At 68.2% G+C, this 108,907-nt stretch carries 120 protein-coding genes and 1 pseudogene (3 of these 121 only partly in view); 70 read left to right on the top strand and 51 right to left on the bottom strand.

What is annotated here, in order from left to right; all coding sequences use genetic code 11:
• From ACWF0M_RS15265 to ACWF0M_RS15225, 9 genes are all read left to right on the top strand, one after another.
• On the top strand, window positions 1-102 hold the 3' end of the coding sequence (locus ACWF0M_RS15265; protein WP_452236272.1) for a hypothetical protein. The gene continues 522 nt to the left of window position 1, outside the view; the window shows 102 of its 624 coding nt (coding positions 523-624); its start codon lies off the left edge, out of view; the stop codon is at window positions 100-102.
• Window positions 95-1,918 carry a hypothetical protein gene (locus tag ACWF0M_RS15260; RefSeq protein ID WP_452236271.1) on the top strand — a complete coding sequence of 608 codons (1,824 nt, stop codon included), beginning with the start codon at window positions 95-97 and terminating at the stop codon, window positions 1,916-1,918. Before ACWF0M_RS15265 ends, ACWF0M_RS15260 begins: the two co-directional genes overlap by 8 nt.
• Entirely contained in the window at window positions 1,915-4,671 is a 2,757-nt protein-coding gene (locus ACWF0M_RS15255) for an ATP-binding protein (protein ID WP_452236270.1), read from the top strand. Before ACWF0M_RS15260 ends, ACWF0M_RS15255 begins: the two co-directional genes overlap by 4 nt.
• Window positions 4,668-4,925 carry a hypothetical protein gene (locus ACWF0M_RS15250; protein WP_452236269.1) on the top strand — a complete coding sequence of 86 codons (258 nt, stop codon included), beginning with the start codon at window positions 4,668-4,670 and terminating at the stop codon, window positions 4,923-4,925. Before ACWF0M_RS15255 ends, ACWF0M_RS15250 begins: the two co-directional genes overlap by 4 nt.
• Window positions 4,918-5,976: an HD domain-containing protein gene (locus ACWF0M_RS15245; RefSeq protein ID WP_452236268.1), complete on the top strand. Its 1,059-nt coding sequence runs from the start codon at window positions 4,918-4,920 to the stop codon at window positions 5,974-5,976. The genes ACWF0M_RS15250 and ACWF0M_RS15245 overlap by 8 nt, the downstream gene beginning before the upstream one ends.
• A 571-nt stretch (window positions 5,977-6,547) precedes the next feature.
• A complete protein-coding gene (locus ACWF0M_RS15240; protein WP_452236267.1) occupies window positions 6,548-7,294 on the top strand; it encodes a hypothetical protein in 747 nt (248 codons plus the stop codon).
• Window positions 7,278-7,607: a hypothetical protein gene (locus tag ACWF0M_RS15235; RefSeq protein ID WP_452236266.1), complete on the top strand. Its 330-nt coding sequence runs from the start codon at window positions 7,278-7,280 to the stop codon at window positions 7,605-7,607. The genes ACWF0M_RS15240 and ACWF0M_RS15235 overlap by 17 nt, the downstream gene beginning before the upstream one ends.
• A gap of 108 nt (window positions 7,608-7,715) precedes the next feature.
• Window positions 7,716-8,615, top strand: coding sequence for an NAD-dependent epimerase/dehydratase family protein (locus ACWF0M_RS15230; RefSeq protein WP_452236265.1), 900 nt, complete (start codon window positions 7,716-7,718; stop codon window positions 8,613-8,615).
• Window positions 8,616-8,632: 17 nt separating this feature from the next.
• The gene (locus ACWF0M_RS15225) at window positions 8,633-10,792 is read left to right on the top strand and encodes a glycosyltransferase (RefSeq protein ID WP_452236264.1); all 2,160 of its coding nucleotides are present in this window, start codon (window positions 8,633-8,635) and stop codon (window positions 10,790-10,792) included.
• Here the strand turns inward: ACWF0M_RS15225 and ACWF0M_RS15220 are convergent.
• The gene (locus ACWF0M_RS15220; protein WP_452236263.1) at window positions 10,704-11,165 is read right to left on the bottom strand and encodes a GtrA family protein; all 462 of its coding nucleotides are present in this window, start codon (window positions 11,163-11,165) and stop codon (window positions 10,704-10,706) included. The two genes, ACWF0M_RS15225 and ACWF0M_RS15220, sit on opposite strands and share 89 nt — an antisense overlap.
• Before the next feature lie 156 nt (window positions 11,166-11,321).
• On the opposite strand from ACWF0M_RS15220, the gene ACWF0M_RS15215 reads away from it, so the two are divergent.
• Window positions 11,322-12,503: an NAD-dependent epimerase/dehydratase family protein gene (locus tag ACWF0M_RS15215; protein ID WP_452236262.1), complete on the top strand. Its 1,182-nt coding sequence runs from the start codon at window positions 11,322-11,324 to the stop codon at window positions 12,501-12,503.
• On the opposite strand, the gene ACWF0M_RS15210 is transcribed toward ACWF0M_RS15215, so the two are convergent.
• Window positions 12,466-13,368, bottom strand: coding sequence for a LysR family transcriptional regulator (locus ACWF0M_RS15210; RefSeq protein WP_452236261.1), 903 nt, complete (start codon window positions 13,366-13,368; stop codon window positions 12,466-12,468). The two genes, ACWF0M_RS15215 and ACWF0M_RS15210, sit on opposite strands and share 38 nt — an antisense overlap.
• Window positions 13,369-13,491: 123 nt before the next feature.
• Between ACWF0M_RS15210 and ACWF0M_RS15205 the strand changes: the two genes are divergently transcribed.
• On the top strand, window positions 13,492-14,700 hold the full coding sequence (locus ACWF0M_RS15205) for an MFS transporter (protein WP_452236260.1): 1,209 nt from the start codon (window positions 13,492-13,494) through the stop codon (window positions 14,698-14,700).
• Here the strand turns inward: ACWF0M_RS15205 and ACWF0M_RS15200 are convergent.
• Both ACWF0M_RS15200 and ACWF0M_RS15195 read right to left on the bottom strand, forming a co-directional pair.
• Window positions 14,673-14,771, bottom strand: coding sequence for a hypothetical protein (locus ACWF0M_RS15200; RefSeq protein WP_452236259.1), 99 nt, complete (start codon window positions 14,769-14,771; stop codon window positions 14,673-14,675). The genes ACWF0M_RS15205 and ACWF0M_RS15200 overlap by 28 nt on opposite strands.
• Before the next feature lie 30 nt (window positions 14,772-14,801).
• A complete protein-coding gene (locus ACWF0M_RS15195) occupies window positions 14,802-15,524 on the bottom strand; it encodes a methyltransferase domain-containing protein (protein ID WP_452236258.1) in 723 nt (240 codons plus the stop codon).
• A 135-nt stretch (window positions 15,525-15,659) separates the two neighbouring features.
• Between ACWF0M_RS15195 and ACWF0M_RS15190 the strand changes: the two genes are divergently transcribed.
• From ACWF0M_RS15190 to ACWF0M_RS15175, 4 genes are all read left to right on the top strand, one after another.
• Window positions 15,660-16,025 carry a helix-turn-helix transcriptional regulator gene (locus tag ACWF0M_RS15190; protein WP_452236257.1) on the top strand — a complete coding sequence of 122 codons (366 nt, stop codon included), beginning with the start codon at window positions 15,660-15,662 and terminating at the stop codon, window positions 16,023-16,025.
• 98 nt (window positions 16,026-16,123) lie between these two features.
• Complete coding sequence (locus ACWF0M_RS15185) at window positions 16,124-17,365, top strand: hemopexin repeat-containing protein (protein WP_452236256.1); 1,242 nt, start codon at window positions 16,124-16,126, stop codon at window positions 17,363-17,365.
• Window positions 17,366-17,380: 15 nt separating this feature from the next.
• On the top strand, window positions 17,381-18,844 hold the full coding sequence (locus ACWF0M_RS15180) for a hypothetical protein (RefSeq protein WP_452236255.1): 1,464 nt from the start codon (window positions 17,381-17,383) through the stop codon (window positions 18,842-18,844).
• Window positions 18,845-18,874: 30 nt separating this feature from the next.
• Complete coding sequence (locus ACWF0M_RS15175) at window positions 18,875-20,413, top strand: LysM peptidoglycan-binding domain-containing protein (RefSeq protein WP_452236254.1); 1,539 nt, start codon at window positions 18,875-18,877, stop codon at window positions 20,411-20,413.
• Here ACWF0M_RS15175 and ACWF0M_RS15170 read toward each other — a convergent pair.
• Genes ACWF0M_RS15170 through ACWF0M_RS15160 form a run of 3 tightly spaced genes read right to left on the bottom strand, consistent with a single transcriptional unit; the run spans window position 20,410 to window position 23,524 of the window.
• Window positions 20,410-21,411: an alanine racemase gene (locus tag ACWF0M_RS15170; RefSeq protein WP_452236253.1), complete on the bottom strand. Its 1,002-nt coding sequence runs from the start codon at window positions 21,409-21,411 to the stop codon at window positions 20,410-20,412. The two genes, ACWF0M_RS15175 and ACWF0M_RS15170, sit on opposite strands and share 4 nt — an antisense overlap.
• 4 nt (window positions 21,412-21,415) lie before the next feature.
• Complete coding sequence (locus tag ACWF0M_RS15165) at window positions 21,416-22,546, bottom strand: lipid II:glycine glycyltransferase FemX (RefSeq protein WP_452236252.1); 1,131 nt, start codon at window positions 22,544-22,546, stop codon at window positions 21,416-21,418.
• A 54-nt stretch (window positions 22,547-22,600) separates the two neighbouring features.
• Window positions 22,601-23,524, bottom strand: coding sequence for an SDR family NAD(P)-dependent oxidoreductase (locus ACWF0M_RS15160; RefSeq protein WP_452236251.1), 924 nt, complete (start codon window positions 23,522-23,524; stop codon window positions 22,601-22,603).
• A 122-nt stretch (window positions 23,525-23,646) separates the two neighbouring features.
• On the opposite strand from ACWF0M_RS15160, the gene ACWF0M_RS15155 reads away from it, so the two are divergent.
• Genes ACWF0M_RS15155 through ACWF0M_RS15145 form a run of 3 tightly spaced genes read left to right on the top strand, consistent with a single transcriptional unit; the run spans window position 23,647 to window position 26,154 of the window.
• Entirely contained in the window at window positions 23,647-24,213 is a 567-nt protein-coding gene (locus ACWF0M_RS15155) for a TetR/AcrR family transcriptional regulator (protein WP_452236250.1), read from the top strand.
• Window positions 24,210-24,926, top strand: a complete 717-nt coding sequence (locus tag ACWF0M_RS15150) for an SDR family NAD(P)-dependent oxidoreductase (protein ID WP_452236249.1) — start codon at window positions 24,210-24,212, stop codon at window positions 24,924-24,926. The genes ACWF0M_RS15155 and ACWF0M_RS15150 overlap by 4 nt, the downstream gene beginning before the upstream one ends.
• Before the next feature lie 19 nt (window positions 24,927-24,945).
• Window positions 24,946-26,154 carry an MFS transporter gene (locus ACWF0M_RS15145; protein WP_452236248.1) on the top strand — a complete coding sequence of 403 codons (1,209 nt, stop codon included), beginning with the start codon at window positions 24,946-24,948 and terminating at the stop codon, window positions 26,152-26,154.
• Here the strand turns inward: ACWF0M_RS15145 and ACWF0M_RS15140 are convergent.
• Window positions 26,123-26,284 carry a hypothetical protein gene (locus tag ACWF0M_RS15140; RefSeq protein WP_452236247.1) on the bottom strand — a complete coding sequence of 54 codons (162 nt, stop codon included), beginning with the start codon at window positions 26,282-26,284 and terminating at the stop codon, window positions 26,123-26,125. The two genes, ACWF0M_RS15145 and ACWF0M_RS15140, sit on opposite strands and share 32 nt — an antisense overlap.
• A gap of 125 nt (window positions 26,285-26,409) precedes the next feature.
• On the opposite strand from ACWF0M_RS15140, the gene ACWF0M_RS15135 reads away from it, so the two are divergent.
• Window positions 26,410-26,979, top strand: a complete 570-nt coding sequence (locus tag ACWF0M_RS15135; protein ID WP_452236246.1) for a hypothetical protein — start codon at window positions 26,410-26,412, stop codon at window positions 26,977-26,979.
• On the opposite strand, the gene ACWF0M_RS15130 is transcribed toward ACWF0M_RS15135, so the two are convergent.
• Together ACWF0M_RS15130 and ACWF0M_RS15125 are read right to left on the bottom strand one after the other, a co-directional pair.
• Complete coding sequence (locus tag ACWF0M_RS15130) at window positions 26,972-27,775, bottom strand: deoxyribonuclease IV (RefSeq protein WP_452236245.1); 804 nt, start codon at window positions 27,773-27,775, stop codon at window positions 26,972-26,974. The genes ACWF0M_RS15135 and ACWF0M_RS15130 overlap by 8 nt on opposite strands.
• Window positions 27,776-27,818: 43 nt before the next feature.
• The gene (locus ACWF0M_RS15125; protein ID WP_452236244.1) at window positions 27,819-28,328 is read right to left on the bottom strand and encodes an Lrp/AsnC family transcriptional regulator; all 510 of its coding nucleotides are present in this window, start codon (window positions 28,326-28,328) and stop codon (window positions 27,819-27,821) included.
• A gap of 94 nt (window positions 28,329-28,422) precedes the next feature.
• On the opposite strand from ACWF0M_RS15125, the gene ACWF0M_RS15120 reads away from it, so the two are divergent.
• The 5 genes from ACWF0M_RS15120 to rplI all read left to right on the top strand — a co-directional run bounded on the left by ACWF0M_RS15120 (window position 28,423) and on the right by rplI (window position 31,463).
• Window positions 28,423-29,541, top strand: a complete 1,119-nt coding sequence (locus tag ACWF0M_RS15120; protein ID WP_452236243.1) for an MFS transporter — start codon at window positions 28,423-28,425, stop codon at window positions 29,539-29,541.
• Between the two features lie 197 nt (window positions 29,542-29,738).
• Window positions 29,739-30,029, top strand: a complete 291-nt coding sequence (gene rpsF, locus ACWF0M_RS15115; RefSeq protein ID WP_130386399.1) for a 30S ribosomal protein S6 — start codon at window positions 29,739-29,741, stop codon at window positions 30,027-30,029.
• Between the two features lie 64 nt (window positions 30,030-30,093).
• A complete protein-coding gene (locus tag ACWF0M_RS15110; RefSeq protein WP_452236242.1) occupies window positions 30,094-30,696 on the top strand; it encodes a single-stranded DNA-binding protein in 603 nt (200 codons plus the stop codon).
• Between the two features lie 72 nt (window positions 30,697-30,768).
• Entirely contained in the window at window positions 30,769-31,002 is a 234-nt protein-coding gene (gene rpsR, locus ACWF0M_RS15105) for a 30S ribosomal protein S18 (protein WP_012924539.1), read from the top strand.
• A 14-nt stretch (window positions 31,003-31,016) separates the two neighbouring features.
• A complete protein-coding gene (gene rplI, locus ACWF0M_RS15100; protein ID WP_131336537.1) occupies window positions 31,017-31,463 on the top strand; it encodes a 50S ribosomal protein L9 in 447 nt (148 codons plus the stop codon).
• A 70-nt stretch (window positions 31,464-31,533) separates the two neighbouring features.
• Here rplI and ACWF0M_RS15095 read toward each other — a convergent pair whose 3' ends face one another.
• The gene (locus ACWF0M_RS15095; RefSeq protein ID WP_452236241.1) at window positions 31,534-31,725 is read right to left on the bottom strand and encodes a hypothetical protein; all 192 of its coding nucleotides are present in this window, start codon (window positions 31,723-31,725) and stop codon (window positions 31,534-31,536) included.
• The gene (locus ACWF0M_RS15090) at window positions 31,722-33,140 is read right to left on the bottom strand and encodes a hypothetical protein (RefSeq protein WP_452236240.1); all 1,419 of its coding nucleotides are present in this window, start codon (window positions 33,138-33,140) and stop codon (window positions 31,722-31,724) included. The genes ACWF0M_RS15095 and ACWF0M_RS15090 overlap by 4 nt, the downstream gene beginning before the upstream one ends.
• A 249-nt stretch (window positions 33,141-33,389) precedes the next feature.
• On the opposite strand from ACWF0M_RS15090, the gene ACWF0M_RS15085 reads away from it, so the two are divergent.
• From ACWF0M_RS15085 to ACWF0M_RS15040, 10 genes are all read left to right on the top strand, one after another.
• The gene (locus ACWF0M_RS15085) at window positions 33,390-34,013 is read left to right on the top strand and encodes a DUF6668 family protein (RefSeq protein ID WP_452236239.1); all 624 of its coding nucleotides are present in this window, start codon (window positions 33,390-33,392) and stop codon (window positions 34,011-34,013) included.
• Window positions 34,014-34,027: 14 nt separating this feature from the next.
• Window positions 34,028-34,306, top strand: a complete 279-nt coding sequence (locus ACWF0M_RS15080; RefSeq protein WP_452236238.1) for a TrbC/VirB2 family protein — start codon at window positions 34,028-34,030, stop codon at window positions 34,304-34,306.
• Between the two features lie 38 nt (window positions 34,307-34,344).
• Window positions 34,345-35,211, top strand: a complete 867-nt coding sequence (locus tag ACWF0M_RS15075) for a hypothetical protein (protein ID WP_452236237.1) — start codon at window positions 34,345-34,347, stop codon at window positions 35,209-35,211.
• The gene (locus tag ACWF0M_RS15070) at window positions 35,208-36,065 is read left to right on the top strand and encodes a hypothetical protein (RefSeq protein ID WP_452236236.1); all 858 of its coding nucleotides are present in this window, start codon (window positions 35,208-35,210) and stop codon (window positions 36,063-36,065) included. Before ACWF0M_RS15075 ends, ACWF0M_RS15070 begins: the two co-directional genes overlap by 4 nt.
• Before the next feature lie 97 nt (window positions 36,066-36,162).
• A complete protein-coding gene (locus ACWF0M_RS15065; RefSeq protein WP_452236235.1) occupies window positions 36,163-37,698 on the top strand; it encodes a hypothetical protein in 1,536 nt (511 codons plus the stop codon).
• Window positions 37,685-39,193, top strand: coding sequence for an SCO6880 family protein (locus ACWF0M_RS15060; RefSeq protein ID WP_452236234.1), 1,509 nt, complete (start codon window positions 37,685-37,687; stop codon window positions 39,191-39,193). The genes ACWF0M_RS15065 and ACWF0M_RS15060 overlap by 14 nt, the downstream gene beginning before the upstream one ends.
• Before the next feature lie 34 nt (window positions 39,194-39,227).
• A complete protein-coding gene (locus tag ACWF0M_RS15055; protein ID WP_452236233.1) occupies window positions 39,228-40,823 on the top strand; it encodes an ATP/GTP-binding protein in 1,596 nt (531 codons plus the stop codon).
• 6 nt (window positions 40,824-40,829) lie between these two features.
• Window positions 40,830-42,665, top strand: a complete 1,836-nt coding sequence (locus tag ACWF0M_RS15050) for a type IV secretory system conjugative DNA transfer family protein (protein WP_452236232.1) — start codon at window positions 40,830-40,832, stop codon at window positions 42,663-42,665.
• Window positions 42,655-43,032 (top strand): DUF4913 domain-containing protein, encoded by a 378-nt coding sequence (locus ACWF0M_RS15045; protein ID WP_130386388.1) that lies wholly within the window; start codon window positions 42,655-42,657, stop codon window positions 43,030-43,032. Before ACWF0M_RS15050 ends, ACWF0M_RS15045 begins: the two co-directional genes overlap by 11 nt.
• A 3-nt stretch (window positions 43,033-43,035) precedes the next feature.
• Window positions 43,036-43,371 (top strand): YrdB family protein, encoded by a 336-nt coding sequence (locus tag ACWF0M_RS15040; protein WP_452236231.1) that lies wholly within the window; start codon window positions 43,036-43,038, stop codon window positions 43,369-43,371.
• Window position 43,372: 1 nt separating this feature from the next.
• Here ACWF0M_RS15040 and ACWF0M_RS15035 read toward each other — a convergent pair whose 3' ends face one another.
• Both ACWF0M_RS15035 and ACWF0M_RS15030 read right to left on the bottom strand, forming a co-directional pair.
• Window positions 43,373-44,152, bottom strand: coding sequence for a hypothetical protein (locus ACWF0M_RS15035; RefSeq protein ID WP_452236230.1), 780 nt, complete (start codon window positions 44,150-44,152; stop codon window positions 43,373-43,375).
• Between the two features lie 41 nt (window positions 44,153-44,193).
• Window positions 44,194-45,516 (bottom strand): MATE family efflux transporter, encoded by a 1,323-nt coding sequence (locus ACWF0M_RS15030; protein ID WP_452236229.1) that lies wholly within the window; start codon window positions 45,514-45,516, stop codon window positions 44,194-44,196.
• A 344-nt stretch (window positions 45,517-45,860) separates the two neighbouring features.
• Between ACWF0M_RS15030 and ACWF0M_RS15025 the strand changes: the two genes are divergently transcribed.
• On the top strand, window positions 45,861-48,995 hold the full coding sequence (locus ACWF0M_RS15025) for a replicative DNA helicase (protein ID WP_452236416.1): 3,135 nt from the start codon (window positions 45,861-45,863) through the stop codon (window positions 48,993-48,995).
• Complete coding sequence (locus ACWF0M_RS15020; RefSeq protein ID WP_452236228.1) at window positions 48,985-49,791, top strand: alpha/beta fold hydrolase; 807 nt, start codon at window positions 48,985-48,987, stop codon at window positions 49,789-49,791. The genes ACWF0M_RS15025 and ACWF0M_RS15020 overlap by 11 nt, the downstream gene beginning before the upstream one ends.
• A gap of 53 nt (window positions 49,792-49,844) precedes the next feature.
• Here ACWF0M_RS15020 and ACWF0M_RS15015 read toward each other — a convergent pair whose 3' ends face one another.
• On the bottom strand, window positions 49,845-50,207 hold the full coding sequence (locus ACWF0M_RS15015) for a DoxX family protein (protein ID WP_452236227.1): 363 nt from the start codon (window positions 50,205-50,207) through the stop codon (window positions 49,845-49,847).
• A complete protein-coding gene (locus ACWF0M_RS15010) occupies window positions 50,204-50,785 on the bottom strand; it encodes an NADPH-dependent FMN reductase (protein WP_452236226.1) in 582 nt (193 codons plus the stop codon). Before ACWF0M_RS15010 ends, ACWF0M_RS15015 begins: the two co-directional genes overlap by 4 nt.
• A 107-nt stretch (window positions 50,786-50,892) precedes the next feature.
• Between ACWF0M_RS15010 and ACWF0M_RS15005 the strand changes: the two genes are divergently transcribed.
• Window positions 50,893-51,357, top strand: coding sequence for a MarR family winged helix-turn-helix transcriptional regulator (locus tag ACWF0M_RS15005; RefSeq protein WP_452236225.1), 465 nt, complete (start codon window positions 50,893-50,895; stop codon window positions 51,355-51,357).
• On the opposite strand, the gene ACWF0M_RS15000 is transcribed toward ACWF0M_RS15005, so the two are convergent.
• Complete coding sequence (locus ACWF0M_RS15000) at window positions 51,354-51,986, bottom strand: MerR family transcriptional regulator (protein WP_452236224.1); 633 nt, start codon at window positions 51,984-51,986, stop codon at window positions 51,354-51,356. The genes ACWF0M_RS15005 and ACWF0M_RS15000 overlap by 4 nt on opposite strands.
• 177 nt (window positions 51,987-52,163) lie before the next feature.
• On the opposite strand from ACWF0M_RS15000, the gene ACWF0M_RS14995 reads away from it, so the two are divergent.
• Window positions 52,164-52,565: a hypothetical protein gene (locus ACWF0M_RS14995; protein ID WP_452236223.1), complete on the top strand. Its 402-nt coding sequence runs from the start codon at window positions 52,164-52,166 to the stop codon at window positions 52,563-52,565.
• Here ACWF0M_RS14995 and ACWF0M_RS14990 read toward each other — a convergent pair.
• On the bottom strand, window positions 52,562-53,539 hold the full coding sequence (locus ACWF0M_RS14990; RefSeq protein WP_452236222.1) for a helix-turn-helix transcriptional regulator: 978 nt from the start codon (window positions 53,537-53,539) through the stop codon (window positions 52,562-52,564). The genes ACWF0M_RS14995 and ACWF0M_RS14990 overlap by 4 nt on opposite strands.
• A gap of 57 nt (window positions 53,540-53,596) precedes the next feature.
• Here ACWF0M_RS14990 and ACWF0M_RS14985 point away from each other — a divergent pair, with 57 nt between their 5' ends.
• Window positions 53,597-54,862 carry an FAD-binding oxidoreductase gene (locus tag ACWF0M_RS14985; RefSeq protein WP_452236221.1) on the top strand — a complete coding sequence of 422 codons (1,266 nt, stop codon included), beginning with the start codon at window positions 53,597-53,599 and terminating at the stop codon, window positions 54,860-54,862.
• A gap of 63 nt (window positions 54,863-54,925) precedes the next feature.
• Here the strand turns inward: ACWF0M_RS14985 and ACWF0M_RS14980 are convergent, their stop codons facing one another.
• Genes ACWF0M_RS14980 through ACWF0M_RS14970 form a run of 3 tightly spaced genes read right to left on the bottom strand, consistent with a single transcriptional unit; the run spans window position 54,926 to window position 56,860 of the window.
• Window positions 54,926-55,321, bottom strand: a complete 396-nt coding sequence (locus tag ACWF0M_RS14980) for a RidA family protein (RefSeq protein ID WP_452236220.1) — start codon at window positions 55,319-55,321, stop codon at window positions 54,926-54,928.
• Between the two features lie 21 nt (window positions 55,322-55,342).
• A complete protein-coding gene (locus ACWF0M_RS14975; RefSeq protein ID WP_452236219.1) occupies window positions 55,343-55,780 on the bottom strand; it encodes a protein-tyrosine phosphatase family protein in 438 nt (145 codons plus the stop codon).
• Window positions 55,781-55,789: 9 nt separating this feature from the next.
• Window positions 55,790-56,860, bottom strand: a complete 1,071-nt coding sequence (locus ACWF0M_RS14970; protein WP_452236218.1) for an ABC transporter ATP-binding protein — start codon at window positions 56,858-56,860, stop codon at window positions 55,790-55,792.
• A 186-nt stretch (window positions 56,861-57,046) separates the two neighbouring features.
• On the opposite strand from ACWF0M_RS14970, the gene ACWF0M_RS14965 reads away from it, so the two are divergent.
• Together ACWF0M_RS14965 and ACWF0M_RS14960 are read left to right on the top strand one after the other, a co-directional pair.
• Window positions 57,047-57,610, top strand: a complete 564-nt coding sequence (locus ACWF0M_RS14965; protein ID WP_452236415.1) for an ArsR/SmtB family transcription factor — start codon at window positions 57,047-57,049, stop codon at window positions 57,608-57,610.
• Window positions 57,603-58,433: an SRPBCC family protein gene (locus ACWF0M_RS14960; protein ID WP_452236217.1), complete on the top strand. Its 831-nt coding sequence runs from the start codon at window positions 57,603-57,605 to the stop codon at window positions 58,431-58,433. The genes ACWF0M_RS14965 and ACWF0M_RS14960 overlap by 8 nt, the downstream gene beginning before the upstream one ends.
• Here ACWF0M_RS14960 and ACWF0M_RS14955 read toward each other — a convergent pair.
• A complete protein-coding gene (locus tag ACWF0M_RS14955; RefSeq protein ID WP_452236216.1) occupies window positions 58,430-59,323 on the bottom strand; it encodes a LysR family transcriptional regulator in 894 nt (297 codons plus the stop codon). The two genes, ACWF0M_RS14960 and ACWF0M_RS14955, sit on opposite strands and share 4 nt — an antisense overlap.
• Before the next feature lie 91 nt (window positions 59,324-59,414).
• Between ACWF0M_RS14955 and ACWF0M_RS14950 the strand changes: the two genes are divergently transcribed.
• Together ACWF0M_RS14950 and ACWF0M_RS14945 are read left to right on the top strand one after the other, a co-directional pair.
• Window positions 59,415-60,629 carry an MFS transporter gene (locus ACWF0M_RS14950; protein ID WP_452236215.1) on the top strand — a complete coding sequence of 405 codons (1,215 nt, stop codon included), beginning with the start codon at window positions 59,415-59,417 and terminating at the stop codon, window positions 60,627-60,629.
• Between the two features lie 12 nt (window positions 60,630-60,641).
• Entirely contained in the window at window positions 60,642-61,454 is an 813-nt protein-coding gene (locus ACWF0M_RS14945) for a phosphotransferase enzyme family protein (protein ID WP_452236214.1), read from the top strand.
• Window positions 61,455-61,867: 413 nt separating this feature from the next.
• On the opposite strand, the gene ACWF0M_RS14940 is transcribed toward ACWF0M_RS14945, so the two are convergent.
• On the bottom strand, window positions 61,868-62,317 hold the full coding sequence (locus tag ACWF0M_RS14940; protein ID WP_452236213.1) for a winged helix-turn-helix transcriptional regulator: 450 nt from the start codon (window positions 62,315-62,317) through the stop codon (window positions 61,868-61,870).
• A 131-nt stretch (window positions 62,318-62,448) separates the two neighbouring features.
• Between ACWF0M_RS14940 and ACWF0M_RS14935 the strand changes: the two genes are divergently transcribed.
• Together ACWF0M_RS14935 and ACWF0M_RS14930 are read left to right on the top strand one after the other, a co-directional pair.
• On the top strand, window positions 62,449-62,832 hold the full coding sequence (locus tag ACWF0M_RS14935; RefSeq protein WP_452236212.1) for a TIGR03618 family F420-dependent PPOX class oxidoreductase: 384 nt from the start codon (window positions 62,449-62,451) through the stop codon (window positions 62,830-62,832).
• Between the two features lie 14 nt (window positions 62,833-62,846).
• A complete protein-coding gene (locus tag ACWF0M_RS14930) occupies window positions 62,847-63,536 on the top strand; it encodes a dienelactone hydrolase family protein (RefSeq protein WP_452236211.1) in 690 nt (229 codons plus the stop codon).
• Here ACWF0M_RS14930 and ACWF0M_RS14925 read toward each other — a convergent pair.
• Together ACWF0M_RS14925 and ACWF0M_RS14920 are read right to left on the bottom strand one after the other, a co-directional pair.
• On the bottom strand, window positions 63,514-64,050 hold the full coding sequence (locus ACWF0M_RS14925) for a putative immunity protein (protein ID WP_452236210.1): 537 nt from the start codon (window positions 64,048-64,050) through the stop codon (window positions 63,514-63,516). The two genes, ACWF0M_RS14930 and ACWF0M_RS14925, sit on opposite strands and share 23 nt — an antisense overlap.
• 39 nt (window positions 64,051-64,089) lie before the next feature.
• Window positions 64,090-65,022, bottom strand: coding sequence for an AraC family transcriptional regulator (locus tag ACWF0M_RS14920; RefSeq protein ID WP_452236209.1), 933 nt, complete (start codon window positions 65,020-65,022; stop codon window positions 64,090-64,092).
• Window positions 65,023-65,113: 91 nt separating this feature from the next.
• On the opposite strand from ACWF0M_RS14920, the gene ACWF0M_RS14915 reads away from it, so the two are divergent.
• Entirely contained in the window at window positions 65,114-65,947 is an 834-nt protein-coding gene (locus ACWF0M_RS14915) for an NAD(P)H-binding protein (protein WP_452236208.1), read from the top strand.
• Window positions 65,948-66,067: 120 nt separating this feature from the next.
• Here the strand turns inward: ACWF0M_RS14915 and ACWF0M_RS14910 are convergent, their stop codons facing one another.
• The 3 genes from ACWF0M_RS14910 to ACWF0M_RS14900 form a co-directional block, all read right to left on the bottom strand.
• On the bottom strand, window positions 66,068-67,219 hold the full coding sequence (locus ACWF0M_RS14910; RefSeq protein ID WP_452236207.1) for a hypothetical protein: 1,152 nt from the start codon (window positions 67,217-67,219) through the stop codon (window positions 66,068-66,070).
• Between the two features lie 94 nt (window positions 67,220-67,313).
• Window positions 67,314-68,126 (bottom strand): ABC transporter permease, encoded by an 813-nt coding sequence (locus ACWF0M_RS14905; RefSeq protein WP_452236206.1) that lies wholly within the window; start codon window positions 68,124-68,126, stop codon window positions 67,314-67,316.
• A complete protein-coding gene (locus ACWF0M_RS14900) occupies window positions 68,126-69,094 on the bottom strand; it encodes an ATP-binding cassette domain-containing protein (RefSeq protein WP_452236205.1) in 969 nt (322 codons plus the stop codon). Before ACWF0M_RS14900 ends, ACWF0M_RS14905 begins: the two co-directional genes overlap by 1 nt.
• An 87-nt stretch (window positions 69,095-69,181) precedes the next feature.
• Between ACWF0M_RS14900 and ACWF0M_RS14895 the strand changes: the two genes are divergently transcribed.
• Both ACWF0M_RS14895 and ACWF0M_RS14890 read left to right on the top strand, forming a co-directional pair.
• Window positions 69,182-70,147: a helix-turn-helix transcriptional regulator gene (locus ACWF0M_RS14895; protein WP_452236204.1), complete on the top strand. Its 966-nt coding sequence runs from the start codon at window positions 69,182-69,184 to the stop codon at window positions 70,145-70,147.
• Window positions 70,144-70,728, top strand: a complete 585-nt coding sequence (locus tag ACWF0M_RS14890) for a YdeI/OmpD-associated family protein (protein ID WP_452236203.1) — start codon at window positions 70,144-70,146, stop codon at window positions 70,726-70,728. The genes ACWF0M_RS14895 and ACWF0M_RS14890 overlap by 4 nt, the downstream gene beginning before the upstream one ends.
• 82 nt (window positions 70,729-70,810) lie before the next feature.
• Here the strand turns inward: ACWF0M_RS14890 and ACWF0M_RS14885 are convergent, their stop codons facing one another.
• The 4 genes from ACWF0M_RS14885 to ACWF0M_RS14870 all read right to left on the bottom strand — a co-directional run bounded on the left by ACWF0M_RS14885 (window position 70,811) and on the right by ACWF0M_RS14870 (window position 73,154).
• Window positions 70,811-71,146: a hypothetical protein gene (locus tag ACWF0M_RS14885; protein ID WP_452236202.1), complete on the bottom strand. Its 336-nt coding sequence runs from the start codon at window positions 71,144-71,146 to the stop codon at window positions 70,811-70,813.
• Between the two features lie 67 nt (window positions 71,147-71,213).
• Window positions 71,214-72,023, bottom strand: coding sequence for a phytanoyl-CoA dioxygenase family protein (locus ACWF0M_RS14880; RefSeq protein WP_452236201.1), 810 nt, complete (start codon window positions 72,021-72,023; stop codon window positions 71,214-71,216).
• 96 nt (window positions 72,024-72,119) lie between these two features.
• Window positions 72,120-72,245 carry a hypothetical protein gene (locus ACWF0M_RS14875; RefSeq protein WP_452236200.1) on the bottom strand — a complete coding sequence of 42 codons (126 nt, stop codon included), beginning with the start codon at window positions 72,243-72,245 and terminating at the stop codon, window positions 72,120-72,122.
• Window positions 72,246-73,154: a UbiA prenyltransferase family protein gene (locus ACWF0M_RS14870; protein ID WP_452236199.1), complete on the bottom strand. Its 909-nt coding sequence runs from the start codon at window positions 73,152-73,154 to the stop codon at window positions 72,246-72,248.
• A gap of 191 nt (window positions 73,155-73,345) precedes the next feature.
• On the opposite strand from ACWF0M_RS14870, the gene ACWF0M_RS14865 reads away from it, so the two are divergent.
• From ACWF0M_RS14865 to ACWF0M_RS14855, 3 genes are all read left to right on the top strand, one after another.
• Window positions 73,346-73,648, top strand: coding sequence for a TetR-like C-terminal domain-containing protein (locus ACWF0M_RS14865; protein ID WP_452236198.1), 303 nt, complete (start codon window positions 73,346-73,348; stop codon window positions 73,646-73,648).
• A gap of 65 nt (window positions 73,649-73,713) precedes the next feature.
• On the top strand, window positions 73,714-74,430 hold the full coding sequence (locus ACWF0M_RS14860; protein ID WP_452236197.1) for a VOC family protein: 717 nt from the start codon (window positions 73,714-73,716) through the stop codon (window positions 74,428-74,430).
• 51 nt (window positions 74,431-74,481) lie between these two features.
• On the top strand, window positions 74,482-75,249 hold the full coding sequence (locus tag ACWF0M_RS14855) for an SDR family NAD(P)-dependent oxidoreductase (protein ID WP_452236196.1): 768 nt from the start codon (window positions 74,482-74,484) through the stop codon (window positions 75,247-75,249).
• 44 nt (window positions 75,250-75,293) lie between these two features.
• On the opposite strand, the gene ACWF0M_RS14850 is transcribed toward ACWF0M_RS14855, so the two are convergent.
• Complete coding sequence (locus tag ACWF0M_RS14850) at window positions 75,294-76,796, bottom strand: LCP family protein (protein WP_452236195.1); 1,503 nt, start codon at window positions 76,794-76,796, stop codon at window positions 75,294-75,296.
• 48 nt (window positions 76,797-76,844) lie between these two features.
• Between ACWF0M_RS14850 and ACWF0M_RS14845 the strand changes: the two genes are divergently transcribed.
• Window positions 76,845-77,345, top strand: a complete 501-nt coding sequence (locus ACWF0M_RS14845; RefSeq protein WP_452236194.1) for a GNAT family N-acetyltransferase — start codon at window positions 76,845-76,847, stop codon at window positions 77,343-77,345.
• Window positions 77,346-77,441: 96 nt separating this feature from the next.
• Window positions 77,442-78,035, top strand: a pseudogene (locus ACWF0M_RS14840) (DUF3152 domain-containing protein); the annotation flags it as partial.
• 126 nt (window positions 78,036-78,161) lie between these two features.
• On the opposite strand, the gene ACWF0M_RS14835 reads toward ACWF0M_RS14840, so the two are convergent.
• Together ACWF0M_RS14835 and ACWF0M_RS14830 are read right to left on the bottom strand one after the other, a co-directional pair.
• A complete protein-coding gene (locus ACWF0M_RS14835; RefSeq protein ID WP_452236193.1) occupies window positions 78,162-78,527 on the bottom strand; it encodes a VOC family protein in 366 nt (121 codons plus the stop codon).
• Between the two features lie 528 nt (window positions 78,528-79,055).
• Window positions 79,056-79,691, bottom strand: coding sequence for a MarR family transcriptional regulator (locus ACWF0M_RS14830; RefSeq protein WP_452236192.1), 636 nt, complete (start codon window positions 79,689-79,691; stop codon window positions 79,056-79,058).
• A 95-nt stretch (window positions 79,692-79,786) separates the two neighbouring features.
• Between ACWF0M_RS14830 and ACWF0M_RS14825 the strand changes: the two genes are divergently transcribed.
• Both ACWF0M_RS14825 and ACWF0M_RS14820 read left to right on the top strand, forming a co-directional pair.
• The gene (locus tag ACWF0M_RS14825; protein WP_452236191.1) at window positions 79,787-80,551 is read left to right on the top strand and encodes an SDR family NAD(P)-dependent oxidoreductase; all 765 of its coding nucleotides are present in this window, start codon (window positions 79,787-79,789) and stop codon (window positions 80,549-80,551) included.
• Between the two features lie 204 nt (window positions 80,552-80,755).
• Window positions 80,756-80,986, top strand: coding sequence for a hypothetical protein (locus ACWF0M_RS14820; protein WP_130386345.1), 231 nt, complete (start codon window positions 80,756-80,758; stop codon window positions 80,984-80,986).
• 243 nt (window positions 80,987-81,229) lie between these two features.
• Here the strand turns inward: ACWF0M_RS14820 and ACWF0M_RS14815 are convergent, their stop codons facing one another.
• The 3 genes from ACWF0M_RS14815 to ACWF0M_RS14805 all read right to left on the bottom strand — a co-directional run bounded on the left by ACWF0M_RS14815 (window position 81,230) and on the right by ACWF0M_RS14805 (window position 83,177).
• Window positions 81,230-81,586, bottom strand: a complete 357-nt coding sequence (locus ACWF0M_RS14815; RefSeq protein ID WP_452236190.1) for a VOC family protein — start codon at window positions 81,584-81,586, stop codon at window positions 81,230-81,232.
• A 113-nt stretch (window positions 81,587-81,699) separates the two neighbouring features.
• A complete protein-coding gene (locus tag ACWF0M_RS14810; RefSeq protein WP_452236414.1) occupies window positions 81,700-82,317 on the bottom strand; it encodes a M23 family metallopeptidase in 618 nt (205 codons plus the stop codon).
• Between the two features lie 188 nt (window positions 82,318-82,505).
• Entirely contained in the window at window positions 82,506-83,177 is a 672-nt protein-coding gene (locus ACWF0M_RS14805; RefSeq protein WP_452236189.1) for a hypothetical protein, read from the bottom strand.
• Window positions 83,178-83,318: 141 nt separating this feature from the next.
• Between ACWF0M_RS14805 and ACWF0M_RS14800 the strand changes: the two genes are divergently transcribed.
• On the top strand, window positions 83,319-85,061 hold the full coding sequence (locus tag ACWF0M_RS14800; RefSeq protein ID WP_452236188.1) for a PHP domain-containing protein: 1,743 nt from the start codon (window positions 83,319-83,321) through the stop codon (window positions 85,059-85,061).
• On the top strand, window positions 85,058-85,630 hold the full coding sequence (locus ACWF0M_RS14795) for a hypothetical protein (protein WP_452236187.1): 573 nt from the start codon (window positions 85,058-85,060) through the stop codon (window positions 85,628-85,630). Before ACWF0M_RS14800 ends, ACWF0M_RS14795 begins: the two co-directional genes overlap by 4 nt.
• A 19-nt stretch (window positions 85,631-85,649) precedes the next feature.
• On the opposite strand, the gene ACWF0M_RS14790 is transcribed toward ACWF0M_RS14795, so the two are convergent.
• Window positions 85,650-87,893, bottom strand: coding sequence for a HelD family protein (locus ACWF0M_RS14790; protein ID WP_452236186.1), 2,244 nt, complete (start codon window positions 87,891-87,893; stop codon window positions 85,650-85,652).
• A 114-nt stretch (window positions 87,894-88,007) separates the two neighbouring features.
• Here ACWF0M_RS14790 and ACWF0M_RS14785 point away from each other — a divergent pair, with 114 nt between their 5' ends.
• The 3 genes from ACWF0M_RS14785 to ACWF0M_RS14775 all read left to right on the top strand — a co-directional run bounded on the left by ACWF0M_RS14785 (window position 88,008) and on the right by ACWF0M_RS14775 (window position 90,890).
• Window positions 88,008-89,120 carry a M4 family metallopeptidase gene (locus ACWF0M_RS14785; RefSeq protein ID WP_452236185.1) on the top strand — a complete coding sequence of 371 codons (1,113 nt, stop codon included), beginning with the start codon at window positions 88,008-88,010 and terminating at the stop codon, window positions 89,118-89,120.
• A gap of 98 nt (window positions 89,121-89,218) precedes the next feature.
• Window positions 89,219-89,743 (top strand): NADPH-dependent FMN reductase, encoded by a 525-nt coding sequence (locus ACWF0M_RS14780; RefSeq protein WP_452236184.1) that lies wholly within the window; start codon window positions 89,219-89,221, stop codon window positions 89,741-89,743.
• A 73-nt stretch (window positions 89,744-89,816) separates the two neighbouring features.
• Window positions 89,817-90,890 carry an LLM class flavin-dependent oxidoreductase gene (locus tag ACWF0M_RS14775; protein ID WP_452236183.1) on the top strand — a complete coding sequence of 358 codons (1,074 nt, stop codon included), beginning with the start codon at window positions 89,817-89,819 and terminating at the stop codon, window positions 90,888-90,890.
• Between the two features lie 56 nt (window positions 90,891-90,946).
• Here the strand turns inward: ACWF0M_RS14775 and ACWF0M_RS14770 are convergent, their stop codons facing one another.
• Window positions 90,947-91,486: an Lrp/AsnC family transcriptional regulator gene (locus ACWF0M_RS14770; RefSeq protein ID WP_452236182.1), complete on the bottom strand. Its 540-nt coding sequence runs from the start codon at window positions 91,484-91,486 to the stop codon at window positions 90,947-90,949.
• Window positions 91,487-91,618: 132 nt separating this feature from the next.
• Here ACWF0M_RS14770 and ACWF0M_RS14765 point away from each other — a divergent pair, with 132 nt between their 5' ends.
• The 4 genes from ACWF0M_RS14765 to ACWF0M_RS14750 all read left to right on the top strand — a co-directional run bounded on the left by ACWF0M_RS14765 (window position 91,619) and on the right by ACWF0M_RS14750 (window position 94,508).
• A complete protein-coding gene (locus ACWF0M_RS14765) occupies window positions 91,619-92,773 on the top strand; it encodes a trans-sulfuration enzyme family protein (RefSeq protein WP_452236181.1) in 1,155 nt (384 codons plus the stop codon).
• A 182-nt stretch (window positions 92,774-92,955) separates the two neighbouring features.
• Window positions 92,956-93,312 (top strand): helix-turn-helix domain-containing protein, encoded by a 357-nt coding sequence (locus ACWF0M_RS14760; RefSeq protein WP_452236180.1) that lies wholly within the window; start codon window positions 92,956-92,958, stop codon window positions 93,310-93,312.
• A gap of 51 nt (window positions 93,313-93,363) precedes the next feature.
• A complete protein-coding gene (locus ACWF0M_RS14755; protein ID WP_452236179.1) occupies window positions 93,364-94,116 on the top strand; it encodes a phosphotransferase family protein in 753 nt (250 codons plus the stop codon).
• Window positions 94,113-94,508: a GNAT family N-acetyltransferase gene (locus tag ACWF0M_RS14750; protein WP_452236178.1), complete on the top strand. Its 396-nt coding sequence runs from the start codon at window positions 94,113-94,115 to the stop codon at window positions 94,506-94,508. The genes ACWF0M_RS14755 and ACWF0M_RS14750 overlap by 4 nt, the downstream gene beginning before the upstream one ends.
• On the opposite strand, the gene ACWF0M_RS14745 is transcribed toward ACWF0M_RS14750, so the two are convergent.
• Complete coding sequence (locus tag ACWF0M_RS14745; protein WP_452236177.1) at window positions 94,505-94,756, bottom strand: hypothetical protein; 252 nt, start codon at window positions 94,754-94,756, stop codon at window positions 94,505-94,507. The two genes, ACWF0M_RS14750 and ACWF0M_RS14745, sit on opposite strands and share 4 nt — an antisense overlap.
• Window positions 94,757-94,759: 3 nt before the next feature.
• Complete coding sequence (locus ACWF0M_RS14740; RefSeq protein ID WP_452236176.1) at window positions 94,760-95,635, bottom strand: hypothetical protein; 876 nt, start codon at window positions 95,633-95,635, stop codon at window positions 94,760-94,762.
• 92 nt (window positions 95,636-95,727) lie between these two features.
• On the opposite strand from ACWF0M_RS14740, the gene ACWF0M_RS14735 reads away from it, so the two are divergent.
• Complete coding sequence (locus ACWF0M_RS14735; RefSeq protein WP_452236175.1) at window positions 95,728-96,921, top strand: MFS transporter; 1,194 nt, start codon at window positions 95,728-95,730, stop codon at window positions 96,919-96,921.
• Here ACWF0M_RS14735 and ACWF0M_RS14730 read toward each other — a convergent pair.
• The gene (locus ACWF0M_RS14730; protein WP_452236174.1) at window positions 96,918-97,613 is read right to left on the bottom strand and encodes a TetR/AcrR family transcriptional regulator; all 696 of its coding nucleotides are present in this window, start codon (window positions 97,611-97,613) and stop codon (window positions 96,918-96,920) included. The two genes, ACWF0M_RS14735 and ACWF0M_RS14730, sit on opposite strands and share 4 nt — an antisense overlap.
• A gap of 46 nt (window positions 97,614-97,659) precedes the next feature.
• On the opposite strand from ACWF0M_RS14730, the gene ACWF0M_RS14725 reads away from it, so the two are divergent.
• Window positions 97,660-98,571: an SDR family oxidoreductase gene (locus ACWF0M_RS14725; RefSeq protein ID WP_452236173.1), complete on the top strand. Its 912-nt coding sequence runs from the start codon at window positions 97,660-97,662 to the stop codon at window positions 98,569-98,571.
• Here the strand turns inward: ACWF0M_RS14725 and ACWF0M_RS14720 are convergent.
• From ACWF0M_RS14720 to ACWF0M_RS14710, 3 genes are all read right to left on the bottom strand, one after another.
• Window positions 98,568-99,263: an MBL fold metallo-hydrolase gene (locus ACWF0M_RS14720; protein WP_452236413.1), complete on the bottom strand. Its 696-nt coding sequence runs from the start codon at window positions 99,261-99,263 to the stop codon at window positions 98,568-98,570. The genes ACWF0M_RS14725 and ACWF0M_RS14720 overlap by 4 nt on opposite strands.
• 95 nt (window positions 99,264-99,358) lie before the next feature.
• Entirely contained in the window at window positions 99,359-100,315 is a 957-nt protein-coding gene (locus ACWF0M_RS14715) for an Abi family protein (protein WP_452236172.1), read from the bottom strand.
• 121 nt (window positions 100,316-100,436) lie between these two features.
• Window positions 100,437-101,033, bottom strand: coding sequence for a LysE/ArgO family amino acid transporter (locus ACWF0M_RS14710; RefSeq protein ID WP_452236171.1), 597 nt, complete (start codon window positions 101,031-101,033; stop codon window positions 100,437-100,439).
• Between the two features lie 73 nt (window positions 101,034-101,106).
• Between ACWF0M_RS14710 and ACWF0M_RS14705 the strand changes: the two genes are divergently transcribed.
• Window positions 101,107-101,994, top strand: coding sequence for a LysR family transcriptional regulator ArgP (locus ACWF0M_RS14705; RefSeq protein WP_452236170.1), 888 nt, complete (start codon window positions 101,107-101,109; stop codon window positions 101,992-101,994).
• A gap of 511 nt (window positions 101,995-102,505) precedes the next feature.
• Here the strand turns inward: ACWF0M_RS14705 and ACWF0M_RS14700 are convergent.
• Entirely contained in the window at window positions 102,506-103,381 is an 876-nt protein-coding gene (locus ACWF0M_RS14700) for an SCO6745 family protein (RefSeq protein WP_452236169.1), read from the bottom strand.
• Window positions 103,378-103,878 (bottom strand): N-acetyltransferase family protein, encoded by a 501-nt coding sequence (locus ACWF0M_RS14695; RefSeq protein WP_452236168.1) that lies wholly within the window; start codon window positions 103,876-103,878, stop codon window positions 103,378-103,380. The genes ACWF0M_RS14700 and ACWF0M_RS14695 overlap by 4 nt, the downstream gene beginning before the upstream one ends.
• A gap of 61 nt (window positions 103,879-103,939) precedes the next feature.
• Between ACWF0M_RS14695 and ACWF0M_RS14690 the strand changes: the two genes are divergently transcribed.
• Window positions 103,940-105,043, top strand: a complete 1,104-nt coding sequence (locus tag ACWF0M_RS14690) for a calcium:proton antiporter (RefSeq protein ID WP_452236167.1) — start codon at window positions 103,940-103,942, stop codon at window positions 105,041-105,043.
• On the opposite strand, the gene ACWF0M_RS14685 is transcribed toward ACWF0M_RS14690, so the two are convergent.
• The 3 genes from ACWF0M_RS14685 to ACWF0M_RS14675 form a co-directional block, all read right to left on the bottom strand.
• Window positions 105,009-106,445 carry an ankyrin repeat domain-containing protein gene (locus ACWF0M_RS14685; RefSeq protein ID WP_452236166.1) on the bottom strand — a complete coding sequence of 479 codons (1,437 nt, stop codon included), beginning with the start codon at window positions 106,443-106,445 and terminating at the stop codon, window positions 105,009-105,011. The genes ACWF0M_RS14690 and ACWF0M_RS14685 overlap by 35 nt on opposite strands.
• Window positions 106,446-106,589: 144 nt before the next feature.
• Window positions 106,590-106,949: a YybH family protein gene (locus ACWF0M_RS14680; protein ID WP_452236165.1), complete on the bottom strand. Its 360-nt coding sequence runs from the start codon at window positions 106,947-106,949 to the stop codon at window positions 106,590-106,592.
• Window positions 106,946-107,980, bottom strand: coding sequence for an amidohydrolase family protein (locus ACWF0M_RS14675; protein ID WP_452236164.1), 1,035 nt, complete (start codon window positions 107,978-107,980; stop codon window positions 106,946-106,948). Before ACWF0M_RS14675 ends, ACWF0M_RS14680 begins: the two co-directional genes overlap by 4 nt.
• Before the next feature lie 121 nt (window positions 107,981-108,101).
• Here ACWF0M_RS14675 and ACWF0M_RS14670 point away from each other — a divergent pair, with 121 nt between their 5' ends.
• A protein-coding gene (locus ACWF0M_RS14670) for a thiol-disulfide oxidoreductase DCC family protein (RefSeq protein WP_452236163.1) crosses the window boundary here: on the top strand, window positions 108,102-108,907 show its 5' portion. 28 nt of this gene lie beyond the right edge of the window; 806 of the gene's 834 nt are visible here — the first part of the coding sequence; the start codon lies at window positions 108,102-108,104; the stop codon falls past the right edge of the window.
• Window position 108,907 carries a 1-nt sliver of a TetR family transcriptional regulator gene (locus ACWF0M_RS14665; RefSeq protein WP_452236162.1) on the top strand. 668 nt of this gene lie beyond the right edge of the window, so a 1-nt sliver of its 669-nt coding sequence is all that appears in the window; the start codon is cut by the window's right edge — 1 of its three bases falls inside, at window position 108,907; its stop codon lies off the right edge, out of view. Before ACWF0M_RS14670 ends, ACWF0M_RS14665 begins: the two co-directional genes overlap by 29 nt.

Below are 108,907 nucleotides of genomic sequence, written 5' to 3'. Positions count from 1 at the left end.
GTCAGCCGCGCATCGGCAACGGTCCAGGAGGCGGAGGCGATCCTGGCAGAGCTGGCGCGTGGCGTGGTTCTGGACCGGCTGAACGGCGTGGCGCATGGCTGAGCCGGCAGTCGCGACCCGTCAGGCCGAGCAGTGGGGCTGGGAGTACCGCGGGCGGGAGGTCGTGGTCGTCGAGCAGCAGGACCCGCCTGTTCCCGCCGTACCGCCGCCGTCTGAGCTCGCGACGCTCGAGACAAAGCGTGCCGCTGCGCTGCGGATGCGCCCTGTTCTGACCTGGGCGATGGTCGCGGCCGTCGTCGCCACCGGGGTGGTGGGTGTCGTCGTGGATCCGTTGCTGGCGCTCGTGCCTGCCGCAGTGGCGATCGGCCTCGGCTGGTTGTGCTGGGGGCGGCCTGAGCTGCTCAGACGGGCCACCGTCAAGGAGCATCAGCTGTGGTTGGCCCACTGTGTCAGCACGATGGCCCGGTTCGAGCGCGACGTGCAGGCGTGGCAGCAGGACCTGAGCGATCGGGAGCAGACCAGGTCCCTGCAGGTCAGCGCCGTACGCCCGTGGGTGCCGGTCGGCCCGGTGACGAAGGAGCGCGTCGACCTGTACGGCGGGACCGCGGCGGGCTGGCGTGCTGCGTTGCTCGCGATGGGGAGCTCGCTGATGAGCGCCGGCGGGCGGCTGGTGGTTCTCGACCTCACACAGGACGCCGTGATCGAGCCGCTGCGCCAGATGGCTTCTGACCACGATGCGCCTATCCGGTCGGCTGTAGTACCGGACGAGGCGCGTTCGCTGAACCCCCTCGCCGGTCTGAGCGCTGACGAGATCGGTGTCGTGGTCGCGGAAGGCTTGCGCGCGGCCGAGCCGGAGCAGAGCGAGTCGCGTGGTGTCGACGCGACCTTGGTGCAGCAGGTCGTCGAGTGCCTGACGGATGCGCCGGTCACCTTCACGAGACTGCACCTGGCGTTCCAGGTGCTGCTGCGGCAGCTGACGCCGGATCAGCGGGCTTCGTTGACGCGGGCGGAGTACACAAGGCTGTCCGATCTTTTGAGCGAGGCTGCTCGGCGTACGGCGGAGGCGCGGCTGTTCCGGCTGGCTGCGGGTGTGCAGCGGCTGGCCGCGGTCACGGGCGACGCGCCGATGGACGGGTGGGAGGACGACGACGTCTCGCTGCGCGTGTTCGAGCTCTCGCATCGCGAGCCGGAACTCACCGCGTCGTTGCTCAGGCATCTGCTGTTCCAGATCACGATGGTCCGGATCCAGCGCGGCCAGTTGTCGGGGCGGGGCGAGCGGATCGTGGTGATCGCCGGAGCCGATGCGGTGGCGCGGCCGGAGCTGGAGCGGTTCGACAGCATTTGCCGACGCAACGGCATCCGTCTCGTACTGCTGTTCGCCCATCTGCGGGACAGCGCGGTAGAGCTCCTCGGTGGCGGGGACGCCGTACTGTTCATGCGCCTCGGGAACGCGAAGGAGGCGGAGCAGGCCGCGACCTTCATCGGGCGGCAGCACCGGTTGGTCGCGAGCCAGTTCACCTATTCACACGGGACGAACACGTCCACGTCGACATCGGACAGCACGACGCGCGGCAACAGCGCGTCGACGAGCGATTCGGTCGGCGTACAGACCTCCGACAGCCGGCAGGCGACGTTCGGGCTGCTGTTCAGTCGGCGGCATCGATCCGGGTCCAAGACCTCGGGCGAACAGTCCTCGTCGTCGACCACCGGTGGTACGTCGTGGTCGGAGGCGGTGTCGAGCTCGGCGTCGAGCGGGACCACGGAGAGTACGTCGGTCGGGTATCAGCGCACGTACGAGTACTCCGTCGAGCCGACGGTGCTGCAGGGGTTGTCGCCGACCGCGTTTGTGATGGTGGATCCGCTGGATCCGGCGAGTCCTCGGCTCGGTGACTGCGATCCGCGGTTGGGTGCCTCGTGATTGCTCCTGGTGTTCCGCGGTGGCGTGTTGCCTCGGTGCCGTTGGCGGGCGGGCCGGACGCGGATGTGGCGCAACGGCTGACGGCGCTTCGGCGCGGGTTGTTGCCTGCGCTGATGTTGCAGGCGTCGGCGGGGCAGCCGTTCAGTTGCTGCTGGACTCGGGCGGTTGCCGGTGGGCCGATCGAGGTTCGGGTCGGTCTTGAGCCTGTGGACGGCGCGGTTTCCTACCCGGTGGGTGCGCGGGCGGTCGCCGCGGACGAGGTTGAGTTTCCGTGCTGGGTGGGTGTGGACGGCGTGCACGACGTACTCACTGCGCTGCCAGAGGCCGAGGTCGAGCCCGCTGGGACGCTCGAGGATCTTGCTGAGGCGTTGCCTGCTTTCGCTTGGCTGGTGCGGGCTTCGCCGCTTGGCGTGGAGGAGCGGGGCGAATTGCTCGACGATCTTCATCTGCGGATGACGATCGGGCTGGACCGGGAGAAGATCTCGGGTCGGGACGCACTCGAGCTCGAGCGGAGCCGGGCTCGTTACCGGGACTTCTCCGCGGCGCAGGGCGGGCTGTGGTCGGTACAGATTCTTGCTGGTGGGGTTGATGAATCCGGCGCGGCGCTGGCGGCGCGGACCTTGGCCGGGACGGCTGACTTGCACGCCACGCCGTACGCCCTGACTGTTCACCCTGAGAGTCGCGCCTTCGAGGCGACTGGGGAGTTGCTGGCGGCGGTTGCGCGGCCGCCGGTGCGGGAGATCGCCGGTGTCCGCGTGGTCGAACAGGTGCGTTTCGACCTGACGCCCGAGACGCCGCCGGACGGGATCCCGCTCGGTGACGTCATCGACGCGTCGGGGCGCGCGGTCGGGACCATGACCGTTTCGCGGGACACGTTGAACCGGCACGCGTTCGTTGCCGGCGCCACCGGTTCGGGCAAGTCGCAAACGATCCGCCACCTGCTCGAGGGCCTGACGGCGGCCGACGTACCGTGGCTGGTGATCGAGCCGGCGAAGGCGGAGTACGCCGGGATGGCCGGCCGGCTGGGTCCGGAATCGAGTGTCGCTGTCGTGCGGTTGGGCGATCCGGACGCCGTGCCGCTGAGCCTGAATCCGCTGGAACCCGAGGCCGGGTTCCCACTGCAGACACACCTCGACCTCGTCCGCGCGCTCTTCCTCGCCGCCTTCGAGGCGAACGAACCTTTTCCACAGGTACTCAGTCAGGCGCTGACCCGGTGCTACACGTCGTACGGCTGGGACCTCGCGCTCAGCCGCGGCGGACCGCAGTACCCCACGCTCGCGGATCTGCAGCTCACCGCCCGCCAGGTCGTCGACGACATCGGGTACGGCGCTGAACTCGCCGCCGACGTCCGCGGCTTCGTCGACGTCCGCCTCACCTCCCTGCTCCTCGGAACGCCCGGCCGATTCCTCGGCGGCGGCCACCCGCTCGACGTCGCGGACCTGCTCAGCCGGAACGTCGTACTCGAACTCGAGGACGTCGGCGACGACCAGGACAAGGCGTTCTGCATGGGCGTCGTCCTGATCCGCCTGATCGAACACCTCCGCGTCCGCCGCGGGCCCGCCTCCGGCCTGCGGCACGTCACGGTCGTCGAAGAGGCCCACCGGTTGCTCAAGGCAAGCACTGGCGACGCCGGCGGCACCGCCGGTCACGCGGTCGAGATGTTCGCGGGCCTGCTCGCCGAGATCCGCGCGTACGGCGAAGGCATCGTCGTCGCCGAGCAGATCCCCGCCAAGGTCATCCCCGACGTCGTCAAGAACTCCGCCCTCAAGATCCTGCACCGCCTCCCCGCCGCCGACGACCGCGAAACCGTCGGCGCCACCATGAACCTCGACACCCCCCAATCCCGAGCCGTAGTCTCCCTCCCACCCGGCCAAGCCGCCACCTTCACCGACGGCATGGACCGCCCTATCCTCCTCCAATTCCCCTACGGTCAACCCCGCGAAAAACGCCTGGCCTCACCACCGACCGTTGCCACCACCGCCTGCCGGACGGCTGCCTGCGGGGCTGTCTGCCAAGTCGCGCCCTGCAGCACTCGCGCCATCGGCGATGCAACTGCGTTGCTTGCCGACTCCCCGCAACTGACCTTGTGGGTGGAGCTCCTCACTGTTGCTCACGTCGCCGGCCTCCCCAGGCCGTTGCTGCGGTCCGGTCCGCTGCTTCCGGAGGGCGCGTCCGACCGCCTCCGGGAATGCGTCGTGGCCGAAGCGGTCACCCGAGCGGTCGGCGCCCGATCACACCTGATCCGCGCGGACTACGCACCGGACACCTTGGCGGAACATCTGGCGGACACCGTCACACGCGCACTGGCCGGCGGCGCGCCTGCATGTCCAGTCGCCTTGGAAACCTATTGGCAAGCCGGCCGCTACCGCTTCACCGACGTACCGCCGGCCCTGTACCACTGGCAAGGCCGTCGAGACCGCCCGCACCCAACGACCTCCACCTGGCAAGCCCGCGGCCTGGACCTGCACGGCACCACCATCGACGAGCAACTGCTGAGCTACGCCGTCCGTGCCGGCAGCCGCCTGCCCGCCGCCGAACTCCTCTGGGGCGACGGCAACCTGTCGGCCGCGATCGACAAACTCTCGGGTGCGCCAGATCCCACATCCCGCCTCATCGCAGCGGCCGGCCGTCTACACATCCCTGACGCGTGGCACCACTACATCTTCGACCTGGCCACCACCGCAGACACCCCCTCCCATGCAAGCCGAGGCGGCGGCCCTGGACCAGGACGAGACAAGGAGCAGATGGCATGACTGACGCGGACAACCTGTGGGTCGGCATCGGGGACGCGGTGGTCGATGGCGACCTCAAGGCGGCGTTCGTCGTAGATGCCCGCCGCTATGCCGACGACGCGGCCGCACGCGAGGTGATCAAACAGGCCGGGGCGGCGCTGCGGGAGCGAGGGATGGCCGGCCAGTTCGAGTTCCACGAGGTCACGGCCGATGAGCCAGTTCCGTTCGATCTTCCCGGGTGGGACGACTACCGGGACCGTGCGCTCCATGGCTGACGTGCGTATCTTCCCCGGTTGGGGCGACTGGAGTGCTGCGGAGACCGACCTGAGGGCGGTCGTTCCGGATCAGATCGTTGGCGAACTGGACGTGGCGTTCGATGCCGCGGTCGGGTGGCACGAAGGTCAGACCAGACCGGCCGGCGAACCCTACTGGCAGCATCTGCTTCAAGTGCTGCAGGTACTGGCGAGCGGACTCGGCGTCCAGGACGTCGATCTGCTCAGGGCTGGGTTGCTGCATGACGTGGTCGAGGACACTGCGGGTACACGGGGCGACTTGGTCGCGCGGTTTGGGGAGCGTACGGCGGGGTTGGTGGATGCGGTCACGATTCCGGAGGTTCGTTCGGGTGAGTCGAAGGGTGACGTGCGGACGACGTACCTGGAGAAGCTCGCGCGGGCGCCGCGGGACGTGTTGGTGTTGAAGCTGTCGGATCGGTACAGCAATGTGCAGCGGTTGCACACGCATCCGCGGGTCGCGAAGCAGCGCTCGTACTATGCGGAGACGGTCGAGCGGTTCGTTCCGTTGGCGGCTGTGGATGAGCGGCTGGATGGGTTGTTCACGCGTTGGGCGGACGCGTACTCGTACCTCACGGGTCCGGTTGACAGCGTTGAGAGCGCCGACAAACTCGCGGCGGCTCTTCATCGGGAGCAGGTGGACAAGAGCGGGGCGCCGTACGTCGATCATGTCCGCGGTACGGCGGCGATTGCGCGGGCGAACGGGGCCCGTGCGGACCAGCAGATCGCGGCGCTGCTTCACGACACCGTGGAAGACACCGGCTGCACGCTTGACCAGTTGCGCGACCTCGGCGTACCCGCTCCTGTCGTGGACATGGTCGACGCGCTCACCCGCCGACCCGGCGAATCCCACGACACCTATCTGACTCGCCTCACCCGAACGCCCGATGCCGTACTCGTCAAGCGAGCCGACATCGAACACAACAGCAGCCCGTCCCGCCAGAGCCGGCTGGATCCGGCAACCCAAGACCGTCTGCGTCAGAAGTACGCCCACGCCGTACGAGTTCTCGACGAGGCCACCAGCCCCCATGGATAGCCGCCGCCCCCGCGCCGACAACTCCATCCCCGACACCTCTCACCCCGACAGCTCCGCACCTCGGCACGACGGCGACCCGATTCCAAACCACCGCCCACAGCTCACCAACGCACCCAAAACCTCCTCCAACCGAAACGACCGCCCACCACAGCCCAACCCCGCCGACGAGCGCCGAGCCTCCGACCAGCACCGAGACCCCGACCAGCGCACAGAGCCCGAAGACCGCCAGGAGGTCGACCGTCATCCGTCGGACCAACCTCCCGAGCCGCCCTCAACCGACTCCCACCAGGACCCCTTCGCGTCCTATCCCCCCGAACTCCGCGCCCACATGCACCACGACGACACCCTGGCTCGCCTGCAATACCTCAGCAATCCCCTCCCTGAACCCGACCTAGGCCGAGGGCCCCAACCGACGGACGCTCCAGCGGCCGGTCAGGCCGACGTGAGGCAAGACGACTCGGCCTCGCGGGCCGACCAAGGCAGCGCGGATGAAGGTGCTGCGGGCTCAGCTGGTGAAGTCAGCGCCCGTACGGCGGACGGAGCGACCGAGGAGCCGGACAGCGCGAAGTCAATGGCCACCGACGACCGCGAAACCGCTACAGCCCAGGCCGATGAGTCCGCGCAAGAACCAACGTCAGACCCAGCCCGGGATGCCCCAAGGCCGTCGCCCGACGAGTCAGCCGAATCCAGCGCCGACGGGACCGGCGCCTCAACCGATCCCACCGACACCGCAACTCCGACCAACACGGACAGAGACAGCACCATCACGAGCGACGACGCGACCCCGACCGTTCGGGATCCTTCTGACCAGGTGTCTGCTCTCAAGGGTTCTGATCGAGGTGGTGAGGACCCTGCGCAAACCCAGGATGCAAGTGAGAAGGACGAGAGGCCTGCCGGCCGGGAGCCGAGCGCCGACGTACCGGCGACGACAGTGGATCGCGATCGGCATTGGCATGAACTTGGATACGATCCTGCGATCGGCAAGTTCCGGCATGGTGAAGCCGAGACAGCCGTGCGCATCGAATCCCAGCGAGACGTTCGTCTAGAGCGCGCTCGGATCGACGAGTCATACGACTGGATCGACTCGCACGGACGTACCTATGATGCCGTCGGCAACTTCTCCGCGCGGTATCTCGATCGTCAGTGGGAGCATTTCAAGACGAAGGTAGAGCATCACTTGGAGAAGGCGGATTACGTTCCAATCGATGTTGCAAGGTTCACTCCTGAACAGCGGGAGCGGATTCGTGACACGTTCGGTGGGTACTACCCGCGTGTGTTCATCGTCGGAGACGAGGAGTTTGATGGCCGGGACGATTGAGCTTGGTGAGAGTGATCGGTGGGATGTCCCGTCGTGGGCTTTCAACTTCGTGTTGGATTATCTCGTCACGAGGCTCGACGGCGAGCCGATCGCAGAGGAGTTGCGGGAAGTTGACGAAGAGAACATCGGCTTCCTGAACATCGGCGAACTCGAGCCTCCGGTGCGGACCCGGGTTCTGGCGTTGCTTCGCGACGGTCTTGTCGCCGATGCGGAGAAGCGTCTCCCGGAGGATCTTCCCGGACGGTTCGGCGGAATCGCTCGGCTCAAGGAATTGGCCGATCTGGCGGATGCGGCCCTGGGGTCCAACGGATAACAGCACCGCGTACCCGCACAGACCACCGACCGCGGTGACGCCTCGTGATCGGATGGTGGATGGGGATGAGTGTGGGCGGGGGTGTGGGGGCGCGGGTAGGTTGAGGGTATGGACGAACGTGTGCTGGTCACGGGGGCGTCGGGGTTTGTGGGGCGGGCTGTTGTGGGGGCGTTGCGGGGGCGGGGGGTGTTGGTTACTGCGGTGGATCGGGAGCCGCCGGATTCCTCTTGGGATGACGGGGTGACTGTGGTGACGGGGGATCTTGCGGAGCAGGAGACTTGTGTTGGGGCGTTCGAGACGCGGCCTACCGCGGTGGTGCATCTGGCGGCGTTGACGTCGGTGTTGCGGTCGGTCGATGCGCCGATGCAGACCTTCGCGCAGAACGTGACGATCACGCAGGTGCTGCTGGAGTTGAGTCGCGGTAGTGGTGTGGACCGGTTCGTGCTGGCGTCGACGAACGCGGTCGTGGGGGATGTCGGTACGGCGACCATCACGGCGGATCTTCCGCTGCGGCCGTTGACGCCGTACGGCGCGACGAAGGCGGCGGGTGAGATGTTGCTGTCGGCGTACTCGGGCAGTTACGGGATGGCGACCGCGGCGCTGCGGTTCACCAATGTGTACGGGCCGGGGATGTCGCACAAGGACAGCTTCGTGCCGCGGATGATGCGGGCGGCGTTGGGCGGTACCGGCGTACGGGTGTACGGCGACGGGCGGCAGCGGCGGGACCTGGTCTTCATCGACGACGTGGTGAACGGGGTGCTGCTCGCGCTCGACAGCAGGTACGACGGGCGCGCGATCATCGGATCCGGGCGGTCGGTGTCGGTGCTGGAGATGATCGACGCGGTGCGGGCGGTGACCGGGTGCCCGGTGCCGGCCGAGCATGTCGAGGCGCCGGCGGGCGAGATGCCGGCCGTGGTCGTGGACATCACCAACGATCTTGGGTACAAGCCGACGGTTTCGTTGGAGGACGGTCTGGCTCGGACGTGGCAGTACTTCAAAACCCAGTGAGCAAGCTTCAAAGGAACATGCGCAAGCACTGGCTGCTCGCCGTCTTCCTGCTGGCGGGTCTGGTACTGCGTGTCCTCGCGACCGTCGCGTACCGGCCCGCGATCATCTACACAGACTCCATTCAGTACCTGACCAACATGGGCAAGCTGAGCCCGGATCAGCTGAATCCGATCGGGTACGACTTCGTGCTCGGACCGCTGGTGGCGATCGGTGGACTGACCTTCGTCGTAATCGTGCAGCACCTCGCCGGGCTGCTGCTCGGTATCGCGATCTACACGCTGGCGCGCAGGCTCACTGTCTATCGCTGGCTGGCCGCGTTCGCCGCCGCACCGATCCTGCTCGACGCGTACCAGGTGCAGATCGAGCAGAACATCATGGCCGAGACCACGTTCGACGTGATCCTGGTGGCGATCCTGTGGCTGCTCCTCGCGAAAGGCGCGCCGGGCTGGCGCCGCGCCGGCATCGTCGGCGTACTCGTCGGCGCCGCGTTCACGGTGCGCGCGATCGGCCTGGTCCTGCTGATCGCCGTCGTGCTCTACCTGATCGTGAGCGGCAAGCAGCGCGTACGCCGTACCGCTGCCGCCGTCGCAGGATTCGGTGTCGTCTTCGCCGCGTACGCCGGGTACTACCACGCGGAAACGGGCCGTTGGGGTTTCACCGGCGCCGAGAACCAGGTCCTGTACGGGCGGACCGCCACGGTCGCCAACTGCGACAAGCTCCCGCTCAACGAGGGCACGCGGCTGTTCTGCCCGAAGGAGCCGCTCGGGCAACGCCTGGGCGTGGACAGCTACGCCCACGACCACTACGGCGACCCCAACTGGCCCGGCCCACTTCCACCCGGTACGACGAAGCGGCAACTCGCGACCGAGTTCGCACACGAAGTCATCAAGCACCAGCCGCTCGACGTGACCTGGGCGGCACTGAAGGACTTCGCCAAAGGCTTCGCGCCCACTCGCACCAGCGAGCCTGACGACGTACCGCTGGACCGCTGGCAGTTCCAGCTGACGTACCCGAACCTCAAAGACCCCAACACCACACTGGCTGCAATGAAATGGGGAGGGTCCGAGCCACACGTCTCCCACGTACCTGCGGTCATTCTGCGGAACTACCAGCTCCACGGCGGCTACACCTCCGGCACACTGCTCGCACTGTGCGTACTGATCGCTCTTGCCGCAGTAGCAAGGGCTAAGGAGCTCCGTGCAGCCGCTCTGCTGCCTGTTGCGGCTGGTGTCATCCTCTTGCTCGGCTCAGCGGCGTTTGAGTTCTCCTGGCGCTACCAACTGCCCGGACTGGTGTTCTTCCCGCTGGCAGGCGCCATAGGCCTCCGGGCGCTGCTCGGCAAGGACCAGGCACGACCTCCGATGGCGGACTACCCCGACACCGTGGATTCCGAAGCCGCAAAGGGCCTAAAAACAACAGAGTTCGCTCCAGTCGTAGTAGTCATCGCCGCCTACAACGAGGCGAGCGGCATCGGACCAGTACTCACGAACATGCCAAAGACCTGCGCCGGCCTCCCGGTCGACGTCCTGGTGGTCGTGGACGGCGCCACCGACAACACCGCCGACGTCGCCCGTGAGCACGGTGCGTACGTATGTGTTGCCCCGAGCAACCGTGGTCAGGGCGCCGCGCTCCGGCTCGGGTACCACCTGGCAGCACAAGGCGGAGCACAGTACGTCGTGACCACGGACGCGGACGGTCAGTACGACAACGACGAGCTGGAGACCCTGCTGGAGCCGATCCTGCTCGACCGGGCCGACTTCGTCACCGGGTCGCGCCGCCTCGGGGCGGAGGACGCGGACAGCCGGCTGCGCTGGGTCGGCGTCCGGGTGTTCGCCGTACTCGCGTCGATCCTGACCCGCAAGAAGCTGACCGACACGTCGTTCGGGTTCCGCGCGATACGGGCCGAGCTCGCGACAGCGGTGACGTTGCGTGAGCCGCAGTACCAGTCGTCGGAGCTGCTGCTGGGCGTGCTCGCGCTCGGCGCCCGCGTGGTGGAGCTGCCGATGACGATGCGCCGCCGCGGTGACGGGAGCAGCAAGAAGGGCCCGGGGGTCGTGTACGGCGCCAACTACGGGCGGGTGATGACGACTACGTGGCTACGGGAGTACGTGCTTCGACGGGGTCGGCAACGGGCTTGGCGAACACCAGTCGGTCGAACAGCACGAACTTCACAATGAACAGCACCGCGTAGGTCGCGAGGTACGAGCCGGTCACCAGCACCGTCTGCCAGGCGTGAGACTCGAGCGGCTGCACCAGGTGATCGGTCACGGACGTGACCACCGCGGCCGTGACCGCCGATCCGACCACGATGATTGTGTACGGCAACTTCTGCCCGACGCGGCCCCAGGTCCAGCGGCGGTTCAGCAGGTAGTTCGGGATCACGCCGGTGATCCACGCGACCAGCGTGGCGACGAGCGCCGGCGTACCGAACCAGTAACACAGGGCGAACGCGACCTGGCTGACCACGGTGGCGATCACGGAGGATGCAGAGTACTTCGCCCACAGCAACAATCGGCTGCGGGAGAGATAGGCCTTGGTGAGTACACGCATCGCCGCCTATTCTGCACCCCCACACCAGCCGGCGGCAGTACGACCGAGATTCTCAGCCGATTACCAGCGAATAGGTGGCTCTGGTCACGTTACTGGAGTGTGTACTCGGGATAGGAAGGAATGTGACGACGTTTCCCGACGGAAGGCGGCCGAGCCGTGCGCGTACTCGTCCTGGGCGGTGACGGCTACCTCGGGTGGCCGACGGCACTGCACCTGTCCGACCGTGGCCATGACACGGCCGTGCTCGACAACATGGCCCGCCGTGGTTACGACCGCGAGCTGGGCGTCCAGAGTCTGGTCCCGATCGAGGATCTCGAAAGTCGGGTAGCGGCCTGGGAAGAGGTCTCCGGCCGGCAGATCCCGGCGTACGTCGGGGATCTGCTCGACGCGGACTTCGTCTACCGGGTGGTGCGGGAGTTCGCGCCGGACGCGATCGTGCACTTCGCCGAGCAGCGCGCCGCGCCGTACTCGATGATCGACCGCGAACACGCTGTCTACACCCAGCACAACAACGTGGTCGGCACGCTGAACCTGATGTACGCCATCGCCGAGACGAACCCGGACATCCACCTGGTGAAGCTCGGCACGATGGGTGAGTACGGCACGCCGAACATCGACATCGAGGAAGGCTGGCTGGAGGTCGAGCACAACGGGCGCACGGACCGGATGCTCTACCCGAAGAAGCCGGGCTCGTTCTACCACCTCAGCAAGGTGCACGACTCGCACAACCTCGAGTTCGGCTGCCGGATCTGGGGGATGCGCGTCACCGATCTGAACCAGGGCGTGGTGTACGGGCAGCAGACCGACCAGACCGTGCTGGACCCGCGGCTGGCGACGCGGTTCGACTACGACGCCGTGTTCGGCACGGTGCTCAACCGGTTCGCCATCCAGGCGGTGCTCGGGGAGCCGCTGACCGTCTACGGCAGTGGCGGGCAGACCCGCGGGTTCCTGGACATCCGGGACACCGTCGAGTGCATCCGGCTCGCGGTGGAGAACCCGGCGGACGCGGGCGAGTTCCGGGTCTTCAACCAGATGACCGAGAGCTACTCGGTGTCGCAGCTCGCCGTCCTGGTCGCCGAGTGCTTCCCCGGTCCGGTCCAGGTCGAGCACCTGGACAACCCACGCGTCGAGCAGGCCGAGCACTACTACACCGTCAAGCACACCGGCCTGGTCGGCCTCGGCCTCCAGCCGCACCTGCTCTCGGACACCCTGATCGAGTCGATGTTCGACATCGTCTCCGCCAACAAGGACCGCGTCGACCCGGCCGCGCTGCTACCGACAGTCCGCTGGCAGGGCCACCTCAAGCACCGCCGACCTTCGACCGCACCAACTCGGTGAACCGCCGCGCCGCCGGCGTGGCGGCATGGCCGCTGGGCAGCACCAGATCGACCCGGCGCTCCAGTTCGACCCCGGCCAACGGGACGAGCTGAAGCGCTTCGGCCGACCGCGGGTGCAGGCTGAAGTCGAGACCCTGCGGTACGAGGGCGACGCCGGCGCCGGCCGTCACCAGGTCCAGCAGCATCACCCATTCGTTGACCTCGCACCCGATCCGGCGCTGCAGACCCGCGGCCGCGAACGCACGGTCGGTGTCAGCCCGGGTCGACCAGGTCGGCGGCACCTCGACGAAGCGCTCCTCGACAAGCTGCTCCAGGTGAACGCCGGACTCCTTGGCCAGCCGGTGATCAGGCCGGCACGCCAGGACGATCGGCTCAGCGAGCAGCGGTACGACGTCCAGCCCGCTCGGCTCGTCGTCGACCAGCGCCACCAGGCCACAGTCGAGACCGCCATCGAGCACCATCGCGACCATCTCGGCCGTCGACCGCTGCACCACCGAGAGATCGACCTGCGGATGCGTCGTCGCGAACTCCGCCAGCCAGCTCGCGAACGGCAGGGTGTGCCCGGTCGTCTGCATGGCCCCGATCCGCAACTGCCCGGCCAGCACGCCGTGCACCTCTTGAACCGTCTGCCGCGCCGCGGCCGCGCTCTCCAAGGTACGGCGAGCCGCCGGAACCAGGGCCTCACCCTCTGCGGTCAGCCGGATCGGTCTGGTGCCGCGGACGAACAGCAGCGCGCCGACCTCCTTCTCGAGCGCCCGGATCGACGTGGACAGCCCTGACTGCACGATGTGCTCCCGCGCCGCCGCCGCGGTGAAGCTGCGCTCCTCGGCGAGCGCGACGAAATGCCGGAGGTGCCGGAGTTCCACCAGTCCAGTATCTCCCATGGAGATGGAAAGCATCTGAAACAGTCCCTGCAGAGCTGGTAAGGCGCCGGGACGGCTGCGGGTTCGGACTCAGTGGATCTGTTCCACGACGAAAGGCCTGTCCCCATGAGTACCGCTACCGCAGTGCGATCCACGAGCCGGCATCTGACCGGCTTCTGGTTCGTCGCCGTCGCCTTCGTGAGCGTGATGGCGTTCGGCACTGTCCCGACCCCGCTCTGGCCGCTCTACCAGGTCAGGGATCATTTCGGGCCGACCACTGTGACCGTCGCCTTCGCGGTGATGGTGATCGGAGCCGCGGCGAGTTTCGGGCTGCTCGGCCATCTGTCCGACCGGCTCGGCCGTCGCCGGATCATCGTGCCGGCGTTGCTCACCGGCATCCTGTCGGCCGCGGTGCTCGCGATCTGGCCGCAGCTTCCCGGGCTGCTGGCGGGCCGGGTCCTGACCGGGGCCGCGATCGGGCTGATGGCGTCGACCGCAACGGCGTACCTGACCGATCTCTACCGCGAGGCCCGTCCGGAGGCGAGCGCGACTTTCCCCGCTCTGGTGGCGACCGCGTCGAACCTCGGCGGTCTGGCACTGGGGCCGCTCGTCGCGGGGGCACTGGCGCAGTGGGTGCCGGCGCCGATGCGGACGTCGTACGTCGTCTTCGGTGTACTGATGGCGGCACTGCTGGTGTTGGTGGTCTCGACGCCGGAGACGGTCGACACCGAGCTGGCCGACCAGACCCGGCCGGTACGGTTCGCTCTCCGGCCGGGGTTGCGGAGGGCGTTCGTCTCGGCGGCGGCGCTCGGGTTCTTCGCCTTCGCGCTGATCGGGCTGTTCTCGTCGCTCGGCGCCGTCATCGTCCGCGGGGAGCTCGGCTACAGGTCGTACTTCGTCGCCGGGCTGGCGCCGTTCGTGACGTTCGCGGCGTCCGCGATCGCCCAGCTAGCGCTCGGCCGTCTCACGCATCCGAAAGTTCTGGCCGTCGGCACCGTCTTGTTCCCGATCGGTCTCGCACTGACCGCCGTGTCTCTGTACCGGCCGACGCTGTGGCTCTTCCTGACCGCCGCCGCACTGGCCGGTGCCGGGGCCGGGTTGCTCTTCAAGAGCGCGGTGACCGTGACCGTCCTGGCAGCGGAGCCGGCCTCCCGCGCCGGCGTCCTAGCGACGTTCTTCGTCATCGCATACATCGGCACGGGGGTGCCGTCGATCGCCTTCAGCCTCGCCGTCCGCCGGTTCGCACTGCAGCCGACGATGATCGCCTTCGCCGGCGTGCTGTCGATCGGCGCGCTCGCGGCGGTCGCTCAGTCGGTGAAGAAGCAGAAGATGTGACCGACCGGGTCGGCGTACACGCGGACGTCGGGTTGCGGCTGGAACTCCATCAGCCGCGCCCCGGCGGCCATCGCCCGCTCGTGTGGCTCATCTACGACACGCTAGCGGCGCGCACCGACAAGCAGCGTCGGAAGTACGGCAAGGAAGCGGTCCCGGCGGCCACGGTCAGCCTGTTCGGCGAGCCAGCTGTCGGCGTCATCCTGCGTGATCAACGCCTTCTCGACCGCGGCCCCGGCTGCCGCCTGCAGTTGCGGCGCCATCAGCTCGAAGCCCGTGACAACCTCGGTGTGTACGGCGACCTCGACGTCGTGGAAGCCGGCGTCGAGAAGTAGGTCACGGAGCGTACGAGTCGCGCGCGGCGACACTGTGCGGGACTCAAGACCGAGCCGGATCACATCGGTCAGGTCCTGGTCGGAGCTGTCGATCAGCACGAAGCCGTAGTCCTGCCCGCCGACCACGATCCGCCCGCCGGGACGCAGTACTCGATAGGCCTCGGCCACCGTCGGCGCGGCGTCCTCGAGCAGGTGGAACAGCCAGAACGCACGGTAGCCGTCCATCGAGGCGTCCTCGAGCGGCAACTGGTCGGAATGTGCCACGTGAAACATCGCCCCGGGCGCCCGCTCCCGGGCGGCCTCGATCGCGTCGGGATCGGCGTCGACCCCGGTCACCTTGAGGCCCTTTCGAGACAGCTCGGCGACCGCGTGACCCGCTCCGCACGCGACATCGACGCAGGTCGCGCCGCGCTTCAGCCCCAGCATCCGGTACGACGCCGCGCGCAACTCCGCCGCCCCGGGCCGCTCCTCGACCCGCTCCAGAAAGCTCATACGTCAACGCTGCAACTTCAGGTCCACCTGAAGTCAACCGGGCGCACGAAAGGGCACGTCCTGTGTAAGTCCGTTGACACTGCGTGGTCACGGAAACACACTGTGAAGGCCAATCACGGGGTTTCGGGGGGAACCATGCATGTGGACGACGTGGCAGCCATGCGGCTTGTTACCAGACTGCGCGACCTGTTGGGTCGCCAGGCCATGGTCTTCGAGGACAACGGCACACCGGGCGAGGAACCACTGGTCGTCGTGGTTCTGCCCGCTGCCCTCGCGACGGAGCTGAGAGCCGATCCGGCACCACGCGCCGAACTGTCGCCTGCCGAAACGACGGTTGCGGAGTTGGTCGCGCGCGGACTGTCCAATCGCCGCATCGCCGAGCACCTGTTCCTCTCGCACTTCACCGTGGAGACGCACCTCAAGCGCATCTTCGCGAAGCTCGGGCTGTCCTCCCGGGCAGAGCTCGCGGCGCTCGTCGCCTCCGGACGCCTGAATACCTGAATTCAGGGATACCGGGCGGAAGTAGCCCGACGGCACAGTGTTCTGGGAGCGGCCCTGCGATCACGCGGACCGCCACAGCGAACTGGGGGACTGGTGCCATGGGCAAGCTCACGGGATTCGTATCGCCGGCCGGGGACAAGGCGTTCTTCTTCACCGACGGCCAATATGTCCGGTACGACGTCGCGGCGGACCGGGTCGACGACGGCTATCCGCTGCCGATCGCGGGCAACTGGCCGGGGCTGTTCGAGTCCGGCATCGACGCGGCCGTGTGCTGGCCGGACGGAGCGGTGTACTTCTTCTCCGGCGACCAGTACGCCAAGTACGACTGGGACGCCGACCGGGTCGCGGACGGCTACCCGCAACCGATCGCGGGCAACTGGCCGGGGCTGTTCTCAAGTGTCGACGCCGGAGTGGTGTGGAGCAGCGGCAACGCGTACTTCTTCTCCGGCAGCGAGTACGTGAAGTACGACCCCGCCGCGAACGCGGTCGTGGACGGGCCGCTGCCGATCGCGGGCAACTGGCCGGGGCTGTTCGAGTCCGGTATCGACGGGGCCTTGTGGTGGCCGAGCGGCAAGGCCTACTTCTTCTCCGGCGACCAGTACGCGCAGTACGACGCCGAGGCGGACAAGGTCGCCGACGGCTACCCGCAACCGATCAGCGGCAACTGGCCGGGACTGCCGATCGGCGCGGCCGCGCCGCCCACCCAGCCCGATGGACATGCGATCTCGGTCCGTGACTACTTCCCGACCTTCACCCAGCCCCTCGAGGGCCGCGTCCCGTACATGTACCAGGACGTGAAAGGCCTGGTGACGGTTGCTGTCGGCAACCTGATCGACCGGCCCGAGGACGCGGTGGCGCTGTCCTGGGTGCACATCGACACCGGTCTGGCCGCGACCCGCGACGAGATCGTCGCGGAGTGGCACCGGATCAAGGAAGCCCCCGGACTGGCCAAGGGCGGCCATCTCGCGGCGAAGAAGATCGCGACCCTGAAGATGACCGAGGCCGCGATGGACGAGCTGGTGAAGGCGAAGTTCGACGCGAACGAGAAACGGCTCGCGGCCTTCTACCCGGACTGGGCGAACTGGCCGGCCGATGCTCGCCTCGGCGCGCACAGCATCGCGTGGGCCGGAGCGTACTTCCCGAACAAGTGGCCCAACTTCAACACCGCCGCGAACGCCCAGGACTGGGCCGCCGCGGTGACCCACTGCACCTTGTCCGAAGCCGGCAACCCCGGGATCGCGCCGCGCAACAAGGCGAACCGGCAGCTCTTCGCGAACGCCGCCGCGGTGGTTGCCCGCGGCATCGACCGCACTCTCGTCTACTACCCGACCGCACTCTGAAACCTGGGGGACACCATGCCTTTTCCACTGAACGACCTCGGCAACGCCGTCCGTGCGCAGATCTACCAGACGGTGGTCGGCGGCGACGCCACCGTGAAACCGTCGCCGAACACGTTCTTCACCTGGGTGACGCCCGGGCTGCCGTTCACGCCGAACGAACTCGACTTCGCCGCGGACGGCATCTTCTCCGCACCTGACGCCGAGACCCAGAACAAGCGCGTCATGCACGCCTACAACCTGTCGACCCTGCTCGACTTCATCCCCGACGTCGAGGGTCCGTACGGCGTCGAGCGGCAGGAGGCGATGTACAAGCCGGACGCCGAGAAGCGGCTGAGCGAGATCTACCGGCAGATCCTGCGGTTCTCGAAGGTGGCGCACTACGAGCTCACCGACGCGGAGAAGGCGAAGCTCGAGAAGTTCAACAACCTGCTCTGGGAGAAGAAGACCGTCAAGGACCTGGTCACCGACGAGGAGAAGGAGGTGACCGAGCCCAGCGCGATGATGCTGGCCTACTCCGAGAAGATGGCGTCGTACCTCGACGCGGCGGCGGAGTACAACTCCAAGCGCGCCGCGGCGGCCGGAGCCACCGGCCCGGACGGCAAGGTAGCCTCCGCCGACTGGATCCTGAATCAGAAGAACTACGCCCTCAAGGTGAAGGCCGCGATGGACGCCTGGACCAGCGGCGGGTACCGCAACCAGGTCGACCAGATCAACGCCTACATCAACCAGACCACCGAGCGCAGCTTGGCGCTGTGGAAGCAGAGCCTGGAGGAGCGGTACGAGCAGGCCCTGATCGCCACACCGGAGGTCGGCGTCTCGTTCCCGTACACCACGCTGGTGCCGGGTGACATCGCGAACTCGAACGGCTGGACGGAGATCGGTGTCACGCACAACCACACCGAGTGGTCCAAGGACCAGACCAACACCAGCTGGAACGCCGGTGCAGGGGTCGGCTGGGGCTTCTTCAGCTTCAACGCGGGCGTGAAGCAGGAGAACACGGAGTACACCGAGAACCACCAGGTCAACGAGTTCAGCCTGAAGTTCGACCTGGCGCAGGCCGTGATCGTCCGGGCCGGCTTCTACCCGGAGTTCTTCGCCAACCGCGGCTGGATCCTCCGCAAGGGCGAGGGCTGGTCCTTCGACGACATGCCGTCGGACGGCGCCCGCCCGCCGAAGGGCGAGTTCATCGGGTACGCGACGCAGGCGATCTTCGCGCGCAACCTCGAGGTGAAGTCGCGCGACTTCGTCTCGGCGTACAAGGCCACCACGTCGAAGACCGAGGTGTCCGGCGGCGTCGGCTGGGGTCCGTTCCGGCTCTCCGGCGGCTACAGCCGGTCGAACAGCCACGAGGACTTCAACTCGACCGAGGACGGCGAGACCCTGCGGGTTCCCGGCATGCAGATCATCGGGTTCGTCAACCACCTGATCGGCAAGGCGCCGAACCCGCTGGAAGAGCTCAAGGACGCGGACTTCGAGTAGGCCGGACCAACCGCTGGGGGAGTCGGAACGATGACAGGAATCGACGCGACGGTCGTGCTCGGTATGGCGGCGAAGGTTGAGCAGGTGTTCGCCGAGGACGGGGCCTATCACGGCTTCCCGATGGCGCCGATCGGGATCCGGGCCGAGAGCCTGATGGCGATGGCCAACGACCCGTTCGGCGCCGGCGCGGCCGCACAGGCACAGTTCTCGTTGCTGGTGAACGAGATCCCGGAGGGGCCGCTGTGGCAGCCCGACGGCGATCGCCTCTGGAAGGTGTACGCCGACGTGCTCGGCGCGAAGGTCGACGACGTACCGCGGACGCCCGCGCAAGAGGCGGCGTACCGGAGTGCTTCGGCCCTGCTGTACGTCGAGGACGGCGGGCGGCTCGTGCCCAGTCCGACGATGGTCGCCTACCAGCAGTACCGAGACGCCTTCCTCGCGGCCGGTCAGGAGTACAACAACCGGCGTGGCGAAGCCGAACTGTCCGCCGATCCGGCGGTCAAGGCCAAGTGGACGGCGGACGAACCGGTCCTCGCGGCGGCGGTCACCGACGCGTCGACGGCCTGGACTGTCCAGGGCAAACGCGCCGAGGTGGAGAAGGCACAGCGGACGATCGCCGATCTCGGGTCGTCCTCACCGATCCTGATGTGGGAGAAGTACCGGCAGTTGTACGACCCGACCGGGGCGGGGGACCCGTCGCTGACCACGCCGGACGGGCTGACGTACCTGCCCACCGGCATCCTGCCGTCCAACGTGACCCAGGTGGACTGGGCACGGATCACTGTCACCGCCGACGAGCTGACCCAGCTCGTTGCGAGAGCGCCGGCCGACCTGCGCGCCAGGTTGGCCGGCGGCGGAGACTCCGGGACGGAGGTCCTGACGTTCGAGTACTCGTTCGTCACCGTGACCAGGCCCTGGTTCGCGCCCGAGGTGTTCGCGTCCCACGCGTGGCGGTTCGCCGATTCGTCCCGGATCCTGTCCGACGGCGGCAGTCCGCCGAAGGGCGAATGTACGGCGTACGTGAGCGGGCTGGTGCTGGCGCGCAATGTCACCGTGCAACGTCGCACGGTCGGCGGCACTCCGCCGGACGGCAGCCTGGGCTTCGTCCCGGTGCAGACCAACTCCGCCGCCGAGATGATGATGGCGATGGATAGTGAGCCTGCCTCATTATCCGCTCGGCTCATTGACGCCCCGGTCACGCGGATGGTGCCGGTACCCGCCGTGCGCCGCTCGATCGCGGTCCGCGAAGGTCCGCCCATCATCTGGAAGCCCGGTCCGCAGCCCGTCCCGAACCCGCCGGTGGTCACCACGACCGATCCCGCCGATGTTTTCGTGCTGGCGTTCCAGTGCCGCACGTTGCCGAAGGCACCCGATCCCACACCGGCGATCGCGCAACAGGCACCGGCGCTACGGGTCTACCAGGTCGTGTCCGGTGATTCCCTCGGCAAGATCGCAGCCAGGTTCTACGGCAACGCCGGCTTGTGGCGGAAGCTGTACGCCGCCAACAAGCCGGTCATCGGCAAGGACCCGAACAAGCTGAAGGTGGGCCAGAAACTCACCATTCCTTAGTCCATCGACACCTTGTCGAACGAGGTGGTGGTGTAGCGGACGTCGAGGTCGACCTCGTCGCCTACCGCGGGCGGGGCGACCGACGACGGAAGGAACAGCATGCTGGCCTGCATGTGCGGCGGTTCGGCGAACCAGCGCTGCTTGCCCTCGATCGTGAACGGCGACAGCGCCATGCCGGCCGCATCCAGGCTGCCCTTGGCCATCGCGATCGCGCGTTGCCGGACGCTCGCCGCCGCGGTCGGCGCCTCCAGACCTACGCCGTGCGCCGTACCGCCGGAGACGATCAGGATGTGCCCGTCACCGCTGACCCGGCGCTGCCGGTAGCCGACGCGCTCGCCGCGGCGGACCGAATGTACGTCGAGAACGGTCGCCCGGACCGTCAGCGCACCACGGTCACCGAGCCACAGACCGGTGCCCATCCGGAGCTTCACGTCCGGACCGATATCGGCCAGCTTCTGCGCCGGTACGTGCGACACCCAGAGCGTGCCTTTGCGGACATCGAGGGCCGCTTTCGCCAGTTGCTGGGCCTCGCGCAGGTTGGCCGACGTACCGCCGGCGCCCATCGGGAAATGCAGCGACCAGCCCTCGAACCGGATCCGGTCGAGCGCGTTCAGCAGCATCGTGTGCCGCAGCTCGCGGGCGCCGATGCCGTGCCGGCGCATCGAGGTCATCACCTCGATCAGCACCCGGCTGCCGGCCGGAATCGAGACCAGATCGGCCAGCCGGCTGACCGTATGGATCACGTTCTTGCTCTGCGGCACCTCGAGGAACGGCCGCCACGGCGACAGGACCACGACGTCCTCGCGCGGATCTGCGGGGACCTCGAAGTACGTGCCGACCGCGACCGTCCGGGCGCCGAGCGCACGGGCCTCCGCGAAGAGCCGGTGGTTGCCGAAGCCGTACCCGTTGCCCTTGGCGACCGGGACGATGTCGGGGTTCCAGGTGGAACGCAGGTGGTCACGCCATCGATCGGAATCGACGTGCAGGACTAGGGGCATGGTGTCAACGCCGTCTCATGTAGAGGTCGAATGCGGTGTAGAGCGCCTTGTTCAACGGCAGATCCCACTCACCGACGTACTCGACGGCCTCGCCGCCGGTCCCGGTCTTGAACTGGATCAGCCCGACATGCGGGTCGTTCGGGTCCAAGGTGTCGGTGATGCCCCGTAGGTCGTACACGGACGCGCCCGCCGCGAGCGCGTCCGACATCATGCGCCACTGGATCGCGTTCGATCCGCGGACGTCTCGTTTGGCGGTCGAGCTGGCACCGTAGGAGTACCAGGAGTGACCGCCGACCCGGACCCAGATCGTCGACGCGACCAGGTCGCCCTCGTGATGGGCGTTGTAGATCCGGAAGTCACAGCAGTCGGCCGGCTGGTTGGCCATCGCGTCGTACATCTTCTCGAAGTACGGCAGCGGCCGCGGCGTGAAGTGGTCGCGCTCGGCGGTCTCGACGTACAGCCCGTGGAAGGCCTTGATGTCCTCGGTCCCGCCCTGCGTGACCTCGACGCCGGCCTTGTCGGCCTTCTTGATGTTGCGCCGCCAGAGCTGGTTCATGCCCTTGAGCAGGTCTTCCGGGGTGCGGCCGGCCAGCGGCACCTGGAACACGTACTGCGGTTGTCCGGCCGCGAACCCCTCCGCGATCCGGGGCGGCTTCCAGCCCAGCTTGCGGAGCTTGTCGGCGACGGTGGCACCGGACGGCTCGATCACGTCCGGGCGGACGTCGCCGAGGCGCGGCTGCTGACCGCCGGCGATGGCGTCCTTGATCGTCTGCGCGCTCCAGCGCCGGGTCGCCACCGGCGGACCCATCCGGATGCCGAACGCGCCGCGCTCCAGCAGGTGTTCGGCCAGCGGGCGCAGGTAGCTGCCGAGGTCGATCGCGTCCCAGTCGATCACCGGGCCTTCCGGCAGGTAGGCGAGGTACCGCTTCACCTTCGGCATCTGCCGGTACAGCACCAGACCGGCGCCGACCAGGTTGCCGGGGTTTCCCGACTCGTACCAGCCGAGTGACTCCGCCTTCCACTCACTCTTCACCGCCGCCCACCCCGGGGTCTGCAGGAAGCTCGCCGACGGCTGAGCCGCGATGTAGGCGGCGTGCTCGTCCGCGGAGATGGTCCGAATGCTCAAGTCACTCACGGTGGGTCAGGTTACCGGCCCAGCCACACGAACCGTAGCTGAGCCGGTTTCTGATCAAACCTGTGCGAGCAGCTTCTCCGACAGGTCCCACAACCGAGTGGCCGACTCCGGATCGAGCGCGTACTCCGCGACGCCGTGCATCGGATCGCCTGCCGTCAACGGCAGCGCCTCGTTGTTGTCCTCGAAGTAGCGGCCGGTGACGCCGTCGACGAGCGGCGAAGCGGCCAGCAGGACCGACGTCGACGCGCCCTGCTCGACGGTCTTCCACTCGAAGCGGTCCCATTCCCGCTGCACGTCCTCAGGCACGTGCCGCTGCAACGCGGTCCGGATCCCGCCCGGCATCAAGGCGTTGGCGACGATGCCGTCACTCGCCCAGCGCTTGGCCGCCTCGACAGCGAACAGGATGTTCGCGGTCTTGGATTGTCCGTACGACGCCCATTCCTCGTACTGCCTGTTCTCGAAGTGGATGTCCTCGAACACGACGTCCGAGGAGTGATGCGCACTGGAGCTGACGGACACGATCCGCGCGGAGCCGGCTGCCGCGAGCGCGTCGTACAGGCCGAGCGCGAGGCCGAAATGGCCGAGGTGGTTGGTCGCGAACTGGTGTTCCCAGCCTTCCGGCGTCCGGTTCAGCGGCTCGGCCATCACACCGGCGTTGTTCACCAGGATGTGCAGCGGGCCGTCCCAGGTAGCGGCGAAGGCGCGCACCGAGGCGCGGTCGGCGAGCTCGATCGGCGCGACGAAGATGTGGCTGTTGCCGGTGCTCTCGATGAGTTGGGCGGCGACACGTTCGCCGGCCGCGGTGTTCCGTACGGCGAGGGTGACCTCCGCACCGGCCGCTGCCAGCGCGCGGGCGGTCTCGACACCGATGCCGGACGCGCCGCCGGTGACGACGGCCCGGCGACCGGTCAGATCGATGCCGGCGACGACCTCGGCCGCGGTGGATTCATGCGTGAAAGGAGTGGTGATCCTGCTCATCAGGTCGGTTCCTGTTCTACGAGCTACGCTTTAACCGGAGGAGCCTCCGGTAATCCCAGTTAAGCGGAGGCACCTCCGGTTATCAAGTCCGCTAGGTTGTGGGGTCACGGGAGGTGGGGGAGATGACCGGCATCAGCGAGCGTCCGCTGCGCGCGGACGCCCAGCGCAACCGGGACCTGATCGTGGCCGCGGCGGCCCGTGCGTTCACGAAATGCGGTCTGGAGGCGACCCTCGAAGGGATCGCGAAGGACGCCGGGGTCGGCATCGGCACCCTCTACCGGCACTTCCCGACGCGCGAGCTCCTGATCGAGGCGGCGTACCGCAACGAGCTGGCGGCGGTCTGCGACGCGTCCGTGGAACTGCTCGAGAAGCTGCCCCCGGACGAGGCGCTGCGCGCGTGGATGGACCGCTTCATCGACTACATGGCGCGCAAACGCGGAATGGCCGACGCGCTGCGAGCGGTCTTCGCGTCCGGTGCGAATCCCTATGCACAGAGCCTCGAACTCCTGATCGGCGCAGTACAGCCGCTGCTCGACGCGGGCGCTGCAGCGGGCCAGATCCGGTCGGACATCTCGGCGTCGGACATGCTGGTCAGCATCGGTGGCGTCGCCGGCGCCGCGACCGACGATCGGGAACAGGCCGGTCGCCTGCTCGACCTGCTGATGGACGGCCTCCGGTACGGCGCATGAAGGTTGCTTTGGTGACCGGATCCGCGTCCGGCATCGGAGCTGCGACGGTACGGCGGTTGGCCGCGGACGGGATGACCGTCGCGGTGCACTCGCGATCCAGCCGGTCCGCCGGAGAGGCGCTGGCCGCTGAGCTGGGCGGTTCGTACCACCAGGCTGACCTCTCCGACGACGCGGCTGCCCAGGCGTTGGTGCCGGAGGTGGTGGCCGAGCACGGGCGTCTCGACGTACTCGTGAACAACGCCGGCATCAGCTGGCCCGTCCCGCACGCGGACCTCGACGGGCTGACCGCGTCCGACTGGCGGCAGCTGCTCGACGTGAACCTGATCGCACCCTGGCTGCTGTGTACGGCGGCCCTCCCGGCGCTCCGCTCGTCGGGCGGGTGCATCGTCAACGTCACCAGTCATGCCGGCGTCCGTCCGAAGGGCAGTTCGATCGCGTACGCCGCCTCGAAGGCAGCGCTGAATCACGTGACGAAGTTGCTGGCTGCCGCGCTCGGACCCGACGTACGGGTCAACGCGGTCGCACCCGGTCTCGTCGACACACCACTCACCGAGTCGTGGACCGAGGCTCAGGACCTGTGGAAAACCTCGAGCCCGATGCGCCGCGCCGCTCAGCCGGCCGATGTCGCCGACCTGATCTCGGCAGTTGTCCACAACCCTTACCTGACTGGTGAAGTGATCATGCTCGACGGCGGCATGAATTTGTGTCGGTGACGGCTTCTACGATCGCGGGATGTCTTTGGGTCGGGACTTCCGTCGGTTGTGGGTCGCGTTCACGGTCAGTGCGTTCGGATCGGCGGTGGGGCTGGGCGCGTTGCCGTTGGTCGCAGTACTCGCCTTGGACTCCAGCACGTTCCAGGTCTCGATGCTCGCCGCGTTGTCAGCGGTGGCCGGCGCGGCGCTCGCGTTGCCGATGGGCGACTTCATCGAGCAGCGGCGGAAGCGGCCGGTGATGATCGCGTCCGACCTGGTGCGGTTCGCCGGCCTGGTCTCGGTGCCGGTCGCGGCGGCGTTCGGCGTACTGACCTATACGCACCTGTGTATCGCGGGTGTGCTCCAAGCGGCCGGGACGATCGCGTTCCAGTCGGCGAGTGGCGCGCATCTGAAGGCGCTGGTGCCGGCCGATGGGCGGGCTGAGGCGAACAGCCGGTTCGAGCAGACGAACTGGGCCTCACTGAGCATCGGTCCGGCGATCGGTGGTGTGCTCGTCAGTCTGGTCGGCGCGACCGTCACGCTGGCGGTCGACGCGGTCTCGTTCCTCGGATCGGCGCTCGGGATCCGCCGGATCCAGCAGCCCGAGCCCGAGCCGGTGAAGCGAGAAGGGACGCGCGACATCACCGCCGGATGGCGGTACATCCTGCGGCACCGCGGGCTGCGCATCCTGTTCTGGAACTCCCAGCTGTTCGGCGGGCCGGTGATGATGACGTCGCCCTTGCTGGCGGTCTTCATGCTGCGTGACCTCGGGCTGTCCGCGTGGAGCTACGGGGTGATGCTCGGGGTCTCCTGCATCGGCGGGGTGATCGGCGCGCGGATGGCGCCGCGGCTCACCCGGCGGTACGGACTGCAGTGGATGCTGCTGGTGTTCGGCGTACTGCGGGCGCCATGGCTGCTCCTGTTCCCGCTGGCACCGCACGGGTGGGGTGGGTTCGTGCTGCTCACGGTGGCGGAGACGGGGCTGCTGGTGGGAGCAGGCGCGTTCAACCCGTCGTTCGCGACGTACCGCATGGAAATGACCGAGGACGGGTTCATGGCGCGAGTCGTGGGGTCGTGGTCGATCAGCTCGCGGTGCGTGCAGCCCGCGTTCATGGCGCTCGGCGGCGTGCTCGCGACGTTGGTCGGGATGCGCGGGGCGCTGTGGGTCGCGGGCATCTGCTGCACGCTCAGCGCCGTACTGCTTCCTTGGCGAGCGGCTAAACCAGCTGCATTGCCTGAGCCAGCCTGACGATCGAGCCCACCTCTTCGGGCTGCCCGTCCAGGTACGCGGCCGCTTCGTCGGGCGGCAGCACCAGGACGTCAGTGACCTGTTCGCCGTCCTCGGGGTTCGTCGGCTCCTGCTCGATAACGACGTCCACGACGTAGTTCGCCCAGTACGAGACCGGGTGCGGCAGATGCGGACGGTACGGCGCCGCGCGGCGATGGTCCGCGCGATGGGCCCCAAGCCAGCTGAGCGGACCTGCCAGGCGCTACCGTCGCTGCCATGGTGCAGCCAGACCCCGAACCCAAGCCCGCCGCGGCGGCCGACTCCGAGCCGGTCGCAGAAACGGAGGCGGTCGCGAAGGTCGAGGCGGTCCCGGAGACGCGCACAGAGCCCGAGGCGCCCGCGCTTGCAGAGCCCGGAGCCGAGGAGGAAGCGGACGACGAGGCTGAGCCGACGCCGGATCCCGAGAAGGCGCGGAGCACGGTCGACCGCCTGCTGTGGACCAGCGCCTGGCTGACCGTCGTGGTCGGGGTGTTCCTGGTGTCCGGCATGCTCCAGGTCGACCGCAGTTACAACATCCTCGCGTGGGTCGGCGCGGTAGTGGCGATCCTCGGCCTGCTCGCGCTCTTCGTCGCGTACGCCGGGTGCGCGCTGAACCGCATCACGCTGCGAACCAAGGTCGTCGGCCCCGCCGACCTGTTCCAGGCCAGCACCCTCGTCGCCGTCGTCGTCGTGATCTGCGGTCTGCTCGTACCGGCCAACAACAGCGCCGCGCTCGCGATCCTGCTCCCCTGGGCCGTGACCTACTGGCTGCACGGCCTGGACAAGACGAAGGCCCCGACTACGTGAGGTGCGCCCGCAGGTAGTCCAGGTCGGCCTTCTGGCCGTTGTCGGAGTTCGGGGTCTCGACGACGACCGGGGCACCGGCGGTCTGCACGACCGCGACGATGTCGGCCGGGTCGATGTGCCCGTCCTCGAAGTTGCTGTGCCGGTCCGCGCCGGAGCCGAACTCGTCGCGGGAGCCGTTCGCATGCACCAGGTCGATCCGCCCGGTGATCGCGAGCACCCGCTCCACGATCGTCGGCAGCTCCTCGCCGGCCGCGTGGAAGTGGCACGTGTCCAGGCAGAACCCGACGTTCTCCAGCCGGTCGTTGCCGGACGCCTGCACCGCCTCCCAGAGCCGCGCGATCCGGTCCAGCTGCCGGGCCATCGCGTTCTCGCCGCCGGCTGTGTTCTCGATCAGCAGCGGCACCGGCAGCTCGGCGCGCTCGATGCACTTACGCCAGTTGTCGAACCCGGCCTCCGGGTCGTCCTCGTCGCCGACGTGCCCGCCGTGCACGATCACGCCCTTGACGTCGATCTCGGCCGCCTTGTCCAGCGTCTGCTGCAACAGCTTGCGGCTCGGGATCCGGATCCGGTTGTTCGTGTTCGCCACGTTCAACCGGTACGGCGCGTGCACGTAGAGGTCCACGCCCGCGGCGGCGGCCCGCTCCTTCAGCGCGTCCTCGCCGTCGGCGTACGCGAGCTTGGGCGCCTTGTAGTCCTGCGGATTCCCCAGGAAGAACTGCACCAGATCAGCACCCCGATCGGCCGCCTCGGCCAACGGATCCTCCTGGTCCACATGCGCACCAAGCTTCACAGTCATACCCACCACCCTAGAACCGCCCACCGACAAACTCTTCAGCAGCTCAATCCGCCGCGGTCGACCAGCCGGCGGAGCGGGTGATCTTGCGTTGGCCGGGGGGTGGGGGCTGGACGGGGCGGCCGTCGAATTCTGTGGACAGGACGATGTGGGTGTTCATCTCGCCGTGTTCACCGAGGCGTTCGAAGAGGCCTTCGAGGTGACGCATCGAGGTGACGCGGACGCGCAGCATCGAGCACGAGTTGCCGCTCAGCTTGTGGATCTCCAGGACCTCGGGGAAGTCCTCGGCCCGGGTGGTCTTGAGCAGGCAACGGCCCGTCGTACAGCGCATCTGCACGAACGCGGACAGCGGCTGGCCTGCCTTCGCCGGGTCCACGTCGGCGCGGTAGCCGGTGATCACACCGGCCTCCTCCAGGCGGCGTACCCGGTCCGCCACCGCGGGTGGTGAGAGGTTGACCCGCTTGCCGAGCTGGTTGAACGACAGCCGGCCGTCGGACTGCAGCGCAGCCAGGATCTGCCAGTCGGTGGAGTCGAGTTCGCGCTCCTGAAAGGTCATCTGTCCAGAACACCTTCGATATCGACGGTCCACAAGGGCAGACGCCTTGTTTCGCGCATTCATCACAGTGTTCAGCCTTTCTAGCGTTGTCGGCATGCTGATTCCCGTCGTTCTCGCCGCCGCCCTGATGAACGCCGCGATGGTCGCCGCCAGCGCGGTCAGCGCCATCCTGATCGCCGACGACCTCGGTCCGGCGCTGGCCGGACTTCCCAACACCGCAGGTGTCCTGGGCACCGCCGCCGGCGCTGTAGCGGTCGGCCGTTGGACGTCCCGGTTCGGACGCGCGCAGGCCCTCCGGACCGGGTACGGCGTCGGCGTCGCAGGCGGAGCGTTCACAGTCGTCGCTGCTGTCGGCGCACCGGTCGCACTGCTCTTCGTAGGCATGTTCCTGCTCGGTGTGGGGAACGCAGCGAGCCTGCTCTCCCGGTACGCCGCTGCAGACGCCGTACCGCTTGCTCGCCGGGCACGTGCGATGAGCACCGTGGTCTGGGCCAGCACACTCGGTGCGGCAGGCGGACCGTTCTTCATGGCGCCGTCCCAGACGTTTGCGTCCGGGTTCGGCCTGCCGGCGATCGCAGGTCCGTTCCTGCTTGCTCTGGCCGCGGTCTTCGCCGCACTGGTCGCGTCGACGTACATCCGGCGTACCAGCTCGGCTCACGCACCACAGGTCCGTCAGACGTCCGGCGGACGACCTGTGGCGCTGGCAGCCGGAGTGATGATCGTGGGCCATCTGGTGATGGTGTCTGTGATGACAGCTGTCCCTGTGCACACACACCAGCACCACGACGGGCTGGGGGTGCTGGGAGTGATGCTGTCTGTCCACACCCTGGGGATGTTCGCGCTGTCACCGCTAACCGGTTGGGCCATCGACCGCTTCGGGCCGCGGGCGGTCACACTCTGCGGATTGGTCGGTCTGCTCGTGGCCGCCGTACTGGTCACACGGACCGGGCTGGTCTTCACACCGGCGCTGTTCCTGCTCGGGTACGCGTGGAACCTCTGCTACCTCGGCGGTAGTGCACAGCTGGGGTCGGCCGAGCGCGAGAGCCGCGTGGAGTCGTCGATCTGGACGGTCGCCGCGCTCGCCACGGCCTCGTCGCCGTGGCTGTTCACGCTCGGCGGGTTCCCGGTTCTAGCGGTCGTCTCGGTCGTTCTCGTCGTACCGTTGCTCCTGCTGGTGACACGCCGAGCTGAACTCGCTGGCGTCTCTCGATGACGCGGAGTTACCGGAACAGGCCTGTGGATATGGTCAAGTGATAGTCCGAACGCTGGTACTCTTTTGGATGTGGCCCGGTCCATCGACCGGGCTCGTTGCTTGGCGTCGGCGGCAAGTGCCGGCGTGGAGCAGTCCGCATCGCCCTCCTGCCACGGAGAGACCGTGGCCGCCAAGTCCGAAGGAGGTGGAGTTCGCGCATGCGTCGTTATGAAGTCATGGTGATCCTCGACCCGGAGCTCGATGAGCGCACCGTGGAGCCGTCCATCGACCAGTACCTGAACATCGTCCGCAAGGAAGGTGGCACGGTCGAGAAGCTCGACATCTGGGGTCGTCGCAAGCTTGCCTATGACGTGAAGAAGAAGTCCGAAGGCATTTACGCCGTCGTCGACCTGACCGCCGAACCGGCGGTCGTGAAGGAACTCGACCGTCAGCTCACGCTGAACGAGTCGATCCTGCGCACCAAGGTCATCCGGCCGGACCAGCACTGAACCTCGGGCGTCAGGTGGTCTGGCGTCACACCACCCATCGTCTGCAGTACAGGAGGAAGTTGTCATGGCCGGTGAACCACCTATCACTCTGATCGGAAACCTGACAGGTGATCCGGAGCTGCGGTTCACGCCGTCCGGGGCCGCGGTCGCGAACTTCACGATCGCCTCTACTCCGCGGACGCTGGACCGGCAGAGCAACGAGTGGAAAGACGGCGAGACCCTCTTCATCTCGTGTGCCGTGTGGCGGCAGGTCGCCGAGAACGTCGCGGAGTCGCTGACCCGCGGTTCCCGGGTGGTCGTGCACGGGCGCCTGAAGGCGCGCAGCTACGACGACCGCGACGGGAACAAGCGCACCGTGTTCGAGTGTGATGTCGAGGAGATCGGCGCCAGCATGCGGTACGCGACGCTGAAGATCTCGAAGACGTCGCGTTCCGACGGTGGCGGTTTCGGTGGCGGCGGCAACCAGGGTGGCGGTAGCTACCAGGGTGGCGGCGGCCAGGGCGGCAACCAGGGCGGTAACTTCGGCGGCGGCCAGGGTGCCGCTCCGCAGAACGACCCCTGGGCGACCCCGCAAGGTGCACCACAAGGCGGTGGCGGCCAGGCCGCTCCGCAGAACGACCCCTGGGCCAGCCAGGGCGGCGGCTCGATGGAGGAGCCCCCGTTCTGATCGGCCCGCAATCCCGTTAGTGACCATTCCGGCATCCGTGCCGGGCTCTGGAAGTAGGAAGAGAGCACCACAATGGCCAAGATCATTCGGAAGCCGAAGAAGAAGGTCTGCGGCTTCTGCAAGGACAAGGCGACGTACGTCGATTACAAGGACACCGCGCTGCTGCGCAAGTTCATCTCGGACCGCGGCAAGATCCGCGCCCGCCGGGTGACCGGGAACTGCGTGCAGCACCAGCGCGATGTCGCGACCGCTATCAAGAACGCTCGTGAGGTGGCCCTGCTGCCGTACACGAGCACCGCTCGCTGAGGGAGGCGCGGACCATGAAGCTCATCCTGTCTCAGGAGGTCGAGGGCCTCGGGGCTCCCGGCGACATCGTCGAGGTGAAGGACGGCTACGGCCGTAACTACCTGGTCCCGCGCGGCCTGGCCATCGGCTGGACCCGCGGTGCCGAGAAGCAGATCCAGACGATCAAGCGGGCGCGTGACGCCCGGTCGATCCAGGGCAAGGAGCACGCGAGCGAGGTCAAGAACCAGCTCGAGCAGCTCTCCGTCACCCTGGCCGTCAAGGCCGGCGACACCGGTCGCCTGTTCGGTTCGGTCACTCCGGCCGACATCGCCTCGGCGATCAAGTCCGCCGGCGGCCCGCTGGTCGAGAAGCGCGCGATCGCGATCGCGTCGCCGATCAAGACGACCGGCAAGCACCAGGTCGCCGTCCAGCTGCACCCGGAGGTGGCCGCTACGGTCCGCCTCGAGGTCGCGGCCGGCTGATTTCTGCCTGACGTTCAAGGCCCGCGTTCCCCGGTGGGGGACGCGGGCCTTGTCGTTGCCGGAGCCGGCCTCAGGTCTTGGCGGGCTTCGGCCACTCGACGGGCTGCGGCTCGACCGCCTGGTCACTGGCCGGCTTGACCTTGGGCCATTCGACCGGCTCCGGCTCGACGCTCTCCGCGAGTGCCTGGGCGGGCACCAGCAGAACGCCGACGGCGAGCAGTGCGGCCGTGATCCGCGCCGTGCGGCGGGTTCGCCGGCTCACTTCGCCGGATCCAATGCGTAGAGAACGGAGTCGTACACGATGAGAGCGCGCTTGCCGACAACACCCCAAGGCCGCGTGGTGCCTTCCTTCATCGGGTAGGTGTTCCAGTTCGGCGACACGGCGTACGGCTTGCTGCTGACCGTGCCGTAGATCATCGACCCGCTGACCGACAGTGGCTGGAAGCCGGTGAGCGGCCTGGTGTTGTTCTTGGTCAGGGTGAGGTTGATCAGGCACTCGCCCCAGGCGGCGAACTTGCGGTTCGGGTCGGGCACCCAGTTCCAGCCGTCGGTGTCGCCGTTGCGTACCGTTCCGCAGCTCGCGACCATCTTGCCGCTCGCGGTCGAGTTCACCGCCGGGATCACTTCCTCTGCCGGGTTCTTGGCATTGGTCCACAGGGTCTGGACGTAGTCGGGGGTCGCCGAGACCACCTGGATGAGGGCACCCGCGCCACCTGGCGCCTGCAGGTTGACCTGCACGAGCGGCTTGCCCGGCTGCGTCCAGTAGAGCGGGCCGAGGTACTGCGCCATCAGCGTGCGGTCGCCCTCGGCGAGCAGGATCGTGGAGCTTCGCGGCTGGTCCGGCACCGTCTTGAGTTCACCGCCGGAGATCACCATCGCCCCGGACTCGTCGGACAGCATGATCAGCGGCGACTTGCCGAAGAACTGCACCTTGGCGCTGTCCGGCAACTCGATCAGCTTCGCCTCGGCGCCGCCGCCGGCCCAGTAGTACAGGGTGGTCGGCGTCGCGATCGCCAGTACCTGCTTGCCGTCGATCGTCGTGTAGACCGGGTTCTCGGCGTCTTTCGGCACCTTGTCCTGCCACAGCACTTTGCCGTTGCTGTCGAACACGGCGACCTTCTCGTCGGTCGTCAGGATGGCGACCTCGGTGCCGTCCGGCTTGATCGCCGGCGTGCTGTCCGCGGCGAGGTCGACGGTCCAGCTCGCGTGCGTCGAGTAGCCGGTCGGCTGGGTCCTGGGAGCGAACTCGTCGGGGTGCACGTTCGGCCCGGGGAGCTCGGGCAGCTTGGGCGACTCGGTCACCTGCGGCTTGCCTTCACCGAGCTTGCTGAAGACGGTGATGTACAGCGTCGTACCGGCGATCAGCACGACGGCCACGGCCATCGCGAGCACGATCGGCCAGATCGGCTTCTTGCCCTTGCGGGGATCGGTCTCGATCGCCTCGACCTGGCCGTCCGGGTGGATGACGAGCGGCCAAGAGGCGCCGTCGGCCTCGACCGCGGTCGCCTTCACCGCGCGGCCCAGCTGGGCGGCCTGCTCGCTGACGAGCTGGATTGCGGCTGCTCGCGGATCGTGGTGGTTGACCGGGTGACTGCGCCCGGCGATCTTCACCTCGGCGTTGTGGTCGTCGTACAGCCGGATCGTGACCTTCGGCCAGGAGGGGATCTTGTCAGCCACGATGTCCTCTCATTCCCGCCACAGGTCTCCCTCGTTCATCCGGTTCCGGCCTCCTCGTTCTAGCATGTCCCCCGCATGAGGGCATGCCGGGGATTCCGGGCATGCAGAAACCACGCGGGCCGGTCGGCTCGACTGACCCCGACAAGGGGGTAGAAACATCCTCGCCTGTGGATGGGTCACGCAAGTACACCCGGAAAGCGAGAGAATACGGTGGGCAACAGCCTGTGACGGACCGCGAGAGGAGGGGCCATGACGCAGAACCCGTGGACACGAGAGCAGTCTCCGGGCCCGCAGCAGCAGCCGTCGCCAGGCCCCGGGCCTCAGCCGGACATCACCCCGCGGGGGCCGTCCGCGCCCCAGCACGGGGTGCCGGCGCCTGCGGAGGATCAGCGCCTGCCCAAGTTCGCGATTCCGGCCGCCGACACCCTGTGGTGGGTAGGTGTGCACGGCGGTGCCGGCGAGACCACGATGTCGGTCCTGCTGCCGGGGACCCGGGCGTCCAACCACCGGTGGCCGATTCCGCCGCCGCCGGTGCCGACGCCGGTGATCCTGGTCGCCCGGACCCACGGGTCCGGTCTGCGCGCCGCGCAGCGAGCCGCGATCGAGTGGGCCTCGGGTGTTGTCCAGGGTGTTGCCGTGCTCGGCCTGGTGCTGATCGCGGATGCTCCCGGCCGGCTGCCCCGCGTGCTCGACGACTTCGCCGACATCGTCGGCGGAGGTGTTCCGAGGGTCTGGGACATCCCGTGGATCGAGGAGTGGCGCAGAGGGGAGGCTCCCACGCCTGACAACACGCCGGACGAGGTTTTCGAAGTACTTGAATCCATCTACGCACTTCGCGCGTCAAACCCAGCGGACTATCCCGCCCCATACTGAAAGGCACCAAGACAATGATGTTGCTTCACCACCTGGTTACCGAGCTCCCGAACTCGCTGCCGCTGGAGGCGCCTCCTGTAGAGGTGACGGGCGGCCTGAACAAGGTTCTCGGCTGGGTCAAGTGGATCGCCTACCTGATCTGTGGCCTCGGCATCATCATTGCCGGCGGCATGATGGCCATCGGTCAGCGCCGCGGCGAGGGCGGCGAGCACGCCGCCCGCCTCGGTTGGGTCCTGGCGGCCTGCATCGTCATCGGTGCGGCGACCGCCCTCGTCGACGCCCTGAAGCAGTGACCCGGGCGCACGGCGAGTTGCTCGGAGGCTGATCGTAGGTGGGACTGTTCAGCAGGAACCCGGACTCCGACGACGATTCCGACGGCGAGAAGACCACCTTCCTCGAGGAGCGTGGCTTCATCGCGTCGGCGATCGTCGTCGGATCGGTGCTGATCTGCCTGGTGGTCTGGTTCATGCTGGGCGGCCGTTCGGACAATCCGACGGCCAACCCCAGCCAGACACCGAGCACGGGCGCTCCTACCGGACAGCCCACCGGACAAGAAACGATCCAGCCGCCGCCCGCGTCGCCGACCGTCGTACCGACCGGCACGCGGCCCACGCCGCCACCGGCGAACAGCAGCGCCGGCGGCTGTCACAACAAGAACCCGAACCAGGCGATCCCCAGGCTCGCCGCCCCGGTCGCGGTCTCGTGGCAGTTCGAGGGAAAGATGATGATTCCCATCCAGGCTGCGAACGGGCCCGTGACCACCAGCCCGAACGGTGTGCGCTCCTGCTTCGCGCATTCGCCGACGGGTGCGGTCCTCGCCGCGATGGTGGCGCTCGGCCAGCTCCAGAACCCAGAGGTCGGCGTCGCCACGCTGCGGAGCCGGGTGTACCCCGGTCCGGGCCGGGACGCGGCCATCGCCGAGGCCAAGCAGACGCCCGTGACCCCGGCAGGCATGACGGGCGACCTCCAGTTCGCCGCCTTCAAGGTCCTCGACTATCCGGAGAACGCGACCCGGGCGATCATCCAGATCGTCGCCGACCTGAACGGCAAGGCGTACGGCGCGATGCCGATCACCATGCGGTGGTACCACGACGACTGGTACGTCGAGCTCCAGCCCGACGGCAGCTTCAACGGCTCGCTCGAGCCGGACATCCTGTCCAGTCTCAGCGGGTACGTCAGGTTCAGTGGTGCGGCATGATCGCGCTCGGCTGTTCGGGGTGGCCCTGGGACTGGGACGACTGCTTCGAGGAAGGCCTGAAGACCGCGCTCGAGTGGGCCTTCGGCAAGGTCTTCGACTTCATCTTCGAGGCGATCGCCAAGGTCGTCATCGATGCGGTCGACTCGGTCATGAAGGCCATCGGCCTGCTCTGGGTCTACATCCCGACCCCGAACATCGCGGAGAACACCCCGGCGCTGTGGGTCCAGGGACACATCCAGTTCATCACGCTGTTCATCGCCGCGCTCGCGGTCATCGTCGGCGCGGTCCAGATGGCGATCTCGCACCGTGGTGAGCCGGCCCGCGACATCCTCAAATCGTTGATCACCCTGGTCGTGGTGACGGGCTCCGCCGCGGTTTTCGCGAGCACGCTGATCACGGCCGCGGACGGGTTCTCGTCGTGGATCATCGACGAGGCGCTGAAGAAGGACGACCAGAACTACGCGAAGAACCTGCTCGACACGCTGGACGAACCGTTCGGCTGGTTACTGGTGATCCTCGTCGGGATCCTGATGGTCATCGCCGCGGTCATCCAGCTCGCGCTGATGATCGTCCGCTACGGCATGCTCGTGCTGCTGGTCGGGATGCTTCCGCTGACCGCGGCCGCCACGAACACCGAAATGGGGATGATGTGGTTCAAACGCGCACTCGCCTGGCTGGCCTCGTTCATCATCTACAAACCGGTCGCGGCGATCATCTATGCCAGCTCGATCAGTCTGATGGGTTCGGAAGGCACGGGACACATCCTCAAGATCATCATGGGCGTCACGCTGATGCTGGTGGCCATCGTCGCACTGCCGGCCATTCTTCGCTTCGTCTCGCCGAGGACGTCCTGACATGATCCCCCTGGGCGTCCTCCAATGGGCGATCAACCTCATGAAAGACATCCTCGGGGTGCTCCTGGGCCCCGCCGTGGAATGGATACTCTCGCACGTGTTCAAGCCAATCCTTGATGCGATCGCCCATGCGGTCGGCACGCTCATGAGCACGATCGCCACCTTCTGGGTCTACGTACCGACCATCGGGATCGGGAACGACGGCAGCGATCCGAACACCAGCGGCAAGCCGGCCAACGACACGGTCGCCTGGATCTGGAGCCACACGGAGTTCATCGCGCTCTTCATCGCCGCCATCGGGCTGATCTTCGGCGCCCTGCAGATGGCCTGGACCCAGCGCGGTGAGTCGGCCCGCGAGATGCTCCGCTCACTGATCACGCTCGCGGTCGCCGCGGCGTTCTCGATCGCCGTCGCGCAGGCGCTGATCACGGCCGGCGACATGTTCTCCAGTTGCATCATCAGCTCCGCACTGGATTCGAACTCCACCAACGCCTCCTGGGTCCAGGGCTGCCAGAACATCGGGTCCGGTGACGCGACGAAGTTCGGCGACACGATGGCGGCGGTGCTCGGCTTCGGTGTGGTCGCCGGCATCGCCGGTTCACCGCTGCTGATCGGCATCATGATCGCGATCGGCCTGCTCTGTGTGATCGCCAGCCTGATCCAGATCGTGCTGATGGTCGTCCGCAGCGCCATGCTGATCCTGCTGATCGGCGTGCTGCCGATCGCGGCCGCCGCGACGAACACCGAGATGGGCCGGAACTGGTTCAAACGAATCATCTCCTGGCTGCTCGCCTTCATCCTCTACAAACCGGTGGCGGCGATCATCTACGCGACGGCGATCCGGCTGGTCTCGAACAACGGTGAACTGTCGTTCAAGTACATCACCGAAGGCGACGGCCTCCTGAACGCCGACAACATCGGCCACATGGTGATGAACGTGGTCACCGGTCTCACGATGCTGGTGCTCGCGCTGTTCGCGATGCCGGCGCTGATGCGGTTCATCGTGCCGATGGTCGGCGCGACGGCCGGTGCGGCGGGTGCCGGGATGATGGCGGCCAAGATGGTCGGAGCCGACAAGCTGGGTGACATGGCGAACAAGGGCGTCAGCCAGGGTGCGGACGACGGCGGCGGCGGGGGCGGTGGCGGTGGCGGTGACGACGGTCCGTCCGGTGCTCAGAACGTCGGACGGGCGTCGCAGCAGGCCCCGAGTACCGGCGGTGGCGCGACCGGTGGAGCCGAAGGTGCCGCGGCCGGTGGCGAGGGCGCCGCGGCCGGTGGTGCGGCAGGCGGTGGCGCAGCGGGTGGTGCCGCGGGCGGTGCAGCCGGTGGTGCCGCGGCCGGTGGTGCGGCGGCCACCGGGGTGGGCATACCGGTCGCAGCCGCGATCGTCGCTGTCAAGGCCACCAAGGGCGCCGCGACAGACGTCGCGAACGAATCGCTGGGCGGTGCTGACGAAGCTCAAGGCTCCCAAGGCGGCGGCGGGGGAGGCGGCGGCAATGACGGCGGCGGCCCCAGCGGCAGCGCCGGTGGCGGCGACCCGAACCGCGAACGAGACCGTGCCCGCGACTACCGCGACGATGACCGAAACAACCAACCACCCCCACCACCGGACGGACCAAGTGGCAGCGGCTGAGAACCTACGACGCGCACCTCGCACTTACGGCAACTGGCGCCGGCCCGCCTCCGCGGGTATCGCCGGCCTGGGCATGCTCGGCACCGGCATCATGATGGGCGGCCTGCTGCTGGTCGTCATCGCGACGATGGCTGGCGGCATCAAGGCCGCGCTCGTCACCTTGCTGATCGTGGGCGCGGCGCTCGGGTTGCTGATCACCAAGGACAAGCACGGGTATTCCACGCTGCAACGGCTCTCGACCCACATTGGATGGCAACGAGCAAAGATGGCTAAGCACAACGTTTACCGCTCCGGCCCGCTCGGCCGGACCGCCTGGGGCAAATTCCAGCTTCCGGGCCTCGCCGCAGCCTCACAGCTGAGCGAGTACCAGGACTCGTACGGGCGCCCGTTCGCGCTGCTCTTCTACCCGAGCACCCGGCACTTCACCGTCGTCATCAACGCCGAGCCCGACGGCGCCTCGCTCGTCGACGAGGAGCAGGTGGACATCTGGGTGGCGCACTGGGGCCAGTGGCTCGCCTCGCTCGGCCACGAGCCGGGCATCGTCGCCGCGTCGGTGACGGTGGAGAGCGCACCCGACACCGGCATCCGGCTGCGCCGTGAGGTCGGCAACAACATGGTCGACGGGACGCCGGCGATCGCCCGGGCCATGCTGACCGAGGTCGTGCAGACGTACCCGGAGGGCTCCGCGCTGGTCTCGGCCCGGGTCGCGCTGACCTTCAAGGGCACGGACCGCAGCGGCAAGCGGCGCAAGGAAGACGACATGGGCCGCGAGCTCGCGGCCCGGCTGCCCGCGCTGACCCAGAGCCTGAACGCGACCGGTGCGGGCGCCGCTCGTCCGGTCAGCGCGCAGGAGCTGTGCGAGGCGATCCGGATCGCGTACGACCCGGCGTCCGCCTCCCTGATCGACGAGGCGCGCGGCCAGGGCATGCCGCCCGAGCTGCAGTGGACCGATGTCGGCCCGGCTGCCACCCAAGCGTTCTGGGACAAGTACCGGCACGACTCGGCCTGGTCCGTGACCTGGCAGATGTCGCAGGCTCCCCGCGGCGAGGTGTTCTCGTCGGTGCTGTCGCAGCTGGTCGCGCCGCACCCCGACATCGACCGCAAGCGCGTGACGCTGCTCTACCGTCCACTCGACGCCGGTACGGCGGCCCGGATGGTGGAGGCGGACAAGCGCAACGCGTCGTTCCGCGCCACGGCGTCCGCCCGGCCGTCCGCGCGCAACCTGGCCGAGGCACGGGCCGCCGACCGTTCCGCGCAGGAAGAGGCGCGGGGCGCGGGCCTGGTCAACTTCGGCATGGCGGTCACCGGCACCGTGATGACTGCCGAGCAGATTCCGGACATGATCGCCGCGATCGACAACCTCGGCGCCACCGCGCGGGTGCTGCTGCGGCCGGTGTACGGCTCGCAGGATTCCGCGTTCGTCGCCGCGCTGCCGCTGGGGATCGTCGTACAGAATCACCTCGCGGTACCGGCCGGCCTGCGGGAATCCCTATGATGGGACTCCGCACAGTGACACCTGGGGGGTCACAGTGAGCAAGAAGCCGAAGAAGCCCGAAGACCCGACCCGCCGCGGCCGGCGGCCGATGCCGCGTGGCTGGCCCGGTATGGGCGGCGGCTACTCGACGTACCTGCAGGCTCCACAGGAATGGCGCGGTACGACGGTCCAGGTCTGCGGAATGTGGCCGTTCTCGGCCGGCACCGGCAGCCCGATGGTCGGCGTACCGATCGGCCGGAACATCCTCTCCGGCGCGACCATGTGCTGCGACCCGATCAGCTGGTTCATGCGGGCCAAGCTGATCTCGAACCCGTCGATGTTCGTGCTCGGCAAGCCGGGTCTTGGCAAGTCGACGATCACCCGGCGGATGGCGCTCGGCATGGCCGGGTACGGCGTGATGCCGCTGGTGCTCGGTGACCTGAAGCCGGACTACAAGGACCTCATCGAGGCCCTCGGCGGTCAGGTCATCCAGCTCGGCCGCGGTCGTGGTCACCTGAACGTGCTCGACCCGGGCGAGTCCCGGGAGGCCGCGCTCCGGCTGACCGGCAAGGCCCGCGAGGCGATCCAGGCCGACGCGCACGGCCGCCGGCAGACGATGGTCTCGGCGCTGATCGCGATCATGCGTAACCAGAACCCGAACGACCGCGAGGAGACCATCCTCGACGAGGCGCTCAAGGTCCTCGACGAGCGGTTCCAGGGAACGCCGGTGCTCAAGGACCTGCTCCAGGTCGTCCAGGACGCCCCGGACCGGGTCCGCAACGTCGCCCTGGACCGCGGCAGCCTGGACCGCTACCGGCAGATCACCGAGGGCCTGGAGGCATCGCTGATCGGTCTGGTCGGCGGCGGACGGCTGGGCGAGATCTTCTCCGCACCGACCGACAACCCGATTCAGATGGACCGCCCGGTGGTGTTCGACGTGTCCAACGTCGACGACTCCGAGACCAGCCTGCAGGCCGCCGTACTGCTGGCCTGCTGGTCGTACGGGTTCGGCGCGGTCGCGGTCTCGCAGGCGCTGGCGGACGCCGGCCTGGAGCCGCGGCGGCACTACTTCGTCATCCTGGACGAGCTGTGGCGGGTGCTGCGGGCCGGCAGCGGTCTGGTCGACCGCGTCGACGCGCTGACCCGTCTGAACCGGCAGCGCGGTGTCGGCATGGCGATGATCTCGCACACCATGTCCGACCTGCTCGCGCTGCCGAATCCCGAGGACCGGATGAAGGCGAAGGGTTTCGTCGAGCGGTCCGGCATGGTCATCTGCGGCGGTCTGCCGCGCGCCGAGATGGAGAACCTGACCGAGGTCGTGTCGATGTCCATGGAGGAGCAGAACATGCTCGTCGGCTGGCAGGACCCGCCCGCGTGGGACCCGGCCACCGGCAAGGAGGCCGCACCTCCTGGTCGAGGCAACTTCCTGATCAAGGTCGGTGGCCGTCCGGGCATCCCGGTACACGTCGGCCTGACCTCGGTCGAGCGCGAGATCAACGACACCAACAAGCTGTGGACGACGGCTGCCGACGGCAAGCCCCAGAAGGTCGAGGTCGCGCCGGACGGCACCGAACAGGTGGTCGGCGAGTACAGCCTGGACGACCCGATGCTGCTGCCGCCGCCCGACCCGAGCACGCGCGTGGGGAGCTGACGAGTAATGGCGCAGGGCAGGAAGAGCACCGGTCCGAGCGGGATCTCTCCCGAGGCCGTCTTCATCTTCGTGATCATCGGCGTGGTCGCGCTGGTGGTCTTCTCGATGTGGGGCGCACTGAAGGTCGCATCCGCGATCAACGGCTCGCGGACGCCGGGGAACCCGTTCGACGCGATCGTCGACCTGTCGAAGGGGAACCTGGAGTGGTCCGGCGCGGCCACCGGCATCCTGGTCGTCGAGATCGTGGTGCTGCTCGGTCTGGCCGGCGGCGGGTGGATGTACTTCCGCGGCCGGGAGCGTTCGGTCGGACGCGTCGACCGGCAGGCGAGCCTGATGTCGAAGCGGTCCGAGATCTACAAGCTCACCCGCGAAGGCGCGCAGGAGAAGGCGAACCAGCTCGGCGCCGGGCACGCGGGTCCGGGCATCCTGATCGGCCGGACCGTCCGGGACAACGTCGAGGTCTTCGGCAACTGGGAAGACATGCACGTCGACATCTGGGGTCCTCGAACCGGTAAGACCACGTCCCGCGCGGTGCCGGCGATCCTGGACGCACCCGGCTGCGTCGTCGCCACCTCGAACAAGCGGGACATCGTCGACGCCACCCGCGGGCCGCGTTCGGAGAAGGGGCCGCTGTGGGTGTTCGACCCGCAGGAGGTCTGCGAGGAGCCGCCGAACTGGTGGTGGAACCCGCTGACCTACATCACCGACGAGACCAAGGCGCGTGAGCTGGCCGAGCACTTCGTCGCTTCGCAGCGCCAGGTGGGCGCCCAGACCGACGCGTTCTTCGACGCAGCCGGTACGGATCTGCTGGCCGGCCTGCTGCTCGCGGCCGCGGTCGCCAAGCGGCCGATCACGCAGGTGTACAGCTGGCTGGCCGACCAGCGGAACGACGAGCCGGAGCGGATCCTGCGCAACACCCCCGGCCTGCAGCTGTCCGCGGACGCCCTGTCCGGCGTCATCAACGCGCCGGACAAGCAGCGCGCCGGTGTCTACGGCACCGCGCAGCAGAGCGCCCAGTTCCTGGTCAACCGCAAGGTGACCCGTTGGGTCACCCCGAACGGCCCGAACGACAACCGGCCGCAGTTCAACCCGCACGAGTTGGTCCGCAACGGCGGCACGCTCTACAGCCTGTCCAAGGAAGGCGCCGGTACGGCGGGTCCGCTGGTCACCGCGCTGACGGTCGCTGTCGTGGAGGCCGCCGAGCAGTACGCTCGCGGTTGCCCGATGGGCCGGATGCCCAGCCCGCTGGTCGGCGTACTCGACGAGGCCGCCAACGTGTGCCGGTGGAAGAACCTGCCCGACCTGTACTCGCACTTCGGTTCCCGCGGCATCGTGCTGATGACGATCCTGCAGTCCTGGGCGCAGGGTCAGGAGTGCTGGGGCGACCACGGCATGCAGAAGCTCTGGGGCTCGGCCAATATCCGGGTGTACGGCGGTGGCGCGGCCGACGCGTCCTTCCTCGAGAACCTGAGCAAGATGATCGGCGACTACGACATCAGCTCGAACTCGGTCTCGTACAACGAGGGCAAGCGCGGCACCAGCCAGCAGGTCCAGCGGCACAACATCATGGAGGTCTCCGACCTCGCCTCGATGCCGCCCGGCCGCGCGGTCGTGTTCCCGTCCGGGATCCCGGCCACGCTGGTGAAGACGGTCCCGTGGTTCACCCGGCCGGACGCCGGTGCGGTGAAGGCGTCGCTGGCGAAGTACGATCCGGGAGCGGCAGCGAACGTCCCGGGGAGCAACAACCCGTGGGTGGCTTCGAGCGTCCAGGCGCCTCCGCCGCGTGGGCCGGAGCGACCGGTCTGGGAGCAGAACGAGGGAGACAACCGCGGTGGATGGTGAGCAGGAGCTGTTCTACCCGCACGTCGCGGCGTTCGTGGAAGACCGGCTCATCTACCTCTACACGCGCCGGCTCGGGCAGCAGTTCATCTGGTGCCCGGAGTGGTACCGGCACGCGGAGGCGCTGAGCCGGCTGGACTCGATCTGGCGTGCCTGGGAGCACCTGCGTCTGGACCCGGCGACCGGTATGTCGGTCTGGTGGCGTGACCACGCGGACCCGCACATGATGTCGCTGCTGGACCCGGACGGCCCGTTCGCCGCGTGCCGGAACAACCAGCACACCGACTACCCGATCCCACCGCTCCCGGTACAAGAGCCGCCGGCCGGCCTGTTCTTCGACCAGCGGCAGCCGAACATCCGCGGGATCTAGCAGGTGTGGAGGTGGAGCAACCTCCTGCTGGCGTTCCTCGCCGAGCTGGTTGCCCTAGGCATCTTCGCGTACTGGGGCTGGAACGCCGGCGGCTCGACGCTCGACCGCTGGGTGCTGGCGGTCCTGCTGCCGCTGGCGACCGCGGTCGTGTGGGGCCAGTTCGCGGCACCGACAGCAGCTCGCGGGACTCCGGTACGGCGATGGACCGTGAAGGTCTTGGTGTTCGGCCTGGCGGGTGCCGCCCTGTGGAGCTCGGGGCACCCGCTGCTCGCCGGCGGGTTCGTCGTAGTGGTTGCGGCGAACCTGGCGATCATTCACCGGCAGAAGCTGCAGCCCTGAGTTAGCGCTCCCGGGGCCTGTCCATGCTGAGGTCGGGCGTGCCGGCGCGACTCGGGTTCGGCTTCACGACCTTGCCCTGCTTGTCCCGAACCTGTCCGTGCCCACGGACGTGCAGGCGGTCCTGGGGGAGCTGGGCCTCAGGCGCTTCCTCGGGCGGCTTGCGAACGGCCTCACTCGGGTTCGGCTGCGCCTCGCGGGCCTCGGCGCGGTGCTCCCGCGCGGAGGCGTCGTACTCCCGAGAGATCGTGTCGTCGCTGACGGCCTTGCGTTCCTCGATGGTGGCGGCGTTCTGGTACCGGCGGCCCTCCGCGACCAGCCCTGCCGATCCGGTCTCGTCGCGGTGTGCTGCCGCCTCGTCCAGCTCGTGCCGCCCATGGGCCCGGTCGCTGATCCCGCGCTGTACGTCGTTCGTCGCGTACTGCCGGTATCGGTCGCGGCCGTCCTCGTCGGCGTACGCGAGCTGCATCGCCCGAGACGTCTCCGCGGTGGCGTCGAGCAGCTCCTCGCGGCTGCGGCGCTCATCGAGCTCCTGCTGATCCTTGTGAGCACGCTCGTCGAGCCGCTCCGCGCGCGCGTCCGCGTCTTCTTCCTGCCGGGCCTGCTCGTCCTCCGCTTCCTGGCGTTCGGCTTCCTGCTCCGCCAGGTCGTGGGTCGGGTACTTGTCGGCCTGGGTCCGAGCCTGGGCGGCCCGCCGCTCACTCGCTGCCTCAGTGTCGTCGTCGCCCTGTTCCCGCTGATCGGGTACGAGCTCGACGGACTGGTCGTCGTCGGTGTCGGGCATGCCGCTCCTTTCCTTCTGTTCCACGATGCCGCACCGCAGGGTCAGCGGGTAGCTCCGGTGACCAGCCAGGCGTCGCGCCGCTCACGCGTCGTCAGAGTGAGGAATCGCAGCAGCATGTACCCCCCGAACGCCCACCACAGCGCGACGATCCCGCCGCCGAGCCAGAGCACCGCAAGCGCGAGCGGGACGTACAGCACGAGCGCGATGATTCCGGCCGCTGCGAGGTATCGCCCGTCCCCGGCGCCGATCAGTACGCCGTCCAGCACGAACACGACCCCGTTGATCGGCTGCCACAGCGCGGACACGATCAGGATGGCGGCGAGCGTACGACGTACCTCGGGGTCTGTGGTGAACCACGGGACGTAGATGTCGCGCAGGCCCCAGAGCGCCAGGCCGCCGACCAGCCCGGAGAACAGGCCCCACCACATCATCCGGCGGGTGATCGCGCGGGTCCCTGCGACGTCGCCGGCGCCCAGCGCGCGGCCGGTGAGCGCCTGCGCGGCGATCGCGATGGCGTCCAGGGCCAGCGCGAGGAACGACCACAGCGTGAAGGCCACCTGGTGTGCCGCGACGGACGTCGTACCGAGGGCCGTGGCGACGAATGTGAGCAGGATGATCGCCGCGCGCAGCGTCAGCGTCCGTACGACGAGCGGTACGCCCATCTGCGCGGAGGCCAGGATCCCGGGACGATCGGGGCGGAGCTTGGCGCCGTCGCGGCGGGCGCCACGGACGACCACCACGACCAGCGCGACACCGGCGCCGGTCTGCGCGAGCGCTGTACCGAGGGCGGAGCCCGCGATGTTCAGATGGAGGCCGTACACGAGCAGGACGTTCAGACCGATGTTGGCGAGGTTGGCGGTGATGGCGACGACCATCGGGGTCTTCGTGTCCTGCAGGCCCCGCAGTACGCCGGTGGCGGCGAGCAGGAGCAGCATCGAGGGGATCCCGAAGCAGGAGATCCGCAGGTACGTCACCGCGTAGTCGGCGACCTCCGGCGACGGGTCGAACGCCGCGATGGCCTGCGGCGCGAGCGCCAGCCCGAGGAGCGCGAGTACGACTCCCAGGAGCAACGCCAGCCAGAGCCCGTCGATGCCCTGGGCCAGCGCGCCCTTGTGGTCCCCGGCGCCGATCCGGCGCGCGACCGCGGACGTGGTGCCGTACGCGAGGAAGACACAGATGCCGACAAGCGTCTGCAGGATGGTGCCGGCGACGCCGAGTGCGGCGAGCTGCGGGGTGCCCAGGTGGCCGACGATCGCGGAGTCCGCGAGCAGCATCAGCGGCTCCGACACCAGGGCGAAGAACGCCGGGACGGCCAGCCGGAGGATCTCCCGGTCCGGTTCCCCCACCCATCGTCGACGTCTCACCGGAGCGAGGTTACCCAGGACTCGCGGGCGCGTCGGAAATTGGTGCCAGACTTTTTCTTCTCCACAGATGTGAACTGGAGAAACCGCAGGTCACGGGCCTGTTGTGAGTTCTTTCCCACAGATATCCACAGGGTTGTGCCCAACCTGTGCACACCCCTTCCGGGGGTTATCCACGGGTCGTCCACAGGGGGTGTGGACGACCGAGTGGCCTTTGGTGACACGACCGGCGTACGGTCGCGAGGCCTGTCGCCGAAGACTGTCGGTGGGCCTGGCTAAGGTTCGATCAGGTGTTCGAGCCCGGCCGGCGGTGGCAGGGCAGCGGGCGGACGAGGAGGTCGGACGAAGTGAGCGTGGCGGAGTTCCGCGGGGGCCAGGACGGCGGCCACGAAGAGCGGCGTCCGGAGATGGGCTTCGACCGCACCCCTCCCCAGGATCTCGCGGCCGAGCAGTGTGTGCTCGGCGCGATGATGCTGAGCAAGGATGCGATCGCCGATGTGATCGAGAATCTGCGCAGTACGGATTTCTACCGGCCGGCGCACGAAGCCGTCTTCGACGCGATCACAGACCTTTATGCGCGGGGTGAGCCCGCCGACGCGATCACGGTCGCGGCCGAGCTCAACAAGCGCGGCGAGATGACCCGGATCGGCGGCGCGCCGTATGTGCACACCCTGGTCGCGTCCGTCCCGCTCGCCGCCAACGCCAGCTACTACGCGCACATCGTCCGGGAGAAGGCGATCCTGCGCCGCCTGGTCGAGGCCGGCACCAAGATCGTCCAGCTCGGGTACGCCGGTGAGGGCGAGGTGGACGATGTCGTCGACGAGGCCCAGGCAGAGATCTACTCGGTCACCGAGAAGCGCACCGCCGAGGACTACGCGCCGCTGAAGGACATCATGGAAGGCGCCCTCGACGAGATCGAGGCGATCGACTCCCGCGGTGACGCGATGGTCGGCGTACCGACCGGGTTCACCGACCTGGACGAGCTGACCAACGGGCTGCACCCGGGCCAGATGATCATCGTCGCCGCCCGTCCCGCGATGGGGAAGGCGCTCGCGCTCGACACCCCGCTGCCGACGCCGACCGGCTGGACCACGATGGCCGACGTCGCGGTCGGCGACCAGCTGCTGGACGCCGACGGGATGCCGACCACGGTGGTCGCGGCGACCGAGGTGATGGTGGACCGGCCGTGCTTCCGGGTGTCGTTCTCCGACGGCAGCACGATCGTCGCCGACGCCGAGCACCAGTGGCGCGTCGAGGACGGCGGCCGCCCGGTGGTCTGCACGACCGCCGACCTGTACACGGCGATGTCGGCGAGTCCCGGGCTGACACCGCCGATCCCCGGGTCGGCGCCGCGGCAGATCACCGGGCACGGCTTCCCGGCCGCGCTACACGGCGAGGGCGAGCGGCGGGTGGAGTGGGTCGACCCGGTCGTCGGCGTGCCGGTGCGCTGCGTCGAGGTCGACAACCCCGATCATCTGTACCTGGCCGGCAAGTCGATGATCCCGACCCACAACTCCACCCTCGGCCTGGACTTCGCCCGCTCCGCCTCGATCCGGCACGGCCTCACCTCGTGCATCTTCTCGCTGGAGATGAGCCGCAACGAGATCACCATGCGACTGTTGTCGGCGGAGGCGAAGGTCCCGCTGCACCACATGCGCAACGGCAAGATGACCGACGAGGACTGGGCCCGCCTGGCCCGCAAGATGGGCGAGGTCTCCGAGGCCCCGCTGTTCATCGACGACTCGCCGAACCTGACGATGATGGAGATCCGCGCCAAGGCCCGCCGCCTCAAGCAGCGTCACGACCTCAAACTGATCGTCATCGACTACCTCCAGCTGATGACCTCCGGCAAGAAGGTCGAGTCCCGCCAGCTGGAAGTCTCCGAGTTCTCCCGCTCCATCAAGCTCCTCGCCAAGGAACTCGAGCTCCCGGTAGTAGCCATCTGCCAGCTCAACCGAGGCTCCGAACAACGCTCCGACAAACGCCCCATGGCCTCCGACCTCCGCGAATCGGGCTGCCTGACCGCGGATACCCGGCTGATGCGGGCTGACACCGGTGCGGAGATCTCGCTCGGTGAGCTGCTCGCGGCGGATGCCCGTGACATTCCGGTCTGGTCGCTCGACGACCGGCTGAAGCTGGTGCCGCGCACCTTGACGCACGCCTTCCCGAGTGGGGTGAAGGAGGCGTTCCGGGTGAAGCTGGCCTCCGGCCGGGAGATCAAGGCCACCGCGAACCATCCGTTCTTGACGTACAACGGATGGAAGCCGCTGGGGGAGCTGTCGCCGGGCGCTCGCGTGGGTTCGCTCCGGCACGTTCCGGCGCCGCTCGACGGCAAGCCGTGGGACGAGGACGAGATCACACTGCTCGCCCACCTGCTGGGCGACGGATCGTTCGTGAAGCGGCAGCCGATCAGGTATGCGAGCATCGACGAGGCAAACCTGACCGCGGTGGCTGAGGCGGCTCAGCGGCGCTTCGGCATCACCGGCATCCGCGACGAGTACGCCGCCGCCCGGGTCACCACGCTTCGTCTGCCGGCGCCGTACCGACTGGCTCGTGGCAAACGGAACCCGATCGCCGCCTGGCTGGACGGTCTTAGCCTGTTCGGTTTGCGCAGCCACGAGAAGTTCGTTCCTGACGGTGTGTTCGGCCTCCCGAAGGAGCAGGTGGCCCAGTTCATCCGCCACCTCTGGGCCACCGACGGCTCCGTCCGCTGGGACGAGAAGGCGGGTCAGGCGCGCATCTACTACGCCAGCACCAGCCGCCGTCTGGTCGACGACCTAGCCCGCCTCCTCCTCCGCCACAACATCTTCAGCCGCATCAAGACCGCGAAGAAGGCGGGCTACCGCGACAGCTATCACCTGTACATCTATGGTGCTGAGAACCAGTTGCGGTTCTGCGACGGCATCGGCGTACATGGTCTTCGTGGTGTGAAGGCGCGCGAGGTCGCGACGGCTCTGCGGGACATCAAGTCGAACACCAACCTCGACACGGTTCCGCAGGAGGTTTGGTCGCACGTTCGCGAGGTGCTTGCCGACCGCAACGTCACGCACCGGGAGTTCGCGGCTGCAATGGGCACCCAGTTCTCCGGCTCGACGATGTGGAAACACGCCCCGAGCCGGCAACGCCTCGCCAAGGTCGCCGACATCCTCGACGACGCCGACCTCGAGGTCCTCGCCACCAACGACATCTTCTGGGACACCATTACGTCGATTGAATCCGTGGGCGAGCAACAAGTATTTGACGCTACCGTCCTCGGCACCCACAACTTCGTGGCTAACGGAATCTCCTTACATAACAGCCTTGAGCAGGATGCTGACGTTGTCATTCTGTTGCATCGGGAGGATGCGTATGAGCGGGAGTCGACCCGGCCTGGGGAGGCGGACTTTATTGTTGCCAAGCACCGCAACGGTCCCACCGCCGACGTCGTCGTAGCTTTCCAAGGCCACTACTCGCGGTTCGTGGACATGGCGCATGACGGGTGATGGGTCCGTGTTCGGTGTGCGGGGCAGGGCGGCTCATCTGGCGTGGTATCGGACCGATGGGGCGGCGGCCGAGGTTGCTTTCCTGCACGGGTTCTCCGACTCTGCGCGGTGCTGGGAGCCGCTGATCCGGGAGATGCCTGGGATTCGGGCGCTTGCGATCGATGCGCGCGGGCACGGTGAATCCGGACTTCCGGACGAACCTATTCGCTATGCCGCGCACCGCGACGATGCCGCGCTCGTGCTTTCGAGCCAGCCCAGTGACGGCGGGATCGTCGTGGTCGGCCACTCGATGGGCGCGATGGCGGCCGCACACTTGGCCGCGTCGCGGCCGGACCTGATGCGCGCGGTTGTGCTGGAGGACCCGCCGACTGGAGCGCCTGGCGACCATCAGGACGAACCATGGTCCGAGCCGAGCTGGCTCGCGGATCTCCGAGCACTCGACCTGCCGTCACGGATCGCGCAGGGCCGATCTGCGGACGCTGGCTGGTCCGACGACGAGCTCGAGCCCTGGGCCGTGTCGAAGGGTCAGGTCAATCCACATCTGTTCGATCTGCCGTTCCGCGACGCCGGCCCGCTGACCGACCTGCTGGCCGAGATCACGTGCCCGGTGCTGCTGATCCATGGCGATACCGAACGCGGCTCGCTGATCTCCACCGAGTACGCGGAGCGGTGCGCCCGCGCGGCGGCCGGCGAGTTCCGGGCGGTACATATCGCCGGTGCCGGCCATTCGGTGCGCCGCGACAACCGCCCTGAGTACCTCACGGAACTCACCACGTTCCTCGATCGGCACCGCTGAACCCGCAGGACCGTTAGCGGTTCTCACGGTCCCGCGGGCACCGGGCTATGGGGTTAGAGGCGTTCGATTGCTACGAAGACTGCTAGGGCGAGTAGTACGGCGTTGACTGCGACGCTCGAGAATTCGGAGCGGCGGGCGTGGGTGATGATGGCGCCGATCATGACGACGGCGAGGCCGATGGCTGCGGCGGGGACGAGCCAGGTGGCGGTGTCGAAGACGCGGGGGAGGATCAGGCCCGCGGCGCCGGCGATCTCGGCGACGCCGATGGTCTTGATCAGTTCGATCGGGAACGGGGCCGACCAGCCCATCCGGGGATTGCCGGCCAGCGACGCCTTCGTGGCCGGCACCTTCATCACGCCGGACATCAGGAACATCGCGGCGAGCAGGCCGGAGACGGTCCAGACGACGATGTTCATGCCGCCACCGGCTGCCCGACGCGGACCTGCTTGAGGGCGGCCGCCCAAGACTCGAGCTGGTCGAACAGGATGGTTGCCTGGTCGGCGTACTGCGGGCCGGGCCGGAACTCGCTGAAGTTCTCGAAGTCGGTGAACATCGAGAACGACAACTGCTGACGTACGTCGGCGAGCTGGAGCTCCGCGCTGATGGCGCGCAGGTGCTCGATCGCGCGTGCCCCGCCGAGGGAGCCGTAGGACACGAAGCCGGCTGCCTTGTTGTTCCACTCGCCGTACAGGTAGTCGATCGCGTTCTTCAGTACGCCGGACGTGGAGTGGTTGTACTCCGGCGTGACGAACACGAACCCGTCGTACGCCGCAATCGTCGAGGCCCACGCCTTCGTGTGCTCACCGGCGTACTGCCCGGCGGCCGGCGGGATGGCCTCGTCCAGGTGGGGCAGCGGGTAGTCGAGCAGATCGATCAACTCGTAGCTCGCGCCGGTCCGCCGCTCGGCTTGGGCCAGGACCCAGTCAGCCACGGCCTTGCCGTTCCGCCCGGGGCGCGTGCTGCCGAGGATGATCGCGATCTTCAGGTCGCTCATGGCGACGGCTCCTTCAGAGGGGTTGACTTGAAAGTTCATGTCAATGACCACGATAGAGTGCTTGACGTGAACGTTCAAGTCATTGCCTCGATGGCTATGCTGCAGGCATGGGGAAGGAGCCGCGCTGGCTGTCAGCCGACGAGCTGGAGACCTGGAAGACGCTGCAACTCGTCATGGCGCTACTGACCGGGGAGCTTGGCGAGCAACTGCAGCGCGATTCCAGCCTGAGCTTCCTGGAGTACTACGTCCTCGCCGGCCTCTCCGATCAACCCGATCACACGATGCGCCTGAGTCACCTCGCGGTTCTGGCCAACTCCGAGCTCTCCAGGCTGTCCCACCTGATCCGCCGCCTGGAGAACCGCGGCCTGGTACGGCGTGAACCCGACCCGGACGACGGGCGGTTCACCAACGCGATCCTCACCCCCGATGGGTACGCCGAACTCGTGAAGGCCGCGCCGGGACATGTCGAACTGGTCCGCCAACTGGTCTTCGACCCGCTGACCGAGACCGACCGCCGTGCTCTGCACAGGGCGATGGGGAGGCTGCTTCCGGGACTCCTCGGCGACTGCTAGCGGTCCTTCCAGCGGTCCGCGGAGATGGACTCCTGGGCGAGCAGTCGCAGCGAGGCGATCAGGGTCTCGCCGAGAATGGTGCCGATGACAACCGATTCGGCGAGTTGGTCGCGGGTCGGGTTGGTCGTGACGGCATCGATCTCGAGCTGGGCGAAGCGTTCGACCGCGTCGGCGTACGTGTCGAGGTGGGCGACGAGGTTGTCCTGGCCGAGCGTGCGGAGAGCGGCGATGGTGTCGATGAGCGTTGCGAGCGCGGGCGCCTCGGGGTCGACGGACCAGCCGCGGTCGGCGATGAGGCCGGTGACCTGCGCGGTGGCGGCGGTCCGCGCCTCGTCGGTGGCGGATAGTCGGCGCGTCGGTGTGAGCGCGCGATGGGCACGGCCGATCTGCTCGTGCAAGGGCTCGGTGTCGTCGTCGAGCGACTCGAGGATCTCCTTCACGGTGGCGACCGGGACCTGTGCGAGCTCGATCAGTGCGCGGATCAGCCGGAGCCGGCGGACGTGCGTGTCGCCGTACGACGCCTGGTTCGGGCTGGTGAGTTCGCCGGCGGGTAGCAGGCCTTCGCGCAGGTAGTACTTGATCGTCGGCACCGGGACGTCGGTGGCCTTGCTGAGTTCCCCGATTCGCATCGCTTGCCTTCCTGTCGTCTGTGATGGATAGTATCAGTATCCATAAGCGGATACCTGGACTATCCATAAGGAGGCGAGTCGGATGATCCCGCTCGTACTGATCCTGTACCTCGCCGTTGCCCTCTGGGTAGCGCGCACCTCCCGCGCAACCGCGCCTGTCAAAGAAGAGGTCTACGCATGACCGATGTGTCCCGCGTCATCGCCGGAGTCATCCTGCTCACCGTCGTGACGATCGAGTTCGGCGGCTACTTCATGACCAAGATCGTCCGCGGCCAGGTCCCGATGACCGGGTTCCAGAAGTCGTTCGCGCGGGCCGGCCACGCCCACGCCGGCGTCCTGGTGATCTTCAGCCTGGTCGGTCTGCTGTACGTCGACCAGACCGGGCTGACCGGGTTCTGGTTGTGGGTCGGCCGGCTCGGGATCCCGGTCGCCGCGGTCCTGATGTCCGGTGGCTTCTTCGCCTCGTCCGCCGGCAAGGATCGCATCGCTCCGAACCAGTTCCTGTGGATCCTCTGGCTCGGCGCGCTGTCGCTGGCGGTCGGCGTACTGACTCTCGGCATCGGCCTGATCGTTGCCTAGGACAACCCGGCGAACCCCTGCGCGAGGCGTTCGCCGGCCATGGTGATGAGTGCCGCGGTCTCGGGGGTCGCCTGGTCGACGGTGAAGGTGCCGAGGTGGGCGATCGCGGCTACCTGAGTCAGCAGCATGGCGGGACTGTCCGCGCTGAAACGGACCTTGCAGGATGACGGGCTGAGCGGTTCGACGATGCCGCGGACGACACCTTCGAAGGTCGCGGTCACCTCGGCGGCCGGTACGTCGACTGTCAGTTGAATCGTGTGCTCGTACTGCGCCGACACGAACGACTCCAGCAGGTAGGAAGGCCCGTCGAGCACCCGGGGCGTGAAACGATGCAACACCGGTGTCACGGACGCGATCCGGTCGACCCGGAAGATCCGCCAGTCGTCGCGCTCGGGGTCGAACGCGAGCAGGTACCACCGCCACGACAACGTCAGCAGTTGATGCGGCTCCACCCGGCGTCGCGTCGTACCGCGTTGCCGGCCGTGGTAGTCGAAGGCAACGATCTCGTGGTTCCGGCAGCAGCGTGCGAGTACGGCGAGAACGCCCGGATCGACCTGCGGTACGCCGGGTCGCGGGATCGCCTCCGCTGCCGAGCTCACCGCCGCGAGCTGGGGCCGGAGGCGCGCGGGCAGCACCTGCTCCAGCTTGGCCAGCGCGCTCATCGAGCTCTCCGCCATCCCGCTCACGCCGCCACCGGCCGCGCCGACCAGTCCGAGCGCGACGGCGATCGCCTCGTCATCGTCCAACTGCAGCGGCGGCAGGTGCGTCCCGGAGCCGAGCCGGTACCCGCCCGCGGTGCCGGTCGTCCCGGTCACCGGGTAGTCGAGGGACCGGAGCCGGTCGACGTCCCGCCGTACCGTGCGCTCGGTGACGCCGAGGCGGTCGGCGAGCTCGCGACCGGACCACTCGCGCCGGCTCTGCAACAGCGACAGCAGCCGCAGCATTCGGCCGGGCATCTCTTTGCGAGTACTCATCCACAGATCATGCCTTGAGGACAAGATGTGTCCGCAAGGGTGTCTAGCGTGATCTGCATGATGTTGACGAGAACCAGTTCGGGGTACGACGAGGCGCGGCTCGGGTTCCAGCGGCGGGACCCGCATCGGTCGGCCGTGATCTTTCCGGTGACGAGCACGGCCGAGGTCGAGGAGGCGGTGCGGTACGCGATCGACCACGACCTGCGGATCGCCGTCCAGGCGTCCGGGCACGGCCTCACGCAGAGCATCGACGGTGGCGTCCTGATCGCGACCCGCGGCTTCAACGGCGTGACCGTCGACGCGGAGCGCAGGACGGCCTGGATCGAGGCGGGCGCGACCTGGCGGAACGTGCTCGACGCGACCGCGCCGCACGGTCTCGCTCCGCTCTCCGGCAGTGCACCCGGCGTGGGCGCGATCTCGTACACGCTCGGCGGTGGGCTCGGGCTGATGGCCCGGCGGTTCGGGTACGCCGCGGATCACGTCCGGCGGATCGAGGTGGTGACCGCGGACGGCGTACGGCGCTATGCCGAGGAGGACCCGGATCTGTTCTGGGCGCTGCGTGGCGGTGGCGGGAACTTCGGTGTCGTGACGGGGATCGAGGTCGACCTCTTCGACGTACCGACGCTGTACGGCGGCAGCCTGTACTTCGATCTCGCCGAGCACCCGGCGGTGCCCGAGGTGTGGCGGGAGTGGACCAGGTCCGTGCCCGAGGAGGTGACGTCGGCGATCGCGATCCTGCCGATCCCGAACATCCCGCAGGTGCCGGCGCCGTTGCGCGGCAAGTACATCGGGCAGGTGCAGCTCGCGATCCTCGGCGACGGCGGCGAGGAGCTGATCGAACCGCTCCGGGCGATCGGCAAGCCGGTCCTCGACACCGTGGAGGAGCTGCCGTACGTCGACTCCGGGCAGATCTTCGCGGAGCCGGAGCACCCCGACAGCTACAGCTCCCGCAACGTACTCCTGAAGGACCTCGACGCGCTCGAGACACTGCCCGAACTCGCCGGTCCGGGCGCGTCGAGAATGTATGTGATCGGCATCCGGCACCTCGGCGGCGCGCTCGCTCGTCAGCCGGAGATCCCGAACGCGGTCGGTCATCGCGATGCGGCGTACTCGCTGACCGTCCTCACCCCGGGCATGGGCGACGCCGGACTGGACGTGCTCGAACCCTGGGGCCCGTCAACCGTTGGCCGCGCCCTCAACTTCACCTTCGCGAAGCTCACCGACGAAGAGGTGGCCGAGGCGTACGACGACTACGAACGTCTCGTCACGCTCAGGCGCCGCTACGACCCGACCCGCCGCCTGCACGCGAACCACCAGCTCTAGCGATCAGCTCCTCGAACCGGAGCGGCCACCGCGGGTCGTAGTCGACAACCTCGGCGGGAACGATCACAGGGCTGCTGTTACGTCGATCTCGACGAGTTGGCCGGTGAAACCGAGCTGCGCGACGCCGAGTAGCGTGCTCGCGGTCGTGAAGGCCGGTGCGAGCGGCGACTCGTTGAGTTGTGCCCACACCGCGCCCAACTCGGCGCGATCCGAGCTGGCCACATAGATCACCGTGCGTACGACGTTTTCCGGCGTGGCGCCCGCCGACTTGAGCGCGGTGAGGATGTTCGCGATCACCTGCGCGGTCTGCCCTTGGAGACCGCCCGGGGCCAACTCACCGGACGCCTGCAACGGGCACTGCCCGGCCAGGTAAACCAAGGTGTCCGCCTGCACCCGCGTCACGTGGTGATACCCAGGTGTCGCATGCAGGCCGTCGGGGTTGCTCCGCTCGATCGTCACGCCTCGACCCAACGCGATCCCTCAGCTCCGGGTCAACAGATTTAGCACGTACCGCTTCTGCCACGGCGTCTCCACGGCACGCCGGTCATAGTTCCGTCGTACATAGTCGACCGCCTGATCCGCGGGCAGCCCGTCCAGTACGGCGAGACACGCGAGCGCGGTCCCGGTCCGCCCGCGGCCGCCGCTGCACGCGAACTCGACCCGCCCGGTGCCAGTCCGCTCCAACGCTTCGCGAAAGACCGTCAACGCCTCCGCATGATCCGCGGGCAGCCGGAAGTCCGGCCACTTGATGCAGTGCGTCTCCCACGGCACGTCCGGCGGCGGCTCCTTGCCGAGCAGATACACGCCGTACGTCGGAAACGGCTCTGCCGCCGGGCCGTGCCGCAGACCGCGTCCGCGCACGAGCCGACCCGACGGCAGCTCCATCACTCCTGGTGCGTCCTTGATCCAAAGGCCCACAAGATCAAACTACACAAGCCGGTCCTCGGTCGACGTCGAGAAGAGGTGCAGCTTGTCGGGGTCCGGTGCCAAGTAGACGACGGTGCCCTTGTCGTTGTGCAGCCGGGTGCCGATCCGGGCGATGATCTGGTCACTGGTGTGCTCGGCGGTCCCGTACAGGAATGCGTCCGATCCCAGCTCCTCGATCACCGACACCTTCACCGGCAGGCCGTCGTCCGCGAGATGCAGCGCCTCCGGGCGGACGCCGAGCGTCAGCGTCTTGTCGTCACCGGCCTTGGCCAGTACGTCGCGCGCGATCGGCACCACGTAGTCGCCGACCTTCGCGCCACCCTCGACGATCTCGGCCTCGATCAGGTTCATCGCGGGCGATCCGATGAAGCCGGCCACGAACTTGTTCCGCGGCCTGTCGTACAGGTTCAGCGGAGTGTCGACCTGCTGCAGTACGCCGTCCTTCAGTACGGCGACCCGGTCGCCCATCGTCATGGCCTCGACCTGGTCGTGGGTGACGTAGACCGTGGTGACCCCGAGCCGGTGCTGCAGCTCGGCGATCTGCGTACGGGTCTGGACCCGCAGCTTGGCGTCAAGGTTCGACAGCGGCTCGTCCATCAGGAAGACCCGCGGGTTACGGACGATCGCGCGACCCATCGCGACACGCTGACGCTGACCACCGGACAGTGCCTTCGGCTTGCGGTCGAGGTACTCCTCCAGACCGAGCAGCTTCGCGGCGTCCTGCACGCGCTGGGCGCGCTCGTCCTTGTGGATGCCCTGCATCTTCAGGGCGAAGCCCATGTTGTCGGCCACCGACATGTGCGGGTACAGCGCGTAGTTCTGGAACACCATCGCGATGTCGCGTTCCTTCGGCGGGGAGTTGGTGACGTCCCGGTCGCCGATGAAGATCGCGCCGTCGTTCACCTCCTCGAGCCCGGCGAGCATCCGCAGCGCCGTCGACTTCCCGGACCCGGACGGTCCGACGAGGACCATGAACTCGCCGTCCTCGATGTCGAGATCGAGCTTGTCGACCGCCGGGAGGTCGGTGCCCGGGTAGACCCGGGTGGCTCCCTTGAACGAGACAGTTGCCATGTCGCGCTTCCTTTCCTTCGCCGGCAGGAACGTGCCGGACGATCCGTAGCAAAGGCCCCCAGGTCTTGGGTGTCTGCTTGGTGACGCATCACCGAAGCATTACTTACAACCACCTGTCGCTGACTTGCATTCCCGCGTGATGGAAGATTGACAAGGATCTTTTTTACGTACAAACTTTTTTGTGTGATGAGAGACGTGATGCATCTGGAGCAGCTCGAGCAGGCCGAGGCCCTGTTCAAGCCGCAGCGGATCGAGGTGCTGCGGCGGCTGGCGGAGCCCTCGACCTGCGGCGACGTGGCCGAGCAGCTCGGCCAGACTCCGCAGCGCGTCTACTACCACGTGAAACGCCTCGTCGAGGCGGGACTGGTGACTCAGGTGGACGAGCGCAAGGTGCGCGGGATCCGCGAGGGCATCTACCAGGCGACGGCCCGTTCGTACTGGCTGTCCCCGACGCTCGTCGGCCGGATCGGCGGACTCCGCCGGACCCGTGACGAGCTGAGCCTCGGCTACATGCTGGACCTGATGGAAGAGGTCCAGACCGACATCGCCGCGCTGGATCGGTCGGCTCCGGAGCTGCCGTCCATCGGGGTGTCCGGTGAGATCCGGGTTCCACCGGACCGGCGGCGGGAGTTCTTCGAGGACCTGCGCGGCACGCTGCAGGACCTCTTCGAGCGCTACGGCGGCAGTGAGGGTGACGCCTTCAAGCTCGCGGTGGCCTGCTACCCCAAGGGAGACCGAACCAATGACTGAACCACTTGTCCTGCAAGCGCGCGCAAAGGCCGGCATCGACGACGTCCGGCAGGCGCTGACCGATCCGAAGGCCCTGAACCTCTGGCTCGGCGAGCACTCGACCGTCGACCTGCCCGGCACGTTCGAGTTCTGGGGCCGCTACATCCCCGAGGGCGACGCGCCGCACCAGCGGGTCGTCGGGTACGACGGAAGCACGCTGACGCTGGCGTGGACGCTCGGCGGCGAGGAGACCACCACCGAGTTCACGCTGACGTCCGACGGCGACGACGCGACGGTGGTGAAGCTGTCGCAGACCGGTTTCGACTTCGCGGACGCGATCAGCGGCGCGAACATCCGCGGCGTACTGCAGACCTTCTGGTCACTGGCGCTGGCGAACCTGATCGACCATCTCGAGGGTCGCGAGCTGACCACGAGGCCGGACTTCACCTCGCCAGTCTTCGAGGGTCAGGCGCTGATCGACGCGCCGGTCGCGCAGGTGTACTCGTCGCTGACCGAGTCCGAGAAGGCGTCGGCCTGGTTCGGGTACCCGGTCGAGATCGACCTCCGGAAGGGCGGCCGGTTCGCGATGGGCGGGTTCGACGCCGGCCCGGGCGTGGAGATCGTCGACCTGGTCGAGGGCCGCTCGATGTCGCTGGACTGGGGTTCGGCCGGGATCAGTACCTGGGAGCTCGCCGAGTCCGACGGGAAGACCCGGCTCACCTTCGTGATGAGCGGGTTCGACGACTCCAACCCGCCGTACGGCGCCTGGCTCGGCTGGCTCAGCGGCATCGCCGCGCTCCGCCGGTTCAACGAGCTGGCGGACTGGAGGATCTGGGCCGCCTAGAAGTACGGGCGAGTGCTTTCGCCGATCAGATCGAGCAGGGCGGTCACCGCTCTGCTCGGTCGCCGTCCGCCGATCGTCGCCACCGACAACGTCCAGACGAGCTCGGCGCCGGTGATCGACAGCTTGGCGACGCCGGGCTCGTCGTCCAGCTCGAGATCCGGTACGACGCCGACGCCCAGACCGGCCCGGACGTAATCCGGGATCGTGGTCAGCTCCGGCACCTCGACCTGGATCCGCCGCGGCATCCCGATCGCGTCGAAGGCGCGGTCGACCAGCTTCCGATTCCCGAAACCGGCCGGCATGTCCACGAACCGCTCCGTGCCGAGTTCCTCGAGTCCGATGCTCGTGCGCTCGGCGAGCGGATGCGACAACGGGACCAGTGCCACGAACGGAACCGTCGCGATGTCGCGGACCTCGAGACCGGCCAACTCCGGACGCGGCAGCCCGAGTAACGCAATGTCCAGACGACCATGCCGTACGTCGTCCGCGAGGCCGGTGGACCCGGTCGGCGAAGTCGCGACCTGCACCTCGACCAGCGGGTACTTACGATGGAACGCACCGAGCAGCTCGGCCAGGTTCACCATGCTGAGCCGGGCCAGCGTCCCGATCCGGACGCTGCCGCGCAACCCCGACGACGCTTCCTCGACCGCGGCCCGCGCGCGGTCCAACGCCTCCAGCGCAGCCTTCGCCTCCGGCAGCAACGCCTGACCGGCCGCCGACAGAACCACCCGCCGGGTCGAGCGATCGAAGAGAGTCGTCTTCAGATCGGTCTCGAGAGCGCGTACGGCGGCCGAGACCGTGGACTGCACCGTGAACAGCCGGTGCGCCGCGCGCGTGAAACTCAGTTCCTCGGCGACGGCGACGAAGTACTCCAGCTGGCGACTGTCCACACCCCGAATTATCGGATCTGGCGATAAGAGCGTGCAAGAACTTTCGTTGGACTCGATAGATCCCGCGCGGCACGCTGGGAACATGTCCACCATGACGTCTTCGCGAGCCGGCGTACGGATCCGGTTCGCTCATGCTCCGGGGTTCTGGGTGATCGCGGCGGCCTTCCTCACCACGATGGCCTTCTCGACCATCCCAACGCCGCTCTACGCGATCTACCAGCAGCGCGACGGCTTCCCGACGTACGTGATCACGGTGATCTTCGCCAGCTACGCGGTCGGGGTGATGGCGTCGCTGTACCTGGCGGGGCATGTCAGCGACTGGCTCGGGCGGCGGCGGGTGGCGTTGGTCGCCGTACTGGCCGAGGCGTTGTCGGCGGCGATCTTCCTGATCTGGCCGGCCGTCCCGGGTTTGCTGCTGGCGCGGTTCATCTGCGGTATCGGGGTCGGTGTACTGACTGCGACCGCGACAGCGCATCTGTCCGAGCTGCGCCAGGTCGCGCGGCCGAGCGAGGACCCGAGCCGGTCAGCGCTGATCTCGAGCATGGTGAACCTCGGCGGGCTGGCGTTCGGTCCGCTCGTGGGTGGGCTGCTGGCGCAGTACGTGTCGGCGCCGCTGGAGCGTCCGTACGAGATCTTCCTGGTGCTGCTGCTGATCAGCGCTGTGGGGATCGCGCTGGTGCCGGAGACGGTGGAGCGGTTGGAGGAGCGTCCGGCGTACCGGCCGCAGCGGGTGGCACTGCCGTCATCCGCGCGTCCGCTCTTCTTCGCGTCCGCGATCGGTGCCTTCGCGGCGTTCGCGATCTTCGGTCTCTTCACGTCGCTCGCGCCGACGTTCCTCGCCGGCGTCCTGCACCACACGTCTCGTCTGCTCGCCGGTGTCGTCACGTTCGCCGTCTTCATCGCCGGCGCCGCGAGCCAGGCCGTCTTCGTCCGCCTCACCCGCCCGGCTCAACTCCGCCTCGGACTCGTCTCGATGTCCGTCGGTCTCGTAGGCGTGGCGGTCGGCGGTCTCGTCCCGAACCTGTACCTCTTCGTCATCGGCGGGATCGTCGCCGGCGTCGGCGTAGGCCTCGTCTTCCGCGGCGCGGTCGCGACCGCAGCATCGCTCGCCGACCCGTCGTCCCGCGGCGAGGTCCTGGCCGCCCTCTTCCTGATCGCGTACGCCGGACTCGCGATCCCGGTCCTCGCGATCGGCCTAGGCATCGCACTCCTCCCGGCCCAGGTCGCCCTGCTCCTCTTCTCGGCCCTGATCCTGATCCTGGTAAACGCCGCCGTAATGCGCATGCTGGCCGCCCAGTCCAGATGATCTGATGCGGGTGTGGATCTCGAACGCGACTACGGACTGACTGTCTCCTCGCTGCAGCCGCACCCCGGCGGGTTCGCCACCGACGGTTGGGTGGCGGACGGCCGCTGGTTCGTGAAGGTGTGGAAGGAAGGCGAGCAGCCGTCGGGGCTGTCGCAGCTGGCGGAGCTGGCCGCTCTCGGGCTGCCTGTCGTAGAGCCGTTGCGGACGCTGAAGGGTGAGCTGTCCGCGATGAATGTCGCCGTCTTCCCTTATGTTGAAGGGCGTACGGCGACTTGGGGCGACCGGCGTGTGGTGGCCCGGGCGTTGCGTCAGGTCCATGAGGCGCCGCTTCGGGTGACGCTGCCGCCCGCGGACGTCAGCGAGCCGCACATTCGTACGCTTGGTCAGCAGCTCGAGCATCCGTGGATCGCGGATCGGGCGGATGTGGTGGCCGCGGCGATCGCGCGATTGGACGACGTACGAACGCGCCTCAAGCCGGTGCGCGACGTCGTGTGTCACACGGACCTCCACGGGTTGAACGTCTTGATCGACCACCACGGTGAGGTCGCGGCGATCCTCGACTGGGAGAACGCGGTGATCGGGCCCCGTGAGTACGACGTATGGGTCGGGGCCGATGGTGATCGGCTGGGGGAGTTCCTCGACGAGTATGGCGCCGACGACCTGGACCTCGACCACCTCGAGTTCGCGCTGCTCGCCCGCGGCCTGCGGGACATGTCCGCCCGGGTGATGTTCGAGGTCGATCGACCGGGCGTAGACACCTGGGGCTTCGACCGCATCGCCCGCGTGGACAGCGACCTCGAGGTGTTCCGCCCGTACTGCAACTAGCGTCCACAAGCGGGGACGTGAGACAGGTTGTGGAGGGTTGGGACCTGCTATTGCCTGTCTCCGGTCACCAGTTCCTGTCCCGCCGTTGCGCCAAGTGCCGCGGGTCAGGCGCTGTTCGGTCCATCGCGCGGCTCCAACCCGGGCCGGGTCGCTGGCCCCGGCAGCGCGGTTGCTCTTCGGAAACAAGTCTGCACTCCGCGGCGAAAAGGTTCCGCAAAGCCGAGCCCGGCCACGACTCGGCGGACGCTCCCTTCCCGAAGCCCGACGGCTCGACAGTACGTATATGCGCACTGGCCCACCGGCGAAGGCGGCGCCAGGCGTGTGGGCCTTGGGTAGTAGACGCATACGTACTGTCGAGCTGCAGATGTGCACGTGCACCGTTCGTCACGCGCTGTCTGCCTGCGCAACGCACGTCAGGCGGCGCCGGGGCCGGGGAGGATGTCGATGTCGTCGGCGTGCATCGGCTTGCCGCAGTGGGCGCAGGCGAGGTCCACGTGGCTGATCTCCCCGCAGGCGTGGTGCCGGTAGAGGACCGGCGGACCGGCCTCACCGGCCAGCCATTTGTCGCCCCAGGCAACCATCACCATCAGTACGTCGAGCAGCTCGCGGCCCCTGTCCGTCAGCACGTACTCGTACCGCGGCCGCTGGTCATACGGCCGGCGCTGCAGCACGCCCCGGTCGACCAGGTGGTTCAGCCGCTCGGTGAGCACCTTGCGGGAGATCCCGAGATCGGTCTGGAGCTGCTCGAACCGGGAGAACCCGACCCAGATGTCGCGCAGGATCAACGGCGACCACGGCTCACCGATCACGTCCAGCGTGCGCGCGATCGAGCACGCCATCGCACTGAAGTCCGTTCGCTGCATGACACCAGTCTAGCGTTTTGGGTTCCCTAAGGGAACTCCATCATGTTAGCGTTCCTTCAAGGAACTCCGCGCGAAAGTGAAGCACGCTGCGCCACCTGCACCACGAGACCGTCCGCTGAAGGAGTAGAACCATGTTGAAGCCCGCCGTACGTAGCGCCGTGGAGAGCACCTCCATCGCCCACCTGGCCACCGTTCTGCCGGACGGGTCGCCGCACTCCATCCCGCTCTGGGTGAGCTCGCTCGAGGACAAGATCATCTTCCTGACCGGCCCCAACTCCCAGAAGGCCCGCAACCTCCGCCGCGATCCGCGCGTCGCGTTGTCGCTCGCGCCGGTCGACAACCCGTACGAGCCGGTCATCGTCCGCGGCCGCGTCGTCGAGTGGATCGACGGCGACGCCGGCTGGGACCTCGTCGACCAGATCGCCCAGAAGTACATCGGTCAGCCCTACGGCCGCGACGTGGAACGCATCATCGGCGTCATCGAGGTGGACCACCAGACCGTAGGCGTCAGCTGACCTAGGATGCGCGCATGGGTGTGACTGTGACGGTTGGGGAGCAGGATGCTTATCTCGCGCGGGTCGGGCGGGCCGGCATGTTGCTGCTGCCGATGATCACCGGGATCGGTGAGCAGATCCGGGAGTGGGCCGACGAGCTGGCCGGGGAGGGGATCACCGCGCTCGCGTGGGATCCGTTCAAAGGCCGCAGTACCGACAACGCCACCCGCGAAGAGCTCAGCGAGATGCTGCGGGAGATGGACGACGACACCGCGCTCGCGGAGCAGGGCGCGTTGCTGGACTACCTGTTCGCCGACCTCGGGTGCAGCAAGGTCGGCGTGATCGGATGGTGCCTCGGCGGGCGGTTCGCCTTCCTGCTCGGGGCGCGCGACCAGCGGGTGGCGAACGTCGTCGCATTCCATCCGACCGTGCCGTCGAATCGGCCGCCGCATCACACGTACGACGCGATTGCCGAGGCGGCTGGGATTACGGCGCCGGTGCTGGTGAGCTACCCGAGCGCGGACGCCGCCGTACCCAATGCTGACTTCGAGACGTTGCAGACCGTGTTGCAGGCGCGGACCGCCGGCGCGACGTTCGCGCAGTACTTCCCAGGTGCGGACCACGGGTTCTCGGACAAGTCCCGGCACGGCAAGGACGTCAACGCGGACGCGTTCCGGCTGGCGTGGCCGCAGGCGCTCGCCTTCATGAGATCGACGGTCGCCTGAGCTCAGCCTCTAATTGACGGTGCAGCTGACCGAGCCGACTGCGTCCGGGAGTGCCGTTCGGGTAGCGCGCGAGAACTTCGCGGACCGTGGGCGGAACGCGTTCGATCGCCCACTGGATGACCGCATCGGCGGCCGCCGGATCGCCGGTCGCCAGCTCCTGCGCGTACGCCGCATACTGCGCCGCCGCGACGATGTGCTTCACCTGGGTGGCCGCCGCGAACGGATGCAGGTACGCCGAACCAGCGGTACCGACCGCGGCCCGCGCAGCTGCCTCCGCGGCCGGATCGTCCAGCTCACCGGCCGCCTTGAGCGCCGCCCACGCGGCGGTTCGGATCGCCTTCGTTCGCTTGCCTCCGGCACCGAACTCGCGGACCGCCTCGATCGCGTCCCGCGCCCGCCGATCGCCCGGGACCGCCGCCTCGAACAGGGGCAAGGCCTGCTCGGCACAGTCGGCCGTCCACAGGCTCAGCTGTCTCAGCTCGTCAAGGCTCAAGGGGATTTCTTCATGACCCATGAGCCTCAATCGTATCGTTGAACCCGTCGGTTGAAGCTTTCACGCCGCCCGGCGATGGTCGGTGGGCGTGACACCACGGACCCGCTTGAACGCAACGCTCAACGCGAAGGCGTTCGCGTACCCGACCCGCCGGGCGATCGTCTCGACCGTGTCCCGGGTCGACCGCAGCTGATCCGCGGCGAGCGTGATCCGCCAGCCGGTCAGGTAGCTCATCGGCGCCTCGCCGACGACCGCGCTGAATCGCCGGGCCAACGATGCGCGCGAGATCCCGACCCGATCCGCGAGCTCGGTGACGTTCCACGGGTACGCCGGATCCTCGTGCAGCAAGCGCAACGCCGTACCCGCCACCGGATCGGTCTGCGCCTGGTACCACCCCGGCGCGTGCGAATCCGGCCGGGCGAACCACGCGCGCAGCGTCGTGATCAGCGCCAGGTCGAGCCATCGGTCCAGCACGCTCTGCTGACCGGCCGCGTCCCGCTGGATCTCGCTGGTGATCATGTCCATCACCGACCCCGCCACCTCGGCCGCCGGCACGACGAGCACCGACGGGAGGGCGGTGATGAGCCGCCGGTTGACATCACCCGCCACCTGGTAGGTGCCGCTGGCAACCATCACCTCACCCGACTTGCGGGCGCCGTACGTCCGCACGCCGAGCCGGGCCGAGTAGTCGATCGGTGCCCCAGGCAACGGTTCGCAGATACCGCCGGGATGGATCCGCAGTTGCGGCGCGGTCGTCAGGCTGTCGCTGACGACGTACGGCTCCGGGCCGGTGACGATCGCGACGTCACCCTGCTCCATGCGCTGCGGCTCGAGACCCTCGCGGGTCACCCAGCCGGAGCCGCGGATCAGGGTCGCGAGCGCCAGCGGCGCCTCGTCCCGGATCTCCAGCGCCCAGGGCAGATCCAGGATCGTCAGGTTGAACACCCCGTCCTGCGCACGGGTCCCGGCCAGCAGTTCGTCGAGCACGTCCATGCGACGAGCCTACGCCAGGATGAGCGTTCCGAACATCGAATTGCGGCGTACGGCCATGGTTTGTCTCATCGCGCTCCGGTGGACTAGAGCCATGAACCCGATTCTGATCCTCAGTGGCAAAGGCAAGACCGGCCGTCGCGTCGCGGCGCAGCTCGAGGCGCGGGGCGTCCCGTACCGGCTCGCGTCCCGCTCCAGCGAACGACGCTTCGACTGGTACGACGAGAGCACCTGGGCGGACGCGATCCGCGGCACCGACACGGCGTACCTCGCTCCGCCGGTCGGGCCGACCGGGCTCGCGCAGGCCGGCAAGTTCATCGAGCAGGCCGACGGGCTGCGGCGCGTGGTCCTGCTGTCGGGCCGCGGCGTCGGCAGCGCGGGCCGCGACTTCGCTGTGTACGACGGGCAGCTCGACCTGGAGAACGCGGTGAAGGCGAGCGGCCGGGACTGGACGATCGTGCAGCCGGCCTGGTTCGCGCAGGGCTTCAGCGAAGACTTCCTGCGCTACCACGTGCTGGCGGGCGAGATCCGGCTGTCCGCAGGCACCGGCGGCGAGGCGTGGATCGACACCGACGACGTCGGCGACGTGATGACGACCGCGCTGCTCGACGAGTCGTACGTCGGCCAGACCCTCGCGATCTCCGGCCCGCGCACCCTCACGATGACCGAGATCGCCGACGAACTGACCGCGGCCACCGGCCGCAAGATCTCGTACGTCGACCTGGACCCGGAGACTCACGTCGCGGAACTGATCGAGCAGGGCCTGACGCCGGAGGACGCCGACGCAGTCCGCGACCTGTTCGCCGTCATCCGCAACCACCGCTCCGAGTACGTCTCCGACGGCGTCGAGCGGGTTCTGGGCCGCGCGCCTCGCGACTTCACCGCTTGGGCACTCGAAACCGCGAAGTCCGGGGTCTGGGCGGAGTGATTGGCGGACGCCCAGCACTCATCAATTGAGGTTCTGGCGGTGGTCGCACGCTCAGCCGATCGCGCCAAGGCCAATTGATGAGTGCTGGAGATCCGCCTCCCCGCCCACCTGAGGTGCGGGTCAGCGGTGTTGCATCTCCGTCCACTCGTCGTGGGTGAGTTCCTGGAGGTCCGACGCGGGGGTCTTGGACCGGAGTTCGCTGCCTCCGCCGACGGCGCCGCCGCCGAAGACGATGTTGGCCCAGTTGTTCTGGGCGATCAGGATCGACGTGGTCTGGTCGCCGTTGATGTCGGCGGCCGTCGTGGTGTCGGTCGTGTCGCCGTCGCAGTTCCAGTCGATCGGCTGGTTCGCGGCGCCGGCCGTCGTCTTGGTCGAGCCGTTCGGGCACTTCCAGCTGGTCTTGTACCCGGCGCCCAGGCTGCCGAGGCCGACCGTCTCATCCGGCCGCGCCTCGTTGATCGAGGTCGGCTGGACACTCGAGTAACCCCAGTACTTGGTGCCGTCGGCCTTGAGCACACCACCGAGCTGGAACGAGTAGTTCATCACGCTCAGGTAGTTCGGCTTGTAGTTCAGGTTGTCGGTGCCGCCGTGCTTGAGGCCGATGTTGTGGCCGAGCTCGTGGACGAACGTGCCGACGTTGATGTCGTCGGTCGCGTTCCAGTTGCACTTCGGGCCAACGGTGACGATGAACGTGTCGTTCGGGATGTTGAACGCCTGGCCGCTGCTGCACCCGCCGTCGTAGCTGTCACCCCAGAGCATGTAGTGGAAGACGGCCTTGCGCGCCGACGCGAAGTTGGCCGCCTTGATCGCGTTCGTCTCGGTGGCCGACGGGTTCAGGTCGGCGTCGTACGCGACCTCGTTGCCACCACCGAGGTTGTACGCCGTACCGCGCGCGGAGCCGGCGTCGAGGTGGATCTTGATCCCCGTGCTCCCGTCCGGGTTGCTGACCGGGGCCGACGCGAACACCTGGACGATCCGGTCCAATCCGGCCGTGGTGGTGAGCCGGCCGGCCATGTAGTCCATCTCGACGAACAGGTCCTTCTTCTTCGGGTTCGCGCCCATCCCGGGCAGGTCCACGTCGACGACGCCGTCGCCGTTCGCGTCGTACCCGTTCGTCTCCCAGGTGTCCGGCAGCGAGTCGCCGTCGGTGTCCGTCGCGGCGATAACCGCACTGGAGGTGTCAGGGAGCGGGGCCGCCACCGCGCTCGAGGCGGCGAGCGCGGCAGCGGCCAGAGAAGTCAGTACGGCGAACAAGGCGGGGCGGGGCCTCATCAGATCTCCTTCGGGGGCGGTGGGTGATCTGAGCGCTACCGTAGGTGATTTCTATCGATGAGGACGGCGCAGGCGGGACAGCGACGCAATTGGGTCAATCCGCCGAGCGGAGCATCGCGCGGATGCCGACGGTCAGCCCGAGCGCCGCGGTCACGATCGCCGCGACCCAGCCCCACAGGACCGCGCTGGACAGTACGCCGCCCGAGAACAGGGTCCGCTCCGCGTCGACGACGTACGACAGCGGGTTGAACTTCGCCGCGACCCGCATCCAGCCGGGACCGGTCTCGAGCGGCAGCAGCATCCCGGACAGGATCATCAACGGGAACAGGAACGTCTGCTGCACCACCCAGAACATCCAGTCCTGCTTGCGGACCGCGATCGCCAGCGCGTAGCTGAACGAACCGAGGCCGACGCCGAAAACCGCTAGCAGTGCTAGCCCGATCACCGCGCCGCCGAGGTGCAGGTCGAACGCGAACGGGGTCATCACCGCGATCACGATCACCGCCTGCCCGAACAACGGCACCATCTCCTTCAGCGCCCGGCCGATCAGCAGCGAGGAGCGGGACAACGGCGTGACCAGCATCCGCTCGTGCGCACCGGTCTGGAACTCGAACAGGAGGTTCGCGCCGGTGGTCGACGTACCGAACAGCGTGGTCATCACCAGGATCGACGGGACGAACCACTGCCACACGCCGTCGCCGAACCTGCCGCCCATCGATCCGGACAGCAGCGGGCCGAACAGGGCGAGGAACACCAGCGGCTGGATCATCCCGAACAGCAGGCTGAACGGGTCGCGCAGTACCGGTTTCAGCTCCCGCGTCATCACGATCCGGATGTCGCGCAGGAGGTTCCGGGACGGGTGGGGCGTGGTCGGGGTCGAGGTTGCGGACAGGGTCAGGGTGGTCATCAGGCTGCCTTTCCGTTCGAGTCTTCACGCAGGCTGCGGCCGGTGAGGTTGAGGAACACGTCGTCGAGAGTCGGGCGGTGCACCTGCGCGGCCGCGACCGGTACGCCGTCACGCTGGGCGGCCGCGATCAGTTCGGGAAGCGCCGCCGGGCCGTCCGCGACCCGGACGCTCACCTCGTCGCCGACGGCGATCACTTCGCGGGCCCCGGGCAACTTCTCGGCCAGCTTGCTCAAGCGCGCGATGTTGCTAGGAGCAACGGTCACCGCAAGCCGGTCGCCGGCCAGCTTGGCCTTCAGCCCGTCGGCGGTGTCGTCGGCGATCACCTCGCCGTGGTCCACGACGACCACCCGCTCGGCCATCGAGTCGGCCTCGTCCAGGTAGTGCGTGGTGAGCACGATCGTCATCGCGTACTGCTCGCGCATCCGCAGGATGTGGTCCCACAGATTCGCCCGGTTCTGCGGATCGAGGCCCGTCGACGGCTCGTCCAGGAACAGCAACGAAGGCGCGTGCACGAGCCCCATCGCGACGTCGAGCCGCCGGCGCTGGCCGCCTGACAGATCCGACACCTTGCGCTGTGCCAGGTCCTTCAACTCCAGGGCTTCGAGCAGTTCGCCGGCCCGCAGCTTGGCGGTACGGCGGTCGAGTCCGTAGATCACGCCCTGCCCGACGAGTTCGTCGCCGACCCGTTGCGCGTGGCCGGCGCCATTGCCCTGACCGACGTACCCGATCCGGCGGCGGACCTGGCTGGGTTGCGTGGCCACGTCGTACCCGGCGACCGTCGCGGTGCCCGAGGTCGGCGTGATCAAGGTGGTGAGCATGCGCAATGTGGTCGTCTTGCCGGCGCCGTTCGGGCCGAGGACGGCGACCAGTTCGCCGGGTTCGACGTCCAGGCTGATGCCGCGGACCGCGTGCACGGTCTCGGTATGGCTCACCACGAAGTCCCGGGTGAGCGCTCGGGTGCTGATCACGATCTCTCCTTCGGTCAGGGTCTCTGCAGGAGACATTTCCAGTGAAAGAGGACAGGTTCTGGCCGCTACTCGTGGCAATCTGAAGTCATGTCCGAGACCTCAGCCCGATTGCTCGCGCTGCTCTCCCTGCTTCAGGCCCGCCGCGACTGGCCCGGCCAGCTGCTGGCCGACCGCCTGGAAGTCAGCCCGCGGACCGTCCGCCGCGACGTGGACCGGCTGCGCGACCTCGGGTATCCAGTGCGCGCGACCAAGGGACCTGACGGCGGCTACCGCCTGGATGCAGGCGCGGATCTGCCGCCGCTGCTGTTCGACGACGATCAGGCGATCGCGGTCGCGGTCGCCCTGCAGACCGCGACGACCACGGTCACCGGGATCGAGGAGGGCGCGTTGCGGGCGCTGGCCACGGTTCGCCAGGTGATGCCGGCGCGGCTGCGGCAACGAGTCGACGCCCTGCAGGTGACCACGGTCGACCGCTACGCCAACCGCCGTACGACGGTCGACTCGGAACAGTTGATCGCGATCGGTACGGCGCTTCGTGCAAACGAGGTACTCCGGTTCGACTACGCCGCACCAGGCGCAGCAGGGGAGGAATGGGTGCCGCCCCGGAAGGTCGAGCCGCACCACCTGGTGACGTGGGGCGGGCGGTGGTACCTCGTCGGATGGGACCTGGACCGCAACGACTGGCGGACGTTCCGCGTGGATCGGATGACACCGAAGACACCGACCGGACCACGGTTCACGCCGCGCGAGCTTCCCGCTCCGGACGTGGCGACGTACATCTCCAGCAAGTTCCGCGGACAGGACCGCAACCTTTACAGAGGTGAGGCGATCCTGCAGGCGAAGGCGTCGGATATCGCGCAATGGGCCGGTCACGGCGCCGTTGTCGAGGAGCTCACGCCGACGAGTTGCCGGCTCGCGCTCAGCGGATGGTCGTGGACCGGGCTGGCCGCGACGTTCGGGATGTTCGAGTGCGACCTGGAGTTTGTCGGACCACAAGAGTTGAAGGATGCGGCGACGCAGTTGGCCGCGCGCTATCAGGAGGCCGCCTCATGACCGCAGAACTGATCGTCGTCGATGGTGCCGCCTGGCTGGCCTGGCTCCACGAGCATCACGAGGAATCGGATGGCGTCTGGCTCGTGCTGGCCAAGAAGAATGTGAAGACCCCGACGAGCTTGACGTACGACGAGGCGCTCGAGGACGCCCTGTGTCACGGGTGGATCGACGGGCAGCGGCGGGGACGCGACGAGCAGACGTTCGTGCAGCGGTTCACGCCGCGACGCGCGCGGAGCCTGTGGTCGAAGCGGAACGTCGGCCTGATCGCGCGGATGGAGCAAGAAGGGCGGATGCGCCCGGCGGGACGTGCCGAGGTCGAGCGCGCGAAGGCCGACGGCCGCTGGGACAAGGCGTACGGCGGTGCGGGCGCGCTCGAGATCCCGGACGATCTCGCGGCGGCGCTGGCCGCGGAACCGAAGGCGCAGGCGATGTTCGAGATCCTGACCAGCGCCAACCGCTTCTCCGTCGTCCACCGCGTCACCAGCGCCAAACGCCCGGAAACGCGGGCCAAACGGGTCGCCTTGTACGTCGAGCAGTTGTCCCGCGGCGAGACGATCTACCCGCAGAAGCGTTCGCTCTAGGGGGACCGCCACGCAGGCAGAAGTCCCGTTTCGAGGCGCTTTGGCTCCGTTTTGCGGGGTTCTGCCTGCGTGGCGGTTCGCCCTACACCAGGTCGAGCGTGGCGTCCTGGCCGGCCGTCAGGGGGAAGTACGCGAGGAAGGTGACGCCCTCGTCTTCCGTGTCGAAGCGGGCGATGCGGTCGACGGCAGGCTCGTAGAACACGTCGCCGGGGTGGAGGACCTGCGGCTCGCTGTCCTCGGCCTGCTGGTAGATCGCCGACCCCGACACGATGTTGCCGAACACGGGGCCGTTGTGGACGTGGGCGCCGAGCGCGGTGTGCGGGTCGATCGTGATCCGGCGGACCTCGACGCGCTGCACCGGGAGCGCCTCCGGCAGGTGCTGATCCAGGACGACTACCCGGCTGATCGATGAGTTCATGGCAGCATCGTACATACCAATAGGTACAGAACGCGCGCGAGTTTCGCCGACGGCGGAGCGGAGGCGGTCAGTAGAGGATCGGGTTGAGCGGCGAGGAGATGGTCTCGCCGGGCTGGTTGCCGGGCATCCAGCTGGCCAGGTCGAGTACCTGGTTCGCGTTCGCCGGCGGCGAGATCTCCATCGCGGCGTCGACGTAGATCACCGTCATCACCCGGCGCGGGATGCCGGTCGTGTTCTGCGGCGCGTGATGGAACGTCCAGCCGAGGTGGTAGCTGACCTCACCGAGCTCGTACGGCTCGGAGATCTCCGGGAAGTTCTGCTCGGCCAGCGCGTCCTGCAGCACCCGCTCCGACTCGTCACTGATCGGCAGGTCCCGCCCGTGCTCGAACGTGTGGCTGCCGGCCGCGAACGACAGCGGCCCCATCTCCATCGGAGTCTCCTGCAGCGGGATCCAGAGCGTCACACAACGATCCGTCGCGAACGGCCAGTAGTACTGGTCCGCGTGCCACGGCGTGACGCCGCCGCCGGACTCCTTGTAGAGCGCCTGGTCGTGGTACAGCCGCACCGACTGCACGCCGAGCAGTTGCGCCGCGATCCGCGCGAGTCGCGGCGACGACACGAACTCCAGCACCCGCTCACTGTCCTGCCAGAGGTTCGTGACCTGCAGGAACGCCTTGCCGTACGTGTCGCGCTCGTCGAGCGGCTGGTCCTGCGTGTTCAGCTCGATCACCTTGTCGGTGATCTCCGGCTCGTACTCCGCGATCGTCTCCGCACTGAGCACGTTCCTCAGCTTCACGAATCCGTGCTGGGCAAAACGCGCGATGTCGGACCGGCTGAGGGTGTAGTCGGTCTCGAGCTCCGGGCGGGTCAGAGTCATGGGACCCAAGAGTTCATGACCATTCCATCGCTGTAAAGATCAGTGATCAAATCTTTTCCCACCACGCACGTGCACCTGCATCCCCGGCCGATCCGGTCAGCTCCCGCCGTGGATGACGAGCGCAGGTTTGCCCTCCGGGGTGCCGCAGGTTTCCCAGTAGATGTGGTGTCCGTTGCCGACGTCGAGCATGCCGTGGTCGTAGGGCTCGATGTCGGGGTACATCTACAGAACTCCGGTGTAGGTGAGCGCGAAGGTGGCGCAGGGAAAGAGGAAGAGCGTAGCGAGGGCGATGATGCCTTTGAAGGATTGGTGGGGGCCGATGAGTTTGCGGTAGGCGGCGATCAGGACGGGGACCATGACCACCTCGAGGGGCAGCATGCTGCGGGGGATGATGGTGTTGGTGGCGGCGAGGACTACCGACAGGGCGGCGGCTGCGATCCAGGCGGCGTACCCGATCAGGTACGTCGTGCGTGGGCCGAAGCGGACTGCGATGGTTTGGTAGCCGGCGGCGCGGTCCGCTTCGAGGTCGGCGAGGGTGGTGGGGAGGTAGAGGCCGATCGCGGCGAGGGTGCCCTGCAGGCCCATCAGCCAGGGGAAGTCGCTCAGGTCGGGGTTGATCGCGGCCCAGCCGGCGAGTGGGCCGAAGGCGCCGAGGGCCAGGGCGTTGACCGCGACGTCGAAGCCGGCGCGGGTCTTCAGCCGGACGGGTGGGACCGAGTACGCGTAGCCGAGGAGTACGGCGAGCAGGACGCCCAGCGCGAACACGATCCCGACATGCAGGCTCAAACCGACCGCCGCCACGGCTGCCGCGAAGGCCAGCCGCTTCGCTGCTCGCAGCGTGATCCGCCCGTCGAGCAGCGGCGACTTGGCCTTCCGCGGGTTGAGCCGATCGCTCGGCAGGTCGTACGCGTCGTTGACCGCTAGCACTGCTAGCCAAACGAGTGGGCCCATCACGACCGCCCCGACGATGAGGCGCGGCCACTCCTCGACGGGCGGGATCAGCCGATGCGTCGCGAGCAGAATCCCCGTGCAATAAGGCACGATCGACACCACCCAGAACGCCGGGCGGCCGACCGCGACGATGTCCCGTACCCGGGCCGCCGACCCTCGAACCTGCACCACCGTGCTCACATCACCACTGTCCACCTCCGCAGTGCACCGCGTCCTCCCTCCACCGAGTGAACCTCCTCACCCGCCAGGCTGGATGTGAGCCACGGAACCTTTCTCCAGCGCAATCCACACCGAGGTGTCGGCGTACAGGCCATGCGGCTCGGCCCCGTCCCGAACGCGACCTGCTGAGTGATGTTGCCCTCGGCATCGACGTGGACCACCGTCAACCGCGAGATCCACGCCGCCTGACGGCTCGGCCGTCTATCACCCTCGCGGCCTCTTTCCGTACGCCGGACGCGGCCCACGCACTCACCCGCTTCTGGGAAGATCGCTATGCGCGGACCGCTCTGGTGGTCGAGCGGGCCGTCGGGCGAGGCGAGCTCCCGGCCGGCACGGATCCGCATCCGATCCTGCTGACGGCGACCGCGCCGCTCTATCACCAGCTGGTCCTGCTCCAGCAGCCGATGTCGCGATCCCAGGCGGATCACCATGCGCGGGTCGCGGCGGGACGCTAATTGCTTTGCGGCGCCGATCCGCCCCGCCCTACCGTGGCACTTACCCGGCGGATTGGGAGATCCACATGAGCATCGAGCTTTATGCGCTGTCGTTCGACGCGAAGGATCCGGCCGGGCTGGCGCGGTTCTGGGCCGGCCTGCTCGGCTGGGAGCAGGCCGACGGGAACGAGTTGCTGCCCGACGCCAAGACCGGGTTCCGGTTCCGCTTCCTGCAGAGCGACGTCGCGAAGGATCGCCCGAACCAGATCCATTTCCACCTGACCAGCGACACGCCGGAGCAACAGCAGGAGACGGTGGCGCGGGCGCTTGGGCTCGGCGGCCGGCATCTCGACGTCGGGCAGTTGCCGGACGAAGAACATATCGTCCTCGCGGATCCGGAAGGCAACGAGTTCTGTGTCATCGAGGCGGGGAACAACTTCCTCGCCGACACCGCGTTCCTCGGCGAGCTCGCCTCGGACGGCACGCGGGCGGTCGGGTATTTCTGGAGCAAGGCGCTCGACTGGCCGCTGGTCTGGGACCAGGACGAGGAGACCGCGATCCAGGCGTTGTCCGGCGGACCGAAGCTCGCCTGGGGCGGCCCGCCCATCAGACCGAAGGCGCCGAAGAACCGGATGCGCTTCGACCTGGTCGTGCCGGCCGACGGTGACGTCGACGCCGAGGTCGAGCGGCTGATCGGGCTGGGCGCGACCCGGCTCGAGAGCGGTCAGGAAGGCGCGGACGCGATCCCGATGGCCGACCCGGACGGCAACGAGTTCTGCATCCTGACCAGTCCGCGAGGGTAAGGCTCATCTCCGACTAGGGTCGTCAGCGAGCCCTAGGTCGAGGAGGCGTTTGTGACAGGTCGGTTGGCGAACGAGGTTGTGCTGGTGACGGGTGCCGCCCGCGGGATCGGGCGGGCCGTCGCGGTCAAGGCGGCGGAAGAGGGTGCGGCGGTCGCGCTCGTCGACATCTTGACCGACGAACTGACAGCGACGACCGCGGAACTGGCCGGGACCGGCGCGACGGTGGCCGCGGCCGTCGGCGACATCACCGACGAGGTGTCGGTCCGGCGGGCAGTCGGCCAGCTGACCGATGACCTCGGCAAGCAGGTCACCGTGCTGGTCAACAACGCCGGCAAGAACTCGTACGCCGACCCGGCGAAGATGTCCGTGTCCGAGTGGGACGACGTGTTCAACGTCGACCTGAAGGGCGCGTTCCTGATGTCCCGCCAGGTGTTGCAGCCGATGATCGACGCCCGGCACGGCTCGATCGTCAACATCGCCTCGATCCACTCGAAGCTGACCACGGCCGGCATGTTCCCGTACGCAGCGGCGAAGTCCGGCCTGGTCGGGATGACCCGCTCGCTCGCCCTCGACGTCGCGCAGTACGACGTCCGGGTGAACGCGGTCAGCCCCGGCTACATCTCCACCGACCTGCTCGAGGAGTTCTTCGACACCATCCCCGGCGAACGCGAGAAGGCGCTCGGCGTCCACCCGCTCGGCCGGATCGGTACGCCGGAGAACGTCGCCGAGGTCGTCTGCTTCCTCGCGTCCGACGCTGCCGCGTTCGTCACGGGCGCCAACTGGGCCGTCGACGGCGGCCTCGGCGTCCGCTACGCCTGACGGGATCTCGGCGCTGATCCGGGCGGGCGGCGAAGGCGCAGCGATCAGCTCGGCGGGCCTGGGTTGTAGGCGCAGGCCGAGGTCAAGTCGCCGTCGGCTTTGGGCTTCGGCTGGGCTGCGGTGGACGGCGGCACGGTGGTGATCTTGCGTGGCGTCGTACGGCGGACCGGGTTGAGGGCCTGCGCCACGATCTCGCGCATCCCGGCGTAGTTCGGGTTGCGGCCGGTCGGGAAGTTCTTCTTCTTGTCGAGGTCGACGTTGGCGATCTTCGCGGTCTTGACGCGGTGCCCGAGCGTGACGAACGCGCCCAGCTGGTCCTTCGGGATGTCCGTGCGGATCAGCTGCTCGCCGGCCTTCGCGATCGCCTGGTAGTTCGTGAGCACGTTCTGCGGGGTCGCGCGTTCGACGATCGCCTTGACGGTGCAGCGCTGCCGGGCCTGGCGCGCGAGGTCCGCCGTCGGCACCTGGTACCGCCCGCGCGCGAACCACAGCGCGTCGGTGCCGTTCAGCTGCCGGTTCGGTCCCGGCGCGAGGTACCGGCTCGGCGGGATCGACTTGTCGTCGTTGCCACCGACCGGGACCGGGTAGTTGATGTTCACCATGATCCCGCCGAGTGCCTCGACAAGCTGCGCGAAGCCGGCCAGGTTGACCTGCACGTAGTAGTGGATCCGCAGCCCGAGCGCCTCGCCGACGGACACCTTGAGGATGTCCGCGCCCTCGTTGTCCGACGGGCCGAGGATGCCGGGATGCAGCCGCGGGATGTTCCGGTACATCGCGTCCAAGTAGAACTCCGACTGTTCCTTCTCGCCGTTCGGATCCCAGAACCCGGTCGGGTAGATCTTGTGCAGCGGGGAGTCTTCCGGGAACGGCATCCGCATGAAGTTCCGGGTCAGCGAGATCAGCGAGGTATTGCCGGTCTTGGTGTCGATGCTCGCGACCATCACCGTGTCGGTCCGCGTTCCGCCGCGGCCCTCGCCGTCGTCCGCGCCGAGCAGCAGGATGTTGAGCCGCGGCAGCTGCTGCCAGATGTCCTTCTTCGGGGTGATCGTCGGCCGCGTCTGACTCTTCGACTCAGGACCCCCGAAGACCTTCGTCACCAGGTCCCGCTGCGCCATCAACGTCTGCGCGCCGGTCGCCGTACTCACCGTCATCGCGAAGCAGAGCACGCCGGTCACCAGTGCTCCGACCATCCGTGATCCCGGTCCGACAGTCAGCGGCCGGAGCATCTTGTACGACGTGATCAGGACGACGACCCACACGAGTGCGACCGCGGCCAGGCCGATGATCATCCAGTTCAGCACCGACGGATTCACGGCCCACGAGATCACCGCGTCCCGTTTCCGCAGGCCGACGTACGCCGCGCCGCCGTACAGCGCGAGGCTCAGCACGATCAGCGTCGAACCGAGCTTGGTCCGGCGAGCGACGAGGTACGCCGTACCGGGGAGCAGCACGCCGAGCACGGCGATCGTCAGGGCGCCGAACGCGGACCGCCGGCGTGGACTCGGACGACGTGCCCGGATAGCGCGCGTCGCTCTGCTCGGGGCCATGACCCCTTCGATTCACTGACGCGGCAAAAAGTTGGCATGATCCACGAAGTGACCGACATTCAGGTACGACGTGTGCTGGTACGACGGGCGGAGGCCGACGACGCGGAGTCGTTGGTCCGTTTACGCGGGCTGATGCTCGCCGCGATGGGCGCCGACGTCGGCGGACCGGACGCCCCGTGGCGGGCGACCGCGCGCGAGTGGTTCACTGGACAGTTGGCCTCCCCGGACACGTTCGCGGCGTACGTCGTCGACGACCCGAACGCCGGCGTGGTGGCAGGTGCGGCCGGCAACGTGTACGTGCACGCGCCGGGCCCGAACGACCTGACCACACTTCGCGGTCACCTGTTCAACGTCAGCACCGAACCGGACTTCCGGCGGCGCGGTCTCGCGCGGGCGTGTGTGGTCGCGCTGATGGACTGGTTCCGGGACGAGACCGGCGTCGGCCAGGTCGAACTGCACGCGACCGACTACGGCATCGAGCTCTACCGCGGCCTCGGATTCACCGAGGCGAAGTACCCGACGCTCCGTTTCCGGACCACCAAGGCATAGCGCTGCTCGTACCGCTGACGAGAAGGGATTCGGGGCACAGTGGCAAGTAAGGAGTGAGGACACGCCCGCCCGGGCGTGGTGTGAGGAGCTCATCGGATGCGCCGCTGGACTGTTGTCGTCGCGATCGCTGTAGTGGTCGCGGGCGGGGTGCTGTTGCCCGCCGGCCCGTTCGGTCGGCACGGGTACCCGGGGCGTGGCGTCGTACCGGCATCGGCTCAGTCGGCACAGCCTGTCGAGCGTGCTCAGCCGGTGCGGTCCGTGGTTTTGCAGCGGCCTCCACAGGTGATCTCGTACCCGGTGGCGGGGACGCGATCGTACGCCGTACTCCCGGGAGATCCCGCGGTGATCGGGCAGGCGGGGAAGCTGATGCGGTTCCAGATCGCGATCGAGGGCGGGATCAGCGGCATCGACCGCCGCGAGTTCGCGCGGTTCGTGCGGGCGACGTACGGCGGGGCTCAGGGGTGGGCGTCGCACGGGCTGTGGCGGTTCCAGCAGGTCGGGCCGGGGACGAGCCCGGATTTCACGGTGCTGCTGGTGACGCCTGGGACGCGGGACCTGATCTGCGGCGCGGCACCGGACCGGTACATGAGTTGCCGGATCGGGAACCGGGTCGTGCCGAACGTAGCGCGGTGGGTGCACAGCGTACCGGGATACAGCGCGCCGCTGACGACGTACCGGCAGTACATGGTCAACCACGAGACCGGCCACCGCCAACCGGCGCCGGTCATGCAGCAGCAGACGCTTGGCCTGCACGGCTGCACCGCTTACGCGTGGCCGTACGTCAACGGCATCCGGTCAGTACGACGACCCGATCCCTCACGCCTGAATGATCGACAACACGTTTCCCGCCGGATCCTTGAACCAGGCAATCAACGGACCCTGACCGCGGTTGATCCCGAGCTCGTCCTGCTCGTCGACGTACCTCTCGAACACGACACCCCGCGCGATCAACTCGCGTACCGTCGCCTCCACATCGTCGACCGGGAAGTTGAGCACGGTGTACTCCGCCGGCACGTGATTGTCCTTCGGATACACGAGAACCGTGTTCCCACCACCCGTCCGCAGGTACAACAGGCCGTTCTCCTCGCCGACGTCGATCCCCAGCGTCCCGCCGTAGAACTCCTTCGCCCGCGGCACGTCATCCACCGAAAACCCACTGAACGCCTTACTGTCCTTCAACATCTGATGCCCTCCTGATTCGCTCGACACCAGCTACGTCGAGACCAACACCCCGTTCTCGACACCCCCGAGCCTGTCACGCCGCACGACCGCACGCACCGCACCACCGCATGCACCGCCCGGTCCATCCCGTCGGCCGGCCCCGAGGTCGGGCGCGACGAGAGCCCTCGCACACGAGGGGATATCCGCCGGTGTTGTGGCTTCTCCGTTGGTGTTAGAGGGGAGAACCCACAACACCAGGGGATATCCGTTCTTGTGCCGGATGGGTGGATGTTGTCTTGCCGGCTGGGTGATGGGGTTGGTGGTGGGACGGCTGCTTGCGGCGGGGTGGTGTGCACGCTCGACAGGTAGTGCACCGGCGAGACGGTGTACGCGCGGGCGCGTTCACGCTCAGGTGCACTACCCGGCCACTGGACATGTCCTGTCGAGCGTGCACATCACACCAAGCCCGGCCTGGAAACCCGTCGACCGCCCAGACACCAGTCTCAACAGCCAGATATCCCCGCCCCGTGCAGGAAGGTGTGGGCGGAGTTAGTTGTGGATGATTTGGGGGAGGGTCGGGTTTACGGCGGCGGCTACTGAGGCGGATTCGAGGCCGTCGGCGACGGTGTGGAGGAGGCGGACCAGGTGGGCCGCGTCGGTCGGGCCGAGGATGCCGGTGATGACGTCGAGGACCCGGACGGTGAGGCCGTCGAGCTGGGAGAGGCGCGCCTGACCCATCGACGTGACGGTCAGGCCGGGCGTGGTCCGGACCATCCCGAGCGCCTCCAGGTCGGCGATCGCCAGCTCCGCCTCGCCGGTCGTGATCCCGACCTGCTTCGCGACCTCGGGCGCCGACGTACGGCCGTTCGCGATCGCGCTCAGCACCAGCGCGGCAGGCATCTTGATCCCGATCGCTTCCTGCAGACCCAGGATCAGCGGGTGCGCGTGACCGCGCACGCGTTCGACCGCGTCGAGCAGCCGGAGCGCATCGCCGACGTCACTGATCAGGTGCTCGGTCTGGACGGCCGCGATCCCCGTCGGACCAGGCCGCACGGGAGACGGTACGACGCCGCCGATGACCCGCTCGGGCACCACGAGGGCATTCGCCACGACCGGCTTGTCCTCGGATCCCCTCTCCGTGGATCCGTTGATCAGCGGCTTGACACCAGCGTCTTCGATGGTCACGCCTCCCAGCGTACGTAGCCGTTCTGACAGCTTCGGCGTGTCTTTCCTGAGGAAACCCTGTGAATCTCCCGACACTGTTGATCTACGCTCCGCCCATGCAGCCGAGTGCGAAACGCGTCCTGGTGATCGGTGGCGGCGGAGGCGGGATCGGTCGCGCGACGACCGACGCCTTCGGCAACGAAGGGGCCGCGGTGATGGTCGCGGACCTCGATCCGCAGCGCGCCGCGGAAGCCGCCGACGCGGTGCGGGCAGCCGGCGGTACGGCGTACCCGATCTCCGGCGACGTCCGCTCGGCGACCGATCTCGAGGCGATGGTCGCGGGCGCGGTCGAGAAACTCGGCGGACTCGACGTACTCGTCACCGTCGTCGGCGGGCAGGTCGCGTTCGTGCCCGCAGTGAAGCTGCACGAGATGGCCGACGAGGACTGGGACACGATCTACGAGGTCAACCTCCGGTACGTCGCCCGCGCCGTCCGGGCCGCGCTCCGCGTCTTCCTCGACCAGGGCACCGGCGGCGCGATCGTCAGCGTCGGATCCGTCACCGGATTCATGGCCGCGCCCGAACAGGCGGCGTACGGCGTGATGAAGGCCGGACTGCTCAGCCTGGCCCGCACGGTCGCCGCCGAGTACGCGCGGGACGGGATCCGGATGAACGTCGCCGCGGCCGGGGCGATCGCGACCGCCGTCGCGAACGGAGTGGTCGCCGCCGACGTCGTCGAGGAGATCCCGGTCGGCCGGTTCGGTCGTTCCGACGAGGTGGCCCGGGCAGTGGTCTACCTGGCCTCCGACGCGGCGTCGTACATCACCGGTCAGCAGCTCGTGCTGGACGGCGGCGTCTCCGTGCGCGGGCCATTCGAGTAATCGAACACATTGTCGAAAGAATTGGATCCTGGCGGGTCCGAAAAAGTTTTGCCGGTTGCCCAGAAAATCCGAATCCGGGCGTGACCTCGACTCCGCGTCCTCCGTTGGAAGTGACGTGACGGTGAACACAACACGGCGCACCGGCACCGCGCTCGCCCGCGTTTTCCAGGCCGTCCACCCCTCGAAGTACAGCCAGGAGGACAAGTGACAACCGCCACCGCCACCCAGACCATTTCGCGTCGACGCGTGCGTGTCTGGTTCGGTGAGCACGTGATCGCCGACTACAACGCCGAGCCGGCGTTGGCCGAGCGGTACGCAGACGCCATGAGCCGTCGGTTCGCGGGTCTTCGGGTCACCAACGACCCGATGCCCAACGTCGACAAGCTCCCCGACCCCCTGCCCGGCGAGCGTATGTGGGATGTAGCGCCCCGCTGAGAAAATACCCCCGGTGCCTTTCGCGTTCCGTAACTCACCAGACAACCCACGCGGAACGCGGCCAGGTCGAGTCGCCTCACCTCGACCACCAAGGAACCGGTGCAGTGCTCTTCCCAGGGCACGCGGCGGCAAGCGAGTGTGGGCGTTCTGCCCCTCGCTTGCCGCCATTTTCTCCCTGCAAATGCGCCTGACGAAACAAACCCCGTTCGCACCGGATCCCCCAAGGTCCGGTGCGAACGTTTTTCACTTCTGCGCGTAATACTCCGGTTTCATCTGGATAAGCTGCACGTAATTACCGTCCGGGTCGATCAAGGTCGCGAACCACCCGATCCCACGATCCTCCGGGTGCACCAGCCAGTCGACGTCGAGCGTCCGCAGGTGCGCGGCCGCCGCCTCGATGTCGTCGACGGCGAAGTTCACGATGTGCCGCCCCGGTTCGGCGTTCTTGGCCGCGACGTCGTCGCGCTGCTCGATCACCAGCCCGAACCCGCCGAGGTCCAGGTTCCCGTACCCGTCGACCTGCGCCCGGAACCCGTCCCGGTACCAAGCCTTCAACCGCTCCGCATCCGCACTGCCGAGCAACATGCTGTTGAGAATCACGATCCGTCCTTTCACCTGACGCTGACCCCGGTACGTCGGAGCCGCCGACGCACTCTCGACACCGTCGGGGCAAGACGACACCGCTGTCGGGGTCAGGACGACACCGCCCGTGGTCAGCAGTACGAGCGGCAGCCGTGGTCTGCGCCGTACGCCCGGCGACCCGCGGCGACCGCCGCCGCGGGGGACAGTTGCCCGCCGTGATGCCAGCTGTTCAGGAACTGCTGCGGTGCGACCGCCCCGCGCCGGATCCACCACATGTTGGGCCCGGTCGGCCAGCTGATCCCGAAGTGCAGGTGCGGTGGGGTGCCCTGAGCGCTCCCCGTCTTCCCAGTCCGACCCAGAGTCTGCCCGGCCCGCACCGACACCCCCGGCGCGATCCCGGGCTGGATCGCTGACAAGTGGGAGCCGTAGTACCGAACGCCATCCGTCCCCACCACCGACACCGAGAGCCCGCCGCGGTCAGCACCTCGGTTTGTCTTCGGATCCCATGAGTCGACCCGCGTCACCTCGTCCACCCGCCCGTCAACCGGCGCAACGAACAAACACCCGACACGCGCAAAGATGTCCGACGCCGGATAGTCATGGTGGCTCTGCGAGGCGTCCGCTCGGCACCCACCTACGGGAAACACATACCGCGGTGCTGGGCGCTCCGGGTGAGAAGGCCGCGCCGTTGGAGCAGGGTTGCTCGGGTGTGGCGGAGTGCTTGGGTGCGCCTGCGCGGCCGGCGGCATAGTGGTGCTCGTTGTCGTCGATGTGGTGGACGGCTGCGGTATGCGTGACGGCTGCGGTGTTGATGCGCTTGGTGTCGGGTCGGCGGTGGGTTGCGCCCGGTCGAAGACGCCGGCTGCTGAGAGCGCGAACAACCCACCGCCGGCGACGACCGCCAGCGCTGCGAGAAAGACCGTCCAGAGGCGCCGCGTCACGGATACCAGAACGCGTTGACTGCTGCAGACGAGTACACGGTTTCACACGGTATCCCGTTCTTGTCCGCATCCATCCGATCCGGCATGCCGTAGTACCACCAATATCTGACCGCCTCGGAGTACGACGCACCCCGCGCAGCGAGGTCCCGGCAGTACAGCCCGGCCGACCAGAACACGACGCCGCTGATCTCACGCCCGTTCCAGTAGGCCGCGACGTCACCGCGCGGGTACACGGTCTCGCACGGAATTCCGTTGCGGTCGGCATCCATCTGGTTCGGCTGACCGTGCAGTCGCCAGTATTCGATCGCCGCGACATAGCTGTATCCCTTGGCGTTCAGGTCCCGGCAGAACAGCCCGGCCGGCAACGACCGGACATCTCCGACCGCCGGCGCCGACTTCGACATCCCCTTCACCGTCGGCTGCGGTACGACGGTCTTCGTGATCACCGACACCGACACCGGTGCCGACGCGACCGGCGCCGGGGCCGCTGTCGACGGCGTGGTGTCCGCCGCCCGCGGTGCCGGATCGTCCTTCGTCATCAGCACCACGAGCCAGGTCAGCAGCACCAGGATGACGCCGACCGCCACCCCTCCCAGCGCTGCCAGCGTCGCGTTACCGCGCTCGTCCCGCCGGTGACAATGCGTGCGTGTATACGGTTCTCCATTCATGATTCCCCCCGCCAGCTATTGAAACTCCGTCACTTTGTGTTGTCCACAACTCGGCGCCGGAGTGGTGTTCATCCGGGGAACATCTGGTGGTCATGCGGACGGGTGATGATCGCGCCGAATCCGCCTGGGAGAGGACTGTCGATGGGGCACTTGCACGATCACCCGCATTCGCATTCGCACGACCACGAGCACGACCACAGTCACGGGCATCACCATCCGAATGCCGAGTTGGATCAGGCGACGCTGGCGGCGTTGGACGAGTCGGTGCCGGACAGTGACCTGTCGCCGGCGGAGGTTTCGCGGCGCGGGCTGCTGCGGTCGGCCGGGATTCTCGGGGGTACGGCGGCGCTCGCCATGACAGGTGCTCAGTTCGCGGCGGCCACCGCGCCGAAGGATGGGTGGATCTTCCAGCACGGCAACCGGCCGAACGTGTGGCTGGCCGGCGACCACCACATCCACACGCAGCTGAGCTCCGACGGCATGTACCGCGTCATCGATCAGGCGCGCCACGCCTCGGCGTACGGGCTGGACTGGCTCGTCATCACCGATCACGGCGGCGCGACGCATGCGCGGATCGGCGTCGACCTGGTCAACCCGCAGATCAAGGCGGCCCGTGCTGAGCTGCGCGACACGTTGATCTTCCAGGGCTTGGAGTGGAACATCCCGGCCGCCGAGCACGGCACGGTGTTCGTCGCGCCGGGAAGCCGCGAGGTCGACGTACTGAAGCAGTTCGAGAACGGGTACGACGGCAGTGTGAACAACGCGAGCGCGAACTCGCCGGCCAACGAGGCGCTCGCGGTGTCCGGTATCCAGTGGCTCGGTCAGCAGGTCGACCAGCGCCGGATCGCGGACGCGCTGTTCCTGGCCAACCACCCGGCCCGCAACGGGATCGACAGCCCGCACGAGATCCGGAACTGGCGTGACGCCGACCCGCGGATCGCGATCGGCTTCGAGGGCGCGCCCGGTCACCAGGCCGGTGGTCTCCCGAAGGGCATCGGCGCCGGCAACGCCCGCGGTATCTACGGCAACGCCCCGAACCCGAACTCGTTTCCCGGCTACCCGGCCGAGAGCTACCGCACCTGGGGCGGTTTCGACTGGATGACCGCGACCGTCGGCGGCCTGTGGGACAGCCTGCTCGCCGAAGGCAAGCCGTGGTGGATCACCGCGAACTCCGACTCGCACGTGAACTGGAACGAGACGTCCCGCCGCCCGGACGGCTCCAGCCAGGCGCAGTTCGACCGCGACGGCCGGTACATGGACCCGGTGTACGGCAACACCGTCAACTCCACCGCGAGCGACTTCTGGCCGGGCTTCTACAGCCGCACCCACGTCGGCGCCGACCGCCGCGACTACCTCGCGGTGATGGAGGGCCTGCGCCATGGCCGTGTCTGGGTCGACCACGGCGCGCTGGTGAAGGGTGTCGAGGTCGAGGTCCGCGAGGTCGGCAAGCGGTACGGCGAACCGCTCGGCGGCGCGCTGATCGTGAAGAAGGGCCGGGCGATCGAACTCGTCGTACGGATCACCACGCAGACCCTGCCGAACTGGGCGAACTTCGTGCCCGCGCTCAACCGGGTCGACGTGATCCGGGGCTCGGTCACCGGACCGGTCGGCGACAAGGACACGATGACCGCGCCGAACACGAAGGTCGTCCAGCAGTGGGACACCGCGGGCAAGCGCGGCACGTTCGAGCTCGTGTACCCGCTCGGTCCCGCCGAGGAAGCGCAGTACGTCCGAGTTCGTGGCACCGACGGGAACCGCAGCCAGCCCGGGTACCTGGGCGCGGCCGTCGACCCGGCCGGTCCCAAGCTGGACGTGGTCGGCGACGCAGACCCGTGGGTCGACCTGTGGTTCTACACCAACCCGATCTGGGTGCTGCCGAAGTGATCGTCGCGGTCGATGCCGACAGCTTGGACACGGCCGCGGCGGATCACCTGGTGTACGAACTCGTCGGTGCCGTCGACCAGCCGGTCGTCGCCCTCACCCACATGGTGGCGGGCGACGACCGTCCGCATGTCGCGGTATCCCTCACGAGTACGGCGGATCTCGCGGAGTCGATCCGCGCGATGGTTGCCGACCGCAACGTCGGGCTCGCGGTCACGCGGCCCGGCGCGTCCGAGCCGGAGCTGGCCGGACCGAGCCGCCTGGTCCGCGGCGCGTACGTCGCGGCGGTCGAGGCAGCCCTCGGTACGGCGGGTCGCGTGGTGCGCTGGCCCGGTCACGAGCAGGCGCACGGCGTACTGCCCGCCGCGGAACTCCGCGTCCGCTGCGGTATCGACCACCTGGAAGCGATCGGCGGCGTCCCGATCGAGGACGACACCTTGATCGACACGCTCGACTTCCTGCGCCCCCTCCGCCGCGACGGCCGCCTGATCCTCCAGGTCCAGCCGTCCGCCGGCGACCTCCTCATCCCCTTCGAACTCCAGCACCAGCAGAAGTGCTGCGCCGACCACTAGCCCCCTACGCTGAAATCGTTCAGCGTGAGCTCCAGGCGGAGGAGTTCTCGAGTACGTCGGGTAGCTCGCCGATCACTCCGAGGCGTTGGGTGCAGCGGGTCAGGGAGACGTAGAGGTCGCGGAGGCCGCGAGGTGACTCGATGACGATGCCGTCCGGGTCTACGACCAGGACGGAGTCGAACTCGAGGCCCTTGGCTTCGCGAGCGGTCAGGACCGTGACGCCGCTCAGGCCGTCGACCGCCTCCTGGATCAGCTCGAGCCGGCTGCGGGACGTGATCACACCGACCTCGCCGTACGCCGTCTCCTCGGCCGCCATCTTGTAGACGTACAAGGCCTGTTCGGCTGCCGGTACGTCGACGTGCCACGGTTTCATGCCCGTGGAGCGGACCGATTGGGGCGCCCGCGCCGACGGGTCGACCTCGCGCAGTACAGCGTGCGCGAGCTCCATCACCTCGGCCGGTGTGCGGTAGTTCAACGTCAGCTCCGCCAGCCGCCAACGATCACCGAACGTCTCACCGAGCGCCGACGCCCACGACGTACCGCCGCCGATCGAGCTCGTCTGCGCCACATCGCCGACCACCGTCATCGACCGCAGCGGGCACCGCCGCGCGATCGCCCGCCAAGCCATCGGCGACAGCTCCTGCGCCTCGTCGACGATCACGTGACCGTACGTCCAGCGCCGGTCCGCGGCCGCGCGATCGGCGAGCGTCCGGTCGTCGTCCGCCTCGTACCGTTCGGCGAACGCCTCGGCATCGAGAATGTCCTTGGCCGTAAGGATTTCCGCCTCGTCGTCCTCGTCGAAGTCGGTCGACCCCGAACCAGCGAGAACATCCAGAGCCCCTTGTGCATAAGCGATTGCCCGCGCCCGGGCGGCCCGCTCCCGCGCCGCCTCGGACCCGTCGTCGCCGAGCAGCTCCGCGGCCTCGTCCAGGAGCGGTACGTCGGACTGACTCCAGTCGTCGCCGTACCGCAACAGGTGTTCGCGATCCAGCGCGGACAACTGCGGCGCCGCGGACGCGAGCCGGTCCTCGTCGCCGTACAGATCCTCGAGCAGCCGCTCCGGACCGAGTAACGGCCAGAGGCGTTCGAGCAGTGCCTGTACGGCGGGCTCCGCGAGCACCTCGCTGCGCAGTTCGGCGAGGTCGTACTCGTCGAGCAACTGCTCCCCGTCGAGCGGATCGGTGCCGATCAGTTCGGCGTACTGATTGGTGAGATGGTCGGTGATCTCGTTGAGGACGAACGGCCGCGCCTGGTTGTGGGTGAGGTTGCGGTTACGGACTCGTGCGTGGACGGTCTCGCACACGGAAGGATCGAGGGAGAGCTCGGTGCGTTCGACGGTCACCTGGACCGGGCGTTCGGGGAGCCACTGCCGATCGGCGACCGTCTTCGCGATCACGTCGGCCATCACCGTCCGGCCCTTCACCTCGGCGCTCTCCGGCGACTCCGGGCGGGTCGCGTGCACACCCGGGAACAGTTCGGCGATCGTGACGAGGCGGACACCGTCCTCACCGAGTGACGGGAGCACTTGGCCGATGAAGCGCAGGAACGCCGCATTCGGTCCGACAACGAGAATTCCGCGCTTTTCCAGTTGTTCACGATGCGTGTACAACAGAAATGCCGCACGATGCAGCGCGATTGCCGTCTTACCGGTTCCCGGACCGCCTTGGACGACCAGGATTCCGGGCAGTTCGGAGCGGATGATCCGGTCCTGGTCGGCCTGGATCGTCTGGACGATCGACTCCATCCGGCCGGTCCGGCGGGCGTCCAGCGCCTTCATCAGCACGGCCTCGCCGATCACGCCGGTGCCGGGTTTCGAGACGTCCGCGGCCTCGCGCCCGAGGTCGAGCTGCTCGTCCTGGACGTCGACTACGCGCCGCAACCGGGTCTGGACGTGCCGTCGGCGGACGACGCCGTGGTTGGCCACCGCGGTCGCGATGTAGAACGGCCGCGCCGCCGGGGCGCGCCAGTCCACCAGCAGGGGTTCGTAGTCGTCGTCGTGCAGACCGATCCGGCCGAGGTGCAGGACCTCGCCGTCGGCGGCGTCCAGGCGGCCGAAGTACAGGCCTTCCTCGGCGGCGTTCAGCCGGACCTGCCGGAGCTTGAGGTCACGGATCCGGCCGTCACGCTGATGCAGCGCCTGGGCGTTGCGGGTGTGCACCAGTTGCTCGTCGTCGGCGCGTGCGTCGGTACGCTCGCGCTCCGCGTCCAGCGCGGCGTAGAACGTGATCAGGCTGGCCTGTTCGGTTTCGACTGGATTCGGCAATTCCTGTCCCTTGTGTTAAAATCCGTGCCGTTGGTTCGCGCCGCATTTGTGGAATTCTCCCGGCGCCAGTCACAAATCCTTGAGTTTATCCGGTGCCCGGGTTTTCCTGTAGTGGTGTTCCACGCCATCGTCCCGCCGTACCTGCTCGAGCAGCTCGAGCGATCCGCGGGTGACCCCAGCGTTCGTGCCCGGATCAGGCAGTCCCTGCAGCACGACGCCGTACTGCGAACGCGCCCCGCGGCCGGCCGGGAACCTGTCGTGGCGGCCGGCCGGCAGCGCGAGGTGTACGACGCCGAGAACGGGACCGATCTGCCGGGCACCCTGGCCCGCTCCGAGGGCGACGATCCCGTCAAGGATCAGGCGACCAACCAGGCGTACGACGGCACCGGTGCGACCTGGACGTTGTACAAGGAGTGCTACGGGCGCCACTCGGTCGACGGCGCCGGCCTGGTGCTGACCTCGACGGTGCACTACGACCGCGGGTACGCGAACGCGTTCTGGGACGGCGCGCAGATGGTGTTCGGCGACGGGGACGGCGAGATCTTCGGGAACTTCACGTCGTCGATCGATGTCACCGGCCACGAGTTGACGCACGGCGTCACGCAGTACACGGCCGGGCTTGCGTACGACGGCCAGTCCGGCGCACTGAACGAGAGCATCTCGGACGTCTTCGGATCGCTCGCGAAGCAGTACGCACTCGGTCAGAGTGCCTCCGACGCCGACTGGCTGATCGGGGCGGGACTGTTCCTGCCCGGCGTGCAGGGTATCGCGCTGCGGTCGATGAAGTCGCCCGGGACGGCGTACGACGATCCGCGGCTGGGGAAGGATCCGCAGCCGGCCGACATGTCCGGGTACGTCGACACGGCCGACGACAACGGCGGCGTACACATCAACTCAGGCATCCCGAACCGCGCGTTCTACCTGGTCGCGGCGGAGCTCGGCGGGAACGCGTACGACGCCGCCGGCAAGATCTGGTACGGCACGCTGACGTCGGGGAGCCTCTCGTCCTCGGCAAGGTTCGCGGACTTCGCCGCCGCAACCCAGGCTGTGGCGCGCGACCTGTTCGGCGACGCGTCGCCGCAACTCGCCGCGGTCAACAACGCGTGGCAAACCGTCGGCGTCCTGGGCGACCAGACCCCACTCATGAACGCAGCCCAAACCAACCTCGCAACCACCACCCCACCCGCCGCACCCCCCAACCAAAACCCACCCGCCGCAACCGCCTGACCCAACCCCAGCAACCACCCGCCGCACCCCCATCTCCCCTCGTCCTCCGTCGAGACGGTTTGACCTCAAGTCTTGTTGAGGTATTAGCGTCGTTGGCTGTGACAGTTCATCCGCTGCGGCTCGTCGTGCTGACGCGCAACCTCGACGCCGGGCGGTTCGGGACGGCGGTCACGCGGTGGTTCGCGCGGGAGGTCGAGCGCGCGGACGAGTTCAAGCTCGACCTGATCGACCTGAGCGTGGTCCCGCTCACCGAGCTGCCGGCGCGGATCGAGGACGCGGACGCCGTGATGATCGTCACGGCCGAGTACAACCACGCGTACCCGGGGGACGTGAAGACCGCGATCGACGCCGTACGCCGGCCTTGGTACGCGAAGCCCGTCGGTTTCGTCGTGTACGGCGGACGCTCCGGCGGACTGCGAGCGGCCGAGCAGCTCCGGCTCGTCTTCGGCGAACTGCACGCGGTGACGATCCGCGACAGCCTCGGCTTCCGCGAAGAAGACTTCACCGACGGCGAGCCGGCCGACCCCACGACGAACGCGGCCGCCGCCGCCCTCCTCCGCCAACTCGCGTGGTGGGCCCGCTCCCTCCGCGACGCCCGCGCCGACCGTCCGTACCCGGGCTAGCGGATCTCCAGCACTCCACAACTGCGCTTCGGCCGCCCGCTCCACGCTCAGCCGGCGCTCGTCCGGTCAATTGATGAGTGCTGGGGATCCGGAATACGCTGCCCGCGGCGGCGGTTGGCAGTTCTACGTGAGTGCTGAAGCGATGCCCTTGTCCGTGCTCGACCTCTCGCCGGTGCCGACGGGTACGCGGCCGTCGCAGGCGCTGCACGAGACGCTCGAGCTGGCCCGCACCGCCGAGGCCGCCGGGTATCACCGGTTCTGGCTGGCGGAGCACCACAACATCCCGAGCGTGGTGAGCAGCAGCCCCGAGGTGATGATCGCGGCGGTAGCGGCCGCGACGTCGACGATCCGGGTCGGATCCGGCGGAATCATGCTGCCGAACCACTCCCCGCTCAAGGTCGCCGAGACGTTCCGCGTCCTCGGCGGGCTGTACCCGGACCGCATCGACCTCGGCCTCGGCCGCGCGCCAGGCACCGACCAGCGCACCGCGCTCGCGTTGCGCCGCAGTCGCGAAGCGCTCGCGGCCGACGACTTCACCGAGCAGTACGCCGAGCTCCGCGCGTACGCCGAAGGGTTCCCCGCGGGGCATCCGTTCGAGCCGATCAGCGCGCAACCGGACGACGTACCGCTGCCGCCGGTGTGGATCCTCGGATCGAGCACGTACGGCGGGCAGGCGGCCGCCGTGCTCGGGACCGGGTTCGCGTACGCCGGCCACTTCGGGACGCTCGATCCGGCCGGCGTGATCTCGGCGTACAAGAGGGACTACCAGCGGTTCGAGCACGACGGCGGACCGCACGCGATTCTCGCGCTCGCCGCGATTGTCGCCGAAACCGAGGAACGTGCGCGGCAGCTCGCCCGTGCGAACGCTCTCTCCATGCTCCGCCTCCGCACCGGCCGCCCGGGCCCGCTCCCGTCGCCCGAGGAAGCCGCTGCCTACCCGTGGTCGGAGGCGGAAGAGGCCGCCGTCGAGGAGTGGGCCGGCCTGGTTTCCGTCGGCACCCCCGACCAGGTGGCCGCCGACCTGCTCCGCCGAGCCAACTCCGCCGGCGCCGACGAGCTGATCATCACCACGAATATCCACAACCCCGCGGAACGCCGCCGCTCGTTCCAGCTCCTCGCAGAGGCCTGGGGTCTGAAGGCCCGCTGAATCGCGGACCTGCGCCACTCACCAACACCCCAATCGCCGGTCGTCGGCGGGCGGCGTCAGCCTGACCGCTGCGGTTTGCGCGAGGTTGGTGAGTGGTGCACGTCCGGCACGCCCCGGACGTGTTCGAAGATGAGGCTCGTCTCCGCATGGCTGACCGCCGGATCGGCCGTCAGGTGGTCGAGCACGAACTCCCGGAGCGCGTCCGGCGTCGCCGCGGAGACGTGCAGCAGGTAGTCGTTGGCGCCGCTGACGTGGAACAGCGACAGGACCCCGGGGAGCCGGGGGACCTTCGTGCGGAAGCGGTCGATCTCGTCGCGGGAGTGTGCGCCGATGCGGATCGCGATCAGCGCCTGCAGCGGCTGACCCAGCGCGCCCAGGTCCACGTCGGCGTGAAAGCCGCGGATCACCCCGCGCTCGCGCAGTGACCGCACGCGCGTGAGGCACGTCGACGGCGCGACTCCGGTCGCCTCGGCGAGCGCGTTGTTCGCCATCCGCCCGTCGGCGGTCAGCAACTGCACCAGCTTCCGATCGACCTCGTCGAGTCCTTCGGGTGCCGGTCTCGGAGCCGGTCCAGGGCTCCGACGATCCTTCGGCATGCCTCCACTCTAGGGCTCATCCACAGAATCCACAGCATGTGGATGACCCTGTGGACGAATTTTCTTCGGAACTATTGCGGCTGGATCGCAGAAGATTCCATCCTCGCTTCCAACCTTGGTGAGGAGGCAGCGATGACCACGCTCGACACCCGGTCCGTACACGCCGGCCGTGACGACCTGGCCGCTCTCGGCGTCCACGTCCCCCCGATCGATCTGTCCACCACCTATCCGCTCCCCGACGTCCACACCGGCGGAGCCTCGTACGACGCACTCGCGCAGGGCCGCGGGCCGGACGGCGGGAGCCTCGTCTACCAGCGTCTGTGGAATCCGAACGTCGCGCGGTTCGAGGACGCCCTCGCGGAGCTCGAACACACCGACGGGGCGGTCGCTTTCGGGTCCGGCATGGCCGCACTCACCGCATGCCTGCTCGCCACTGTCGCCGCGGGCCGTCCACACGTGGTCGCCGTACGCCCCCTGTACGGCGGCACCGACCACCTGTTGTCCACAGGTCTCCTGGGGACAACTGTCACCTACGCCGAGCCGAGTGAGGTCGCCGGAGCGATCCGCCCGGACACCGGCCTGGTGATCGTCGAGACCCCGGCGAACCCGACCGTCGACCTGGTCGACATCCGGTACGTCGCCACCGCGGCCGGCGACGTACCGGTCCTGGTTGACAACACCTTCGCGACGCCGGTCCTGCAGCAACCGGCTCGGCACGGGGCGAGCCTGGTGTTGCACTCGGCAACCAAGTACCTCGGCGGTCATGGCGACGTGATGGGTGGCGTCGTCGCGGCCGGCGTGGAGTGGATCGGCCGGCTTCGGCAGATCCGCGCTGTGACAGGTGGCCTGCTGCACCCGTTGGCGGCGTACGAACTGCACCGGGGACTGCAGACGCTGCCAGTGCGAGTACGGGCGCAGCAGGCGACCGCCATCAAGGTCGCGGACTGGCTGTCCGCGCAGCCGAACGTGGAGCGGGTCCACTACCCCGGCCTGACCGATCCGGCCGGGCTGATCGGTCGGCAGCAGGCGGGGCCGGGCGCGGTGCTCGCGTTCACGCTCAGCGGCGGCTACGAAGCGGCGTCCCGGGTAGCAAGCAGCCTCAAACTCATCACCCACGCCGTCTCACTGGGCGGCGTAGACACCCTCATCCAGCACCCCGCCGCCCTAACCCACCGCCTAGTCGCCTCAGAAGCCAAACCACCCGACGCCCTACTACGCCTAAGCCTCGGCCTAGAGGACCCCGAAGACCTCACGGCGGACCTAGCCCAAGCCCTCACCCACGCCTGACTTCCCGACTTTGAGAAGCCACCAACCATGTTTCGGCCGCGAAGGTGGTTGGTGGCTTCTCAAAGTTGGATTCTGCGCAGGGCAGAACGGCGTGGGGAGTCTGCTCAGGGCAGATTCGGGGCGGTGGACCTTCGTGGGGTGGCACACTCGGTACAGGAGATCCGAGGCGAGGAGGGCCAGACGTGTTGCTACGCCAGGTGATCGGAAGCGTTTTCCGCCGGCTGCGGCGCGAGCGGGGAATCACCCTCCGTGAGCTCGCCGAGTTGGCCCAGGTATCGGTGCCGTACCTGTCCGAGATCGAGCGCGGCCGCAAGGAGCCGTCCTCGGAGATCCTCGCCGCGATCTGCCGGGCGCTCGATCTGGAGCTGTCCGACCTGCTCGCCGAGGTGCAGTTCGATCTGACCACCGCGGTTCGGTCGACGCTGCCGATCCGTCTGCAGACCGCTGCGATCCGCGTCGAGGACCCCGCGGCGCGCCGCATGCCGTCCGGCCCGCGCGCGTACTCCTCCCTCCCCACGGCCTACACGCTCGTCGCCTAGACATCCCGAAAATCAGTCACGCCAGGCGGCCGATGTCCTTAGCCTGACGTGGTGCCGAACCATGTGAAGCGCCGCGCGCCCGCCGTACCGGGGTCGATTCCGGCCGTCCTGCAGATGTTCGAGTCCGAGGTCCGGTTCTACCGGGAGATCGCGCCGGTGGTCGGCGTTCGCGTGCCGGAGTGCTACCAGGCGGAGTCCGACGCCGACGGGACGCTGCTCGTCCTGGAGGACCTGTCCGCCTGGACGCCAGGCGCGGAGCCGGCCGCCGGCGCGCGGGCGCTCCGCGAACTCCACGACCGCTGGCGGTGCCGAGCGCACACCGAGTGGGCCTGGCTGCGTTCGCCCGGCGCCGGTGACGTGTTGGTGGCCGAGCTCTACGACCGCACCTGGCCGGCGTTGGCGCGGCGGTCCGATCTGTCCGCGCCGGTGCGTGCGTACGGCGAGCGCCTGGTCGGGCGCGTACTCGAGGCCGAAGCCGCCGTGGCGCGGGCCGGCGAGCCGACGCTGGCCCACGGCGACGCGTCGGCGCAGAACATGCGGACCGGCCCTGACGGGCAGGTGGCGTTGCTCGACTGGGAGGACGTGTCGGCGGCGCCGGGCGTACTGGATCTCGCCTGGTTCCTGGTGTCGTCCGTCGACCCGTCACGGTGGCCGGAAGCGTTGTCGGCGTACGGCGACGTCGACGGGCTCGACGTGGTGCTGCCGTCGGTGATCGTGCAGGGGTATCTGAGCATGTCCGATCTGCCCGATGGCGAGGGTGGAGAGTGGAACGCTCGCCTCGAAGCCGCGGTGGTGATGCTGTGAGGTACGTCGTGCGTTTTCCGGTGGATGATCCGGAGTTGTCGGCGTTGCATGCTGCTGCGTTCGAGGGTGCGCCTGACGTGCAGCCGTGGGCCGAGCGGCTCGAGCGGTGGGCGCTGACCTGGGTAGGGGCCTTCAGCAACGACCAGCTGGTCGGGTTCGTGCAAGTGTGCTGGGACGGCGGCGCCCACGCGTTCGTGCTGGACACCGCCGTACACCCGGATCACGGCCGGCAGGGCATCGGCAAGCACCTCGTGCTGACCGCGGCCGAGGAGGCGCGCAAGGCCGGTTGCGAGTGGCTCCACGTCGACTACGAACCGCACCTGAAGGCGTTCTACGAAGACGCCTGCGGCTTCCGTCCCACCGACGCGGGGCTGCTCAAGCTGCGCCGCTAGCTCTCCTCCCAGGGGTTCTCCAGCTCTCCTGCGGCGATCGCGTGACGTGACGCCGCGTTGTTGCGGTAGCGGAACGGCACCACCTCGAGCGGGAGAGGTTCGCCGGTCCGGCGGGATCGGGCCGCCGACAGCCCGAGTAGCTTGCGCGGCCCCGGTCCCCGCTTGATCCATTCGGTCAGCGAGACCTCGATCGCACCGAACGGATGATCGATCGTGACCAGGATGTCTTCGATGTCGTGCTCCTCCATACCTCACACTGTCGTCGCCGTGAGCCGTTCCGTCGAGATGCAGGACGTCAGGCAGCGTTCCTTCGCGTCGCCGAGCAGGCCGGCGGTCCACGTGGTGAAGCCGCCGTCGCCGAGTCCTTCGCCGCCGCGGTCGATGCCGAGGCCGGTGCCGGCGTAGTAGGTCGCGCTCTTGGTCCGCTTGGCGTCCTCGGTGAACGCGACGTCGAGCGCGGGGCGGACCGTGTCCTCGATCCGGTCCCGCAGCGCCGACTCGGTGAAGGCGGTGAACGTGAGCTCGGCCTTGTCGCCGAGTACGGCATGCCAGAAACTCAGGTGGTCGATCAGCAACTCGGCCTCGGTCCGGCACGACCCGGTATCGCGGGCGCTCGACACCAGCACGAACAGCTCGAAATGCGCAGACATCCCCGGACCGTCGAACGGCTGCGCGCGCACCACCCGCTGACAGGCCGCCAGGTGTACGCGGTCCTGCCCGGCGCGACGTCGTACGGCGGCCTCGATCGCCAACTCGTTCGTCGGATCACTCGCGACCTCGGTCCCGCGGATCGTGCTGACCACCTGGTGCTGGTTGATCGTCGCGATCGCCGAAGACGTGCCCAGCGGCGTGACCGGCGACAACTGCACGCCGTCGAACTTCTCCGGAAGCAGCTCCCACAGGCGTTGCTGCGTCTTCACCAGCTCGCGCGGATCGGTGGTCGAAGGCCGCACGAACCGGTCCTGCTGCCAGCGCTGCAGGAGCCGCGCCGGCGTCACCTTGGCCGCGCGCCGACGCGTCACGTCCAGCAGGACGGACTGCAACTCGGACTGGCTCAACCGGTCCACGAGGGCGTCCCGGCTGCCGTCGGGCAGCTTCGCCCAGAATCGTTCGCTGACGTCTCCCATCGCCCCACTCTGACGGACATATCCCCTGATCCGCGCCTGATTTATGGCGTATGGTCGTGGGCATGCCGCATCTTTGACGCACTGACCGAGGGTTGTCGGTCCGGATCATCGCCTTCGAGGCGTTGCAGGACTTCATCCCGCTCTACCCGCTGTACCAGTTGCTGTTCGCCGATCACGGGCTGTCGGCTGCCCAGATCTCGACGCTGTTCGTCATCTGGTCGGCGACCGGTTTCGTTCTCGAGGTGCCGTCCGGCGCCTGGGCGGACTCGTACTCGCGGCGCAAGCTGCTGATTCTCGGTGCGCTGCTCAGCGGCCTCGGGTACGCCGCCTGGATCACGCTCCCGACGTACGCCGGATTCGCCCTGGGATTCGTCCTGTGGGGTACGTCGTCGGCGCTGATCTCCGGCACCTACGAGGCGTTCGTGTACGACGAACTCGCCGCGCGGGATCGCACCGAGCACTACCCGACGCTGCTCGGACGTGCGCGATCCGCGTCGTTCGTGATGAACCTGGCCGCGACCGCGCTCGCGACTCCGCTGTTCAACCTCGGCGGCTACACGTTGGCCGGTGTGGTCAGCGTGCTCAGCTGTGTGGTGCAAGCGGGCGTCGCGTGGTCGTTGCCTGAGGCGCGCCCGGTCGAGGCCGCCCGGGAGTCGGACGAGCCGGGTGCACGGGCGGCGTTCGGCAACTATCTCCACATGCTGAGGTCCGGCGTGACGGAGGTGCTGACGAGTCGGCTGGTCCGGCGGGCTGTTGCGTTGGTCGCGCTGCTCGGCGGCTTCCTCGCGTTCGACGAGTACTTCCCGCTGCTCGCCCGCGAGACCGGTGCGGCGACGAGCGTGATCCCGTTGCTGATCGCGGGAACCGTGGCGGCACAGGCGATCGGCAGTGCGCTCGCCGGACCGGCGTACAAGTTGCCTGCAGCAACCTTCGCGACGGCGCTCGCGGCCACCGCGGTGCTGATCGCGACCGGATCGCTGAGCCGGTCGGCGTGGGGATTCCTGCCGATCGCGCTTGGGTACGGCGCCATGCAGCTGGTGATCGTGGTGTCCGAGTCGCGCCTGCAGGACGCGATCACCGGCCCCGCGCGGGCGACCGTGACATCGGTGTCCGGACTGTTCGCCGAGGTCTCCGCGATCGCGGTGTACGGCGGGTTCGCGCTCGGATCGGTGTGGTTCACGATGTCGATCCTCGTCGCGGCCTTGACGATCCCGGTGCTGTTGACCGCGTTCGTCGTACCGTTCGCGCTGCCTGAGCCACGCAGGTCGGTGACCGCCGACAGTTAGGGGTGTTTCGCGCTACCGGCGGCGACTCCTGCGGTCAGTGTTGCGAGCCCGGACTCGAAGCCGCTGTCGAAGTCGTAGGCGAGCCCCTCCGCGCCTAGGTCGTTGACGATCCGAGTCAGGGTCGGGGCCTTGTGGGCGGGCAGCGCGCGGACCCGGGTGAGCAGGTCGGGGGCGAGCTCGAACGTCTCCGCGCGCACCGACGCCTCGCCGAGGCTGAAGCCGTGGATGAAGTCGATCAGGGTGTTCGCGGCCTCGAAGATCTCGCGCGGTGCGAGGCCGGCCCGGTCGAGGGCCCGGTAGAACGGCTCCATAGTGACCACGACGACGTCCGACACCGCGGAAGTGTCCGACAGCACCTGGAGCGCGAGGTTCGGGTGCTGGCGGAGACCGTCGCGGTAGGCGCGGGCCGCCTGCTTGAGCTGCTCGTCCCACGGAACCGCGTCGCCCGGATCGGGGAGTTCCAGGCCGGCGAACACGAGCTCCGCGAGACCGGCGAGGACAGCGGCCTTGTTCGGCAGGTGGTGGTACAGCGACATCGGGTTGACCTTCAGTGTGGCGGCCAGCCTCCGCATGGTCAGCGCGTCGATGCCCTCGTCGTCGACGATTCCGAGCGCGGCGGTCAGGATCACGTCCCGGCTCAGCCGCTCCTCACCGGCGCGGGGTCGCCCGGAGCGCTTGCCGACATTAACCATACGACGTATGGTACATAATCGTACAACGTATGGATAAGGAGGGCGCATGCAGCCGTTGACAGGAAAGGTGGCGCTGGTCGCCGGTGCGACCCGGGCAGCCGGACGGGGAATCGCGGTCGAGCTCGGCGCGGCCGGCGCGACCGTGTACGTGACCGGACGGAGCACGCGGGAACGGCGGTCCGAGATGAACCGGCCGGAGACGATCGAGGAGACCGCGGAACTGGTCGACAAGGCAGGCGGCCACGGCATCGCCGTACCGGTGGATCATCTGGATCCGGTACAGGTCCGTGGACTGGTCGAGCGGATCGAACGCGAGCAGGGCGCGCTGCACATCCTGGTGAACGACATCTGGGGTCAGCACGGCGAGCCCGAGTGGGACAAGACCGTGTGGGAGAGCGACCTCGAGAGCGGTCTTCGGCTGCTGCAGCTGGGCGTGAACACGCATGTGATCACCAGCCACTACGCGCTGCCGTTGCTGATCAAGTCACCCGGTGGGCTCGTGATCGAGATGACGGACGGCACGAGCGAGTACAACGCCGACAACTACCGCGTCTCGTTCTTCTACGACGTCGCGAAGGGCGCGGTCGGGCGGATCGCGTTCGCGTTGGCTCACGACCTGGACAAGTACGACGCGACCGCCGTACTGCTCACGCCCGGCTGGCTACGGTCCGAGGCGATGCTCGAAGGGTTCGGCGTCCGCGAGGAGAACTGGCGCGACGCCACCGAACGGATACCGCACTTCGCGATCTCCGAAAGCCCGTCGTACGTCGGCCGCGCGGTAGCAGCCCTCGCCGCCGACCCCGACGTACGGCGCTGGAACGGCAAATCCACCTCGAGCGGCGAACTCGCCCAGATCTACGACTTCACCGACCTCGACGGCTCCCGCCCCGACGCCTGGCGCTACATCGTCGAGGTAGAACAACCCGGCAAACCCGCCAACACAACGGGCTACCGCTAGAGCTGGTACGGCGCACACACCCGGCCCCCACCCGCCGGAACCACCGCGGGCGAGGCGTCGGCTGACAGGGGTGCGTGTGGGTGTGCTGCGGCTATGGGGACGCCTGTTGCGGCCGCCAGGGCAAGGAGATCGCGGCGTGAGGTGATGGCTACGGCCGGGTCGCGCTCGTACACGTACGTCAGCTCCGGCCACCGCGCCTGCGCCGGATGCACCAGCACATCACCACCGAGGATCGCCCGCTCCGTCACCACCGACTGATGCCCAGGCGTGTGCCCCGGCGTACGCAGCAACCGCATCCCGCGCAGCGCAACGTCCCCGTCGACCACCCGCAGTTGGCCGGCTTCCTCGATCGGCCGGATCCGCTTCGAGTACGTCGAACCATTCCGCACATGCTCGAGCTCATCCCGCTGCACGACGTACTCCGCCCGCGGAAACCCCGGCCGCACCCCGTCCGACACCCACCCCACATGATCCAGATGCACATGCGTCAACACGACCGCATCGACATCCGCCGCCTCCACCCCCACCTGCCCCAACAACTGCGGCAACCGCCCCGAAACCCCCAACCACTCAGCCGCCTCCCCACCAGCAGGCCCGACCCCCGCATCCACCAACACCACACCCGACCCAGAAACCACCAAATAGCTATGAAAATGCAGCAACCACCCATCCCCCCGAACATTCCCCGGCATCACCCGCGCCGTCCACGCCGCCTGCTCCAACCCCCAGTCAGGCAGCGCGTCAGAAACCCCCTCCGGAAACACAGCCACCGCATCACACAACACCGTCACGTCCACGGCCAGCCCCCTTCCCACCCAGCCGGAAACCCCATCTCCGACAACTTCCGTCCACACGCCGGAATCTCCTGCTCCACCAGCTCACGAACCTCCGAGACCCATTCGCCACGGCCGATCTGCTGCAGCAAGAACGCCAGCACACACAAAGTCGAGTAGATGCGGTTGTGTGTCGTCTGCAGGCTGCTCAGGTTGCGAAGGTCCGGGATGTCGGCGAGGGGGCGCGGCGCGACCTGGTAGACGAGGTGCCGGTTCCACAGCCGGGAGTGGTGGGCGCAGACGTTGCGGACGTAGTTGAGTACGCGTAGCCAGTTGCCCAAGGCGTGTCCGTTGCCCACTCCACGGTCGTCGAAGATCCCCAGATCACTGGCGATAGCAGTGCGGTCGGCCGCCTTCAGACCTCGGTACAGGTGAGACGTGGCACCGAAGTCCAGGATCTCCGTGATGACCCAGACCGGCAGTCGGCCGTCGTACTTCGTCTGGAAATGCACGACGAAGTCCTCGGAGGAGCGGGCTTGGGCAGCGACGACTCTACGCAGCCAACCGTCGTAATGGCTGGGCTGTCCTCCGGCGGACCGGGTGAACTGGCCGTCAAGGTTCGCCGGGTCCAGGTGCGCGTAGGCGCCGCGTTTGCCCAAAGTGAAGCCGATCATCACGCGCAGGGCGATCTCCACGCGCTCGATCGCGTCCAGGACATGCAGCTTGAGCCGGCGGTCGGCGTCGTACAGCCGAACCACCGTGCTGAAGTTCGTACCCGCGACGAACTGGTCGTCGCGCTGTCTGCGGCCGAGCTGGCGACGGTACGGGTACCAGTAGCCGCTCAATCGGTAGTAGCCGACCACGCTCAGCAGTTCGGCTGCGGCGGCGGGGTCGTCGATGACCATGCCTCGGCTCTTCAGGAGCTGGACTTGGTCGTCGAAGGACAGGTGTGGCTTCGTGTAGGGCAGCACGTGAAATCCCCCGGAAAAGACGACCAGCCCGTGCCCGAGTGGGCAGAGGGGCTGGCCTTGCTACTCACAGTCTATCCGGATGCGCGGGTAGCGACCAAGTCGAATTCTGGGGCTGTGGATATCAGGAGAGGAGCATCCAGGTGGCGAGGGTGGTCATGAGGAGGGCTATGGAGGTGTCGAGGAATCGCCAGGCTCGGGGGCGGGCGAAGAAGGCGGAGAGTCTGCGGGAGAAGAAGCCCAGGGAGAAGAACCAGGTGAAGCTGGCGGTCACGGCTCCCAGGCCGTAGAGCCAGCGGCCGTCGGTGCCTCGTTGGTTTGCCAGCGCGCCGAGGAGTACGACGGTGTCGAGGTACACGTGCGGGTTGAGGTAGGTGAAGCCGAGGCAGGCGAGTACGACGCTGCGCAGGGCGGCCGGGGCATGGTCGGCGGGGGTGATCGAGCCGGGGTTGAAGGCGCGTTTCGCGGCCAGGAACGCGTACGTGTAGAGGAAGGCGGCGCCGCCGAACTTGGCGATGTCGAGGGCCAGCTGGCTGCGGGTGAGGAGTGCGCCGAGGCCGAGGATGCCGCTGGAGATCAGGAGTGCATCGGAGAGCGCGCACGTCAGGACCACCGGGAGGACGTGCTCGCGGCGGAGTCCCTGGCGGAGGACGAACACGTTCTGGGCGCCGATCGCCACGATCAGCGACAGTGCCGTGGCGAAACCGGCGAGGAGGGGCATGTCTTCGACGGTAGGCATCCGACCGGCTTCAAACCAGCTAAAGATTCTGATGCACCATTAGGATTGCTTCATCATGCAATTCGACTCCGTGCAGCTCGAGACCTTCGTCGCCGTACTCGACGAAGGCAGTTTCGACGCTGCCGCCAGGCGGTTGCGCGTGACGCCGTCCGCGGTCAGTCAACGAATCAAGGCGTTGGAGAGTCGCCTCGGTCAGGTCGTCGTGATGCGCGGCAAGCCGGCGCGAGCGACCGCGGCTGGTGCGGCGCTGCTCCGGCTCGCCCGCCAGGTCTCGCTGCTCGAACTGGAGGCGATCGCCGCCGTCCGCGGCACGATCGACGCGCAGCGGATCCCGATCGCGGTGAACGCGGACTCGCTCAACAACTGGTTCCTGCCCGCCATGCTCGACCTGTCCCGGACCCACAACGCCCGGTTTCTGGTGCACCAGGAGGACGAGGAGCACTCGGCCGAGTACCTCCGCAACGGCACGGTCCTGGCCGCCGTCACCGCGGATCCGCGACCGGTTCAGGGTTGCCGCGTCGTACGGCTCGGAAAGATGCGGTACCTCCCGCTGGCAACCCCGGAGTACGCCGAACGCTGGCTGACCGGCAAGCCGCTGCCGGAGGCGCTCGCCGAGGCACCGATGGTGGTGTTCAACGAGAAGGACGTCCTGCAGCATCGCCTGGTCCGCAAGGTGACCCGGCGGAAGCTGGATCCGCCGTCGCACGCGATCCCGGCGTCCGCGCCGTTCCACGAAGCGGTCCGGATCGGGCTCGGCTGGGGGATGATCGAGGACCAGGTCGCCGGACCCGAGCTGGCCGCCGGCCGCCTGGTAGAAGTTGCTCCAGGCAAGTACATCGACGTACCGCTGTACTGGCAGCACTGGAAGCTCGAGTCCGGCATCCTCGACGCGCTCACCGCCGCGGTTCTGCGTGCTGCTGAGGCAGGCCTTCGTACGACGTGAGTTCGCTGTTGTTGCGTTCGCCGTACGTGCCGACGATCTTGGCGGGGACGGTCAGCATCAGTCCCCAAGGCTTAGCACCGGGTCAGTCGCTGCGCACAGCTCCTGTGCTGGATGTGTGGGTCGGTGTGGCTGCCAGGTCTGGGTGTGCGAGCTGGGGATTGCCACCCACCTGAAGCGACCAGCCAACGTCCCCAGTCGCTCCCGTCATCCCGGCTGGAACTCGCCTGGGCTCGGGCGAGTGTGTGCTGCGGGTCTTGTGCAGGTCGACAGTACGTATACGTCCACTGGCCCGCGATCCGGCCCGCCGCCCGGTGCGCGGTGCCGGGTAGTAGACGTATACGTACTGTCGAGCTGCAGATTGCGTCGAACCGCGTCTCTACGGGTCCGTGGTCGGCCGGTTGCCGGGGGACACATCGTCTCTGGGTGCTGTGCACAGGAAATACCAGGTCCCGGCCCACCAGAACCTGTCTCACGGCCCGCAACTCACCCACACATCCGACACCAGAGTCGGTTAGTCCCAGCGCATGGCCATCGGGTTGTTGGGTGGGATCAGGCCGTCGGACATCAGTACGGCGCTCAGCGGCCGGACGAGATCGTGCAACTCGGCGGTCAGCTCGTCGCCCAACGCACGCCAGCCCTGGTCCGCTAATGAGTCTGTGGTGTCCTCCACCTGCTGCCGTAGCGCCCGGCCGCTCTCGGTGAGCTGCCCGTCGGATGACAGCAGTCCCCGACTTCGCAGGTCGTCCTCGGCGGCCGCCCATTCCTCATCGCTCCATCGCCGGTTGAGCTGGAAGACCTCCTTCGACGGTCCGCCCGCCGCGGACAGCGTCACCAGCGCCTGGCACGGGCTGAGCCCGGCGCCGACGAGTGCCGCGACATGCCCGTCACCCCGTGATTCCCGCAGGATCGTGGTCGCCTGCCAGAGCACCAGGTGCGGCTCGTCCGGCCACTCGAGCGCTGCGTTCGCCGCCGCAATCGGCCGCCCCGCGACCGGCACCAGCTCCGCCGCACGTCGCCCCACCTCAGCAGCCCGCGCAAACCGAGCCGCCTGCCCGGAGCCAGCCGTCTGCGCGGCATTGGCGTCCGGGAACAGTCGGCGTACGGCGTTGTCCACGGCTTTCAGGCGTGCGTCGAGGAGTTGGGCTGGGGTGGCGTAGGTCCAGGCGTCGGGGAGGGAACGCGCGACCATCGCCGGGTGGAAGTTGTAGAACACGGCGGCCACGAGCTCCGGGCCGACCGGGCCGAGGGGTGCGGCGCGGCAGCCGAAGTAGCTCATCCACCCGCCCTTCAGCCCGAGCGCGTCGGTCGCCTTCCGGGTCTCGGGCGCGAAGTACGTGATCGCGTGGTACGGCTCCAACGCCTTCCACATCCGGCGGGCGCGATTCATGGCAGTGGGCGGTACATCACGTGCAGGCCGACGTACCCGAGTTTGGGGTGGTCGAAGGCTTCCGGGACGGTGCCGGCGATGCGGAAGCCGAGGGACTGCCAGAGGCGTACGGCGGGTTCGTTGGTCTCGACGACCGCGTTGAACTGGATCGAGCGGAACCCGGAGCGGCCGGCCCACGCGATCATGTCCTCGCAGAGCAGCCGGCCGACGCCCTTGCCGCGGGCTCTCCCGTCGACCATGAAGCTCGCGCTGGCGACGTGTGCGCCGGGACCGGGACGGTTCGGGTACATGTTCGCGCTGCCGAGAACGGTGCCGTCGGCATCGACCGCGACAGTGGTCCGGGCGAGCGGCGAACTGGACGGCGACATCCAGAGCCCGCGGGCCTGCTCCTCGGTCAGCTCCGGGTCGTACGTGTACGTCTCGCGGGCGCTGACGATCTCGTGGAAGAACGGCCAGATGGCCGGCCAGTCGTCCGCGGTCGCGTTCCTGATCTGCACGAGAGAAGCATCACCCGAGGTGCGCCGGATGCCAAGAGGATTGCCGATAGGCTGTCTGAGGATGAGAAACTCCGTGATCCAAGGGCTGCCGCGCTGGACGTTGGCCGTGCCGCCGCTCGCCTTCGTCGTCCTGCTCGGGACCTGGCACCGCGACCTGGGCGCGGTCCTACTGATCCTGGTCTGTCTCGGTCTCGGTGCCGCTGTGATCGCCGCGGTGCACCACGCGGAGGTGGTCGCGCACCGCGTCGGTGAACCGTTCGGCACGCTGATCCTGGCGCTCGCGGTGACGATCATCGAGGTCGCGCTGATCGTCACGCTGATGGCGTCGGGTGGCGACAAGGCAGCGTCGCTGGCCCGCGACACCGTGTTCGCCGCGGTGATGATCACCTGCAACGGGATCCTCGGGCTGGCGCTCGTCGTCGGCTCGCTGCGGCACCGCGTGCAGGAGTTCCGGGTGCAGGCGTCGTACTCCGCGCTCTCGGTGACGACTGCGCTGGTCACGCTGAGCTTGGTGCTGCCAACGTTCACCACGAGCGCCGAGGGGCCGCGGTTCAGTTCGGCGCAGCTGGCGTTCGCGGGTGTGACGTCGCTGGTGCTGTACGGCGTGTTCGTGTTCATCCAGACGATCCGGCATCGGGACTATTTCCTCCCGGTCGCGCCGGACGGGGACGTCGACGAGGACGAGGACCACCACGCGGCCGCGCCGAGTGGGAAGACCGCGCTGCTGAGTCTCGGGCTGCTGTTCGTCTGCCTGATCTCGGTGGTCGGGCTCGCCAAGACCGTGTCGCCGAAGCTCGAGTCCGCGGTGGAGTCGGCCGGCGCGCCGCTCTCCGTCGTCGGTGTTGTGATCGCGCTGCTCGTGCTGCTGCCGGAGACGGTTGCCGCAGTACGCGCGGCACTGCGGAACCGTCTCCAGACCAGCGTCAACCTGGCGCTCGGCTCAGCGTTGGCCAGCATCGGCCTGACCATCCCCGCGATCGCGGTCGCCTCGATCTGGCTGAGCGGTCCGCTCGTCCTCGGGCTGGGCGGCAAGGAGATGGTGCTGTTCGGGCTGACGGTCGTGACCGGCATGTTCACCCTCTCGACCGGCCGGGCGACGTTGCTGCAGGGCGCCATTCACCTCGCGGTGTTCAGTGCGTTCCTGTTCCTCGCGGTAAGCCCCTGAGGTAGTCGATCACCGCCTGCTGGTGGTTGTGCTCGGCCCAGCCCAGCGCGTCCCCGCTGTAGTTGGGGTCGCGCACCCCCGGGTCGGCACCCAGTTCGATCAGTTTCTGCACCGTCTCCAGGTGACCGTTGAGTGCGGCGCGGTGGATCGGCGCCGCACCGCCCGACACCCGGCTCAGGTCGTACCCGAGCCGCTGCAACGGTTCCATCGCCACCGTCCGCCCGATCTCGGCGGCGCGAACGGGCAGGTGCGGCTCACGCGCGACTGCACGTGCGGCCAGGTCGGCGTCCACGTCCGGTGTCTCACCACGCATCGCCGCGGCGTACACCTCATGGATCTCGTCCAGCGGGGCGGCACCTCGAGCGCGGAGCAGTTCTGCGATCTCGGTGTGCCCTTGTACGGCGGCCAGTTCGTACGGGCGATGGCCACCGAACACCGGGTGCCTGGTTCCGACACCCTCCGGATCGGTGCCTTGGGCAAGTACCAGTTCGGCCCGGCGCAGCAGGCCGGCCGAGGACGCGAAGACCAGTTCGTCCTCGAGTAGTTGCTGCGGGGTGGGGTGTGCGGTCGTCATCCGTTGGTGCCACGGGCCGCCGTCGCCGCGGCCCAATCCGTACTCCAGCAGGAGTTCCAGGTGCACATCGTCGTACGGCGGGGGACAGCCGGGACCGCAGTTGTACATCGTCTGGCTGTCGTTCGGGTCGGCGCCCGCGGCGAGGAGGAGTCGTGCGAGTTCGACGCGTTGTGCGTGCGGAGGCTGGTCGCCCTCGCCGCGGCCGAAGACGCCGGTGAGTGCGGTGAACGGTGACGGCATCCCCTGCCAGAGGTAGCCGGCGTTCGGATCGGCGCCGTTCTCGAGGAGCAGGCGTGCGATCTCGACCTGGTTCGGTGCATCGAGGCGGTTGTACGTGAGGTAGAGGAGGGGTTCCCAGCGGTACGGTCCGCCTTCGGTGCTCGCCTGAGTGAAGTCGATCCCGTGGAGGTTGCCGGAGACAACCTGTGTATAGATGTTGCTCTGGGCAATCTCCGGGTAACGGTTCAGGAGGTTCCGCGCGGACTGTTGCCGGGCCGGATCGTCCTGTCCGTAGTGCAAGGTCGCGAGGCGGAGGAACTCGTCGGCGCGCTGCTCAGGAGTGTCGAGCGGGCCGCCGACGGATTGCTTGTGGGGCGAGCGGCTGTAGCGGTCGACCAGCTCGAGGTGCCGGACGATCCGCGGCCAGCTCGGGAACCCGTAGCTGCGCGCGATCACCAGCTGCGCGTCCGCCAATGTCTGCACGGGATGGAACTCTGCGGCCAGCGCGAGCGCTGCGCTCTCACCGGCGCGGACCCCTTTGAGCAGGGTCTTGGCCTGACCGCGCAGGTGATCGAGGTGCGGGTCGTTCGGAAGATTTCGGGTCGGCATCGCCGACCTCCTCTCTACGAGCCTGCTGTCCGCATCGTCAGGCGAGAAAGGAGGTGAACTGGTGCCACACCACAACAATCATCCAGGTGGGCTGAGCCCTTCCCGCGGACCGGTGGCACCCTGAGCGCCTACCGGCAGGTTAGCTCAGCGCGGCTTTTCCATCCACCATTCGATGAACTCGTACGCGCGGTCCTTGTCCAGCCGGATCACCCAGAGGTTGCTGAACTCGCCCGGCGGATTCGTCAGGTACGTCGTCCAGCCGCGGACGAAGGCGACGCCGTCACCGAACCCGAGCACCTCGTACTCGAATGTCGTCTCGCCGGGCGCGTCGGCGATGTCGAGCCAGGCCGCGACGATCGCCTCCCGGCCGGTCACCGGAGCCTCGTCCGGCCGCCGGTACCAGGCGGCGTCCTCGGTCCAGAGCGCGGCGATGTCCTTGGGATCGTTGCTCTCCCACGCCTTCCGGTACCTGTCGACCCAGCGGTCGAGGTCCTTCTCCTTCACGAGATCCGCCGATGGTTGAGGACGACCGCGGCCGGAGTCGCGAGTACGTCGGGACGCTCGCGCGGATCCGCGTCGTACGTGACCAGGTTGCCGGCACCGCTCAGCCCGAGGAAGTCCTGCGCACCGGTCGAGGCCGCGGTGATCGCCTGCTCCACGGTCAGCCCGTGCTTGACGAGCTGGTCGATCTCGGCGGCGACGGTGCCGACCACATCCGATCCGGTCAGCACGCGCACGCCGTACCGCTCGGCCAGCGGGAGAATCGAGGCGAGGTACGCCGATCGCGCTTCGCGCTGGACCTTGCGCTCCGGGGTCTCGTCGGGGCTCGGCGTGATGGAGGCGCAGAGCGTCGGCGTCCACGCGCCGCCCCGCGCGCCGAGCGCCTGCAGGTCCTGCTCGGTGAGCGCCGTACCGTGCTCGACCGAGTCGATGCCGACCCGGATCAGCTCGCTGACGTGGTCGGTGTTGACGTGCGCCGCGACGCGGACGTTGCGCGAATGGGCCAGTTCGACCATCGCCTCGACCACCTCGATGTCGTACGACGGGCTGACCCTGCTGCCGCGGATCGGGCCGTCCGGACCGACCTCGGGGAAGTCGCCGACGAGTTTGAGCCAGGTCGCGCCGTCGGCGATCTCGGCCTCGACCGCGGTGAGCAGATCCTCGGGGGCGACCGGCTCGTACGCGTCCGGGAAGTACCGGCCGTTCGGGGCGAGGAAGCGGCCGGCCGCGAGGACCAGCGGGCGGTCGGGGTCCGCGGTCCGGGCGAGTTCGAGGGTGACCTCGCGGTTGCCGCCGACATCTCGCACCGCGCTCACGCCGGCGTCCGCCAGTTCGCCGAGTCGCTCGGCGGCGAAGGCGGTGTCGCGCAGGACCGGGCCGTTCGGGCCGCCCGCCAGGGTCAGGTGACAGTGCGAGTCGACCAGGCCCGGTACGGCGTACCGCCCGGGCAACTGCTCGCCGGACGGGTCCTGGCCGAACGTCAGACGGGCGGTGTCGCCGGAGGGAAGGACGGTTCCTTCGAAGACCCAAGTCATGAAGCTCATCCTGCCTCAGCAGAGACGCGGATCACATGACGCTCGACTTGAACATGTTCAAAAGAGCGGCGTACGGTCAGGGCCAAGAGAATTGAACGTGTTCAAGAAGTGGGGACAAACGATGGACATGACAGTCACGACGTACCTGGTCTACCTGCTGATCGCCGTGCCGCTGACGATCTGGGTGGCGCGGACGCTGAGCCGGAACGGGCGGATCTTCCTGGTCGACGTGTTCCACGGGAACGCCGAGTTCGCCGACGCGGTGAACCGGCTGCTGGTGGTCGGGTTCTACCTGATCAACCTCGGGTTCGTGACGCTGTTCCTGCGCAGCGGGAGCGCGGTGGTGGACGCGAGCGGGGTGTTCGAGCAGCTGAGCGTGAAGCTCGGGGATCGTGATGCTGGTGCTCGGGGTGGTGCACCTGACGAACGTGTGGATCTTCAACAAGATCCGTACCCGCAGCCGGCTCGACAGCATGACCCGCCCGCCGGTGCCGCCGAACGACACCATTCAGCCGGTGACGGAGCAGTACGGGTACTGAAGATGGTGCGTGAGTTGACGGTTCTGTACGACGCCCATTGCGGGATGTGCCGCCGCTTCAAGGACTGGCTGGCGGCGCAGCACCCGGCGCCGGACGGGTACGGCGGCGTGGTGCGTCTGCGGTTCGTCGCGGCGGGGTCGACGGATGCGCGGACGCGCTACCCCGCGCTGGACCATGACGCGACGCTGCGGGACATCACCGTGGTCGCCGACGACGGGTCCGTGTACGTCGGCGATCGCGCCTGGATCGTGTGTCTGTGGGCCACGGGGGAGCACCGGCACACCGCCGTACGACTGGCGAGCCCGGCGCTGCGGCCGGTGGCGCGGGCGATCGTCCAGGCCGCGGCGGGGCTGCGGCGGTTGAGTGGAGGTGATTACGCTGACGGGTG

The sequence above is a fragment of the Kribbella sp. NPDC055110 genome (assembly GCF_053607525.1).
This window is presented reverse-complemented; position numbering and strand designations above follow the sequence as displayed.

What these genes read in the sequence shown, in the direction of transcription:
- ACWF0M_RS15260 (WP_452236271.1), top strand. Translation starts at nt 95, where the DNA reads ATGGCTGAGCCGGCAGTCGCGACCCGTCAGGCCGAGCAGTGGGGCTGG.
- ACWF0M_RS15250 (WP_452236269.1), top strand. Translation starts at nt 4,668, where the DNA reads ATGACTGACGCGGACAACCTGTGGGTCGGCATCGGGGACGCGGTGGTC.
- ACWF0M_RS15245 (WP_452236268.1), top strand. Translation starts at nt 4,918, where the DNA reads ATGGCTGACGTGCGTATCTTCCCCGGTTGGGGCGACTGGAGTGCTGCG.
- ACWF0M_RS15240 (WP_452236267.1), top strand. Translation starts at nt 6,548, where the DNA reads ATGGCCACCGACGACCGCGAAACCGCTACAGCCCAGGCCGATGAGTCC.
- ACWF0M_RS15235 (WP_452236266.1), top strand. Translation starts at nt 7,278, where the DNA reads ATGGCCGGGACGATTGAGCTTGGTGAGAGTGATCGGTGGGATGTCCCG.
- ACWF0M_RS15230 (WP_452236265.1), top strand. Translation starts at nt 7,716, where the DNA reads ATGGACGAACGTGTGCTGGTCACGGGGGCGTCGGGGTTTGTGGGGCGG.
- ACWF0M_RS15225 (WP_452236264.1), top strand. Translation starts at nt 8,633, where the DNA reads ATGCGCAAGCACTGGCTGCTCGCCGTCTTCCTGCTGGCGGGTCTGGTA.
- ACWF0M_RS15220 (WP_452236263.1), bottom strand. Translation starts at nt 11,165, where the DNA reads ATGCGTGTACTCACCAAGGCCTATCTCTCCCGCAGCCGATTGTTGCTG.
- ACWF0M_RS15205 (WP_452236260.1), top strand. Translation starts at nt 13,492, where the DNA reads ATGAGTACCGCTACCGCAGTGCGATCCACGAGCCGGCATCTGACCGGC.
- ACWF0M_RS15200 (WP_452236259.1), bottom strand. Translation starts at nt 14,771, where the DNA reads ATGGCCGCCGGGGCGCGGCTGATGGAGTTCCAGCCGCAACCCGACGTC.
- ACWF0M_RS15195 (WP_452236258.1), bottom strand. Translation starts at nt 15,524, where the DNA reads ATGAGCTTTCTGGAGCGGGTCGAGGAGCGGCCCGGGGCGGCGGAGTTG.
- ACWF0M_RS15190 (WP_452236257.1), top strand. Translation starts at nt 15,660, where the DNA reads ATGCATGTGGACGACGTGGCAGCCATGCGGCTTGTTACCAGACTGCGC.
- ACWF0M_RS15185 (WP_452236256.1), top strand. Translation starts at nt 16,124, where the DNA reads ATGGGCAAGCTCACGGGATTCGTATCGCCGGCCGGGGACAAGGCGTTC.
- ACWF0M_RS15180 (WP_452236255.1), top strand. Translation starts at nt 17,381, where the DNA reads ATGCCTTTTCCACTGAACGACCTCGGCAACGCCGTCCGTGCGCAGATC.
- ACWF0M_RS15175 (WP_452236254.1), top strand. Translation starts at nt 18,875, where the DNA reads ATGACAGGAATCGACGCGACGGTCGTGCTCGGTATGGCGGCGAAGGTT.
- ACWF0M_RS15170 (WP_452236253.1), bottom strand. Translation starts at nt 21,411, where the DNA reads ATGCCCCTAGTCCTGCACGTCGATTCCGATCGATGGCGTGACCACCTG.
- ACWF0M_RS15160 (WP_452236251.1), bottom strand. Translation starts at nt 23,524, where the DNA reads ATGAGCAGGATCACCACTCCTTTCACGCATGAATCCACCGCGGCCGAG.
- ACWF0M_RS15155 (WP_452236250.1), top strand. Translation starts at nt 23,647, where the DNA reads ATGACCGGCATCAGCGAGCGTCCGCTGCGCGCGGACGCCCAGCGCAAC.
- ACWF0M_RS15150 (WP_452236249.1), top strand. Translation starts at nt 24,210, where the DNA reads ATGAAGGTTGCTTTGGTGACCGGATCCGCGTCCGGCATCGGAGCTGCG.
- ACWF0M_RS15145 (WP_452236248.1), top strand. Translation starts at nt 24,946, where the DNA reads ATGTCTTTGGGTCGGGACTTCCGTCGGTTGTGGGTCGCGTTCACGGTC.
- ACWF0M_RS15135 (WP_452236246.1), top strand. Translation starts at nt 26,410, where the DNA reads ATGGTGCAGCCAGACCCCGAACCCAAGCCCGCCGCGGCGGCCGACTCC.
- ACWF0M_RS15130 (WP_452236245.1), bottom strand. Translation starts at nt 27,775, where the DNA reads ATGACTGTGAAGCTTGGTGCGCATGTGGACCAGGAGGATCCGTTGGCC.
- ACWF0M_RS15125 (WP_452236244.1), bottom strand. Translation starts at nt 28,328, where the DNA reads ATGACCTTTCAGGAGCGCGAACTCGACTCCACCGACTGGCAGATCCTG.
- ACWF0M_RS15120 (WP_452236243.1), top strand. Translation starts at nt 28,423, where the DNA reads ATGCTGATTCCCGTCGTTCTCGCCGCCGCCCTGATGAACGCCGCGATG.
- rpsF (WP_130386399.1), top strand. Translation starts at nt 29,739, where the DNA reads ATGCGTCGTTATGAAGTCATGGTGATCCTCGACCCGGAGCTCGATGAG.
- ACWF0M_RS15110 (WP_452236242.1), top strand. Translation starts at nt 30,094, where the DNA reads ATGGCCGGTGAACCACCTATCACTCTGATCGGAAACCTGACAGGTGAT.
- rpsR (WP_012924539.1), top strand. Translation starts at nt 30,769, where the DNA reads ATGGCCAAGATCATTCGGAAGCCGAAGAAGAAGGTCTGCGGCTTCTGC.
- rplI (WP_131336537.1), top strand. Translation starts at nt 31,017, where the DNA reads ATGAAGCTCATCCTGTCTCAGGAGGTCGAGGGCCTCGGGGCTCCCGGC.
- ACWF0M_RS15085 (WP_452236239.1), top strand. Translation starts at nt 33,390, where the DNA reads ATGACGCAGAACCCGTGGACACGAGAGCAGTCTCCGGGCCCGCAGCAG.
- ACWF0M_RS15080 (WP_452236238.1), top strand. Translation starts at nt 34,028, where the DNA reads ATGATGTTGCTTCACCACCTGGTTACCGAGCTCCCGAACTCGCTGCCG.
- ACWF0M_RS15070 (WP_452236236.1), top strand. Translation starts at nt 35,208, where the DNA reads ATGATCGCGCTCGGCTGTTCGGGGTGGCCCTGGGACTGGGACGACTGC.
- ACWF0M_RS15050 (WP_452236232.1), top strand. Translation starts at nt 40,830, where the DNA reads ATGGCGCAGGGCAGGAAGAGCACCGGTCCGAGCGGGATCTCTCCCGAG.
- ACWF0M_RS15035 (WP_452236230.1), bottom strand. Translation starts at nt 44,152, where the DNA reads ATGCCCGACACCGACGACGACCAGTCCGTCGAGCTCGTACCCGATCAG.
- ACWF0M_RS15020 (WP_452236228.1), top strand. Translation starts at nt 48,985, where the DNA reads ATGACGGGTGATGGGTCCGTGTTCGGTGTGCGGGGCAGGGCGGCTCAT.
- ACWF0M_RS15015 (WP_452236227.1), bottom strand. Translation starts at nt 50,207, where the DNA reads ATGAACATCGTCGTCTGGACCGTCTCCGGCCTGCTCGCCGCGATGTTC.
- ACWF0M_RS15010 (WP_452236226.1), bottom strand. Translation starts at nt 50,785, where the DNA reads ATGAGCGACCTGAAGATCGCGATCATCCTCGGCAGCACGCGCCCCGGG.
- ACWF0M_RS15005 (WP_452236225.1), top strand. Translation starts at nt 50,893, where the DNA reads ATGGGGAAGGAGCCGCGCTGGCTGTCAGCCGACGAGCTGGAGACCTGG.
- ACWF0M_RS15000 (WP_452236224.1), bottom strand. Translation starts at nt 51,986, where the DNA reads ATGCGAATCGGGGAACTCAGCAAGGCCACCGACGTCCCGGTGCCGACG.
- ACWF0M_RS14995 (WP_452236223.1), top strand. Translation starts at nt 52,164, where the DNA reads ATGACCGATGTGTCCCGCGTCATCGCCGGAGTCATCCTGCTCACCGTC.
- ACWF0M_RS14990 (WP_452236222.1), bottom strand. Translation starts at nt 53,539, where the DNA reads ATGAGTACTCGCAAAGAGATGCCCGGCCGAATGCTGCGGCTGCTGTCG.
- ACWF0M_RS14985 (WP_452236221.1), top strand. Translation starts at nt 53,597, where the DNA reads ATGATGTTGACGAGAACCAGTTCGGGGTACGACGAGGCGCGGCTCGGG.
- ACWF0M_RS14970 (WP_452236218.1), bottom strand. Translation starts at nt 56,860, where the DNA reads ATGGCAACTGTCTCGTTCAAGGGAGCCACCCGGGTCTACCCGGGCACC.
- ACWF0M_RS14965 (WP_452236415.1), top strand. Translation starts at nt 57,047, where the DNA reads ATGAGAGACGTGATGCATCTGGAGCAGCTCGAGCAGGCCGAGGCCCTG.
- ACWF0M_RS14960 (WP_452236217.1), top strand. Translation starts at nt 57,603, where the DNA reads ATGACTGAACCACTTGTCCTGCAAGCGCGCGCAAAGGCCGGCATCGAC.
- ACWF0M_RS14950 (WP_452236215.1), top strand. Translation starts at nt 59,415, where the DNA reads ATGACGTCTTCGCGAGCCGGCGTACGGATCCGGTTCGCTCATGCTCCG.
- ACWF0M_RS14940 (WP_452236213.1), bottom strand. Translation starts at nt 62,317, where the DNA reads ATGCAGCGAACGGACTTCAGTGCGATGGCGTGCTCGATCGCGCGCACG.
- ACWF0M_RS14935 (WP_452236212.1), top strand. Translation starts at nt 62,449, where the DNA reads ATGTTGAAGCCCGCCGTACGTAGCGCCGTGGAGAGCACCTCCATCGCC.
- ACWF0M_RS14930 (WP_452236211.1), top strand. Translation starts at nt 62,847, where the DNA reads ATGGGTGTGACTGTGACGGTTGGGGAGCAGGATGCTTATCTCGCGCGG.
- ACWF0M_RS14925 (WP_452236210.1), bottom strand. Translation starts at nt 64,050, where the DNA reads ATGGGTCATGAAGAAATCCCCTTGAGCCTTGACGAGCTGAGACAGCTG.
- ACWF0M_RS14920 (WP_452236209.1), bottom strand. Translation starts at nt 65,022, where the DNA reads ATGGACGTGCTCGACGAACTGCTGGCCGGGACCCGTGCGCAGGACGGG.
- ACWF0M_RS14915 (WP_452236208.1), top strand. Translation starts at nt 65,114, where the DNA reads ATGAACCCGATTCTGATCCTCAGTGGCAAAGGCAAGACCGGCCGTCGC.
- ACWF0M_RS14910 (WP_452236207.1), bottom strand. Translation starts at nt 67,219, where the DNA reads ATGAGGCCCCGCCCCGCCTTGTTCGCCGTACTGACTTCTCTGGCCGCT.
- ACWF0M_RS14905 (WP_452236206.1), bottom strand. Translation starts at nt 68,126, where the DNA reads ATGACCACCCTGACCCTGTCCGCAACCTCGACCCCGACCACGCCCCAC.
- ACWF0M_RS14895 (WP_452236204.1), top strand. Translation starts at nt 69,182, where the DNA reads ATGTCCGAGACCTCAGCCCGATTGCTCGCGCTGCTCTCCCTGCTTCAG.
- ACWF0M_RS14890 (WP_452236203.1), top strand. Translation starts at nt 70,144, where the DNA reads ATGACCGCAGAACTGATCGTCGTCGATGGTGCCGCCTGGCTGGCCTGG.
- ACWF0M_RS14885 (WP_452236202.1), bottom strand. Translation starts at nt 71,146, where the DNA reads ATGAACTCATCGATCAGCCGGGTAGTCGTCCTGGATCAGCACCTGCCG.
- ACWF0M_RS14880 (WP_452236201.1), bottom strand. Translation starts at nt 72,023, where the DNA reads ATGACTCTGACCCGCCCGGAGCTCGAGACCGACTACACCCTCAGCCGG.
- ACWF0M_RS14875 (WP_452236200.1), bottom strand. Translation starts at nt 72,245, where the DNA reads ATGTACCCCGACATCGAGCCCTACGACCACGGCATGCTCGACGTCGGC.
- ACWF0M_RS14860 (WP_452236197.1), top strand. Translation starts at nt 73,714, where the DNA reads ATGAGCATCGAGCTTTATGCGCTGTCGTTCGACGCGAAGGATCCGGCC.
- ACWF0M_RS14850 (WP_452236195.1), bottom strand. Translation starts at nt 76,796, where the DNA reads ATGGCCCCGAGCAGAGCGACGCGCGCTATCCGGGCACGTCGTCCGAGT.
- ACWF0M_RS14835 (WP_452236193.1), bottom strand. Translation starts at nt 78,527, where the DNA reads ATGTTGAAGGACAGTAAGGCGTTCAGTGGGTTTTCGGTGGATGACGTG.
- ACWF0M_RS14825 (WP_452236191.1), top strand. Translation starts at nt 79,787, where the DNA reads ATGCAGCCGAGTGCGAAACGCGTCCTGGTGATCGGTGGCGGCGGAGGC.
- ACWF0M_RS14810 (WP_452236414.1), bottom strand. Translation starts at nt 82,317, where the DNA reads ATGCCGCCGGCCGCGCAGGCGCACCCAAGCACTCCGCCACACCCGAGC.
- ACWF0M_RS14805 (WP_452236189.1), bottom strand. Translation starts at nt 83,177, where the DNA reads ATGAATGGAGAACCGTATACACGCACGCATTGTCACCGGCGGGACGAG.
- ACWF0M_RS14800 (WP_452236188.1), top strand. Translation starts at nt 83,319, where the DNA reads ATGGGGCACTTGCACGATCACCCGCATTCGCATTCGCACGACCACGAG.
- ACWF0M_RS14775 (WP_452236183.1), top strand. Translation starts at nt 89,817, where the DNA reads ATGAGTGCTGGGGATCCGGAATACGCTGCCCGCGGCGGCGGTTGGCAG.
- ACWF0M_RS14770 (WP_452236182.1), bottom strand. Translation starts at nt 91,486, where the DNA reads ATGCCGAAGGATCGTCGGAGCCCTGGACCGGCTCCGAGACCGGCACCC.
- ACWF0M_RS14765 (WP_452236181.1), top strand. Translation starts at nt 91,619, where the DNA reads ATGACCACGCTCGACACCCGGTCCGTACACGCCGGCCGTGACGACCTG.
- ACWF0M_RS14745 (WP_452236177.1), bottom strand. Translation starts at nt 94,756, where the DNA reads ATGGAGGAGCACGACATCGAAGACATCCTGGTCACGATCGATCATCCG.
- ACWF0M_RS14740 (WP_452236176.1), bottom strand. Translation starts at nt 95,635, where the DNA reads ATGGGAGACGTCAGCGAACGATTCTGGGCGAAGCTGCCCGACGGCAGC.
- ACWF0M_RS14730 (WP_452236174.1), bottom strand. Translation starts at nt 97,613, where the DNA reads ATGGTTAATGTCGGCAAGCGCTCCGGGCGACCCCGCGCCGGTGAGGAG.
- ACWF0M_RS14725 (WP_452236173.1), top strand. Translation starts at nt 97,660, where the DNA reads ATGCAGCCGTTGACAGGAAAGGTGGCGCTGGTCGCCGGTGCGACCCGG.
- ACWF0M_RS14720 (WP_452236413.1), bottom strand. Translation starts at nt 99,263, where the DNA reads ATGCCGGGGAATGTTCGGGGGGATGGGTGGTTGCTGCATTTTCATAGC.
- ACWF0M_RS14710 (WP_452236171.1), bottom strand. Translation starts at nt 101,033, where the DNA reads ATGCCCCTCCTCGCCGGTTTCGCCACGGCACTGTCGCTGATCGTGGCG.
- ACWF0M_RS14705 (WP_452236170.1), top strand. Translation starts at nt 101,107, where the DNA reads ATGCAATTCGACTCCGTGCAGCTCGAGACCTTCGTCGCCGTACTCGAC.
- ACWF0M_RS14700 (WP_452236169.1), bottom strand. Translation starts at nt 103,381, where the DNA reads ATGAATCGCGCCCGCCGGATGTGGAAGGCGTTGGAGCCGTACCACGCG.
- ACWF0M_RS14690 (WP_452236167.1), top strand. Translation starts at nt 103,940, where the DNA reads ATGAGAAACTCCGTGATCCAAGGGCTGCCGCGCTGGACGTTGGCCGTG.
- ACWF0M_RS14685 (WP_452236166.1), bottom strand. Translation starts at nt 106,445, where the DNA reads ATGCCGACCCGAAATCTTCCGAACGACCCGCACCTCGATCACCTGCGC.
- ACWF0M_RS14675 (WP_452236164.1), bottom strand. Translation starts at nt 107,980, where the DNA reads ATGACTTGGGTCTTCGAAGGAACCGTCCTTCCCTCCGGCGACACCGCC.